General features: G+C 71.6%; 88 protein-coding genes, 1 tRNA gene and 3 pseudogenes (1 of these 92 running past the window's edge). 60 read left to right on the forward strand and 32 right to left on the reverse strand.

Annotated elements, in window-relative coordinates; translation table 11 throughout:
* From ACIQRW_RS15015 to ACIQRW_RS15155, 29 genes are all read left to right on the forward strand, one after another.
* On the forward strand, nucleotides 1–182 hold a 182-nt coding region (locus ACIQRW_RS15015), incomplete at its 5' end, for a hypothetical protein (protein ID WP_403759466.1).
* 74 nt (nucleotides 183–256) lie between these two features.
* Nucleotides 257–400 (forward strand): hypothetical protein, encoded by a 144-nt coding sequence (locus ACIQRW_RS15020; protein WP_403759469.1) that lies wholly within the window; start codon nucleotides 257–259, stop codon nucleotides 398–400.
* Between the two features lie 205 nt (nucleotides 401–605).
* The gene (locus tag ACIQRW_RS15025) at nucleotides 606–977 is read left to right on the forward strand and encodes a hypothetical protein (RefSeq protein ID WP_403759471.1); all 372 of its coding nucleotides are present in this window, start codon (nucleotides 606–608) and stop codon (nucleotides 975–977) included.
* A gap of 100 nt (nucleotides 978–1077) precedes the next feature.
* On the forward strand, nucleotides 1078–1524 hold the full coding sequence (locus ACIQRW_RS15030) for a hypothetical protein (RefSeq protein WP_403759474.1): 447 nt from the start codon (nucleotides 1078–1080) through the stop codon (nucleotides 1522–1524).
* A 193-nt stretch (nucleotides 1525–1717) separates the two neighbouring features.
* Nucleotides 1718–2044: a hypothetical protein gene (locus tag ACIQRW_RS15035; protein ID WP_403759476.1), complete on the forward strand. Its 327-nt coding sequence runs from the start codon at nucleotides 1718–1720 to the stop codon at nucleotides 2042–2044.
* A 90-nt stretch (nucleotides 2045–2134) separates the two neighbouring features.
* Nucleotides 2135–2680, forward strand: coding sequence for a hypothetical protein (locus ACIQRW_RS15040; protein ID WP_403759479.1), 546 nt, complete (start codon nucleotides 2135–2137; stop codon nucleotides 2678–2680).
* Nucleotides 2661–4166: a hypothetical protein gene (locus tag ACIQRW_RS15045; RefSeq protein ID WP_403759482.1), complete on the forward strand. Its 1506-nt coding sequence runs from the start codon at nucleotides 2661–2663 to the stop codon at nucleotides 4164–4166. The genes ACIQRW_RS15040 and ACIQRW_RS15045 overlap by 20 nt, the downstream gene beginning before the upstream one ends.
* On the forward strand, nucleotides 4166–4333 hold the full coding sequence (locus ACIQRW_RS15050; RefSeq protein ID WP_403759485.1) for a hypothetical protein: 168 nt from the start codon (nucleotides 4166–4168) through the stop codon (nucleotides 4331–4333). Before ACIQRW_RS15045 ends, ACIQRW_RS15050 begins: the two co-directional genes overlap by 1 nt.
* A 20-nt stretch (nucleotides 4334–4353) precedes the next feature.
* The gene (locus ACIQRW_RS15055) at nucleotides 4354–5832 is read left to right on the forward strand and encodes a phage portal protein (protein ID WP_403759488.1); all 1479 of its coding nucleotides are present in this window, start codon (nucleotides 4354–4356) and stop codon (nucleotides 5830–5832) included.
* Nucleotides 5832–6887, forward strand: coding sequence for a head maturation protease, ClpP-related (locus ACIQRW_RS15060; protein ID WP_403759491.1), 1056 nt, complete (start codon nucleotides 5832–5834; stop codon nucleotides 6885–6887). The genes ACIQRW_RS15055 and ACIQRW_RS15060 overlap by 1 nt, the downstream gene beginning before the upstream one ends.
* Nucleotides 6884–8239: a phage major capsid protein gene (locus ACIQRW_RS15065; protein ID WP_403759494.1), complete on the forward strand. Its 1356-nt coding sequence runs from the start codon at nucleotides 6884–6886 to the stop codon at nucleotides 8237–8239. Before ACIQRW_RS15060 ends, ACIQRW_RS15065 begins: the two co-directional genes overlap by 4 nt.
* Before the next feature lie 96 nt (nucleotides 8240–8335).
* Nucleotides 8336–8773, forward strand: coding sequence for a hypothetical protein (locus ACIQRW_RS15070; RefSeq protein WP_403759495.1), 438 nt, complete (start codon nucleotides 8336–8338; stop codon nucleotides 8771–8773).
* Nucleotides 8770–8994, forward strand: coding sequence for a hypothetical protein (locus ACIQRW_RS15075; RefSeq protein WP_403759497.1), 225 nt, complete (start codon nucleotides 8770–8772; stop codon nucleotides 8992–8994). The genes ACIQRW_RS15070 and ACIQRW_RS15075 overlap by 4 nt, the downstream gene beginning before the upstream one ends.
* Nucleotides 8995–9355: 361 nt before the next feature.
* On the forward strand, nucleotides 9356–9616 hold the full coding sequence (locus tag ACIQRW_RS15080) for a hypothetical protein (protein WP_403759499.1): 261 nt from the start codon (nucleotides 9356–9358) through the stop codon (nucleotides 9614–9616).
* Between the two features lie 30 nt (nucleotides 9617–9646).
* A complete protein-coding gene (locus ACIQRW_RS15085) occupies nucleotides 9647–10702 on the forward strand; it encodes a hypothetical protein (protein ID WP_403759501.1) in 1056 nt (351 codons plus the stop codon).
* A gap of 22 nt (nucleotides 10703–10724) precedes the next feature.
* Nucleotides 10725–11105, forward strand: coding sequence for a hypothetical protein (locus ACIQRW_RS15090; RefSeq protein ID WP_403759503.1), 381 nt, complete (start codon nucleotides 10725–10727; stop codon nucleotides 11103–11105).
* Nucleotides 11102–11569 (forward strand): hypothetical protein, encoded by a 468-nt coding sequence (locus ACIQRW_RS15095; RefSeq protein WP_403759505.1) that lies wholly within the window; start codon nucleotides 11102–11104, stop codon nucleotides 11567–11569. Before ACIQRW_RS15090 ends, ACIQRW_RS15095 begins: the two co-directional genes overlap by 4 nt.
* Nucleotides 11566–12309 (forward strand): hypothetical protein, encoded by a 744-nt coding sequence (locus tag ACIQRW_RS15100; RefSeq protein ID WP_403759508.1) that lies wholly within the window; start codon nucleotides 11566–11568, stop codon nucleotides 12307–12309. Before ACIQRW_RS15095 ends, ACIQRW_RS15100 begins: the two co-directional genes overlap by 4 nt.
* Nucleotides 12309–12746: a hypothetical protein gene (locus ACIQRW_RS15105; RefSeq protein WP_403759511.1), complete on the forward strand. Its 438-nt coding sequence runs from the start codon at nucleotides 12309–12311 to the stop codon at nucleotides 12744–12746. The genes ACIQRW_RS15100 and ACIQRW_RS15105 overlap by 1 nt, the downstream gene beginning before the upstream one ends.
* A gap of 4 nt (nucleotides 12747–12750) precedes the next feature.
* The gene (locus tag ACIQRW_RS15110; protein ID WP_403759514.1) at nucleotides 12751–13164 is read left to right on the forward strand and encodes a hypothetical protein; all 414 of its coding nucleotides are present in this window, start codon (nucleotides 12751–12753) and stop codon (nucleotides 13162–13164) included.
* A 1-nt stretch (nucleotide 13165) separates the two neighbouring features.
* Nucleotides 13166–13567 (forward strand): hypothetical protein, encoded by a 402-nt coding sequence (locus tag ACIQRW_RS15115; protein ID WP_403759517.1) that lies wholly within the window; start codon nucleotides 13166–13168, stop codon nucleotides 13565–13567.
* A 146-nt stretch (nucleotides 13568–13713) separates the two neighbouring features.
* Complete coding sequence (locus ACIQRW_RS15120; RefSeq protein WP_403759520.1) at nucleotides 13714–16233, forward strand: hypothetical protein; 2520 nt, start codon at nucleotides 13714–13716, stop codon at nucleotides 16231–16233.
* 2 nt (nucleotides 16234–16235) lie between these two features.
* On the forward strand, nucleotides 16236–20072 hold the full coding sequence (locus ACIQRW_RS15125) for a hypothetical protein (RefSeq protein ID WP_403759523.1): 3837 nt from the start codon (nucleotides 16236–16238) through the stop codon (nucleotides 20070–20072).
* A gap of 13 nt (nucleotides 20073–20085) precedes the next feature.
* Nucleotides 20086–20538 carry a hypothetical protein gene (locus ACIQRW_RS15130; protein WP_403759526.1) on the forward strand — a complete coding sequence of 151 codons (453 nt, stop codon included), beginning with the start codon at nucleotides 20086–20088 and terminating at the stop codon, nucleotides 20536–20538.
* Nucleotides 20538–20816: a hypothetical protein gene (locus tag ACIQRW_RS15135; RefSeq protein WP_403759529.1), complete on the forward strand. Its 279-nt coding sequence runs from the start codon at nucleotides 20538–20540 to the stop codon at nucleotides 20814–20816. The genes ACIQRW_RS15130 and ACIQRW_RS15135 overlap by 1 nt, the downstream gene beginning before the upstream one ends.
* Before the next feature lie 24 nt (nucleotides 20817–20840).
* Nucleotides 20841–21791 carry an N-acetylmuramoyl-L-alanine amidase gene (locus ACIQRW_RS15140; RefSeq protein ID WP_403759532.1) on the forward strand — a complete coding sequence of 317 codons (951 nt, stop codon included), beginning with the start codon at nucleotides 20841–20843 and terminating at the stop codon, nucleotides 21789–21791.
* 2 nt (nucleotides 21792–21793) lie between these two features.
* Nucleotides 21794–22153, forward strand: a complete 360-nt coding sequence (locus tag ACIQRW_RS15145) for a hypothetical protein (RefSeq protein WP_403759535.1) — start codon at nucleotides 21794–21796, stop codon at nucleotides 22151–22153.
* A 21-nt stretch (nucleotides 22154–22174) separates the two neighbouring features.
* Complete coding sequence (locus tag ACIQRW_RS15150; RefSeq protein ID WP_403759538.1) at nucleotides 22175–22522, forward strand: hypothetical protein; 348 nt, start codon at nucleotides 22175–22177, stop codon at nucleotides 22520–22522.
* The gene (locus ACIQRW_RS15155; RefSeq protein WP_403759541.1) at nucleotides 22519–23154 is read left to right on the forward strand and encodes a collagen-like protein; all 636 of its coding nucleotides are present in this window, start codon (nucleotides 22519–22521) and stop codon (nucleotides 23152–23154) included. Before ACIQRW_RS15150 ends, ACIQRW_RS15155 begins: the two co-directional genes overlap by 4 nt.
* A 55-nt stretch (nucleotides 23155–23209) precedes the next feature.
* On the opposite strand, the gene ACIQRW_RS15160 is transcribed toward ACIQRW_RS15155, so the two are convergent.
* Both ACIQRW_RS15160 and ACIQRW_RS15165 read right to left on the reverse strand, forming a co-directional pair.
* Nucleotides 23210–23656 (reverse strand): DUF6221 family protein, encoded by a 447-nt coding sequence (locus ACIQRW_RS15160; RefSeq protein WP_403759544.1) that lies wholly within the window; start codon nucleotides 23654–23656, stop codon nucleotides 23210–23212.
* Nucleotides 23653–23910: a hypothetical protein gene (locus ACIQRW_RS15165; RefSeq protein WP_403759547.1), complete on the reverse strand. Its 258-nt coding sequence runs from the start codon at nucleotides 23908–23910 to the stop codon at nucleotides 23653–23655. The genes ACIQRW_RS15160 and ACIQRW_RS15165 overlap by 4 nt, the downstream gene beginning before the upstream one ends.
* A gap of 103 nt (nucleotides 23911–24013) precedes the next feature.
* Between ACIQRW_RS15165 and ACIQRW_RS15170 the strand changes: the two genes are divergently transcribed.
* Complete coding sequence (locus ACIQRW_RS15170) at nucleotides 24014–24412, forward strand: WYL domain-containing protein (protein ID WP_403759550.1); 399 nt, start codon at nucleotides 24014–24016, stop codon at nucleotides 24410–24412.
* Nucleotides 24413–24634: 222 nt separating this feature from the next.
* On the opposite strand, the gene ACIQRW_RS15175 is transcribed toward ACIQRW_RS15170, so the two are convergent.
* A complete protein-coding gene (locus ACIQRW_RS15175) occupies nucleotides 24635–24841 on the reverse strand; it encodes a hypothetical protein (protein WP_403759553.1) in 207 nt (68 codons plus the stop codon).
* A 131-nt stretch (nucleotides 24842–24972) separates the two neighbouring features.
* Between ACIQRW_RS15175 and ACIQRW_RS15180 the strand changes: the two genes are divergently transcribed.
* From ACIQRW_RS15180 to ACIQRW_RS15200, 5 genes are all read left to right on the forward strand, one after another.
* Nucleotides 24973–25182 (forward strand): hypothetical protein, encoded by a 210-nt coding sequence (locus ACIQRW_RS15180; protein WP_403759556.1) that lies wholly within the window; start codon nucleotides 24973–24975, stop codon nucleotides 25180–25182.
* A 2-nt stretch (nucleotides 25183–25184) separates the two neighbouring features.
* A complete protein-coding gene (locus ACIQRW_RS15185) occupies nucleotides 25185–25718 on the forward strand; it encodes a DUF6879 family protein (RefSeq protein WP_403759559.1) in 534 nt (177 codons plus the stop codon).
* Nucleotides 25715–26554: a helix-turn-helix domain-containing protein gene (locus tag ACIQRW_RS15190; protein ID WP_403759562.1), complete on the forward strand. Its 840-nt coding sequence runs from the start codon at nucleotides 25715–25717 to the stop codon at nucleotides 26552–26554. The genes ACIQRW_RS15185 and ACIQRW_RS15190 overlap by 4 nt, the downstream gene beginning before the upstream one ends.
* Nucleotides 26555–26873: 319 nt before the next feature.
* Nucleotides 26874–27134 (forward strand): hypothetical protein, encoded by a 261-nt coding sequence (locus ACIQRW_RS15195; protein WP_403759565.1) that lies wholly within the window; start codon nucleotides 26874–26876, stop codon nucleotides 27132–27134.
* On the forward strand, nucleotides 27131–27427 hold the full coding sequence (locus tag ACIQRW_RS15200; protein ID WP_403759568.1) for a hypothetical protein: 297 nt from the start codon (nucleotides 27131–27133) through the stop codon (nucleotides 27425–27427). Before ACIQRW_RS15195 ends, ACIQRW_RS15200 begins: the two co-directional genes overlap by 4 nt.
* A 491-nt stretch (nucleotides 27428–27918) precedes the next feature.
* Here the strand turns inward: ACIQRW_RS15200 and ACIQRW_RS15205 are convergent.
* The 9 genes from ACIQRW_RS15205 to ACIQRW_RS15245 all read right to left on the reverse strand — a co-directional run bounded on the left by ACIQRW_RS15205 (nucleotide 27919) and on the right by ACIQRW_RS15245 (nucleotide 35146).
* Nucleotides 27919–27991: transfer RNA gene (locus tag ACIQRW_RS15205), tRNA-Arg, on the reverse strand.
* Between the two features lie 560 nt (nucleotides 27992–28551).
* Nucleotides 28552–29058: a YbaK/EbsC family protein gene (locus tag ACIQRW_RS15210; protein ID WP_403759571.1), complete on the reverse strand. Its 507-nt coding sequence runs from the start codon at nucleotides 29056–29058 to the stop codon at nucleotides 28552–28554.
* Nucleotides 29055–30650 (reverse strand): phosphoglycerate dehydrogenase, encoded by a 1596-nt coding sequence (gene serA, locus ACIQRW_RS15215; RefSeq protein WP_403760280.1) that lies wholly within the window; start codon nucleotides 30648–30650, stop codon nucleotides 29055–29057. The genes ACIQRW_RS15210 and serA overlap by 4 nt, the downstream gene beginning before the upstream one ends.
* A 77-nt stretch (nucleotides 30651–30727) precedes the next feature.
* Complete coding sequence (gene sbnA, locus ACIQRW_RS15220; RefSeq protein WP_403759574.1) at nucleotides 30728–31735, reverse strand: 2,3-diaminopropionate biosynthesis protein SbnA; 1008 nt, start codon at nucleotides 31733–31735, stop codon at nucleotides 30728–30730.
* Nucleotides 31736–31765: 30 nt separating this feature from the next.
* A complete protein-coding gene (gene sbnB / locus ACIQRW_RS15225) occupies nucleotides 31766–32812 on the reverse strand; it encodes a 2,3-diaminopropionate biosynthesis protein SbnB (protein ID WP_403759577.1) in 1047 nt (348 codons plus the stop codon).
* Between the two features lie 40 nt (nucleotides 32813–32852).
* A complete protein-coding gene (locus tag ACIQRW_RS15230; RefSeq protein WP_403759580.1) occupies nucleotides 32853–33836 on the reverse strand; it encodes a TauD/TfdA family dioxygenase in 984 nt (327 codons plus the stop codon).
* The gene (locus ACIQRW_RS15235; protein ID WP_403759583.1) at nucleotides 33718–34455 is read right to left on the reverse strand and encodes an acyl carrier protein; all 738 of its coding nucleotides are present in this window, start codon (nucleotides 34453–34455) and stop codon (nucleotides 33718–33720) included. The genes ACIQRW_RS15230 and ACIQRW_RS15235 overlap by 119 nt, the downstream gene beginning before the upstream one ends.
* The gene (locus ACIQRW_RS15240; RefSeq protein ID WP_403759586.1) at nucleotides 34452–34751 is read right to left on the reverse strand and encodes a hypothetical protein; all 300 of its coding nucleotides are present in this window, start codon (nucleotides 34749–34751) and stop codon (nucleotides 34452–34454) included. Before ACIQRW_RS15240 ends, ACIQRW_RS15235 begins: the two co-directional genes overlap by 4 nt.
* The gene (locus tag ACIQRW_RS15245; protein ID WP_403759590.1) at nucleotides 34748–35146 is read right to left on the reverse strand and encodes a hypothetical protein; all 399 of its coding nucleotides are present in this window, start codon (nucleotides 35144–35146) and stop codon (nucleotides 34748–34750) included. Before ACIQRW_RS15245 ends, ACIQRW_RS15240 begins: the two co-directional genes overlap by 4 nt.
* A 2-nt stretch (nucleotides 35147–35148) precedes the next feature.
* Between ACIQRW_RS15245 and ACIQRW_RS15250 the strand changes: the two are divergent.
* Nucleotides 35149–35310: pseudogene (locus ACIQRW_RS15250) on the forward strand (transposase); the annotation flags it as partial.
* A 130-nt stretch (nucleotides 35311–35440) separates the two neighbouring features.
* Here ACIQRW_RS15250 and ACIQRW_RS15255 read toward each other — a convergent pair.
* Both ACIQRW_RS15255 and ACIQRW_RS15260 read right to left on the reverse strand, forming a co-directional pair.
* The gene (locus ACIQRW_RS15255; RefSeq protein ID WP_403759593.1) at nucleotides 35441–35659 is read right to left on the reverse strand and encodes an MbtH family protein; all 219 of its coding nucleotides are present in this window, start codon (nucleotides 35657–35659) and stop codon (nucleotides 35441–35443) included.
* A 367-nt stretch (nucleotides 35660–36026) separates the two neighbouring features.
* On the reverse strand, nucleotides 36027–36344 hold the full coding sequence (locus ACIQRW_RS15260) for a hypothetical protein (protein ID WP_403759596.1): 318 nt from the start codon (nucleotides 36342–36344) through the stop codon (nucleotides 36027–36029).
* Between the two features lie 224 nt (nucleotides 36345–36568).
* Here ACIQRW_RS15260 and ACIQRW_RS15265 point away from each other — a divergent pair, with 224 nt between their 5' ends.
* Entirely contained in the window at nucleotides 36569–36856 is a 288-nt protein-coding gene (locus tag ACIQRW_RS15265) for a hypothetical protein (RefSeq protein WP_403759599.1), read from the forward strand.
* A 78-nt stretch (nucleotides 36857–36934) separates the two neighbouring features.
* On the opposite strand, the gene ACIQRW_RS15270 is transcribed toward ACIQRW_RS15265, so the two are convergent.
* Nucleotides 36935–37498, reverse strand: coding sequence for a hypothetical protein (locus ACIQRW_RS15270; RefSeq protein ID WP_403759602.1), 564 nt, complete (start codon nucleotides 37496–37498; stop codon nucleotides 36935–36937).
* 209 nt (nucleotides 37499–37707) lie between these two features.
* Nucleotides 37708–38925 carry a cytochrome P450 gene (locus ACIQRW_RS15275; protein ID WP_403759605.1) on the reverse strand — a complete coding sequence of 406 codons (1218 nt, stop codon included), beginning with the start codon at nucleotides 38923–38925 and terminating at the stop codon, nucleotides 37708–37710.
* A 251-nt stretch (nucleotides 38926–39176) separates the two neighbouring features.
* Here ACIQRW_RS15275 and ACIQRW_RS15280 point away from each other — a divergent pair, with 251 nt between their 5' ends.
* From ACIQRW_RS15280 to ACIQRW_RS15315, 8 genes are all read left to right on the forward strand, one after another.
* Complete coding sequence (locus tag ACIQRW_RS15280; RefSeq protein ID WP_403759608.1) at nucleotides 39177–39725, forward strand: hypothetical protein; 549 nt, start codon at nucleotides 39177–39179, stop codon at nucleotides 39723–39725.
* Between the two features lie 307 nt (nucleotides 39726–40032).
* Nucleotides 40033–44040 carry a PA14 domain-containing protein gene (locus tag ACIQRW_RS15285; RefSeq protein ID WP_403759610.1) on the forward strand — a complete coding sequence of 1336 codons (4008 nt, stop codon included), beginning with the start codon at nucleotides 40033–40035 and terminating at the stop codon, nucleotides 44038–44040.
* A 2-nt stretch (nucleotides 44041–44042) separates the two neighbouring features.
* Nucleotides 44043–45005, forward strand: coding sequence for a TauD/TfdA family dioxygenase (locus tag ACIQRW_RS15290; protein ID WP_403759613.1), 963 nt, complete (start codon nucleotides 44043–44045; stop codon nucleotides 45003–45005).
* Nucleotides 45006–45241: 236 nt separating this feature from the next.
* Nucleotides 45242–45655: a hypothetical protein gene (locus ACIQRW_RS15295; RefSeq protein ID WP_403759616.1), complete on the forward strand. Its 414-nt coding sequence runs from the start codon at nucleotides 45242–45244 to the stop codon at nucleotides 45653–45655.
* An 8-nt stretch (nucleotides 45656–45663) separates the two neighbouring features.
* Complete coding sequence (locus tag ACIQRW_RS15300) at nucleotides 45664–46116, forward strand: cytochrome P450 (RefSeq protein ID WP_403759619.1); 453 nt, start codon at nucleotides 45664–45666, stop codon at nucleotides 46114–46116.
* A gap of 241 nt (nucleotides 46117–46357) precedes the next feature.
* Complete coding sequence (locus ACIQRW_RS15305) at nucleotides 46358–52642, forward strand: amino acid adenylation domain-containing protein (protein WP_403759621.1); 6285 nt, start codon at nucleotides 46358–46360, stop codon at nucleotides 52640–52642.
* Complete coding sequence (locus tag ACIQRW_RS15310) at nucleotides 52642–68169, forward strand: amino acid adenylation domain-containing protein (protein ID WP_403759624.1); 15528 nt, start codon at nucleotides 52642–52644, stop codon at nucleotides 68167–68169. Before ACIQRW_RS15305 ends, ACIQRW_RS15310 begins: the two co-directional genes overlap by 1 nt.
* Before the next feature lie 17 nt (nucleotides 68170–68186).
* On the forward strand, nucleotides 68187–83048 hold the full coding sequence (locus ACIQRW_RS15315) for an amino acid adenylation domain-containing protein (RefSeq protein ID WP_403759626.1): 14862 nt from the start codon (nucleotides 68187–68189) through the stop codon (nucleotides 83046–83048).
* Nucleotides 83049–83644: 596 nt separating this feature from the next.
* On the opposite strand, the gene ACIQRW_RS15320 is transcribed toward ACIQRW_RS15315, so the two are convergent.
* The 3 genes from ACIQRW_RS15320 to ACIQRW_RS15330 all read right to left on the reverse strand — a co-directional run bounded on the left by ACIQRW_RS15320 (nucleotide 83645) and on the right by ACIQRW_RS15330 (nucleotide 86190).
* Nucleotides 83645–84538: an ABC transporter permease gene (locus tag ACIQRW_RS15320; protein ID WP_403759630.1), complete on the reverse strand. Its 894-nt coding sequence runs from the start codon at nucleotides 84536–84538 to the stop codon at nucleotides 83645–83647.
* Between the two features lie 11 nt (nucleotides 84539–84549).
* Nucleotides 84550–85494, reverse strand: a complete 945-nt coding sequence (locus ACIQRW_RS15325) for an ATP-binding cassette domain-containing protein (RefSeq protein WP_403760282.1) — start codon at nucleotides 85492–85494, stop codon at nucleotides 84550–84552.
* A 147-nt stretch (nucleotides 85495–85641) separates the two neighbouring features.
* Nucleotides 85642–86190: an alpha-hydroxy-acid oxidizing protein gene (locus tag ACIQRW_RS15330; protein ID WP_403760285.1), complete on the reverse strand. Its 549-nt coding sequence runs from the start codon at nucleotides 86188–86190 to the stop codon at nucleotides 85642–85644.
* A 77-nt stretch (nucleotides 86191–86267) separates the two neighbouring features.
* Here ACIQRW_RS15330 and ACIQRW_RS15335 point away from each other — a divergent pair, with 77 nt between their 5' ends.
* Entirely contained in the window at nucleotides 86268–86414 is a 147-nt protein-coding gene (locus tag ACIQRW_RS15335) for a hypothetical protein (RefSeq protein ID WP_403759632.1), read from the forward strand.
* Between the two features lie 200 nt (nucleotides 86415–86614).
* Nucleotides 86615–87148 (forward strand): hypothetical protein, encoded by a 534-nt coding sequence (locus tag ACIQRW_RS15340; RefSeq protein WP_403759635.1) that lies wholly within the window; start codon nucleotides 86615–86617, stop codon nucleotides 87146–87148.
* Between the two features lie 15 nt (nucleotides 87149–87163).
* Here the strand turns inward: ACIQRW_RS15340 and ACIQRW_RS15345 are convergent, their stop codons facing one another.
* Entirely contained in the window at nucleotides 87164–87463 is a 300-nt protein-coding gene (locus ACIQRW_RS15345) for a thioesterase II family protein (RefSeq protein WP_403759637.1), read from the reverse strand.
* 426 nt (nucleotides 87464–87889) lie between these two features.
* Between ACIQRW_RS15345 and ACIQRW_RS15350 the strand changes: the two genes are divergently transcribed.
* On the forward strand, nucleotides 87890–89668 hold the full coding sequence (locus tag ACIQRW_RS15350; protein WP_403759640.1) for a class I adenylate-forming enzyme family protein: 1779 nt from the start codon (nucleotides 87890–87892) through the stop codon (nucleotides 89666–89668).
* Between the two features lie 46 nt (nucleotides 89669–89714).
* Here the strand turns inward: ACIQRW_RS15350 and ACIQRW_RS15355 are convergent, their stop codons facing one another.
* Nucleotides 89715–90992: a M6 family metalloprotease domain-containing protein gene (locus tag ACIQRW_RS15355; RefSeq protein ID WP_403759643.1), complete on the reverse strand. Its 1278-nt coding sequence runs from the start codon at nucleotides 90990–90992 to the stop codon at nucleotides 89715–89717.
* A gap of 270 nt (nucleotides 90993–91262) precedes the next feature.
* Here ACIQRW_RS15355 and ACIQRW_RS15360 point away from each other — a divergent pair, with 270 nt between their 5' ends.
* Nucleotides 91263–91967, forward strand: a complete 705-nt coding sequence (locus ACIQRW_RS15360; protein WP_403759646.1) for a TetR/AcrR family transcriptional regulator — start codon at nucleotides 91263–91265, stop codon at nucleotides 91965–91967.
* A gap of 177 nt (nucleotides 91968–92144) precedes the next feature.
* Entirely contained in the window at nucleotides 92145–93668 is a 1524-nt protein-coding gene (locus ACIQRW_RS15365; RefSeq protein ID WP_403759648.1) for an MFS transporter, read from the forward strand.
* Nucleotides 93669–93772: 104 nt separating this feature from the next.
* Here the strand turns inward: ACIQRW_RS15365 and ACIQRW_RS15370 are convergent, their stop codons facing one another.
* Nucleotides 93773–94285, reverse strand: a complete 513-nt coding sequence (locus ACIQRW_RS15370) for a MarR family winged helix-turn-helix transcriptional regulator (protein ID WP_403759651.1) — start codon at nucleotides 94283–94285, stop codon at nucleotides 93773–93775.
* Nucleotides 94286–94537: 252 nt separating this feature from the next.
* Between ACIQRW_RS15370 and ACIQRW_RS15375 the strand changes: the two genes are divergently transcribed.
* Nucleotides 94538–95320: a dioxygenase gene (locus ACIQRW_RS15375; protein ID WP_403759654.1), complete on the forward strand. Its 783-nt coding sequence runs from the start codon at nucleotides 94538–94540 to the stop codon at nucleotides 95318–95320.
* A 146-nt stretch (nucleotides 95321–95466) separates the two neighbouring features.
* Here ACIQRW_RS15375 and ACIQRW_RS15380 read toward each other — a convergent pair.
* Nucleotides 95467–96482 (reverse strand): annotated as a pseudogene (locus ACIQRW_RS15380) (questin oxidase family protein).
* A 442-nt stretch (nucleotides 96483–96924) separates the two neighbouring features.
* On the opposite strand from ACIQRW_RS15380, the gene ACIQRW_RS15385 reads away from it, so the two are divergent.
* Nucleotides 96925–97926: an RNA polymerase sigma factor RpoD/SigA gene (locus ACIQRW_RS15385; protein WP_403759656.1), complete on the forward strand. Its 1002-nt coding sequence runs from the start codon at nucleotides 96925–96927 to the stop codon at nucleotides 97924–97926.
* Between the two features lie 130 nt (nucleotides 97927–98056).
* Here ACIQRW_RS15385 and ACIQRW_RS15390 read toward each other — a convergent pair whose 3' ends face one another.
* Nucleotides 98057–99106, reverse strand: coding sequence for a helix-turn-helix transcriptional regulator (locus tag ACIQRW_RS15390; RefSeq protein ID WP_403759658.1), 1050 nt, complete (start codon nucleotides 99104–99106; stop codon nucleotides 98057–98059).
* 61 nt (nucleotides 99107–99167) lie between these two features.
* On the opposite strand from ACIQRW_RS15390, the gene ACIQRW_RS15395 reads away from it, so the two are divergent.
* A complete protein-coding gene (locus ACIQRW_RS15395; protein ID WP_403759661.1) occupies nucleotides 99168–100784 on the forward strand; it encodes an MFS transporter in 1617 nt (538 codons plus the stop codon).
* A 118-nt stretch (nucleotides 100785–100902) separates the two neighbouring features.
* Here the strand turns inward: ACIQRW_RS15395 and ACIQRW_RS15400 are convergent, their stop codons facing one another.
* On the reverse strand, nucleotides 100903–101658 hold the full coding sequence (locus ACIQRW_RS15400; protein ID WP_403759664.1) for a DUF6227 family protein: 756 nt from the start codon (nucleotides 101656–101658) through the stop codon (nucleotides 100903–100905).
* Nucleotides 101659–101948: 290 nt separating this feature from the next.
* Nucleotides 101949–103049 (reverse strand): P1 family peptidase, encoded by a 1101-nt coding sequence (locus tag ACIQRW_RS15405; RefSeq protein ID WP_403759667.1) that lies wholly within the window; start codon nucleotides 103047–103049, stop codon nucleotides 101949–101951.
* A 197-nt stretch (nucleotides 103050–103246) separates the two neighbouring features.
* On the opposite strand from ACIQRW_RS15405, the gene ACIQRW_RS15410 reads away from it, so the two are divergent.
* From ACIQRW_RS15410 to ACIQRW_RS15435, 6 genes are all read left to right on the forward strand, one after another.
* On the forward strand, nucleotides 103247–104356 hold the full coding sequence (locus tag ACIQRW_RS15410; protein WP_403759669.1) for an MFS transporter: 1110 nt from the start codon (nucleotides 103247–103249) through the stop codon (nucleotides 104354–104356).
* On the forward strand, nucleotides 104353–106680 hold the full coding sequence (locus tag ACIQRW_RS15415; protein ID WP_403759672.1) for a molybdopterin oxidoreductase family protein: 2328 nt from the start codon (nucleotides 104353–104355) through the stop codon (nucleotides 106678–106680). Before ACIQRW_RS15410 ends, ACIQRW_RS15415 begins: the two co-directional genes overlap by 4 nt.
* A 6-nt stretch (nucleotides 106681–106686) precedes the next feature.
* Complete coding sequence (locus tag ACIQRW_RS15420) at nucleotides 106687–107289, forward strand: 4Fe-4S dicluster domain-containing protein (RefSeq protein WP_007452552.1); 603 nt, start codon at nucleotides 106687–106689, stop codon at nucleotides 107287–107289.
* Nucleotides 107286–107993 (forward strand): ubiquinol-cytochrome c reductase iron-sulfur subunit, encoded by a 708-nt coding sequence (locus tag ACIQRW_RS15425; RefSeq protein WP_403759674.1) that lies wholly within the window; start codon nucleotides 107286–107288, stop codon nucleotides 107991–107993. The genes ACIQRW_RS15420 and ACIQRW_RS15425 overlap by 4 nt, the downstream gene beginning before the upstream one ends.
* Nucleotides 107990–108385 carry a hypothetical protein gene (locus ACIQRW_RS15430; RefSeq protein ID WP_403759677.1) on the forward strand — a complete coding sequence of 132 codons (396 nt, stop codon included), beginning with the start codon at nucleotides 107990–107992 and terminating at the stop codon, nucleotides 108383–108385. The genes ACIQRW_RS15425 and ACIQRW_RS15430 overlap by 4 nt, the downstream gene beginning before the upstream one ends.
* Nucleotides 108386–108446: 61 nt before the next feature.
* Nucleotides 108447–108671 carry a hypothetical protein gene (locus ACIQRW_RS15435; RefSeq protein WP_403759681.1) on the forward strand — a complete coding sequence of 75 codons (225 nt, stop codon included), beginning with the start codon at nucleotides 108447–108449 and terminating at the stop codon, nucleotides 108669–108671.
* Nucleotides 108672–108687: 16 nt separating this feature from the next.
* Here ACIQRW_RS15435 and ACIQRW_RS15440 read toward each other — a convergent pair.
* The 6 genes and pseudogenes from ACIQRW_RS15440 to ACIQRW_RS15465 all read right to left on the reverse strand — a co-directional run.
* Nucleotides 108688–108957 (reverse strand): annotated as a pseudogene (locus ACIQRW_RS15440) (large conductance mechanosensitive channel protein MscL); the annotation flags it as partial.
* Nucleotides 108958–109046: 89 nt separating this feature from the next.
* Nucleotides 109047–109526, reverse strand: coding sequence for an RcpC/CpaB family pilus assembly protein (locus ACIQRW_RS15445; protein ID WP_403760288.1), 480 nt, complete (start codon nucleotides 109524–109526; stop codon nucleotides 109047–109049).
* Nucleotides 109527–109928: 402 nt separating this feature from the next.
* A complete protein-coding gene (locus ACIQRW_RS15450; protein WP_403759684.1) occupies nucleotides 109929–110813 on the reverse strand; it encodes an S-methyl-5'-thioadenosine phosphorylase in 885 nt (294 codons plus the stop codon).
* 102 nt (nucleotides 110814–110915) lie between these two features.
* A complete protein-coding gene (locus ACIQRW_RS15455; RefSeq protein WP_403759687.1) occupies nucleotides 110916–111266 on the reverse strand; it encodes an FmdB family zinc ribbon protein in 351 nt (116 codons plus the stop codon).
* 66 nt (nucleotides 111267–111332) lie between these two features.
* Entirely contained in the window at nucleotides 111333–112613 is a 1281-nt protein-coding gene (locus ACIQRW_RS15460; RefSeq protein ID WP_403759690.1) for an MFS transporter, read from the reverse strand.
* 368 nt (nucleotides 112614–112981) lie between these two features.
* Nucleotides 112982–114577, reverse strand: coding sequence for a potassium/proton antiporter (locus ACIQRW_RS15465; RefSeq protein ID WP_403759693.1), 1596 nt, complete (start codon nucleotides 114575–114577; stop codon nucleotides 112982–112984).
* A gap of 277 nt (nucleotides 114578–114854) precedes the next feature.
* On the opposite strand from ACIQRW_RS15465, the gene ACIQRW_RS15470 reads away from it, so the two are divergent.
* A protein-coding gene (locus ACIQRW_RS15470; RefSeq protein ID WP_403759696.1) for a penicillin acylase family protein crosses the window boundary here: on the forward strand, nucleotides 114855–115343 show its start. It continues 2256 nt past the right edge of the window; the window shows 489 of its 2745 coding nt (coding positions 1–489); it begins with the start codon at nucleotides 114855–114857; the stop codon falls past the right edge of the window.

Below are 115343 nucleotides of genomic sequence, written 5' to 3' on the forward strand. Positions count from 1 at the left end.
GGGTCCACAAGGAGGACTTCCCACCCCTCCCCCCAACCCCTCTTGGTGACCCTGTTGTTGGCGTTGTTGCCCCAGGTCAGAGCAACAACAACAACGCGGGCAACGCCTCCCCGTACCCCTTCCGGATCACCGACGACCCCACCCATCCCGTCCGCCACCACGTGCACCACACCAGCCGCTGACGGCTGCCCGATCCGCCCGACTCGTACGGGCGGTGAGGGGAGCCGGACAGTCCGGCCCGAGCGAGGGAGCCCCCATGAGCGACTACGACGAGATGACCAACGCCGACGTGATGTCCGGCGAGGAGATGCGTGAGTACGAGCAGGCCGCCGAGGCGCTGCTTGACGCGCAGGACGAGGCGCGCTGGGCCGAGGAGGAGTCGGCTGCCGAGCAGCGCTGAACTACATCAACTTCGGGGCGGCCGGCTCACTGCCAGGCGACCGGCCGCCCCGGGCCCCATCCCACTCACGAGACAGGACCACGATCATGGCACTGGAGAAGTCCATCAGCATCCGCGACCTCGCCTCCCGGAACCAGGCGTCGCAGCAGAAGCGGGCCGCCGAGAAGGCCAGCAACAGCAAGCCGAAGAAGGGATGATGAGCCCCATGACCGAGACCCGCTCTGTGCCGCTCGCCGACATCCTCAGCGTCACCACGCCGAACCTCCTGTCCGCTCGGCAGATGGACGGTCTGACCGATCTGCTGAACTGGATGACCGGCGACGAACTGGAGATGTGGCAGCTCCCTCGGGCCGCCGACGAGTGCGCACCCGCGCTGATCGCCCAGCACCCCGCGTTGGAGGGCCTGACCCCGCCGCCCGGGTGCAGCAAGCCCGCCCTGCGCGTCTGGCTGGCATCCGCCGAGCGGCAGCACGGTACGCACCTGGAGGTGGCCCAGATCTCGGGCTGGGTACACCAGGACCCGGTGCAGGAGTTCCGCGACCGAGTCGAGTTGGTGAACCTGCCCACCACTCCGTAGCGCGTCCCCGCAGTAGCCTGACCCCGCACGCCGGGTAACGCCCGGCCAGACGCCCCCGCCGACCGATCCGGCGGGGGCTTCGCCACGAGAGGATGACCTCGTGGACGACAACCCCGTGATCCAGTTCCGCTGCACCACCGTCATCGACGGCCGCGAGCGCACAGCGACGATGAGCCTGAAGCGATCCGTATGGGACAGCAGCAGCGAGCAGTGGCGTTCGGAGTACCTCAACAGCTGCCGCGAGCGGTACCAGGCGTGGCTGCGCAAGGACGCGGGCATCGAGCTGACCGACCAGCAGGTGGCCGATGTCTCCGTGACGGCGGTGAGCGAAACCGCAGACGGCAGCCCGCCACCGCAGCTCGTGACGGTAACGCTCTTCGGCGGGCCGCTCGACGGCTTCACCGCTCCTGTCGAGATTGACGACGAGGACCCGTGGACGGCGATCATCAGCGACGGCTGTACGTACCCCGGCGGCCGGTCCGTCTACGCCCCGGACGCCGCCGGCCGGTGGGTGTGGCAGCAGGACGTGCCGTGGGACGCCCTGTGACTGCGAGCGCCTGGCGCCCACCGGAGTTGCGGCCGACCGCGCCCACACTCCGCACCCCACCCCTACACTCGCGGCATCATCCCCGAGCACGCGGGATGCTTCTGAACAGGCCCCGCCGGTTTCCACAACGGCGGGGCCTGCTGCTGCCCCATCCCGCATGATGTCCACCAACCACACACCAAGGGGACACACCATGCGCACCCGCACCGCCGCCGCCTCCATACTCCTGGCCGCCGCCCTCACCGCCTGCTCGGCCGAGACCAGCACCCCGGAGCCGGCCGCCACCACCTCGGCCGCACCGAAGGTCGACAAGGCCACCACGGTCAAGGCGTGCGTCGACGCCGTCGCCGAACTCCCCGCCGGCCCCGACGGATCCGTCCCCTCCGACCCGGTCCCCGCCGAGTGCACCGACCTCTCCGACAGCGAGTACCTCAACGCGTACATGGACGGCATCAACCAGTCCAACCGCGAGGGCATCGCCGACCTGGAGCAGCAGATCGAGGACGCCACCGAGCAGTGACCGTGCCGCCAGAGTGGCCCACTCACCTGCGCCTGAGCGCACGTGTTGGGGTGGGCCATTGGCTACCCTGAGTTCGGAGGGAGGCCGCCAATGGCACACGATCAGCAGCCCGACGAGGACGACCGGCTCCGCGACGGGAAGGGCCGGTACACCCGCAGCATCGAGTCCGTACGCCGGGACGCCACCGCCGCCGACCTCCGCTCGCAGCGCAAGAGCTACCAGCAGATCGCCGAGGAGCTGGGGTACAGCGACAAGGGCGAGGCGTGGCGAGGGGTGCAGCGGGCGAAGGCCGACGTCGCCCGGGAGCCGGTCACCCGGCTGATCCGGTCGGAGGCGGCGCAGCTCGACGACCTGTACGTGTCCGCGCTGGAGGTGCTGGAGCGGGACCACATCATGGTGTCCCACGGCAAGATCGTGAAGGACGACGACGGGAACCCGCTCCTCGACGACGGGCCCAAGTTGGCCGCGATCCGGGAGCTGCGCACGATCCGCGAGTCGTACCGGAAGCTGTTCGGCGCGGACGCCCCGAGCAGGGTGAGCGTGGATGCGCAGCAGCTCGGCGCGGAGATCTCCGCCCTGTTCGACCGGGTGACGGACGACGACAGCGTGGCGGGCGATGACGGCACCGACAGCTGACCTGGAGCACCTGCGCCACCAGATCGATCAGCTGGTCCGCGCCGGAGACACCCGACAGTTGAAGGTCGTCCGCGACCAGCTGAAAACCCACATCGACAAGCGGGCCCTCACCCGCCGGACGGCGCGGTACGGGGCCACGCCAGTGCGGTGGGTGCAGGAGCGCCTCCGACAGACCGTGTGGTCGAAGCAACGCGAGATCCTGTGCGCCGTCCGCGACCATCGGCGCACCGCCGTACGGTCCGGCCACGGCGTCGGCAAGAGCTGGACCGCCGCCCTCGTGGCGTGCTGGTGGCTCGACACCCACCCGCCCGGCGAAGCCTTCGTCGTCAGCACGGCCCCGACCTTCTCCCAAGTGCGGGCGATCCTCTGGCGGTACATCCGCAAGCACCACCGCACCGGCAAGCTCGCCGGCCGCGTGAACCAGACCGAGTGGCTGATCGACGACGAGCTGGTCGGGTACGGACGGAAGCCGGCGGACACCGACGAGGACGGGTTCCAGGGCATCCACGCCCGGTACGTCCTCGTGATCCTCGACGAGGCGTGCGGGATCCCTGAGCAGCTGTGGACCGCGGCCGACGCGCTGGCGACCGGGCCGGACTGCCGGATCCTCGCGATCGGCAACCCCGACAACCCGGCCTCCCACTTCCGGAAGGTCTGTACGCCCGGGAGCGGTTGGCACCAGATGTCGATCAGCGCGTTCGACTCCCCGAACCTGACCGGCGAGGAAATCCCCGCCGACATGGCCGCGGCCCTCGTGTCCCGGGAGTGGGTGGAGGAGAAGGCCACCGACTGGGGTGTCGACAACCCGATCTACCGGGCCAAGGTCCTCGGCGAGTTCAGTACGGACGCGGCGAACCAGGTGATCCGCCAGTCCGACATTGCCGCGTGCCGGGCCGCGACGGACAAGCGGCCGCGCCCGGAGGAGCTGGAGCCCGTCGAGCTCGGTGTCGACGTCGGCGGCGGCGGGGACGAGACAGTGATCCGGGAGCGGCGCGGACGGCGGGCCGGGCGGGAGTGGTCCGCGCACACGGACCGGCCGGAGGTGATCGCCCCGCTGATCCTCCGCGCGATCAAGGAGACCGGCGCCACGGCGGTGAAGGTCGACAGCATCGGCATCGGCTTCGGGGTGATCGGCGAACTCCGCAACGCCGCCACCCGCGGCGAGCACTCGGCGCACATCATCGGCGTGAACGTCGGCGCGGGTGCCAGCGAGCCCGACAAGTTCATCAACCTCCGCGCCGAGATCTGGTGGTCCCTCGGCCGCGGCCACTCCGAAGCTGGCGGCTGGGACCTCGCGATGATGGACAACGCCGACACCACCGTGGCGCAGCTCCTCGAACCCCGGTGGGACACCGACCCCAAGGGGCGGATCCGGGTGGAGAAGAAGGACGAGATCCGTAAGCGGCTCGGGCGCAGCCCGGACAACGCCGACGCCCTGCTGCTCGCGTACTACTCCGCGGGCCGCCCCCGAGTGAGGTGGCTGTGATGCCCAAGACCCTGCCCACGCTGAAGAAGTTGCGGCCGACCGCCATGCTGACCGGAGGATTCACGCTAATCTCGGCTGGTAGCTGGAGTATTTTCGGCATGGGCGTGGGGTTGATTACCGGAGGCGTCCTCACCGTCGTCCTCCAGTGGTGGGTCGACAGCGACTGACGGGCAGCGAGGAGGGGGCCATGGGCAAGACACTCATCGGCTCCCTCACCGCCCTCGCACAGCGCACCGTCGAGACCCCCATCCCGTTCGTCAGCCGCGGCGCTCAGCGCGCCCTCCCCTTCATGCGCCCGGCCGGCATGGAAGCGCAGATGCGCGCCATGGGTTCGGTCGGCACCCTCTTCTCGATCGTCAACCGCACGTCGAACGCGACTGCGCAGGTCGACTGGAAGCTGTGGCGGAAGGCGAAGTCCGGCCTGAAGGAAGACCGGGTCGAGGTCACCTCGCACGCCGCCCTCGACCTGTGGAACAAGCCCAACCCGTTCATGCCGCGGCAGGAGTTCGTCGAGACTTTCCAGCAGCACGTCGACCTCGTCGGCGAAGGCTGGTGGGTCATCGCCCGGCACCCGGGGTCCACGATCCCGCTGGAGCTGTGGCCGGTCCGCCCGGACCGCATGACGCCGGTGCCGTCGCAGACGGCGTTCCTCGCCGGGTACATCTACACGTCGCCCGACGGGGAGCAGATCCGCCTCGGCCTCGACGAGGTTGTCCAGCTGCGGATGCCGAACCCGTTGGACCCGTACCGCGGGATGGGCCCCGTGCAGGCCGTGCTCGCCGACCTTGACGCCACCCGCTACTCGGCCGAGTGGAACAGGAACTTCTTCCTCAACTCGGCGGAGCCCGGCGGGATCATCGAGGTCCCGACCGCTCTGTCCGACCCGGACTTCGACCAGCTGCGCGACCGGTGGAACGAGCAGCACCGCGGTGTCGCCAACGCCCACCGGGTCGCGATCCTGGAGCACGGCAAGTGGATCGACCGGAAGCTCAGCCAGCGGGACATGCAGTTCGCCGAACTCCGGGGCGTGTCCCGGACCGTGATCCGCGAGGCGTACGGCATCCCCGCGTTCGCCCTCGGCGAGGTCACCGACGTCAACAGGGCCACCGCCGAAGCCAGCAAGGCCTGGTTCGCGGAACAGCTCACCATCCCGCGCCTGGAGCGCATCAAGGGCGCCCTCAACCACGACTTGCTCCCGATGTTCGGCGCGACCGCGCAGGGCCTGGAGTGGGACTACGAGAACCCGGTGCCGGCCGACCCGGAGACCGAGGCGGCGCAACTCACCGCACGGTCGGCCGCTGCTGCCACGCTGCGCGACGCCGGGTGGGAGCCCGACGACGTGCTGTCTGTCGTGGGCCTGCCCGCCATGCGCGCGGTGGTAGCCCCCGCCCCGGACACGTCTTTCCGTGCGGCAGCCGATCGGCTGCTGAGTGCTGGCGCTCCTGGTGTGGAGGCGGCGATGCGGTGGGTCGTGGTCGCCGAGGACGACGACAACACCTGCGCCCCGTGCGCGGAGAACGACGGCCAGACGTACCGGAACCGTGAGCAGGCCTACAAGGACTACCCCGGCGGCGCGGGTTACGTGCACTGCGTTGGTGCGGAGTACGGCAACGACTGCCGCTGCAAGGTCGTCAAGCGGCGCGCACCCAAGGGAGACGAATCCTGATGCCCCTGATCGAGGCCGTCACCCGGCCCGCCCACCTGACCGCCCGCGCCCGGGTCCAGGCCCCGCGCGCCTGGTACGAGATCCGCAACGCCGCCGACGCGGACGAGGCTGAGCTCCTCATCTACGACGAGATCGGCGGCTGGTATGGCAACACCCCCGGCGAGATCGTCGACGAACTCCGGGCGGTCACCGCCCCGAACCTACGCGTTCGCATCAACTCCCCCGGCGGGTCCGTGTTCGACGGCATCGCCATCGCCAACGCGATCCGCCTGCACCCCGCGACGGTCACCGTCCAGGTCGATGGCATCGCCGCGTCGGCCGCGTCCGTCATCGCGATGGCCGGGGACCGCATCGTGATGACCCCGCAGTCGCAGCTGATGATCCACGACGCGTCCGGCATGTGCTTCGGCAACGCATCGGACATGACCGAGATGGCCGCGCTGCTCGACACCCAGTCCGACAACATTGCCGACGCCTACGCCGAGCGCGCAGGCGGCACTCGCGAGGAGTGGCGGGAGCGGATGCGCGCCGAGTCCTGGTACCTCGCCGCCGAAGCCGTGGCCGCTGGCCTCGCCGACGAGGTACTGCCGTCCCGCAAGGCAGCCGACGAGCCTGAGCCCGCGCTCACGAACACGTGGGACCTGTCGGTGTTCCGGTACGCCGGCCGCGACGAAGCGCCCGCGCCCGTGACCGACACGACTGACGCCGACGTCCCGCCGGTGCGTCCAGTCCCCGGCCCTCCGCCCGCCCGGGCGGAACTCCAGGGCGAGCCGGGCCCCGAGACGCTGACATTCACCGCCGGGTCCGTCCTCACCCCCGAGATGGTCGCCGTGCTCCACGCAGCGACCGCCCCCGCCGAGCCGGAGACTCCGGCCGTCGAGAACCACACCACCGAACCGGAGCCCACCACGGTCCCGGCCGACGACCAGCCCGACCCCGCAGTGGCGCCCGCCGCAGCGGCTGACGAACCCGCGTGGGCCGCGACCGTGGCCCACCTGCTGACTCCGCCGCCCATCGCGGACGAGTTCACCCGCCTGAAGGAGGCACTGCTGTGACCACACCTACGATCCCGCGCACCAGCAACGAGCTCGCCGAGATGCTCGCCGACCCGGCGAAGCTCGCGGAGGTGATGGCGTCGAAGGAGACGCTGACCGAGTTCATCACCTCGTACGGGCAGGCGCAGCAGGGCGACGGCACCGAGCTGAACAGGCTCGTGGCCGAGGAGACCCAGAAGGTCTTCGCGCAGATGCTGAAGGACAACGGCATGGGGACAGACGCGATCAAGCGGCCCGACCTGGACCCGCAGGCCAAGCAGGGCCGCGGCAACATGCTGACCTCGCACCGGCAGGGCACCGCCTACAACCCGGCCGCCGCCGGTGCCTCAGTGGACAAGCACTTCCGGAACAACCTGGAGTACGTCTCCAGCATCTGGCACAAGAACACCACAGCCGAGGCCGCCGAGAAGGTCGCCCTTCTCCGCAACGCCGCGTCGTCGGTGTCTCCGGCCGACGGCGGGTTTCTCGTCCCGGAGACGCTCCGCGCGCAGCTGATGCAGATCGCGCTGGAGCAGAGCATCGTTCGCCCGCTGGCGACCGTTGTCCCGATGGACTCGGCCCGCGTCCCGATGCCGATCATCGACTCCACGACGAACCAAGGCTCGGTGTTCGGCGGCATGATCGCCTACTGGGGCGAGGAAGGGGCGATGCTCCAGGACTCGAACCCCAAGTTCGGCCGCGTCGAGCTCGACGCGAAGAAGCTGACCGGCCTCTCCGCCGTCCCGAACGAGCTGCTCCAGGACTCCATCGTCAGCTTCGCCTCCCTCATCGAGACCCTGTGGCCGCAGGCCCTCGCGTTCTCCGAGGACCAGGCGTTCATCAGCGGCAACGGCGTGGGGAAGCCGCTGGGCTTCCTCGGCGCGAAGAACAAGGCGGCCGTCGCGGTCACCCGCGGCACCGCGTCGACGATCAAGTACCCCGACATCGTCAACATGTACGCCCGGATGCTCCCCTCGTCGCTGTCCAACGCCGTGTGGATCTGCTCCCCGGACGCCCTGCCGCAGCTGCTCCAGATGAGCCTCGACGTCGGCACCGGCGGCAACTCGGTGTTCGTCGTCAACGCGTCAGCCGCCATGCCGATGAGCATCTTCGGCCGCCCGCTGATCATCAGCGAAAAGGCGGGACAGCTCGGCGCCCGCGGCGACCTCGCCTTCGTCGACCTGGCGTACTACCTCATCGGCGACCGCCAGACCATGACCGCCGACAGCTCCACCGACTACCAGTTCGGCAGCGACAAGACGACGTTCCGCATCATCCAGCGCGTCGACGGCCGACCGTGGCTCCAGTCGGCCATCACCCCGGCCAACGGCTCCGCGAACAAGCTCAGCCCGTTCGTCGAGCTCGCAGCCTGATCCCCCTCGGCCGGCGTCGGCAGTCACACCCCGACGCCGGCCACCACCCGGGTCGGCAGTGTCGCCCCGACAGGTAACAGACGACAGGAGTAGCTCATGGCTCAGAAGGCTCTCGGCCGCCAGTTCAACGCGCTGGCCCTCGCCGACAACAAGTGGGTCAGCCTCAGCGACGCGGACGGGGTGGCGTTCGTCTGTTACCTCGCCGCCGCCGCAGGCGACACCTACACCCTCACCCAGGCGCAGGACGCGGCCGGCACCGGGGCGAAGGCCCTGGCGTGCATCACCGAGTTCCACACCAGCACCGGTGACGGCACGGACACCTGGACGCGGCGCACCCAGGCCGCGGCGGGCACGGTCGTCACGGCGGCCGCCGCGACGCAGAACGCCATGGTGGTCGAAGTGGAGGGCACGCAGCTCGACGATGGATTCAGCCACGTGCGGCTCGCGTCGACCGGTGCCGGTGCGGTCACCGCACTGACCCGCGACCTGAATGTGCAGCGGGCCCCGGAGAACCTCCCGGCGATGTCGTCGTGATCCGTGGGCGCACCACCACAGGAGGCGATGTCGAGTTCGTCGACAGCACGTCCGGTGCTGTGGTGGCCTCGATCACGGCGGACGGCGTCGAGGGGGCCGTTCCGGCGGCCGTTACGGCGGCGCAGGTGACGGCGACGGCGATCAGCCCGGGGTCGGCGACGACGGTGCAGGGGATCCTCGCCGAGCTCGCCGCCCGCATCGCTGCACTGGAGACCCCCTGATGGCGCTGTGGATCTGCACCGGGTGCACGGCCGCGTACGCGGTCGGTGCGTCCCGGTGCCCGCAGTGCGGCAGCACAGACCGGCGAGAGGAAGGCGAGGAGATGGCGAAGGTGACCGTGCACGGCGGCGCGACCAACTCGGACGCGCCCGAGCAGGAGCGGGGTGAGGACGTATCAGCTGGGAGCAGCTCCGAGACATCGTCCGAGAAGGCGTCGACCTCGCCCAAGAAGAGCGCAGTCGGCCGCCCGAAGCCTGCCCCCAAGACGGGGAGCCGCTCAGGGAAGGGCCAGACGGACAGCTCTTCTGCCCCTGGGACGGATGGCGACCAGACGGGTCCTACGTCGGGCGCCGGTGACGCCTGATGTCGCAGACACCGAGCCTCGGCCTCGTCGTCCTGGTGCTCGTCAACCCCATCACGAACAACGGCAGTGACTCGGCCCCGGCCACGGTCACCCGCGTGTGGGAGCAGCACCAGGACGGCAGCTGGCTCGTGAACCTCAAGGCGAACCTCGACGCCCCCACCTCCTCGAAGTGGTTCACGTCGGTCCGGCTGTTCGACACCGAGGACCAGGCCCAGGCACATGACAGCGAGGCCGCTTACTGGCCGCCCCGCACGCCCTGACCAGCCGTACCCCGCACCGGAGGAGGTGACATGCAGATCCCCGTCTACGCCACCCGCGAGGACATCAAGAACGCCCTCGACCTCAAGGCAACCGCCCGCGCCACCCGCGCCATCGACCGCGCCCTCGCCTCCGGGTCCCGCGCCGTAGACGGGCTCTGCCGTCGCCGCTTCTACCCCGAAGTTGCGACCCGCTCGTGGGACTGGCCGAACGCCCAGCGCGCCCGGCCGTGGCGCCTGTGGCTCGACGAGAACGAACTGATCTCCGTCACTGAGGTCATGACCGGCGGCGACGTTGTCCCGGCAGAGTCCGTGTTCCTGGAGCCGAACGCGTACGGCCCGCCGTACAACCAGGTCCAGCTCGACACCGCGAGCGCCACGGCGGGGTGGATCGGCGGCGACACCCACCAGCGGACCATCACCATCACCGGCCTGTACGGGTTCCGGGACGACGAGACGCTCCTCGGCGAGTCCACGATCAGCGTCGACAGCACGGCCACCACAGTCACGGTCGACGCCCCCACGTCGGCGGATACCGGCGTCGGTAGCGTCCTCCGCATCGGCGACGAGCGGCTCCTCGTCATCGGCCGCACGCAGGTCGACACCGGACAGACCCTCGCCGCTGATGTGGACGGCCAGGCGAAGACCACCCTCATCCCCGTCCAGGACAGCACCGAGTTCGCCGTCGACGAGACCGTCCTCCTCGACGGCGAGCAGCTCCTCATCGTCGACATCGCCGGGACCAGCCTGGTCGTGCGCCGTGCGTGGGACGGGTCGACGCTCGCCCCGCACACCACCGGCGCCACCCTCTACGCCCCGAGGGCCCTGGCCGTCACCCGGGGCGCGCTCGGCACCACAGCGGCCGCCCACCCGTCCGGCAGCGCCGTACACCGGTGGGACCCGCCGGCGCTTGTGCATCAGCTGGCCCTGGCGGAGGCGATCAACGTCCTGCTCCAGGAGCAGGCCGGTTGGTTCCGTACGGCATCCGGGGGCAGCACCTCCCGCGAAGCGACCCTCGAAGCGCTCAAGTCGCTGCGCGAGCAGACGTACAACGCGCTCGGCCGCAAGGCCCGACTGAGGGGGGTGTGAGGTGCCCGCTATCCAGGTCCGCGTGAACATGAACCGCAACGGGCCCATCCGCGACGGCCGGTTCCAGCGTGCCACCGGCCAGTACTCCGACGACCTTCAGTACGCGGTCGCCTTGCACGGCGAGGACCTCGTCCAGCAGCGGCTGCGGCAGGTACTGCGGAACCCGACCGGCTACTTCCAGTCGCGGGTCACCGTGGAGCGCAGCCGTGGGGGCTACGCCGTCACGGACGGCGGTGTCATCTATGGGCACTGGCTGGAGGGCACCGGCTCCCGCAACTACCCGGTGACGAGGTTCCGCGGGTACAGCACGTTCCGCCGGGTGAAGCCCCTCGTGGACCGTGACGCCAACCGGATCGGCATGGAACTCCTTGCCCGGTACCAGTCGAGGGGGCTCCTGCGATGAGCACGCCCGCCACCGACCCCATCACCGACAGCACCGACCGTGTTGTGTCCCACGCGCTGTCCCTCGGCCTGTTCGAGACGGTCAACGAGGCCGAGCCGAAGAATGCGCCAGGCCACGGGCTGAGCTGCGCTGTCTGGGCCGATCGGATCGGTTTCATCCGCTCGTCCGGCCTGGCCTCCGGCAGCGCCCGCCTCGTCTTCAACGTACGCATCTACTCCAACATCAACGCGGCACCGGACGAAGCGATCGACCCCGCGCTGCTTCGTGCCGTCGATCGCCTCTTCGCTGCGTACGCCGGCGACTTCACCCTCGGCGGGCTCGTGCGGCAGGTCGACCTCCTCGGCGCGCACGGCGTCCCGCTGGAGGCCGTCGCCGGATACCTCCTCGTCGAGGGTGGCGAGTATCGCGTCATGACGATTGTGCTGCCCCTCATCGTCAACGACCTCTGGGAGGAAGCAGCATGAAGCAGCCCGGTCTCGGCGACCACCTGTACATCGGCGGTTTTGACGCCTCCGGCGACATCGGCGCGGTTGGCCGTGTCGGCGGCGGCCCCGCCACCCTCGACGTCACCGCGATCAACAAGTACGCCATGGAGCGCATCGGCGGACTTCGCGACGGCGGCATCGACTACACCGCCTTCTTCAACCCCGGGGCCGGCGGCGCACACGCCAAGTTGGCCGCGCTCCCCACCACCGACGTCCTCATGACGTACGTCCGCGGCGCGACGCTCGGCGGCCCGGTCGCCTGCTGCATCGCCAAGCAGCTCAACCACGACGCGAGCAGGGGCGACGACGGGGCGTTCACGTTCGCCGGAGCCACACAGGGCAACGGCTACGGACTGGAGTGGTGCACCGGTCTCACCCCCGGGAAGCGCACCGACACCACCGCCACCAACGGGGTGGGTGTCGACTTCGGGACCGGCTCGACCCTGTTCGGGTTGCAGGCCTACCTCCACGTGTTCGCGCTCACCGGGACCAGCGTCACCGTCAAGCTCCAGCAGTCCTCCGACAACGGCGGCGCCGACGCCTGGACCGACGTCGTCGGCGGCGCATTCACCGCGGCAGTCGGCGTCACCAGCCAGCGGATCGAGACCGCGCGCGGCCAGACGGTGGAGCGGTACCTCCGGGCCGTCACCACCGGCACGTTCACCAACGCCGTGTTCGCGGTCTCCGTGAACCGCAACGAGGTAGGGACGACCTTCTGATGCAGCCACTGAACCGCGTCGATCGCGGGCTCCTCGCTCCCGGCGCCTACCAGACGTACAGCATCGCCCAGCCCCCGGACACCCTCGTCCGCGCGGCGTGCGAGCAGGCCGGATGCGTGGCGTACGCCCGGGGGTGGCAGTCGACGATCGACGAGTCAACCCTGCTCGGACAGCAGCAGGCCGCGTACATCCGGGGCCAGTCGGGGCGGACGTTCCGGGAGCAGCGCACCGGCGCGGGCCTGACCGTCTTCACCTTCGAGGCCCGGCAGCGGTGCTTCACCGACCACCAGACCCGCCCCCAGCTCTTCGCCGTCCGGGACGGGGACTGGCGCGGCAACCCCACCGGCCGCGTCCGCCAGCACCAGCGGCCGGCGGACTGGGTGGAGGACTTCGGCGAGCACCAGCTCCGCCTGAGCGACCAGCAGCAGAAGGGATAGGGCCATGGCCAAGGAATCAGGTCTCGGGTGGACCACCTGCTCCGTCGACGACGCGACGGGCACCCCGCAGGACATCCGGAACGACATCACCAACCTCCAGTTCGCGACGCCCCGGGCGGTGCAGGACGTCACCGGCATCGACAAGTCCGCGATGGAGCGGCTCCTGCTGCTGGCGGACTTCTCGGTGACGTTGAACGGCGTGTTCAACGACGCGGCCGGCAAGAGCCACGCCGTCTTCAAGACCGTGCCCAGCACGTCGGTGTCCCGGACGGTGACGATCGCCGTGTCCGGCCAGTCCCTGGTGAACGAGTGCGTGTTCACCGACTACCCGCTCACCCGGTCCGACTCGGGCGAGCTGACGTGGGCGGTGCCCGGCGTCCTGTCCGACGGCACGGTCCCGACCTGGACGGGGGCCTGACATGGGCTACCAGCACAAGCGGAAGAAGATCAACGTCCGGTTCGAGGAGCCTCACGACTTCGCTGGGTTCGAAGCCGTACTCCGCGGCCAGCACCTTGGCGGGTTCCTGAGTCTGTTGGGCATCGGCGAGGTGGACCTGTCCAACATCGGCGACCAGTTGAAGGAGATGGGCAACGCCCTCATCTCCTGGAACCTGGAGGACGAGGACACCGGCGAACCGGTGCCCGTCACCCCTGAGGCGGTCATGGCCCAGGACCAGGACTTGATGATCGCCCTGGCCACCGCCTGGCTCGACGCGCTCAAGGGGGTCCCCGCCCCTTTGGAGCCGAGCTCGACCGATGGGCAGCCGTCCCTGGAGGCGTCGCTGCCGATGGAACCCCTGTCGGAAAGCCTCGCGAGCTGATCCACGCGGAGACCGTCCTCGGCCTGTGCGAGCGGTTCCACTGCCTGCCCAGCGCCCTCCTCGCCGAGGACGCGTCCCTGTACCGGCTGCTCCTGATCGAGCAGCGCGGCAACCCGAAACAACCCGATGAAGGGGGGTGACGACAGATGGCCGACGACGTGACCATCACCGTCCGGGTCCGCGACGCCACCACCCAGGGCATCAGCGCCGTGAACCGGTCACTCCAGCGCCTGGAGAACAGCACGAAGGACATGGACCGGTCCTTCGGGTCCCTCGTCGGCACGGCCGTCTCCCTCGCCCCAGCGCTCCTCCCGATCGCCGCGTCCACCGCACCGCTCGTCGCCGGAATGGGCGCCGCCACAATCGGGATCGCCGCGTTCGGGGCGGCGATCATCCCGCAGATCCAGGCCATGTCCGAGGCCGCCGAGGCGGAGAAGAAGTACACCGACGCGGTGGAGAAGCACGGTGCAGCGTCGGCCGAGGCGGCGAAGGCGGAGGAGGCTTACCTCGACTCCATCGAGGACATGCCCCCCGCCACCCGTGAGGCAGCCGCGTCCCTGTCGGTCCTGAAGGAGCAGTACGAGGACTGGTCCAATGCGTTGGCCGACGACACGATGCCGGTCGTCACCAAGTCGTTCGCCACGCTGGGCGCCCTGTTCCCGAAGATGACGCCGCTGGTGCAGGGCACGTCCCGCGAGCTGGAGCGGTTCGTCACCATCGCCGCCGGGGGCATCCAGTCTGCTGGGTTCGAGCGGTTCATGAAGTCGTTCGCGGACTTCTCCACCGTGTCCCTCGCGAAGGCCAATTCGGCCTTGGTGCAGTTCACCCGCACCCTCGACACCGGGGCAGTCGGCGGCGGTGTCAGCGAGTTCATGCAGTACGCCCGCGAGTCCGGGCCCCTCGTCGGCGAGACCCTGATGAACCTTGTCGAAGCCCTCTCGAACCTCCTCGTCGCGTCGGCAGAGACCGGCGTCGGGATGCTGACCCTGATCAACGCGTTCGCCGGGCTCGTCGCCTCCGTCCCACCGGAAGTCCTCACCCGGCTCCTCCAGCTCGCGCTCGCGTTCAAGGCCGTGAAGATGGCGGCGGCCGGTATGGCCGTGGCTGGTGCGGCGATGGCCGTGGTCCGCACTCAGGTCACCGCCGCCGGGGTCGCGGCCGTCGGGGCCGGCACCCGCATGGGCATGCTGACGGCGGCGTTCGCCGCCCTGTCCCGCGGGGCGAAATTGGCGGTGGCCGCGACCGGGGTGGGGCTCCTCGTCATCACGCTGATGGAGCTGTCGGACATCGGGAAGTCGACGCCGCCGAACGTCGACAAGATGACGTCGTCCTTGGCCCGGTTCGCGGACTCCGGCAAGGCAGCCGGAGAGCTGACCAGGGTCTTCGGGAAGGATCTGGACGGCCTCATGTCCAGCCTGAGCGTACTGGCCGGGGCGGGTGTCAGCGCGGACGAGTTCTTCAAGCGGTTCGACGAGAACCCGATCAACCTGAAGGAAGGCACCAAGGAGATCGAGGCGCTCGACAAGAGCCTGGCCTCCCTCGTGTCCGGTGGGAAAGCCGACCTCGCCGCCGCTGGGCTGGACCGCATCAAGGCGATGATGACCGAGGCCGGATACTCCACGGCCGGGCTGAAGACGGCGCTGACCGAGTACGACGAGGCGTTGGCCAACGCAGCTTTCGAGCAGCAGTTGATCGCGGACAGCATGGGCGTGTTCGGCGAGCAGTCCCTCCAAGTTCAGGCGAAGTTGGACGCGCAGAAGCGCAGCGCGGACGGTCTCGCCCAGTCGATCAACGCCCTGTCGAACCAGTACATCCAGGCCCGTGGCGGTATCCGGGGCATGGAGGCGGCGATCGACGCGGCCGACGAGGCGATGGCGAAGAACGGCAAGACCCTCGACATCACCACCGAGAAGGGCCGCGCGAACCAGGAGGCGCTCGACAATCTGGCGACCGCGACGATGAAGGCCGCCGAGGCAGCGCGCGCGAACCACGCGCCGTGGGAGACCGTGAACGGAATTTACGACCGGGGCCGGGCCAAGCTCATTGCGTCTGCCGAGGCGATGGGCATGACGGAGACGCAGGCCCGGAAGCTGGCCGCTCAGATCCTGAAGACCCCGGACAAGACGGCTCGGCTCAAGGGCAACATGGAGGATCTTCAGCAGAAGCTGAACAGCGCGAAAGCCAAGCTCAAGAGTGTCCCAGACTCCAGGAAAGCCCAGATCAGGGGCAACATCTACCAGCTGGAGCAGGCCATCGCCGAGGCCCGCCGCAAGCTGGACGCGATCAACGGCAAGACGTCGCACACGTACGTGGTCACGCACATGCAGGCCCGGCAGGAGGGCGCGCACGGTACGCAGCTCGGCTACGCGCACGGCGGTGTCATCGGCGCAGCCGCTGGCGGCCCCCGGTCCCGGATGACGCTCGTTGGCGAGCAAGGGCCGGAGCTGGTGGACCTGGCCCCCGGGTCGAGGGTGCGGTCGAACCCGGACACGAAGCGGATGCTGGCCGGCGGGCACGCGGGGGGTGGAGGGCAGCCGTTCGTGGTGCAGCTCGCCCTCGATGGCCGCGCCCTGGCGGAGGTCCTCATCGACCCGCTGCGCGGCCAGATCCAGACCTTGTCCGGCGGCAACGTGCAGGCCGCCCTCGGCCAGGCAGGGAGGGGCTGACCATGCCGGTGCCCGAAGCGCGCGTGCAGATCCAGGTCGACGGAGTATGGACGGACATCACCGACGACGTGAAGGGCGGCGCCGAACTCGTCCACACCCGGGGCCGCTCCGGAGAAGGGGCCCGCGTCGACCGGGCGTCGGTGAACCTGACGCTCAAGTCCCCCGACGGGAAGTACTACCCGCGGCACCCGATGTCGCCCTACTACGGGCGGCTCGGCCGGAACACCCCGATGCGGCACCTGGCCGGCGGCAGCCCGGTGAGCCTGCGCGTCGGGGACGTCGCGGCCGGGCGGCTGATCACGCCGGACCACAGCAGCCTCGATATCACCGGCGACCTTGATCTGCGGGTCGACGCAGCTTTCGACGAGTGGCCGACGACCGGGAACGCGCAGGAGGTCATGGCCAAGTGGCTGACCACGGGAGACCAGCGGTCGTGGATGCTGACGGTGTGGCGGTCCCGGATCCTCTTGTACTGGACGACGGACGGATTGACCGTCACCTCGAAGTCGTCGGCTGTAATCCCCGCACGCCCGGGGCAGCGTGTCGCAATCCGGGTCACCCTCGACGTGAACAACGGGGCGTCGGGTCACACGGCCACCTTCTATACCGCCCCTACGATCGCAGGCCCCTGGACGGCTCTCGGTGCACCAGTTGTCACCTCAGGCACGACGAGCATTTTCAGCGGATCAGGTCCGGTTGAGATCGGGGACCTGACCGGAATCGTCAACGTCACCGCTGCGGCGAACGTCTTCGCCGCTGAGATCCGCACCGGAATCGACGGCACCGTCGTCGCCAACCCGGACCTCACTGCTCAGGCTGCTGGTGCAACCGGCTTCACCGATAGCGCCGGGCGCCTGTGGTCGACAGCTGGCGGCGCGGAGATCACTGAGCACCGGGCCCGGGCAGTGGTCGAGGTCCCGACGTGGGCCCCTCGCTGGACGGTGGGAGGTGCCGACATGGACGTGGCACTCCAGGGCGCCGGAGTCCTGCGCCGCCTGTCACAGGGGCAGAAGGCCCTGGAATCCACGTTGCGCCGCCGGGTGCCGTCGTACGGGCCGCTGGCTTACTGGCCGCTGGAGGACACGGCAGGGTCGACGAGCGCGTTCTCGCCGATCGAGGGGGTTGCCCCTCTCCGGGTGACGGGCGTGTCCTTCGGGCAGGACGCGTCCCTGGCTGGGTCCGCTGCACTGCCGACGATCGAGGCGGGCGGCCGGATGGTCGGTGCTGTGCCTGCCCCGGTAGGCGCGTCGACGCAGTGGTCGGTCCACATGGTCTATTCCCTGGACGGCACACCGCCCGTGTCCAACGGCGAGTTCATGGCGTGGCGCACCTCGGGTACGGTCCGCCGGTGGCGGCTTCTTCAGCGCACCGGTGTGGGCACGATCGAGGGCTACAACGCCGCCGGTGACCTCATCGTCGACCAGCCGGTAGCAGCTGCTGACGAGGACGTGCTGGCGGGCTGGAACCGGTACCACTTTCGCGTCTCCCAGACCGGCGGCACGGTCGACTGGCGCCTGACGTGGATCAACATCAACGGCGACGCTGGCGCTTTCGGCGGTTCGTACTCGGGCACGGCAGGGCGCGTCACCCAGATCGAGACGCAGATCGGGGCGTCCGTCGACGGCCTGCGAGTCGGCCACGTCGGCGTGTTCGCAACGGAGTTCACGGACGCCTACTCGTTCGCTGACCACGGGTTCACCGGTGAGACTGCTGGGGCGCGAGCCCTGCGCCTCACCACCGAGGAGGGCCTGCCGTTCACCCTGGTCGGCACCGCAGCGGACACACCGCCGATGGGGCCCCAACGCCCGGACACCCTCCTGAATCTGCTGCTGGAGTGCGAGGCCTCCGACGGCGGAATCCTGCACGAGGACCGGGGGCGGCTCGGCCTGGTGTACCGGGCCCGGACCACGCTGTACAACCAGGAGCCCGCCCTCGTCCTGGCGTACTCCCAGATCGTCCAGCCGTTCGAGCCAGTCGACGACGACACCCACATCCGGAACGACGTCACCCGGTCCCGCACGGGCGGGTCCTCGGTGCGCCTGGTCCAGGAAGCCGGGCCCCTGTCCGTGGCGTCGCCTGCCGACGGCGGCGTCGGTGTGTACGACGAGGCCGTGGAGCTGTCGCTGGAAACGGACGACCAGCTCGACGGTGTCACAGCGTGGGCGCTGCACCTGGGCACGTGGGATGAAGCCCGGTACAAGCAGCTCCGGATCCTGCTGCACAAGCACCCCGACCTGATCGAGGCAGCGGCGCAGTTGGACGTCGGGGACCTGGTCCGGATCACGGACCTGCCGGCCTACCTGCCTCCGGGCCCTGTGGACCTGATGGTGGAGGGCTACCGAGAGACGCTGAGCAACCTGTCGTGGGAGCTTATCCTCAACTGCTCGCCGGGCGGCCCGTGGCAGGTGGGTGTGGTGGAGGACCCTGTGCTGGGCCGCGCGGACACCGACGGCACCGAGCTCGCGGCCGGGGTCACGGCGACGGACACCGGCCTGCCGGTCACGGTGACGGCCGGCCCCCGATGGGTCACCGCCGCACCCAACCAGCTTGCGGACCCCGGCTTCGAGGCGGGGACGGGCGCGTGGGCGTGCTCGCGCGGCGCGTCGATCGGAGTCGTCACGTGGGAGAGGGGCATCGTTCGGTCCGGGACCGGGGCGGCGCGGATCACCCGCGTCCACCTGACGGACACGGGCACCCTCAACATGCAGCAGGCCGGGGTGACATACGGAGCCGCGCCCGGGCAGACGTGGGCCGCGCACGCCTGGGTCTACAACGGCAGCATGGTAGCCAGGGACATGCGGATGGGCATCGTCTGGCGCGACGCGGGCGGCGTCGACACGTTCATCCTCCCGACCCTCACCAGCGTGGCCCCCGGGCAGTGGGTGCGCCTCGCGGTCGCCGGGACACTGCCCGCCGGAGCCGTCTCCGTCTACCCGAGCATCGTCGGGGGCAGCGGGTGGACGGTCGGCGAGTGGTGGATCGCCGACGACGCGCGGCTGGCCCGCACCGACACCTACGTGGGCACCGACATGCCAGCCGAGTTCCCGTTCGACGTCACGATCGGCGGAGAGCAGGTCACCGTGACCTCGATCGGTCCCGTCCCGGCCGACGATTTCGTCCGGACGTCGACCGGGGGGTGGGGCGTCTCCTCATCCGGGCACGAATGGCAGGTCGCCCCCGCGGCGAGCGCCCCGCACTTCACCGTCAATGCCGGAGTCGGCACGATCGCCGTGGACGGCCTCAACACCACACGCCGGGTCTACCTGCCGAGCGACTACCGGCCGTCGGACGTGGACGCCCGGGTAGCCATCTCCATCCCGGCCCTGGCAGCCGGCGGCAACGTCGAGGCGTCGATCATGCTGCGGGTGGACCCGGCCGACGTCGGCAACACCTACTACTACGGCGAGATCGAGTTCAACTACCAGCCGTCGCGCACCGTCCGGGCGCGCATCATGCGCCGCCAGAACGGAGCCGACACCGCCCTGTCCACCGCGATCGACGTGCCCGGCCTGACCTACACCGCCGGGGCCATCATCCGGTGCCGGTTCCGGGCGGTCGGGCCGCTGCTCCAGCTGCGGGCGTGGGCGGACGGGAGCCCCGAGCCGACAACGTGGGCGGTCGAGGTCACCGACACCGCCCTCTCGTCCGGGCGGGTCGGCCTGCGGGCCATCCTCGACCCGCCGAACACCAACACCCTGCCCTTCCCGGTGAACTTCCGGGACTTCAGCGTGGCCGGGGACCAGCTGATGACCGTCACCCGCAGCGTCAACGGCATCGCCAAGCCGCACTCGGCCGGTGCCCCACTGTCCCTCACCCACCCGATGCGCGCCGCGCTCTAGGAAGGAGGTACCCGTGCCGATCCTCGCAGGCCAGACAGTCACCGCCGGACAGCTCAACCGGATGCAACCCGTCCCCTACGAAGCCATCGCCTCCAGCGCCACAGCCGTCCTCGCGACCACCACCATCGTGGACGTCCCCGGAGCGACGGTCACCCTCACCACCACCACCCCCAACGCGATCTACCGGGTCACCGGCATCTTCGACGTGCTGCCCGGCGCCACCAGCGCCAGCGTCCTCGTCTTCGGGTTCCTCAACGTCAACGGGACCACCGACACCGGCGTCGCGATCCAGGGGCTCACGAGCAGCATGCGCGCCACCGTGTCCCAGACATGGCGCGGGACCCTCGCGGCGGCCGGCAGCCACACCCTCAAGCTCCAGGCCTCACTGTCCGGGGCGCTCGGATCAGGCGCGACGATCCGCCCGCAGAACTCAAAGATCAGCATCGAAATCCTGGAGGTCGTCTGATGGTGTACGTCACCGAACGGTGGGAGGCCCTCGCCTACGACGGAACGAACGGCGAGCACATCGCTACTCAGTTCCTGGGCGACGTCGGACTCCTCAGCGACGACGGGCAGACCCTCGTCCTGGAAGTACCGATCTGGCCGAGTAGGGAACCGCGGGATGTGCCGCTCGGCTACGTGGTGATGCGCGGCGGGGACGGGGCGCTGCGGCAGATCGTGCCGCCGGATGTGTACGCCCGGGACTGGTACGTGCTGCCCGACCCGGCGCCCGCCCCCAGCTAATCCACACACTTCAGGAGGACACAGATGGCTGGACCGCTTTCCCCTGACCGGCTGCTCTCCGCGCTACGCGCCGAGGGCCTCACGGTCGTCGAGTACAAGAGCTGGCGCAACCACCGGCGCCCCGCCTCGACCGGGCCGTTCGGACCGACCCACGGGGTCATGCTTCACCACACCGTCACAACCGGCACGTCCGGCTCGGTGGCGCTCTGCTACAACGGTCACTCCGCCCTTCCCGGGCCGCTCTGCCACGGCGTCATCGCGAAGGACGGCACCGTCTACCTCGTATCGGCCGGCCGCGCGAACCACGCCGGGCGCGGCGACGACGACGTCCTGCGCCAGGTGCAGACGGAGTCCTACGACCGGGGCAAGACCCTCACCCCGAACGAGGCGAACACCGACGGCAACACCCACTTCTACGGCTTCGAGTGCATCAACCTCGGCGACGGCCGCGACCCGTGGCCGGCCGTGCAGCGTGACGCCATGGTCCGCGCCTCGGCAGCGGTCCTGCGCGCCTACGGCGGGCCCGCGAAGGGCTGGACGGCCCGGTCGGTAATCGGCCACCGGGAGTGGCAGCCCGGGAAGATCGACCCCCGCACGGGGCAGGGCGGTGTCGATGTGGCCCCGCCGGTCGTGCGCCGCCTTATCGACGAGCGCCTCGCACACTCCGCGTCGTGGAGTCCCAACGCCGAGCCCACGACGCCGAGCAAGCCCAAGCCCACCACACCCCCGATGGAAGAGGACGACGTGGCTCTCACGCCCGCACAGGATGCCCGGCTGGCCCGGATCGAGAAGCGGCTCGACGAGGTGGCCAAGGCGGCACCGGTCGCCCCGTGGACGTACAAGAACGCCGCCCTCGTCACCGAGGCGAAGAAGACCGGGGCCACAGTCCCCGACATGCACGGCCGGATCGAGCAGATCCAGGCCACCCTCGACTCGCTCACCACGGCCGTCGCCACCCTCACAAAGGAGTCCTGACCATGCGCCCCATCTTCGGGCGGGAGCCCGCCCTCTGGCTCAACAGCCTCGCCGCCGTCCTCGGCCTGATCGTCACCTTCAACGTCGGGCTGAGCGCCGTACAGGCCGGGTGGCTCGTCGCCGGAACCTCCGCGATCCTCGGCGCAATCGCCGCCGCCCTCACCCGCCCGATCGCCGTCCAGGCCTTCACCGCCGCCGTCGCCACGATCGCCTCAGCGGTCGGCGCGTTCGGCTTCGAGGTCGCCCCGACCACCACGGCCGCCATCAACGGATGCGTCCTCGCGGTCCTCATGTTCATCACCCGCGGCCAGGTCACCCCCATCACCCCGCCGCCGGCCCCGGCCCGACCGACCAGCGTCTGACCTGAGCGAGTGGAGTAGCACGTGCCTGATGAGCCGACTCTCGGCGAGGTGATGCGCCGCCTCGAAGACGTCCGCGCCGACCTGAAGGACGATTTCCGGGAGCTCGGCCACCGCCTCGACAGCAAGGTCAGCCTGGAGCGGTACCAGTTGGAGCAGCTCGCAAAGGACGAGTCGATCCGGCTGGTAGCCGAGCGGGTCCGCGGCATCGAGGAGGCGCGGGAGCAGGCGGCGGAGCGGCGGCGGGTGGACGAGCAGCGTGCGGCCGACCGGCGCGCGGCTGACCGCCGCTTGATCTTCACCGCGTTGATCGCCCCGGTCCTGCTCCTGATCCTGACCGTGTACATCAGTGCGCAGGGGGCGGCGGCATGAGGCAGCACAAGAGCCCCCGGGCTGAGCGGCGGCGCAGCGATGTGGTGTTCGGCCTCGTCGCCGCTGCGGTCCTGCTCGGGTTCGGGGCCCTGGTGGTGATGGTCCAGGGCCTGTCGGGCGAGCTGCGCACGGCGAACGAGGCACGGGATGCGCTGGCCCAGCAGGTGGAGCGGCTCGGCGGGACGCCGGTGGCGGGCGCGCCGGGGTCGCGCGGCGAGCAGGGGGCGTCGGTGGTCGGCCCGCGGGGGCCGCAGGGTGCGACGGGCCCGTCTGGTCCTGAGGGCCCGGCGGGTCGGGCCGGACCGTCGGGTTCACCGGGGGCGGGCGGGGAGCCCGGGCCGGACGGGTTGCCCGGTCCTGCCGTCACGGGCGCCGCCGGCCGCGACGGAGCAGACGGCGCTGACGGGGTCAACGGCGCGGACGGCGCTCCTGGTGAGCGCGGCGAGAAGGGGGACCCGGGCGAGCGCGGGGCGGTGGGTCCTCCCGGCCCCGACTGCCCAGCGGGGTACAGCTTGCAGCCGCCGCCGGGTGATCCGGATGGGCTGATGTGCCGTAGAGATGGGGCACCCGCGCCTCCAGATCCTGATCCGTCGCCGCTGGCCCTGGATCCGTTCCGCCGCCAGTACCCGTGAACCACGAGCGCCCCTCCTGCTGTTGCGGGAGGGTCGCTGTCGTGCGCGCGGTGGGCTACGGCCGCCAGGTGTTCTTGTAGTCGGGGTGGTCGGCGTATGCCACGGCGAACAGGCGGAGCGCCTTCTCCATCTCGGCGGCGAACCCGCTCATGAACGTCTCGTAGTAGTCGTGGGCGGCCGAGGCGAGGCGCAGCACCTCCCGCTTCGCGTCGACCTCGGCGAGGACGCGGGCCGGGGCATGGTGTACGACGTGCTGCGCCACCTCTTCGGTATGCGCGCCGCCACCGCTCATGCCGCTGCCGATCAGCTCGATGACACCCACTCGATCATCGGAGCTGACGGTGGTCACGCTCCAGTAGGTACCCCCGTCGTCCGAGTGGGTTCCGGAGACCCTCCACCGCTCGCCAGACACCCCGCTCGGCCGGGCTGCTGCGGCCCGCGCGGTCTGTTCATCCTCGTCAAAGCGTGCCCGCAAGAAGGCCACCAGGTCCGTGTTACTCACGCGCTCTCCTCCTTCGTCTTCGCCGGACGGCCGCCCTTGCGGGCCCGGCGGGCAGCGAGCTCCTCCTCGGCGGCGGCGAGTTCGGCGCGCTCGTGGTCGTTGCCGTGCTCGCGGACGTAGGCGCGGGCGTGGTCGACGAGGTCGGCGCTGCGGTCGGTTCCTTGCCGCTGAGCTGCGGTTCCGTAGGCGTCCCAGAGTCGTCTGGGGATGCGGAACTTGGTGGTGAAGGTGTGGTCCTTGTCGTCGGCTGCCATGCCCCTCATGTTCCCACACAGATTCTTCGCCGCAACCCCTTGTGTGGCCACACGGTTAAGTCTTACTGTGTGGGCACACGGAAACGAGCGAGGGGCGGACACCATGAAGAACACCACCACCGAGACCCAGGCACAGACCCTCACCCGCCTCCTCGCCGCCGCCGACCGCCACCACCCCGTCACCATCACCTACACCAAGGCCGACGGCACCGAGACCCTTCGCACCATCGAGATCTACGACACCCGCACCACCAAGGCCGGAGACATCATCCTCAAGGCCATGGACCGCGAGACCGGCGAATCCCGCACCTTCCGCCTCGACCGCATCCAGGCCTACACGATCCACCGCACCGCCTACACCGTCGCCCGCCCCACCCGCACCGACGACGCCCCGGTCACCCTCCCCGTCGCCAGCGCCCCGGCCACGATCGTCGGCCGCGAGATCGCCCGCGACGACGCCGCGTACTACGCCGACCGCTACGCCGTCCTCGCCGCCGCCTAATGGGAGCTACGGAACCGGGGAATGCTCGGTTCCGTAGCCGCCAGCAGGTGAGCACTATCGCCGCCGGAACCATTCGAGTTCTGGGGTCAGACCGTGCCCCTGGTGGTCGGCCGGGAGGCCAGACCGCTGATGGGGTGGCGTGCCCGCCCGTCAGGGCGTGAGCAACGGGCAGCGCCCCGCCCCGGCTTCGGCCGGCGGCGGGGCGCTCTCGCACGTCCGGGGTCAGGCGCCGTCCGGGGCCGGGTGCCGGACCAGCCGCTTCACCGCGCGCTCCACCTCGTACCGGGAGAGCCCAGCCGCCGCCGCGTGCTCGGTGTACGCCTGCTGCACCGCAGCGGCGGTCGCCACGGTCAGCACACCGGCCTGCTGCTCGGCCCAGGCCTTGCGCTCCAGCTCGATCAGGGATTCGGGGATATCGATATCAGCCACGGCCGGAATCGTACGACCTCCCGGGGCCGGCACGTTCGTGCGCCCGACTGGTGGCGTGTTTCTTGATCGCCGGGCTACGGTCGATCACGCCCTGGCCACTCGCCAGGGCCCACGATCGGGAGGGGACGCACATGGCCCGCACACTGCGGATGCTCGGCACCAACTCGAAGACGGGCGAATGCCCCACGCTCTACGAGGACATCGAGTCCGGGGAGATCCTCGTCCAGGGGTACACCGTCACCGACCCCGAGGTCCTCGCGCAGATGGCCAACCCGCTGAAGGGTGAGTCGCTGGTCGTCGTCGACAGGGCGCTCCTCGTGAACTACGCCCCGAGGGACTGACGGTGCAAAGCACCGTCCCCGCCGCCCAGATACTCGACTTCTTCCGCGACGGCTTCGAGCACACCGCATGGCGGCTGGAAACCCGCCAGGAGTACGCCGCCGACCAAGGGACCGAGGAGTACCAGCAGTTCCTCCAAGGCACCATGCCACCCCTCGACGACGGCGGGCCCTGGTTCACCAACGCCCGCGCGCAGACGGCGGACGGGCGGCGCATCGAGCGGGTCCGCCTGGTCGACGAGCCTCCGACGGACAACCAGCGGTACCTGCTGGCCACGACACCCAGCAACCTCGCCGCCGGCGAGGACATCCGCTACCTGCACCGGTCGTCGGCGGCCGCCCTCGGCATCACGGACGGCGACTTCTGGCTGTTCGACTCCCGGGTCCTGGCCCGCTTCAACTGGGAGGACGCGGACCGGCGGATGGAGCTGACGACCGACCCGGAGCACGTCGTGTGGGCGTGCCAGATCCGCGACGCGGCATGGCATCACGCCGTCCGGTACGAGGACTTCATCAGCCGGGTACCGTCCCCTATGTGAGCACCGACTTCCAGCGCGCCCGGCTCCTCCTCGGTGTGCGGCTCCGTGAGCTGCGCACCGAGGCCGGGCTGAACGTCCGCGACTTCGCCGCCCGCTGCGGGTGGGCCCCATCGAAGATCTCGAAGCTGGAGAACGGCAAGCAGACCGCGACCACGGCGGACCTCACCACGTGGGCGGAGGCGGCCGGGCAGCCCGAGTGCGCTGCCGAGTTGCACGGCCGCCTCGCCGGGCTGGAGTCCACGTACCGGTCCTGGCGCCGCCAGCTCGCCGCCGGGCACCGCGCCGTCCAGGACGCGCTCGGCGCCCAGCACGAAAGGACCACCGTGTTCCGCGGATTCAGCGCAGCCGTCATCCCCGGGGTGTTCCAGACTCCCGAGTACGCGCGCAGCGTCCTCTCCCGGTACGCCGAACTCCATGGTGTGACCCGCGATATCGATGCGGCTGTCACCTCCCGGATGCGCCGGCAGGAGGGCCTGTACCGGTCGGGGCGCCGGTACCGGGTACTCGTTGCCGAGGCCGCTCTGCACGCGCGGATCTGCACCCGCGCCGTCCTCGCCGACCAGCTGGACCGGCTGATGTCCGTGAACGGGCTGAGCACCGTGGAGCTTGGCGTCATTCCGCTCACCGCCGACGTGCGGATCGGTATCGGTGACGACTTCTGGATCCACGATGACCGGCTGGTCATCGCCGAGACGTGGCACACGGAGATGTGGCTGGACTCCGCCGACGACATCGCCCTGTACGCGAAGGTCTGGGACGGGCTCGCCGACGGCGCCGTGACGGGGCGCGCGGCGCACGCCGTGATCGCCCGCGCGCGGTCCGCGATCGGCTTCTGAGAAACCCGGAGCAACAGCCGGGCGCGCCGGAGAAACAGCGAGAAACATCGCGGGTTCGGAGAAACAGCTTTCTCTACGGTCTGAGAACCACTTCGACGACCCGGGAGGCGGCCGTGCCCGTACGCGAGTTACCGCCGGTCAGAGACATGATCGAGCCGCAGCAGCGCGGAACACGTTGCGTCTGGTGCTGCGAGCCCCTGGGGGTCGGCTTGGGCGTCGACCTCGGCGAGCAGCGCGTTGTGCCACCGTCGGGCGCCGCGTACAGCTGGTTCCCCCGGGAGTGCCTGGACACAGATGCCTGCGCCGAGCGGGCCGCCAAGTGACGCGCTGCTACGCCGACGGCGGCGCACACCCCTTCCCCGTCGAGGACGACACCGGCGCCCACTGCCCCGAGCACGGCATCACCCTGCTCTGGCACGACACACCGGGCGGCCCCGCCGCGCCTGAGCTCCCGCCCCGGTCGCCCACTCCCTGGCAGGACAGCGACCGGGCCGGGCCACCACCCATCCAGCAGGACGGAGGCACCACCATGCGTACCACCGACACCCGCCCGAGCACACCCCCCAGGCGGCGCCCATGACCGCCACCCTGTCGCCGACCGCAGTCACCACCTGCGAGGCCTGCTGGAAGGAGCCGGTCGAAGGTGTGCGCGTCACCGCCGCCGGCGCGGATCTGCTGTGCCGCCCGTGCGCGGTCGGCGGCTACCCGCGGCGCGTCGACCTGTTCCCGCCGTTCGGGATCTACGGGTTGACGACCCGCCGGATCGAGGCGGGCCGGCACGGGTCCGGTACTCCGCAGACTCCGCCGGATCAGGGGCCTCCGTTGCCGAACCCGCCGCCGACACCGTCCCCGCCGGGCACCCCGCCGGTGTGACGGATCGATAGACCCCGGCCGCATGAGCAGCCGGGGCCTGCACGCACCTCCAGGCAGCCGCATCCGCAAGGGCGCGGCACCGAAGCGGCGCAGGGGTGTTCGCATGCCCGCCCTATTGCGCCGTTAGACGTCATGACTCAGTCAAGACGTCCCGCCCCGCACCCATCAGGGTGCGGGGCGGTCTACGTTGAGCAGCAGAAGGCCCCCGCCGGTTCTCACGGCGGGGGCCTCGCTTCTGCGGGCCGGGCCTCCCCGCCCAGTCACCGCAGATCCACGGACGACGCATGCCAGGCGCATGTGGGGGAGACACGCCAGCCCCGTCCGTGCCTGCACTCTACGTGTCTGGGGCATCGAGTCCATCCCTCGAACGGGTGACGAATAGCGCCGCTGCCATGGGGATGTGGACTCTTAGTGGACTGTGATCATGAAAGGGCCCTCCCGTTCGAACAACGGGAGGGCCCTTCGGTGCCTCTGACCTGGCATCTAGTCAGTGCCCCCGGCAGGATTCGAACCTGCGACACCCGCTTTAGGAGAGCGGTGCTCTATCCCCTGAGCTACGAAGGCGGGGGCTTGTCGAAAACCTGCCGGAAACCCCAGTGGGGAACGCCAGGCAGGCTGAGACAAACGCCCTGGTCAGGCTCCCCTGAGGCGATGCCGGGAGAAGGTCTGGAGGGACACTTTCCCAGGCAGGCACCCTGAAGGTCGACTGGCCGGTGACAGCCTAGCGGATAGGGGTTACTGCGGTCGCCCCCGTTGCCACTTAGGGCCGCCGCGGGTTCGTGCCATGCCGCTTGACCTGGGAAGTTCCGGCGGCGTGCGGGGAGGCGGGGGGTGATGTGATCAAGGTGTCGACAGTGCGCGGGTAGGACGGGATGTCCGTTCTGGTGCGTGGCGCCGGCGTAGTCACGCGCAGCTGCGGTAGGTGTCCCCGGCGGGGGGCCCCTGGCGGCGGACTCCAGCGCCAGCACGGCACCGGACGACATGCCGAAGACCATCGCGTCGCCGCCCGCGCGCCCGATCAGCGCGTCCAGGTCCTCGACCTCGCGCTGCACGTCGTACCCCGTGAGACCGCGGTTCCCTTGCTGTCGAGCCCTGTACCCATGGTCATCCTCTGGCGTCTCGTATCAGGTTCGTGCGGGGACCGCGGAGATCCGCCCGGTGGCGACCGGCTCGACCCGGGGAGCGGCCAGGGCCGTGTAGTCGGCGGTGGACAGCGCCACCGAGCGGTCGAACCTGGCCGCGTAGAAGAAGATCTCGTCGTGCACCAGCAGCCCGGGGTCGGCCACCAGGTCGAGTTCGGGGTGGAACGCGAACGGGATGACCGAGCCGCTGACGCTCCCGGCCAGCTCCTCGGCCACGCCGAGGGCGGCGAAGGACGCCTCCGTACCGGAGTACAGGTCCCGCAGCCCCTCCAGGTCGACCCTGCGGTCGCCCGGGACCACCGCCAGGACGTACCGCCGGGCGCGGCGGCCCGGCGCGACCCGCACCACCAGGCACTTGGCGGCCCAGTCGAGCGGATGGCCGCGGCGCAGACCGGCGTGCTCGGTGCGGCCCTCGGCGGGGTGGTCGATCAGCCGGTAGCGTGCCCCGCCCCGTTCCAGCAGATCGGTCAGACGGTCGTACGTGCTCATCCGGGCTGCTCCAGCGACCAGTGGGCGGTTGCCTCGATCCTGGCGGCCGCGTCTGCCAGGACCTCGGGAGCGACGGGGCCGCTCAGGCTCAGTGCGACGAGGACCTCGCCGGGGCTGCGGGGGGCGCGCGCGAGCTGCAGGGAGGCGATGGTCACGCCCGCCCCGCCGAGCACCTCGCTCACCGCGCCGATCACCCCGGCCGTGTCGGGGGCGCGGAGGAAGGCGGTGTTCCCGGCGAGCGGCAGGTCGACATTGAACCCGCAGATCTCCACGAGCCGTTCACCGGAGCGCAGCGCGGTCAGCGTGCCGGTCACGGAAATCTCATCGCCCGATGGCAGTGCCCCGCAGACCGAGACCAGGCCGGGCTGCCCCGAACTCTCCGGCCCCGCGACCAACTCGGTGTTCAGACCCCGTTCCTGGGCGACCAGCGGGGCGTTGACGTAGCTCACACCGCCCTCCACCACGCCGCTGAGCACCCCGGTCAGCGCCGCCAGCTCCAGCGGAGCGGTGTCCAGGCGGCCGATCTCGCCGTCCACCCGCACCTGGAGCCGGCCGGGCAGCCCGTCGGCGGACGCGGTGAACAGCCGGCCGATCCGCTCGGTGAGCGTGAGCCACGGGTCCAGCTCGATGTCGACCTCGCCCATCCTGACGTTGACCGCCTCCGGGACGAACCGGCCCGCCAGCGCCTTGCGCACGGACTGGGCGACGGACATCCCCGCCCGCTCCTGGGCCTCTGCGGTCCCCGCGCCCAGGTGCGGGGTGACGACCACGTTGTCCAGCTCGAACAGCGGTGAGTCGGTGCAGGGTTCGGACGCGAAGACGTCGACGCCCGCGGCCGCGACCCGGCCGTCCTTGAGCGCGGCGTACAGCTCCGCCTCGTCGACGATCCCGCCCCTGGCCGCGTTGACGATCCGGACCGTCGGCTTGACCTGGTGCAGCGCGTCGAAGCCGATCAGGCCGACCGTCTCCGGCGTCTTGGGCAGATGGACCGTCAGAAAGTCAGCAGTGGCCAGGAGTTCGTCGAGGGCGACGACACGCACGCCGAGCCGGGCCGCGTACTCCGGCTGCACATAGGGGTCGTACGCGAGCAGTCGCATCCCGAACGCCTCCATGCGGCGCGCCACCAGGGAGCCGATCCGCCCCAGGCCCACGATGCCGAGGGTCTTGTCGGCGAGCTCCACGCCGGTGAACCGGCTGCGCTGCCAGGACCCCTCCTTGAGCGAGGCATCGGCCTGCGGGATGTTCCGCGCCACCGCGAGCAGCAGCCCGACGGTGAGTTCGGCGGCGCTGACGATGTTGGAGGTGGGCGCGTTGACCACCATCACCCCGGCCCGGGAGGCCGCGGCGACGTCCACGTTGTCGAGCCCCACCCCGGCCCGGCCGATGACCTTGAGCCGGCGGCCCGCCGCGATCGCCTCGGCGTCCATCCGGGTGGCGCTGCGCACCAGCACCGCGTCCGCGTCGGGGAGCGCGGCGAGCAGCGCCGCGCGGTCGGCGTCCGCGCAGTGCCGGATCTCGGTGTCCTGGCCCAGTGCGTCGACGGTGGCCGGGGAGAGCTCTTCGGCGATCAGCACGACTGGTCTGTCCATGATTAGCTTCCTTCTGACGCTCGGACGGTCTGCGGAGGGGCCGGGGCGGGCCCGGGGAGGGCGCGGTTCCGGTACGGGGCTCAGACCCCGCTCGTGACCAGCGCGGGACGCGCCGGGGCCGCGGCCCCGCCGTCCCAGCCACCGGGGGATCCGAAGTGCTGCTCCACCCACTCGGGGTCGTACACCGAGTCGAGGTAGCGGTCGCCCTGGTCGGGGGAGAGGGCCACCGTGGTCAGCCGTTCGCTGCCGGGGTGCTCCGCGAGCCAGCGCAGGGCGCCGCTGACCACGGTCCCGGTCGACCCGCCGAACAGGAAGCCCTGCTTGGCCATGGCGTGGCAGCGCTCCAGGGTGTCCTGCTCGGGGACCATCACCACGTCGTCAACGAGGCTCCGGTCGAGCATCTGGGGGCGGATGCCCGCGCCGAGCCCCGGGATGTGCCGGGTGAGCGCGGGGCCGCCGAAGGTCACGGACCCCACGCTGTCCACGGCCACGATCTTCACGGGGCGCTGCTGCTCCCGGAAGTAGCGGGCGCAGCCCATCAGGGTGCCGGTGGTTCCCGCCCCGACGAAGAGCACGTCGAGCTCGGGGAACTCGGCGGCGACCGACGGCGCCGTGGTCCGGTAGTGGGCCAGCCAGTTGTGCTCGTTCACGTACTGGTTGAGCCAGACGTAGTTGGGGTCGTACTCGCACAGCCGGCGTACGTACTCGATGCGGGCGCCGAGCAGCCCGTGCACCTTGTCGGGGCGCGAGATCACCAGGACCCGCGCCCCGTAGGCCTCCATCATCCGCTTGCTGGCCGGGTTGCAGCGGGAGTCGGTGACGCAGACGAAGCCGTATCCGCGATGGGCCGCGATCATGCTCAGGGCCACACCGAGGTTACCGGACGAGGACTCGACGAGGACGTCCCCCGGGGAGAGGATCCCGCCGCTCTCGGCCGCGAGGACCATGCTGAGGGCGGCCTTCAGCTTGACCGACCCTGCGAGGTTGATTCCCTCGTACTTCAGGTGGAGGGGCACGCCGAAGACCGGCTTGAGGTCGACGAAGACGTCGTCGACGTTGACGTCGTAAGGGGCGGATATGACCGTCACTTCATCACCGTGTTTTCCGTCCGGGAGCCGCTACTTGGCGCTGCTGCGCCCGTACCGGTCGAGTTCGTGGAAGAAGCCGTCGACGACACCGAGATCCCCGGCGTCCCGCAGCTGGTCGTGGACGTACCGGCCGAGCGCGATGTCGAGGACGCCGAGGCCGAAGGGGGAGAAGACGACCGGCCGGTCGGCGGGGAGCTCGACGCGTCCCTCCAGGACGTCGAAGAGGGTCCCGGCGATGAAGTCCCGGTTGCCGGTGAGCTGTTCGGTCAGATGGGGGGAGGTGTCGGCCTTCAGACAGTGCTCGACGTCGTCGACGACGTTCGTCGCCCCGAGGAGGATTTCGGGGGCGAGGTCGCGCAGCGACACGTTGAGCACCAGCGGGTTGTGCGCGAACCAGGACGGGTCGTGGACGTGCGGGGCACCCGCGACGGTGGCGAAGACGACCAGGTCGCTCTCCTTGATCAGCTCCTCGGCGGTGCCGTGGACCACGACGGGGGCGTCGCCGGGGCGGTCGCCGAGGTAGCCCGCGAACGCGTCGGCGTGCGCCGGCGACAGGTCGTGGACGCCGAGCTCGTCGAAGGTCCAGCCGGTGGACTCCAGATAGTGGTGGATGTAGCGGGCGATGAGGCCCGTACCGATGAAGCCGATGCGGCGGGGGCGGCGGCCCGCGCTGAGCCGGTCGGCCGCCAGGGCGGCGGACGCGGCGGTCCTGGAGGCGCTGATGATGGAGCTCTCCAGGCAGGCGAACGGGTAGCCGGTGGCGTGGTCGTTGAGGATCAGCACGGCGGACGCGCGCGGGATGCCCGCCGCGACGTTCTCGGGGAAGCTGGAGATCCACTTCAGACCGTCGGTCGCCTTCTCCCCGCCCACCGACGCGGGCAGCGCGATGATCCGGGAGGAGGGACGGTCGGGGAAGCGCAGGAAGTACGAGGGCGGATTGACGGACTCCTCGCGGCCGTGCAGCCGGTAGACCTCTTCGACCAGGTCGACGACCTGCTTCTCGCTGCCGGTGAGGACGTCCGAGACCTGTGCGCCGGTGATGACGGCGAAGGGTGGCACGAGGGGCTGGGGGGACATGCGGGACTCCAAGGGGAAGGGGCGGATGGGGGTGCGGGTATCAGGAGTGCGCGGGTACGGTGACCGGGTCGCCGAGCACGACGGCGATCTCGCGCTCGCCCTCGTACGCCTCCCGGCTGTGCGCCATCCGCAGGTTGTCCACGATCAGCAGGTCACCGGCGCGCCACGGCTCACGGAGCGTGTGCTTCTCGTACACGGCGTTGATGGTGAGGACCACGTCCTCGTCGAGCGCCGCGCCCCCGCCGAAGCGGCTGTTGAACGGCAGCCCGTCGTCGCCGAACTCGAACTTCAGGTACTCGCGGATCATCGGATCGAGGGTCCACTCGTTGAGGAACGCGATCTGGTTGAACCAGCCGCGCCGCCCGGTGACCGGATGGTTCAGCACGGCGGCCGAGCGCTGGCGGGTGTGCAGGTCGCCGTTGCTCTGCCAGGTGCACTCGATGCCCCTGGCCGCGCAGTACGCCTCGATGCCCGCCCGGTCCTCGGTGCCGAAGGACGCGGTGAGGCCGACCCCGACCGTGTCGGTGTAGTTGCGGTCGAGCAGCCAGCCCTCGGTCTCGAAGCGGGCGACCAGCTCGGCGGGGAGCGCCGCCAGGACGTCGTGGGAGTCCGATACGCCGGTGACGCCGCCGGAGTCCGGTGCGGTGAGGCAGGCGAAGAGCAGGGTGCCGGGGACCTCGCGGGCGTAACTCAGCTCGTGGTGCATGCACATGGGCTGGTCGACCGGCCACTCCGACGAGGAGTACACGCCGTCGGCGAGCACTTGGCGCGTGGCGAAGCCCTCCCGCTCGGTCATCACCGTGCCGAGCAGCTCGCGGCCGACGCGGCCGACGGTCCCGGCGTCGCCGAGGCCCAGGCCCCGCACCAGGACGGCTCCGTGCTCGGCGACCGTGGCGCGCAGCGCGTCACGGTGGGCGGTGGCCCAGGCGACGGGGTCGGACCCGGCGTCGCCGGGGAGTTCGAGCACGGCGGGCCGGCCGTCCGCCCGGACCACATCGAACGCGGCGGCTGTCTCCTGCGACATCACAGACATGGTGCGGGCACTTCCTCTTCTTCTCGGATTCTCGGAGCGCGGCGGGTTCGCGGGCATCGGCCCTCTCGGGCAGCAGTTCGGCCAGCTCGGCGAGTACGGGGTGCTGGTGTACGTCGCGCAGGGTGAACGCCCGCTCCAGCTGGACGATGAGCCGCACAGCCGACAGCGAGGTGCAGCCCCGCTCGAAGAAGCTGTCGCCGCGGCCGATCGTGGCGAGGGGCACCGTCAGCACCGCCGCCCAGGCCTCGGCGAGGCGCCGCTCGTTGTCGGTGCGGGGCTCCTCGTGCTCCTGCTCGCCCTGCGCTTCGGCCAGTTCACCGTAGCCGGACACGAAGGCCTGTTCGCCGCTGAGCGCGCGGAGCACCGAGGTGTGGGCGGCGATCAGCGCGGCCTCCCAGCCCGTCCCCGCGCGCCGGGCCGCCAGCCGTACGCGCGCGGCGAGCCGGGCCGCCACGGGGCGGGTCAGCTCGGCGTGGCCGGCTGCGACGGTCTCGCCGATGGCGGAGGCGTCGGGGGCGGTCGTGGCGGCGGTGGCCGTGGTCCCGGCGGTCGCGGTGGTCGGCGGCACCCATCGGGGGATCAGCCGCTGGGGTGCTCCAGTGATCGTCATCGGTCTCTCCTGTCGGGCCCGGTCAGGCCGTTCGGCTGCCCTCCCGTGGTGGTGGCCAGCACCAGGGCGGCCCGCTCGCCGGTCGCCGACTCCCTCGTGGCGTCGTCCTGTTCGAGGAGGTTGCCGACGGCGGCCACGGTGAGACCGGTGACCCGGTCCATGGAGCGGGTGCCCTTCTTGCCGAGCGTCTGGCGGACCTCGAAGCCGGGGACCAGATGGGCCCTGGTCTCGGGCACCCGCCACCGCTCGGTGTCGACGGCCGCGTCGGTGGTGCGCGGGGGCGTCGCGCTGCTCATGACGCCGCCTTGCGGGGGGTGCTGAGGGCGTGCACGGTCGCCTCGTCGAACTCGGCCATCGTCCACTCGTTGGGCGCCGCCTCGTGGAGGTAGCCGTGGGTGATGGTGCCGGTGGCGGTCTTCACGAGCTGCCCGTCCCGCAGGACGTAGCAGTTCATCCTGGTCGAGTAGAGGAGCGTCTTGAAGACGTTCTCAACCGTGTAGACGAAGACGTTCTCAACCGTGTAGACGGTGTGGAGCTCCTCCTCCATCAGGGTCTCGTCGAGCAGCTCGATCCTGGACTGGGTGACGACGGGGATCCAGCCGCGGGTGTCCAGCACCCGCTTGATGGGCAGACCGCGGTCGGCGAGGAACAGGTCCTCGACCTCCTCCATGATCCGCAGGAAGCCGGACAAAGGGGGGCTCGCTGACCGGGCCGAATCCGGTCGATCGGGGCAAGAGGGGCAGCAAACTGCACGTGTTGTCCGAGGCCCAGGGCCTGCCGCTGGCCGTCGCGGTGTCGGGTGCGAACCTGCATGACAGTCAGGCATTCAAGCCGTTGATTCTCGGCATCCCCGCCTCACCGTCCGATACGAGCGAAAAGGCAGCCACTTCCTCGCCCTCCTCGGCCTCGCTGCAGTCCTGACCTGCTACAAGAGACTGGCGAAACTCGCTATGTGAGACATCCTCTCAGTTGTTTCGGGTGGGGATCAGGAAGCGTCGGCGGCCATGGCGGCCGCGAGGCTGCGCGGACGCATGTCGGTCCAGTTCTCGTTGACGTAGTCCAGGCATTCCTGACGGGCCGCCGCACCGTGAACGGTGTTCCAGCCGGCTGGAATCTCCGCGAACGAGGGCCAGATCGAATGCTGGCCCTCGTCGTTGACCAGTACGTAGTACTCCGCGTTTTCATCCTCGAACGGATTAGCCATCGAGTCGCCCCTTTCCGGCGCCGTGAGTCAATTCTGGTCGACCTTAAGTGCCTGGGATTCGCGGCGGCAAGTGATGGCCGGTAATCCCCGCTGGTCAATGTTTGAGAGATTTCGATGAGGAAAATTGAATAAGGTATTGCATCGATTTGGGCCGCACTGCCGAGCTCTCCGTTCCGCCAGGAGAATGGGGTGTTTATCGCGCAGGAGCGGGCCGTCCGCCACGGCCGGTCACGGTCTCCGTGCGGGCCCGCACTCTGGGTCACTTCCGGACATCAAGAACTTGCCGGGGTGCGCGGCCGTGACCCCCGTGAGGGGGCCGGAGCCCCTCGCGGGGGTCGGCTCCAGACTCTGATGATTGGTCATCAACCTACGTAGGACGCTCCACGGCGGGCTCGTCAGGACGGCCTGCGGCGCTGGTTGCGCCGTCGCGGTCCTGACCGCTCTGGGTCTCCCTGCCGGCAGCGGGCTGGTGGACCGTCGCTCCCATGGCCGTCACGGTCGTCGCGGCCCTCTCTCTGCTCGGCCGCTGGCCCGAGTCCCGCTCCCGCCTCACACCGACCGGGGTCACGGTCGCCACCACCACCGCCCTGGGCACCGTCTTCGGTTCCTCGCCCAGGTCGATCGGCGGATATCTGCGGACCCTGGACGCGCGGCGGCTGCGCTCCGTCCAGGAGGCACGCAGCACGCAGCGCCTCCAACTCGCAGCAGATCGCCTCGACTTCGTGGCGCACGACGTCTCGGGCATCGTGGGTCCTCGCGCAGGCCGCACAGGTCATCGGCACCGGGCAGCGGGAGCAGACGCTGGAGATCTGCGGCGGATCGAGGCCGCCGGGCTCCAGGCGCTGGCCTCGCTCGACCGCACCGTCCTGATGCTCGACGACACCAGGGCACCGCACGGTGGTGGAGGCGTTGACCAATGTGCGACGTCGTGCCAACTCCGCGACCGGGGCGCGGGTTTCGGTGCGCGCCGAGGGCAGCGGAACGAACCGCACCCTGGTCGTCGGTGTCACCAACACGTCCCTGGCCATCATCGAGAGCGGCATCGGCGAGGGGAGGCGCGGCGGCGGTTCGGGGCTGGTCGGGCTCAAGGAGCGGGTGGGGGCGCTCGGCGGCACGCTGAACGCGGGTCCCTTCGGGGAGAACGGCCGGCAGGTCCGTGCCTCCGTGCCGTTCAGCCCGGCCGCACCGGTGAGCTGACGGGGCACGGGGGCGGGCACGGAGAACAGGGGCGGGGCCAGGACCGTACGATCCTGGCCCCGCCCCTGTTCGGTGAGGTCAGGAGGCGGCGCGGGTCCTGCGGCGGTAGTAGTGCACCGTCACCGCTCCCAGCAGCGGCCCCCACAGCACCAACGGCGCGTAGGTGATGTTCAGCAGCCACATGCCCCAGGTGGAGCTGTCCATGTCGGCGTGGAACGAGGTGTAGGCGAACATCACGCCGTAGACGGTGGTGGCCGCCGCGCCGGCCGTGGCGAGGGACGTGGCCACCAGGACCGGGACCTGGCGGCCGCCGAGGAAGGGGATGAAGCGGGGCCAGGTCTCGCCCCAGCTGCGGATGAGGCCCCAGGTGAGCAGGGCGAAGAACTCGGCGATCAGGCTGAGGACCACGAGGTAGACCGAGCCCCAGCCGGGGGCGTCCATCTGGTCGTACTCGCTCTGGGCGATGCCCACGGGGATGCCCACCGCGATGGCCAGCCGCCACAGACCCGAGGGCACGTTCGTTAACACGGCCCCCAGCGCGGCCAGTTCCGCCCAGCGTGGGACACCGGGGAGGGTCGAGCGGAAGCGCGGGGCGCCGGAGAGGCTGCCGGTCCTGATGTTCGTCCCGGTGGCGGTGGGCATCTCGGTCTCCTAGGTGAGGGGGTGACCCCATCCTGATACGGCGCGGTGTGTTCCGCATCGTGCTGCGGTGCGAGGCTCATCACGTCTGCGGTCGGACCGTGACGGATGAGGGGTACACCTGCGGTCGTAGATACCCGTGGATTCTGGCGGGCGCGGGCCTGAGGGCTCCGTGCCCGGCGATGTGCGGTGCCTCTCCGGTCCTGCCCCCCTCAGAGCCGTACAGGAAGAGCCTCCAGCGGGCGGACCACCATGCTCTGCGCATAGCGCAGTTCGGCGGGCTCCACCGCGAGGCGGACGCCGGGGAAGCGCTCGAAGAGCCTGCGCGCGCCGATCTCCGTGATCACCTTGGCGAGGTGCGCTCCCGAGCAGTAGTGGATGCCGAAGCCGAAGCTGAGGTGCGAAGGCTTGTGCCTCTCGAGGTCGAGCCGGTCAGGGTGGTCGGGGAACTGCTCCGTGTCGCGGTTGGTCGACATCACGCTGATGATCACCACCTCACCCGCGGGGATGGTCACCCCGCCGAGCTCGACCGGTTCGGTGGTGACCCGCTGAAGCGCGTTGCTGATGGGGCTGACGTAGCGGATGAGCTCGTCCATCGACGTGCTCCAGCGGCCCGGCTCTGCCAGCAGCTCCGACCTTTCCCGCGGATGGGTCAGCAGCGCCGCGATGACCCCGCCGACCAGGCTGGCCGTGGTGTCGTTGCCACCGGTCATCAGCGCGAAGCCGGTGGAGAGTATCTCGGTGCTGGTCAGCCGCCGTTCGGGGGCCGCGTGGATCAGCGCGGACAGCAGATCGTCGCCGGGGTCGCTCTCCTTCGCCGCGATGAGGGCCGACATGTACGCGGAGAGGTCCTGGATGCTGCGGTCCAGCGCTCCGGAGCCTTCGGTGGGCGAGTAGGTGCGCAGCGCGGTCGACCAGCGCAGGAAGTCGGGCCACGCGTCGGTGGGTACGCCCATCAGCTCGGCGATCGTGATCACGGGCAGCGGGTCGGCGTATCCGGCGATCAGATCGGGCACCGGCTGCCCGGCCAGCCGGTCCAGGAGCTCGTCGGCGATCTGCTCCACGCGCGGCCGCAGCCCCTCCGCCCGGCGCGGGGTGAAGGCGAAGCTGATGGCGCGGCGCAGCGGGGTGTGGCGGGGCGGCTCCAGATTGGCGAGGTGGTTGGCCTCCTCGGGCGGCGGTGTCATCGTCCGGCCGGTCTGCTCCGACATCAGCCGGTAGTGCACATGGATGTCCCGGCTCAGCCGGGGGTCGGCGAGTGCGGCCTTGGCGTCGTCGTAACGGGTCACCACCCAGGCGCGGCCGCCGCCCGGCATGGACAGCTCGCGCACCGGGCTCTCACTTCGCACGTACTCCAGGACCGGATAGGGGTTCTGGGTGAAGTCGTTGGTGAGCATCCAGTATTTGGAGAGTGTCCGGGTGGCTGCCATGCCGTCCTCCGTGCCGTCAGCGCCGCTCAGGCCTTTTGCCGAGACGCTATTCGTGCTCTGCCGTCGGACGCATGTCTGAACTGAAGAATTTGATACAGGCTCGTGGAGCGAGTACCAACGGGCAGAGGGTCTATGCAGTTTGGCAGAGGTGGCCGCACCGGGGACGCGCCTAGTCTCCAAGGCAATCACTGCACACCGTGCACAGTGCTCCGGTCATCGACTGTCCGAGATGAAAGAACTCTGTGAGGAGAGTGAGTCGTCTGACCGAGACGACGATGCCGCCTTCTGCGTCCGCCAACGCCGGGCCGGCGAAGAAGGGCGGCTTCAAGGTCGGCGACCGGATCGGCGTACTGACGAATGATCCTGCCAAGTCCTTCACCGTGGCCGGTGTCTTCGGCTACTCGGGCGAGCGGGACTCCATCGGCGGCGAGCAGACCGTGGCGTTCACCGTGCCGGTGGCGCAGCAGCTGATGCTGGGCAAGGCCGGTGCGTTCTCCGGGATCAGCGTCGACACCGGGTCGGGGACGGCCGCGGTCAAGTCCGCCCTCGCCAAGGAACTCGGCGCGGGTTTCGAGGTCGTGACCGGCAAGGAGCTTGCGAAGAAGGCGTCCGACAAGTCGCGCGGCATCCTTGACCTGATGAACCAGATGAAGGACCAGGGCGTCACACAGCTCTCCCTGCCCTGGTCGCAGATCCTCGCCTATCTGATCGGCGCCGCGGTGGTCGGCGTGGTCGCCTCCATCGCACCCGCCCGCAGGGGCGCCCGGCTGAACGTCCTGCGGGCGATCAGCCACGCCTGACCGGGGCGCCCGGGCCCAACCCGGGTCCGGCACGACACGGCACGGCCGATGCCTCCGCGGGGAAGTCTCCTTCCCCGCGGAGGTGTTTCCGTGCGGTCCTGGCCCGGCGCAATCCGAGCCCTGACAAATGGTCCGCACGGAGCGAATGCAAGTCTTTGTTACAGGCTTTGGGGAGATATTCGGCCGCTGCCAGCATCTGAGTACATGGATCACTAGCGCCGTGTGCGGTGCGTTCCCCTGTTTTGGAGTGGTAGTGGAAGTGGCTCACACCCGAGGAATCAGAGCGCTGGTCGCGACCGCGGCGTCGGTGGCAGTGACATTCACCCTGATCGGGGCCGAAGCCCCGGCAGTCGGGGGGAAGAACGCGCGCGCCGCCGCCGACGTTCCGCCGCTGGCGCCCAAGGCGGGCTCCGCGAACCGGCCTTCCTGGCCCGTCGGCGTGTTCGACGCCGCGCCGGGGCGCGCCGCGGGCGGGCCCTCGGGCGCCAGGACCACGGGCCCCGAGAACGGCGCCGTCGTGCCCGACCCGCGGCCGGTACTCACCGCCGAGCGGCAGAAGGGCGCGGTGGCCTACGAGTTCGTCGTCTCGACGGGAGACACGCCGGGCACGGGGCAGGTGACGTCGTCCGGCTGGCTGAGATCGCCCCGCTGGCGGGTGCCGGCCGGCGAGCTCAAGGACGGCGGACAGTACCGCTGGACGGTGCGGGCCAAGAACCGGTCGGGGGCCGCGGGTCCTGACGCACCCGCCCGTTCCCTCACGGTGAACCAGCGTCTGGGCGCACAGGCGCCGGGCGGCCCCGTCCCCACCGACACGCTCGGCCCCGTCAGCGTCAACCTGGCCACCGGCAATGTCTCCGCCTCCTTCAACACGGCACAACTGTTGACCGGTGCAGGGGTGTTGGGGGCCACCTTCGGTTACGACTCCCAGCGCGTCGCCGCGTCGGCCGGGCTGAGCGGCTCGTACTACGCGGGAGACTCGGAGTCCGGGATCGGCGCGGGGGAGAAGCCTGCGGCCCAACGGACGGACACCCGCGTGGACTTCAACTGGGGCGGGGAGGCTCCGTACCCGGACGCCGATCGTGAGAAGGCGTTCAGGGCCCGCTGGACCGGGCTCCTGACCGTGCCGGCGACCGGCCGCTACCGGCTCGGCGGCAGTTACGACGGCGGGCTGCGCATCCTGGTGGACGGCAAGCCCGTGCTCGACGACTGGAAGCGCGGGGCCGCCACCGGCGACCGCCCCGTGTACGGCAAGGAGCTGAGACTCACGGCGGGGCGGAGCCACCGCGTCACGGTGGAGTACCGCGGGCGCCCCGCAGACGGGCGGGCCGCGCTCTGGGTGAGCGGCACCGGCCGCTCGTCGCCGGTTCCCGCCTCCTGGCTGCAGCCCGCGGGTGCGGTGCTGCCGCCCGGCTGGAGTGTGACGCCGGACGCCACGGGGGCCGGGGCGGATGCCGCGGCCAACCGGGCCGCAGGCACCGGGCTTTCGGGCCAGGCGGGTGCCGGCGCGTCCAGGGCCGGTGCATCCGGCGCGCCGCAGGCCGCATCCGGCGCGCCGCAGGCCGCATCCGGCGCGCCGCAGGCCGCATCCGGCGCGCCGCAGGCCGCATCCGGCGCGGCCCCGAAGTCTCCCGCCGCGCCGGGCGCCGAGAAGAAGGGCGCCGAGGCCGCGCCCGCGACCGCCGCCGCCATCGCCGCCGCCGAGGAGGAAGGACTGAAGTTCTTCTACGCGGGCAGCCCCGAGTGCACCGACGACGCCGCCCCCGCCGGGTACGTCTGCGCCGTGCGGGTCCCGGCCGTCGGCACAACCCAACTGGTGTACCGCGAGGGCAAGCTGACCCGCTTCGTCAACCCGGGCGACGAGGTCACCGACTTCGGCTTCGCGGCCGACCACCGGCTGACAGCGGTGCGCACCCCGCTGATCGTGGACTGGATCGCGGCCGACCGGGACCACCGGGACACCGCGGCCGCCCAGTACCGCATCGGCTACCAGGACGGCTCGGCCGCCGCGGCATGGGTGGAGGGCCCCGAACCCTCGGGCAACCCCGCCCGGAGCGAGCTGCGCCCCCGCAACGGCTACGGCTACGGCACCGGCTCCGCGACCGTCACAGCGGCCGGAGTCCCCACCCCCCAGGGCTGGACGCGCCGCGTCACGCTCGACGAGCGCGGCCGGGTCCTCACCGACACCGACGGCACGCGCCGCACCGTGCGCACCGAGTGGACCGAGGCCGACGAGCCCGCCTCCTTCACGGACCCGGCGGGGCGTGTGAAGACCACGGTGTACGGCGATGCGGGCCAGGTCGAGGGCGTCTTCGGCCCCGGTCCCCGGTCCTGCTTCGGCACCGACCGGCGGCTGATCGAGCCCGCCCCCGACGGCTGCGCCAAGGTCCCGGCCGAGACCACCTCGTACGCGCCGACCGGCAGTACCACGGTGCGCGCCGACTCCGACGGGGTGCCCGCGCAGGCGACGCAGACCGCCCTCAACGAGCTCGGACTGCCCGTCGCGACCATCGTCGACCCCCAGGGCCTCGCACTGCGCTCAGGACTGGAGTTCGACGAGGCGTTCCGTCCCGCGGCCACCTCGCGGCCGACCGGCGCCAAGCGGACCTTCGCCTACTACGGACCGGACGAGACCGCGGACAACCCGTGCACCGACGAGAGTGACCCCGCACCCCAGCGCGGCCTGCCCAAGTCGATCGACGCGGCCGCCCCGGCGTCGGGACCCGCGCGCCAGGACCGGTTCGTCTTCAACGCCAAGGGCCAGATCGTCGCCCAGAACGCCGGTCAGGAGGGCTGGACCTGCCTCTTCTACGACGGCAGGGGCCGCCCCGTCTCGATGGTCCTGTCCGGCAACGCCAACGGCCCCGAGCGCGAGGTCCGCTACGACCACGCGGCACAGGGCGACCCGCTGACGCTGCACGGCACCGAGCAGGGCGACGAGTTCACCAAGAAGGTCGACCTGCTGGGCCGCACCGTCTCCCTCGCCGACGGCCGGGGCACCCTCACCCGCACCGTCTACGACCAGGGGGGCAGGCCCGCCGAGCAGCGGGTCACGCTCCCGGGCGGCGACCGCACCACGCAGACCGCCCGCACGGTGCACGACGCTGCGGGGCGCCCCCTCGTCCTCACCCTGGACGGCGCCGTGCTGGCCCGGGTGACGCTGGACGCGGCCGGGCAGACCGACACCGTCCGCTACGGCAACCGAACCCGGCTGGCGGTGGAGCGCGACCCGGCGGGACGGATCACCGCCAAGCGCTGGACCCTGGCCGACGGCCGCACCCGCGCCAGCGAAGTGGTCCGCTCCCGCTCCGGCAAGGTGGTGGACGAGACCACCGACGGCGTCGACGCCCGCCCGGACGGGCCCAACTACCGCTACGACGCGGCAGGCCGGCTGATCCAGGCATGGGTGCCGGGCCACGCGTACACCTACGACTTCACCTCCGCGGCCGACTCCTCCTGCCCGGCCGGGACCCGGCGCGACGCCGGGGCCAACGGCAACCGGATGCGGCTGCTCGACCGGACCACGGCGGGCACGAAGACCACCACCTACTGCTACGACAACGCCGACCGGCTGCTCGCGACCACCGGAGACCGCCCCCTGACCGGCTTCCAGTACACGGCCAACGGCAACCTCAAGGGCTACCAGGACCGCGGCGCGGCCACCACCCAGCGCTACGACTACGCCGAGCGCTACCTGGGCGGCAGGGTCGGCGGACCCGCGGGAACCGACGTCTCGTACACCCACGGCATCGCGGACAGCTTCATCAAGCGCGAGGTCAAGGGGGCGGGCGCCGAGGAGACCCTGCTGTTCGGCCACACCTCCATCGAGGACCAGACCATCGACCTCACGTACCGCACCGACAAGCAACTGCTGGCCCGCACGGTGGCCCTGCCGGGAGGAGTGGTCCACACGCGCCACGGCGACGTCGGCACCACCCCCGACAGCTGGAGCTACCCAACGGTGCGCGGCGATGTGTTCCTGGTCGCGGGTTCTCGCGGCCGGCAGGCCGGCGACACCTACCGCTACACCCCGTTCGGCGAGCCGCTCAGGGCGGACGGGACCGTCGACCCCGGGCACGTGCCGGACAACCAGCCGGGCAGCTTCGACCACGCGTGGCGGGGCCAGTACCAGAGTGGCTACGAGCACGCGGGCGTCCTGTCCAACGCGGTCCTGAAGAACCGGGTGCTCAACCTCGACTCCGGGCGGTTCTCGGTGCCGGTCGAGGAACCGGGATTCCTGAACTCCTACGAGTACGTCGCCGGTGACCCCATCAACAACAGCAGCTCGGACGGGTTCGAGCTGGACGAGAAGGAGTAGGCATGCGTTTCACCGAAGCCGACGTGGAGAAGGCCGAGCACAACGGCAGCCGGCTGGTGCGGGTCACCCCCCGGCACGACGGCGACCACCGCGCCTGGTTCAACCGGAACGCCGGGGCGCTGCGCGCCGCCATGTACGAGGACGCCGCCGTCATGGTCAAGGGCAGCGGTCTCGTCGAACAGGCCGAACTGGCCCTGATAGCGGAGGAGATCGGCGGCAACACCCTGGAGTACAACGAGCGGTCCACGCCGCGCAGCCGGGTCACGGGCAAGGTGTACACCTCCACCGAGTACCCGGCCGACCAGAGCATTCCGCAGCACAACGAGAGCGCCTACTCCGAGAACTGGCCGCACAACCTGTTCTTCTTCTGCGCGCTCGCCGCGCAGACCGGCGGCGAGACACCGGTCGCCGACAGCGAGACCGTGCTGCGGCGCCTCCCCGCCGACCTCGTGCGCCGGTTCGAGGAGAAGGGCGGCGTCACCTACACCCGTACCTACCGCACCGGCATGGGCCTGTCCTGGCAGGAGGGGTTCCAGAGCGACGACAAGGGTTACGTGGAGAGCTACTGCGCCGACCACAACATCGAGACCGACTGGGACGGGGACCTCCTGCGCACCCGCCAGAAGCGCCAGGCGGTCACGGTGCACCCGGTCACCGGCAAGAAGGTCTGGTTCAACCAGGCACACCTCTTCCACGTGAACGCCCTGCCCGAAGCGGTCCGCGAGGGGCTGCTGGAGATCTGCGGCGAGGACGGCCTGCCCCGCAACGCCTACTACGGCGACGGCACGGCCATCACCGCCGACGAGATCGCCACGATCCTCGGCGTGTACGACGAGACGACACTGGCCGAGCCCTGGCAGACCGGTGACGTGCTGATGATCGACAACCTGCTGACCTCGCACGGCCGCCGCCCCTTCACCGGCGACCGCAAGGTGCTGGTCGCCATGACCCAGCGAGCGGCCTAAGTGCTGTCCCGCAATTCCCGGCGGGCGCACGACGACAGCTACGGCACCTCGCCGCGTTGTCGGAACATCCTCATACATCCAGTATGCGGACGTCCCTCCGCCTTACGATGCACCGCATCTGACGCCGCGCGCTGATCCACCGGGAATTGCGGGACAGCCCTTGGCCATGGCCACGGCCGTGCACTCGATCGCCGGCGTCGACCTCAGCGATCCGGGCACCTTCCACGGGCGGGAACGTGTACCGGGACAACAAGCGCTTCACATCGGAGCGCGGCAACGTGCTCGCCACGCTCCTGAAGGGCGGCGACTCGGCCGCGGGGAAGATGCTGGCGGTCACCGACGGCCGGCGCCACCGCGAGCTGCGCAATCTGCTGCTCAAGGCGTTCGCGCCGCGTGTCCCGGAGCCGGTGGTCGAAGGGGTGAAGCGGCGCGCCGACCAGTTGGTGCGGGAGGGAGTGGCGCGCGGCGACTGCGACTTCGCGCAGGACATCGCCGAGCGCATCCCCATGGCCACCATCGCCGATCTGCTGGGCGTGCCCGAGGCCGACCGCGAGTACCTCCTGTCACTGACCAAGGAGGCGCTCAGCGCGGAGGACGCGGGGCAGTCGGCCGATGACGCGTTGGTCGCCAGACCAGCAGGCTCTCCATGATCTGCGGGATGAAGGAGCTCATCGAGCACCCGGAGCAGTGGCGGCGGCTGGTCTCCGGCGAGGTGAGCGTGGACAGCGCGGTCGAGGAGCTGCTGCGCTGGGTCACGCCCGCGATGCACTTCGGCCGCCGTGCCCTGGTGGACGTGGAGGTCGGCGGGCAGCGGATCGGCGCGGGGGACGTGGTCACCCTGTGGAACAGCTCGGCCAATTACGACGAGGAGGTCTTCGACCGCCCCGATGTCTTCGACCTGGGGCGCACACCCAACAAGCACGTGTCCTTCGGGTACGGTCCGCACTTCTGCCTCGGCGCCTATCCGGGCCGGGCGGAGATTCACGCCATGCTGACCGCCCTGCGGACCCATGTGTCCGACGCCGTGCTGACCGGTCCCGGCAGGCCCATCCACTCCAACTTCCTGCACGGGTACAGCAGTCTGCCCGTCTCCCTGCGGCCCGCCGGGTAGCCGCCCCCGCGGCTCGCGCCGAGCGCACGAGTGCCTCGATCTCCCTCGGTCAGGGCATTCCCATGTGCGGGCGGGGCCCGTTCTGTACACCGCAATGAGAATTCTTGGATATGAGGCTCCCGGTGAATTGAAGTCTTCCATGAGTCTGCTGAGGACGTTGCTCTGATTCGTAGTGTGGGGTCGACCGATGCGTCTACTTCAATCGGAGTTAATGGCAATGGCCGATCGGAATGGAATCCAATTGCCTCTGACGGCCGCCCAGTACGGAATGTGGCTGGCGCAGCAGATGGACCCCGACAATCCCATGTACAGCATCGCGGAGTGCGTCGAGGTCTCGGGAGAGATCGACGCGGTCCTCTTCGAAGCGGCGCTGCGCAGGACCGTCGAGGAGGCGGACGCGCTGCGCATCCGGTTCCGGCAGGGGCCCGAAGGCCCCGAACAGACCGTGGTGCCCGAGCTGCACTGGGAGCTGCACACCCCGGACCTCAGCGCGGAACCCGACCCGTCGGCCGCGGCGGACGCCTGGATGCTCCAGCGGGTGAACGAGCCGGTGGACGTCGCCCGCGGGCCGCTGTTCACCTTCGCGCTCCTCAGGCTCGCGGACGACCGCCACACCTGGTTCAGCAAGGTCCACCACACCATCGTCGACGGCTACTCCTGGTCCCTGATCGTCGCCCGCGTCGCTGAGCTCTACACAGCCGCGGCCGCCGGCACCGAGCCGCCCGCAGGCCGCATCGGCCAGGTGGCCGACCTCGTCGAGCAGGACACCGCCTACCGGGCATCCGAGCAGTTCGCCCAGGACGGCACCTACTGGACCGAACGCCTCGCGGGGACGGGCGCGCCGGTCAGCCTCGCCCCCAGGCCCGACCGCGTCCCCACCGACCACGTGCGCTTCCGGGGCGAGGTGGACGCCGAAGGCGCCGACGCGCTGCGCGACATCGCCCGTTCGGCCAGGTCCAGTTGGCCCGCCGTCGTCGTCGCGGGCATCGCCGCCTATCTGCACCGGCTCACCGGAGCCGACGACATCGTGCTCGGACTCGCCGCAGCGGCCCGGCAGGGCGCCGATGCCAAGCGGACCCCCGGCATGATCTCCAACGCGCTGCCGATCAGGCTCGCCCCCGGCGAAGCCACCACCGTCGCCGGATATCTGCGTACGGTCGGCGAAGAGCTCCACGGGGCGCTGCGCCACCAGCGCTACCGCTACGAGGACATCCACCGCGACCTCGGCAGGATCGGCGACCGCAAGCGGCTCTGGGGCCCCGAGATCAACCTGATCATGTACGGGGAGCAGTTGTCCTTCGCCGGCCACGAGACCGTCGTCAGGGGCTTCTCGATCGGCCCCGAGGAAGACCTCTCGCTGATCGTCGACAACCGCACCCCCGACGACGGCTTCCTCATCGACTTCCATGCCAACGCCGACCTGTACACGGCCGAAGCAGTGGCCGGTCACAGCGCCGCGCTCACCGCGTTCCTCGCCGCGCTGGGCGCGGCCGACCCCGAGGCCCCGCTGGACTCCGTCCCGCTCACCGTCCCGGACGGCTGGACGCCCCCCGAGCGCCCCACCGAGGCCCACGCCGCCGACGGGCCAGCGCCCGCCGCATACCGCGCCCCGCGCACCGAGCCCGAGGAGCGGCTCTGCGCCCTGGTGGCCACCGTGCTCAAGGCGGACCGCATCGGCATCGACGACAACTTCTTCGAGCGCGGCGGCCACTCCCTGACCGCGATCAAGCTGCTCGGCCAGATCCGTGAGTCCTTCGGCGCCGAACTCTCGATCCGTACCGTCTTTGAGGCGCCCACCGTCGCGGGACTCGTGGCGCACATCGAGCGCACCGCGGAGCGCCGCCGCGTCCTGGAGCCCGTCCCGCGCCCCGCCGAACTCCCGCTCTCCCTCACCCAGCAGCGGCTCTGGCTGGTCAACCGGCTCCAAGGGCCCAGCGGCGCCTACAACATGGGCCTCGCGCTGCGGCTCACGGGACAGCTGGACCGCCCGGCGCTCGCCGCTTCGCTGCAGGACGTGCTGGCCCGCCACGAGAGCCTGCGCACCACCTTCCCCGAGACCGACGGCACCCCCCGCCAGCAGATCCTCAGCCCCGAAGCGGCGGCCGCCCGCGTCGTTCTCACCGAGCGGCCCGCCACCCCCGCGACCCTCGACGCCGACGTGGCCGCCGTGGTCGCCGAAGGCTTCGACCTGACCGCCGAACTCGCCGTACGCCCCCGGCTGCTGGTGCTCGGCCCCGAGGACCACGTCCTGCTCGTGGTGCTCCACCACATCGTCGGCGACGGCCTCTCCCTGGCCCCCCTCGCCCGTGACCTCGGCCTCGCCTACACGGCGCGCGCGGCCGGGCAGCCGCCCGCCTTCGCACCGCTGCCGGTCCAGTACGCCGACTACACGCTCTGGCAGCAGTCGGTGCTCGGCGACGACAAGGACCCGAACAGCCCCCTGGGTCGCCAACTCGCCTACTGGTCAGCGACGTTGTCAGGCATCCCCGACGAACTGGAACTGCCCGTCGACCGCCCCAGGCCCAGCGAGCTGAGCCAGCGCGGCGACATCGTCCGCTTCGACATCGACGCAGCACTGCACCAGCGGCTCACCGAGCTGGGCAGAGCGCACCGGGCGAGCCTGTTCATGGTGCTCCAGAGCGCCGTCGCCGTACTGCTCGGCAAGCTCGGCGCGGGCGACGACATCCCGCTCGGCAGCGCCGTCGCGGGGCGCGGCGACGCCCGCCTGGAACACCTCGTCGGCTGCTTCGTGAACACCGTGGTCTTCCGCAACGACCTCACGGGCAACCCGACCGTCAGCGAACTCATCGCCCGCTCCCGGGAGATGTCGCTGGCCGCCCACGCCCACCAGGATGTGCCCTTCGAGCGGCTGGTCGAGGCGCTCAACCCGGAGCGCTCGCTGGCCAGGAACCCGCTGTTCCAGGTGATGATGGACGTGCAGACGCCCGCCGACGCCACCCTGGAGCTGCCCGGTCTCACCGCGGCCCCGCAGCAGGTGGACCCCGGCGTCACCAAGATCGACCTGCTCTTCGGCCTGGACGAGCGCTCGCACGGCCACGAGGCCGCCGCCGGGATATCCGGCCGGCTGGAGTACAGCACCGACCTGTTCGACCGCGCCACCATCGAAACGATGGCCCAGCGGCTGATCCGGATCCTGGCGGCGTTCACCGCCGTGCCCGAGCGGCACATCAGCGACATCGACGTGCTCTTCGACGCCGAACGCGCCCTGGTCCTCGGGGAGTTCGGCACGTCCGAGACCGTCGAGGCGCAGGCGCCCGTGCCCGCCCTCTTCGAGGCCCAGGCCGCCCGCACCCCCGACGCCCCCGCCGTCGCCGAGGGCGCCACGACCCTCTCGTACGCACAACTCAACGCCCGCGCCAACCAGTTGGCCCACGCCCTGATCGCCGCGGGAGCCGGACCCGAGGAGCGCGTCGCGGTCCTGCTGCCCCGCTCGGCCGACCTCGTCGTCGCGCTGCTCGCGGTCCTCAAGTCGGGCGCGGCCTACGTCCCGGTCGACCCCGACTACCCGGCCGAGCGCATCGCCCACATGCTCGGCGACTCCGCCCCCGCACTGGTCGTCGTGGCCCCGGGCACCCGTGACTCCGTGCCGCAGGGCACCCCCGTCCTGGACGTCACCGAACAGCGGCACACCCCCGGAACCGACCCGCGCGACACGGACCGCACCCGGCCGCTCCACCTCGACCACCCCGCCTACGTTATCTACACATCGGGCTCGACCGGCCTGCCCAAGGGCGTCGTCGTGGCACACCGCTCTGTCGCCGTCTACCTCGCGTACGCCACCAGCCGCTACCCCTCAGTCACCGAGAGCACCCTGCTGCACTCGCCGGTCTCCTTCGACCTGACCGTCACCGCGCTCTACGGCCCGCTGGTCTCCGGCGGCCTGGTCCGCGTCACCGCGCTCGAAGGCCCCGGCAGCGGCGCCCCGCGCCCCGCCTTCCTGAAGGCCACCCCCTCCCATCTGGCGCTGCTCGGCGTGCTGCCCGAGGAGTTCTCCCCGACCGGCGAACTGGTCGTCGGCGGCGAGATGCTGATCGGCGAGGTCATCGACGAACTGCGGGCCCAGCGGCCCGGCATCACCGTCATCAACGAGTACGGACCCACCGAGGCCACCGTTGGCTGCGTCGAGTACCGGATCGGCCCCGACGAGAGCGCGCCCGGCGGCCCCGTACCCATCGGCCGCCCGATGTGGAACTCCACGATCCACGTACTGGACCCGGCGCTGAGCCCGGTCCCGCCGGGCGTACCCGGAGAGATCTTCATCGGCGGCAGCCAGCTCGCCCGCGGCTATCTGAAGCGCCCCGGCCTCACCGCCGAGCGGTTCGTCGCCGACCCGTACGGCCCCGCCGGCACCCGCATGTACCGCACGGGCGACGTCGGACGCTGGCGCCAGGACGGACAGCTGGAGTACCTCGGCAGGGCCGACGACCAGGTCAAGCTGAACGGCTTCCGCATCGAACTCGGCGAGATCGAGGCCGTGTTGGCCCGCCACCCCGGCGTGGCCAGGGCCGCGGCCACCGTCCGTGAGGACCGCCCCGGCCACCGGCAGCTCGTCGGCTACGTCGTGGCGGCCGAAGGCCGGAGCATCGACCCGGCCGACGTGCTCGCCCACACCGAGGGCCCGCTGCCCGCCTACATGGTGCCCGCTGCCGTGGTCGTCCTGGCCGAACTGCCGCTCACCCCGAACGGCAAACTCGACCGCAAGGCGCTGCCCGCACCCGCGTTCGCGGGCGGCGCGTCCGACGGCGGCGAGCACGCGCGCACCCCGCTGGAGGAAGAGATCACCGGGCTCTTCGCCGAAGTGCTGGGCGTCGACTCCATCGGCCTGCACGACAGCTTCTTCGCCCTCGGCGGCGACAGCATCGTCTCCATCCAGCTCGTCGCCAGGGCCCGCAGACGCGGCCTGGACATCGGGCCCAAGGACGTCTTCGAACTCAAGACGGTCGCCGCACTCGCCGCCCACGCCGCGAACGCGGCCCCGGTCGAGCGGCCCAAGACCGCCACCGACACCGACGCGGGTACCGGCGAGCTCCCGGCCACCCCGATCATGCGCTGGCTCGAAGAGCGCGGCGGCCCCGTCGACGCGTTCCACCAGAGCGCCCTGCTCCAGGTGCCCCCCGCCATCGGCGAGGCCGAACTCGCCCGGGCGCTCGGCGCCCTGCTCGACCACCACGACGCGCTCCGCACCCGACTGGTGCGCGGCGCGCCCGGCGAGCCGTGGCGCTACGAGATCCCCGCACGCGGCAGTGTCGGGGCCGACGCCCTCGTCAGCCGGGTCGACGTCGCGGGACTCGGCACGGAAACCCTGCGCACCACCATCGGACGTCAGGCGCGCGCGGCCTGGGGCCGACTGGACCCCGCGGCGGGCACGATGATTCAGCTCGTCTGGTTCGACGCCGGGCCCGACGCCCCAGGACGGCTGCTCGTCGCCGCCCACCACCTCGTCGTGGACGGCGTCTCCTGGCAGATCCTGCTGCCCGACCTGCGCGCCGCCCTGGACGCCGTAACGGCAGGAGGACAGCCCGCGCCCGACCTGGTCGGCACCCCCCTGCGCCGCTGGGCCGCGCTCCTCACCGAGCACGCGGCCGACGCCGCGACCACGGCCGAACTCGACTACTGGGCCGACACCCTGAGGCTGCCCGTGCCCGGCCTGACCGCCCGGCCCCGTGACCCCGGGCGGGACACCGCGTTCCGCGCCAGGGCCCTCACCCAGACCCTCTCGGCCGAGGACACCCTGCCGCTGCTCGACCGGGTCACCGAGGTCTTCAACGCACGCGTCCACGAGGTGCTGATCGCCGCCCTCGCCCTGGCGGTCGACGAGTGGCGCCACCACAGGGGCCACCCGCTCGGCGACGGCACCCTCATCGACCTGGAGGGCCACGGCCGTCAGCAGCTCACCGACGACCTCGACCTCTCCCGCACGGTCGGCTGGTTCACCACGATCCACCCCGTCCGCCTCGACACCGGGGTCACCGACGCGGCCGGCCGCGAGGCCCTCTGGGCCGCGGGACCCGCCGCGGGCCACGCCCTGCGCGCGGTCAAGGAACAGCTGCGGGCGGTGCCGCGCGACGGCATCGGGTACGGGCTGCTGCGCCACATCGACCCGCAGACCGGGGCCAAGCTCGCCGGGCTCGCCGAGGCCCCCGTGCTCTTCAACTACCTGGGCAGGGCCGCGGCGCCCGGCACCGACTGGGGCCCGGCCGAGGAGACCGACATAGTCCTGGCCGAGGGCGCCGACCTGCCCCTCTCCCATGTCATGGAGATCAACGCGGTGGTCCAGGACCATCCCGAAGGCCCCCGGCTGACCGCCACCTGGACCTGGTCGGCCCGGCTGCTGTCCGTGGCCGACGCACGGGAGCTCGCGGACACCTGGTTCCGCGCCCTGCGCGTACTGGCCGAACACGCCGAGCGCCCCGACGCCGGCGGCTACACCCCGTCGGACCTGGCGCTGGTGGAGCTTTCCCAAGACGAGATCGACGGGCTCGAAGACGAGTGGAGGACGCTGTAATGAAGAAGTCGGGTCCCGAGGACATCCTGCCCCTTTCGCCGCTCCAGGAGGGGCTGCTCTTCCACGCCCTCTACGACGAGACCGGCAGCGACGTCTACACCGTGCAGGTCGTCCTCGACCTGGGCGGCGACCTCGACACCACCCTGCTCCGCGCCACCGCCGACGCACTGCTGCGCAGGCACGCCAACCTCAGGGTCGGCTTCCTGCACCCCAAGCAGAGCCGCCCCGTGCAGGCCGTCGCCCGCGAGGTCGAACTGCCCTGGGAGGAGGCCGACCTGCGCGGCCTCGGCGAGGCCGAGCGCATCGCCGAGCGCGACCGCGTCCAGGCCGAGGAGAAGGCCCACCGCTTCGACGTCGCCCGCCCGCCGCTGATGCGGTTCAAGCTGCTGCGGCTCACCGACGACTCGTACCGCTTCCTCTGCACCTTCCACCACATCCTGCTCGACGGCTGGTCCACGTCCGTCCTCCTCGGCGAGCTCTTCGAGCTGTACGGGAACGGGGCCGACGCCGCCGCACTGCCCAGGGTCACCCCCTTCAGGGACCACCTGGCGCACCTCGCCAAGCTCGACAAGGCCGCGGCGGAGAACGCCTGGCGCGACGCGCTGGCCGGCATCGACGCCCCGACCCGGCTCGTTGAGGCCGAATCGGGACGCGCCGTCGTCCACCCCGAGCAGCTGCACATCGAGCTCTCCGCCGAGGCCACCGACGCGCTCTCGGCCCGGCTGCGCTCCAGCGACCTCACCTTCTCCAGCGCCGTGCACGGTTCCTGGGGGCTGCTGCTCTCCGTGCTGACCGGCCGCTCCGACGTGGTCTTCGGCACCGTCGTCTCAGGGCGGCCGCCCGAGGTGCCCGGCGTCGAGCGCATGGTCGGCATGCTCATCAACAGCCTTCCCGTCCGGGTACGGCTGGCCAGCGGGGACACCCTGCGCTCGGTGCTGGGCCGGCTCCAGGGCGAGCACCTGGAGATGATGGCCCACCAGCACACCGGGATGCGCGACATCCACCGGCTGTCCGGACACCCCGAACTCTTCGACACCTACGTGGCGTTCGAGAACTTCCCCTTCGACCTCCAGGACCTGCGCGATCTCGCGGGCGACCTGACGATCGAGGGCTTCGACGTCCTGGACGCCAACCACTACCCGCTCTGCCTGGTCTCCCATGTGTACGAGGGCACGCTGCGCCTGGTCCTCAACTACCGCCCCGACCTGTTCGACCGGGAGCAGGTGGAAGTGATCGGCGGCCGTCTGGTGCGGCTGCTGGAAGCGCTGACGGCGGACCTTGACCGGCCGGTTGCCTCACTCGACCTGCTGACGGACACCGAGCGTGCCACCCTGACCAACGGCGCAGGCCCGAGCGTCGAGGCCGCGACCTTCCCCGAGCTGTTCGCCGCCCAGGTGGCCCGCACCCCGGACGCGGTCGCGGTGGAGTCCGCCGAGACCTCGCTGACCTACGCCGAACTCGACGAGCGCACCGATGCGCTCGCCGGGCGGCTGGCCGCGCTGGGCGTCGGCCCCGAGCAGGTCGTGGCACTGGTCCTCGGCCGCTCCGTGGAGTCCGTGGTGGCCTCGCTCGCCGTACAGAAGGCCGGGGCCGCCTACCTGCCGGTCGACCCCGACTACCCGGCCGAGCGGATCGGCTTCGTGTTCCGCGACGCGCGGCCCGCGGCGGTGCTGACGACGGCTGCCTACCGGCCCGCGGTGCCCGCGGTCGACGGCATGGCCGTCGTCCTCGTCGACGAGCCGTGGGACGGTCCAGGCGCCCCGGTCACGGGAGCACCGTCCGTGACCTCCCCCGCGTACGTCATCTATACCTCGGGCTCCACCGGCGTCCCCAAGGGCGTCGTGGTGACCCACGCGGGCCTTGCCGCGTTCGCTGCCACCGAGCGCGAGCGGTTCGCGGTGGACGAGCACAGCCGCGTGCTCCAGTTCTCCTCACCGAGCTTCGACGCGTCCGTGCTCGAACTGTGCATGACGCTCACATCGGGCGCCGCGCTCGTCGTGCCCGACCCGGGCCCGCTGGCGGGCGAGCCGCTGGCCGAGGTCATCGCCGACCGCGGGGTCAGCCACGCCCTGATCCCGCCCGCCGCCCTCGCCGGCGTCCCGGCCGGCGAACTGCCCGGCTTCCGCTGCCTGATCGTGGGCGGCGACGCCTGCTCGGCCGAACTCGTCGAGCGGTGGGCGCCGGGGCGGCGCATGGTCAACGCGTACGGCCCCACCGAGTCGACGGTCGCCGTCTCGATCAGCACCCCGCTCACCCCGGGCGGCGTCCCGCCGATCGGCACCCCGGTGACCGACACCCGCGCCTACGTCCTGGACGGCGCGCTGCGCCTGGTGGCCCCCGGTGTCGCGGGCGAGCTCTATGTGGCAGGACCCGGCCTGGCCAGGGGCTATCTGCGGCGGGCCGGGCTCACGTCCGAACGCTTCGTCGCCAGCCCCTTCGGTACGCCGGGCGAGCGCATGTACCGCACGGGCGACGTGGTGCGCCTGGGCGCCGAAGGACAGCTGGAGTTCGTGGGCCGCGCCGACGACCAGGTGAAGGTACGCGGCTTCCGCATCGAGCTCGGCGAGATCGAGAGCGCCCTCGCCGCCCACGCGGACGTCGACACCGCGGCCGTGGCGGTCCACGAGACCCAGCCGGGCGTGAAGACGCTCGTCGGCTACGTCGTGCCGACGACGGGGCGGAGCACCGACACCGAAGCACTGCGCCGCCACGTCGCCGAGCGGCTGCCCGAGTACATGGTGCCCGGCACCGTCCTCGTACTCGACGCACTGCCGCTGATGGTCAACGGCAAGCTCGACCGCAAGGCCCTGCCGGTGCCGCAGCTCGGTGCAGAGCCGGGCAAGGCGCCCAGCACGCCCCGCGAGGAGCAGCTGTGCAAGCTCTTCGCCGAAGTGCTCGGCCTCGACGAAGTCGGCGTCGACCAGAGCTTCTTCGAGCTCGGCGGCGACAGCATCGCCTCCATCCAGCTGATCAGCCGCGCCCGCAAGGCCGGACTGCGCCTCACCCCCCGCGACGTGTTCACCCACAAGACCGTTCAAGCGCTCGCCCCCGTCGTCCAGGAGGGCAAGGCCCGCGACCGCAGGGCTGCCGCGCCCGCCCCCACCGACGGCGTCGGCGGCGTGCCGCTCACCCCGATCATCCACTGGTTCAGCGAACACACCGGGCCCGGCGACCAGTTCAGCCAGTTCAACCAGGCCATGCCGGTGCCGGTGCCCGCAGGGCTCGACGCGCCCCGCATCACTTCCGTGCTCCAGACCCTCATCGACCACCACGACGCGCTGCGCCTCAGGCTCACCCGCATCGAGGACATCGGTGAGTGGACCCTGGAGGTCACCCCGCCGCGCACCGTGCCCGCCGCCGAATCCCTGCACCGCGTGGACGTCGCGGGCCTGGGGACGGACGCCCTGCGCGAGCGCATCGGCCAGGAGGCCGTTGCTGCCCAGCGCAGGCTCGCCCCCGAGCGCGGCAGGATGGTGCAGGCCGTCTGGTTCGACGCGGGCACCACCGAGCCCGGCCGCCTCCTGCTGACCATCCACCACCTCTCGGTGGACGGTGTCTCCTGGCGCATCCTGCTGCCCGAGCTCACCGCCGCACTCCAAGCGGCAGCCGAGGGCGCCGTGTTCACCCCCGAGCCCACCGGCACCTCCTTCCGCCGCTGGGCCCAGCACCTCACCGCGGCCGCGAACGAGCCCGACCGGATCCGTGAACTCCCGCTGTGGCGCGAGATCCTGTCGGGCCCCGACCCGCAGCTCACCGTCCGCCCGCTGGACCAGGAGCGCGACACCCTCGCGACGGCCGGCCACCTCACCCTGCGGCTCCCCGCCGATGTGACCGAGCCACTGCTCGGCCGGGTCCCGGCCGCGTACCACGCGCAGATCAACGACGTGCTGCTGAGCGCCCTCGCCGTCGCCGTCGTCGACTGGCGCCGCACCACCGGCCGCGGCGACGCGTCGTCCGTGCTCGTCGGCCTGGAGGGACACGGCCGCGAGGACATCCTCCCGGACGCCGACCTGTCCCGCACCGTCGGCTGGTTCACCAGCCTCTACCCGGTGCGGCTCGACCCGGGCACACCGGGAGCCGACCCGGTCGCCGCGCTCAAGGCGGTCAAGGAACAGCTGCGGGCCATCCCCGACAACGGCATCGGCTACGGACTGCTGCGCCACCTCAACCCGCGCACCGCCGTCACCCTCGCCAAGTTCGCCGAGCCGCAGATCGGCTTCAACTACCTGGGCCGCATCGGCGCGGCCGACGACGACGGCATCGACAGCGCGCTCGGCGGCGGCGCCGATGCGGCCACCCCGCTGCCGTACACCCTCACCGCCAACGCGGTCACCGAGACCTACAGCGAAGGGCCCCGGCTCACCGCCACCTGGACCTGGCCGGGCGAACTCCTCACCGAGGACGAGGTGCGCGCCCTCGCCGAGGCGTGGTTCGCCGCGCTGCGCACCCTCGTGGAGCGCGCCGAGCGGGCCGAAGGCGGCGGGCTCGTCCCCTCCGACCTGACCCTCGTCTCCCTGACCCAGCCGGAGATCGACCGGCTGGAGCGGGCGCAGCCGCACCTGACCGACGTGCTGCCGCTCTCCCCGCTCCAGGAGGGCCTGCTCTTCCACACCGAGTACGACCAGCACGCCGAGGACGTCTACATCACCCGGCTCGCCCTGGACGTGCACGGGACGCTGGACACCGACGCGCTGCGCGCCGCCGTCGCGGGGCTCCTGGAGCGCCACGCCAGCCTGCGCGCCTCCTTCCACCGCACCAGCGAAGGCGCACCCGTCCAGCTGATCCCCTCCAAGGTCGAACGCCCGTGGAACGAGATTGATCTGAGTCACCTTCAGGATGCGGAGCAGCAGCAGGAGCTGGACCGGCTGCTGGTCCAGGAGCGGTCCAGGCGCTTCGACCCCGAGCACCCGCCGCTGCTGCGCTTCACCCTGATCAAGCTCGGTGACGACCGCCACCGGCTGCTCTTCGCCGCCCACCACCTGCTCCTCGACGGCTGGTCGGCGCCGGTCCTCTCGGGCGAGCTCTTCGCCCTGTACGGGAGCGGGGGCGACGCCTCGCACCTGCCCGAGGTCGTCCCGTACAAGAACTACCTGGGCTGGCTCGCCGACCAGGACAAGCCCGCCGCCGAGGCCGCCTGGCGCACCGCGCTCGCCGGCATCGACGAGCCGACGCTGATCGCCCCCGGCGCGGCGGGTCACGCCGCCGCCCTGCCCGGGCGCATCGTGGACGAACTGCCCGCCGAGCTCACCGCGGAGCTCACCCGCGCGGCCCGCACCCACGGCCTCACCCTCAACGCGGTGGTGCAGGGCGCCTGGGGCATCGTCCTGGCCCAGCTCACCGGCCGTGACGACGTGCTCTTCGGAGAGACGGTATCGGGCCGCCCCGGCGAACTGCCCGGCGTGGAGTCGATGGTCGGTCTGTTCAGCAACACCGTGCCGGTCCGGGTCCGCGTCCGGCCCGATGTCTCCCTGCTCGACACCCTCACCCGGGTTCAGGAACAGCGCGTGGAACTGCTGGCCCACCACTATCTGGGCCTCGCCGACCTCCAGCGGATCGCCGGGCTCCCCACGCTCTTCGACACCGCCGTGGTCTTCGAGAACTTCCCCGACGACCCCGGTGCCCGCGACCGGGTGCACGGCCTGGCCCTGTCCGAAGTGGACACCAAGGGCGACAACCACTACCCGCTGGGCATGGTGGTGATGCAGGACGAGCAGCGGATGGTCCTCAACTGGTACTACCGCTCCGATCTGCTGGACACCGGGCTCGTGACCCCCGCCACCCGCCAACTGCGCGGCGTACTAAAGGCATTGGTCCACGCCCCGCACACCCCGGTCGGCAGGGTCGCCCTGCTGGACGACACCGAGACGCGGCGGCTCACCACCGGCTCGGCCGGCACGGCCGTGCCCGCGTCGGGAGCGGTGGTGCCCGGGCTGATCGAGGCCCAGGCCGCCCGCACCCCGGACGCGATCGCCCTCGTGGACGGCGTCACCGCGTACACGTACGCGGAGCTGGGCGAGCGCGCCAACCGGCTCGCCCACACGCTGATCGACCGGGGCGCGGCCCCCGAGACGCTGGTCGCGGTGGCCATGGAACGCTCGGCCGACCAGGTCGTGGCGCTGCTCGCCGTCCTCAAGTCCGGTGCGGCGTACGTCCCGGTCGACCCCGCCTACCCGGCGGAGCGCATCGCCTACCTGCTGGGCGACGCGGCGCCCCTGCTGCTCGTCACCCAGCGTGCGGTCGCGGCGAACCTGCCCGATACGGACATCGAGCGGATCGTCGTGGACGACGCCGCGGTCGCCGCCAGGATCGCGGAGCAGCCCCCGCACAACCCGGTCCCCACCCTTGCCCCGCAGCACCCGGCGTACGTCATCTACACCTCGGGTTCCACCGGGCGCCCCAAGGGCGTCGTGGTGACCCACGGCTCGGTCGTGGACTACCTGGAGTGGACCAAGTCCGCCTACCCGGCGGCCTCGGGGCTCGCCCTGGTGCACTCGCCGCTCTCCTTCGACCTCACGGTCACCGCGCTGTACACCCCTCTCACCGCGGGCGGCACCGTGCTGATCGCACCGCTGGAGGAGGACCCCGAGGTGGCGGCACGGCTCGCCACCACCCCGGTCACCTTCATGAAGGCGACCCCGAGCCATCTGCCGTCGCTGGCCGCGCTGCCCGCCGCTTACTCCCCCGGAACCGAACTCCTCCTGGGCGGCGAGGCGTTGCTCGGCGAGGCCGTCGCGGCCTGGCGCGAGCGGCACCCCGACGCGACCGTCTGGAACGTGTACGGCCCCACCGAGGCCACGGTCAACGTCACCGAGCACCGCATCGCCCCCGGCGACGAACTCCCCGCGGGCCCCGTCCCGATGGGTCGCCCGCAGGGCAACGTCCGCGCCTACGTCCTGGACGCCGCGCTGCGCCCGGTGCCCGAAGGCGTGCCGGGAGAGCTCTATCTCGCGGGCCCCTGCCTGGCCCGCGGCTACCTGGGCCGCGCCGCGCTCACCGCGGAGCGGTTCACCGCCGACCCGTACGGCCCCGCGGGGGAGCGGATGTACCGCACCGGCGACGTGGCGCGCCGGCTGGCGGGCGGCGAGCTGGTGTTCGTCGGCCGCGCCGACGACCAGGTGAAGGTACGCGGCCACCGCATCGAGCTCGGAGAGGTCACGGCGGCCGTCGCAGCCCTGCCGTCCGTCGCCGCCCAGGCCGTGGTCGTCCGCGACGGCGGCCAGGACGGCAAGCGCCTGGTGGCGTACGTGGTCCCGGCGGACGGAGTGGCGCTGGACGCGGCGGCCGTGCGCGAGCCGCTGGCCGCCGCGCTCCCCGGCTACCTGGTCCCCGAGGCCTTCGTGGTGCTGGACGCGCTGCCGCTGACCGTCAACGGCAAGCTCGACCGGGCCGCCCTGCCCGAGCCGGAGTTCACGTCCGCGACGGCGAACAGGGCGCCGCGCACCCCGCAGGAGGAGATCGTCTGCGGGCTGTTCGCCCAGGTCCTCGACCGGCCAGGCATCGGCGTCGACGACAACTTCTTCGAGCTCGGCGGCAACTCGCTCAGCGCGGTGCGCCTGCTCAGCCGGATCCGTGCGGCCTTCAGCGCCGAGGTCGACGTGCGCGCCGTCTTCGAGGCACCCACGCCCGCGCTGCTCGCCGCCCAGGTCACCCCCGGCGACTCGGCACGGCCCGAACTCGCCGCGCGGGTGAGGCCCGACGAGATCCTGCTCTCCTTCTCCCAGCGGCGGCTGTGGTTCCTCGGCAAGGTCGAGGGCCCCTCGGGGACGTACAACATCCCCATCGGCATCCGGCTCAGCGGCACGCTGGACCGCACGGCCCTCACGGCGGCCGTCGCCGACGTCGTGGCCCGCCACGAGGTGCTGCGCACCCGCTACCCGGACACCGGGGGCAGACCGCGCCAGGAGATCGTCGTCGTCGCCGACGCGCACGTGCCCCTCGATGCCGTCCGCACCGACGAGGCGGGCCTCCCCGACGCCCTGCGCTCGGCCGCCCGCCAGGGCTTCGACCTCGCGGTCGAACTGCCCCTGAAGGCAACCCTGTTCGAGATTTCGCAGACCGAGCACGTCCTGCTGCTCAACGTCCACCACATCGCGTCCGACGGCTGGTCGAACGTCCCGCTCGCCCGCGACCTCTCCACCGCCTACGCCGCCCGGCAGGCCGGCCGGGCCCCGGCCTTCGCGCCGCTGCCCGTCCAGTACGCCGACTACACGCTGTGGCAGCAGGAGCTGCTGGGCGACGGCAAGGACCCGCAGTCCCTGACCGCTCGTCAACTGGGCTTCTGGGAGCAGACGCTGGCCGGTGCGCCCGCCGTACTGGAACTCCCCACCGACCGGCCCAGGCCGAACGAGATGAGCCCCGAGGGCGCCACCGTCACGTTCTCCGTGGGCGGCGAACTGCACGCGGCGCTCGCCGCGCTGGCCAGGACCCATCAGACCAGCCTGTTCATGGTGATCCAGGCGGCCTTCGCGAGCCTGCTCACCAAGCTGGGATCCGGCACCGACATCCCCATCAGCACCGCCGTCGCGGGCCGCGCGGACGGCGCGCTGGAGGACGTCGTCGGGTTCTTCGTGAACACCCTGGTGCTGCGCACCGACACCTCACAGGACCCGACCTTCGCCGAACTCCTCGGCCGGGTCAGGGAGACGGACCTGGCGGCCTACGCCCACCAGGACATCCCCTTCGAACTGCTGGTGGACGCGCTCAGCCCCGAGCGGTCCCTGGCGCACACCCCGCTCTCCCAGGTGTTCCTGGCCTTCCAGAACAACACGCTGCCCCGGCTCGAACTGCCCGGACTCACCGCGAGCGCGGCCGACTTCGAGCTCACGGCCGCCAAGGCCGACCTCGGTCTCGAACTGGGCGAGGAGTTCACCGCCGACGGCTCGCCCGCCGGGCTGAAGGGCCAGTTCAGCTACCGCACCGAACTCTTCGACCAGGGCACCGTCGAGGCGCTTTCCAGCCGGCTCGCCGGATTCCTCCAGGCCGTGGCCGCCGACCCGGCGCAGCGCATCGGGGCCGTCGACACGCTCACCGCTGCCGATCGGAACCTGCTCCTGATCGAGCGCAACGACACCGCCGACCCCAAGCGGGTCAGCACCCTGGCCGAGCTCTTCGAGGCCAGGGCCGCGGCCCAGCCCGATCACATCGCCGTGGAAGCCGGGTCCGAGCGGCTCAGCTACGCCGAGCTCAACGAGCGGGCCAATCGCTGGGCGCACACCCTCATCGCACACGGCGCCGGGCCCGAACGGGTCGTCGCCGTCTCCATCCCGCGCTCCATCGAATGGCTGGCCGCGCTGTTCGGCGTGTTCAAGTCAGGGGCGGTGCTGCTGCCGCTCGACCCGGGGCTCCCGGCCGAGCGCATCGCGTACATCGTCGACGAGGCCCGCCCCGAACTGGTGCTCGCCACCTCCGCCGTGGCCCCCGCACTGCGCGACGCGGGGATCGGGGAACTGCTCGTCGCCGACGAGCCCGCCACCCGCGAGACCCTCGCGGCCGCCGTGACCCACGACCCGGCCGACGCGGACCGCACCGCGCCGCTGCACCTGAACCACCCGGCCTACATCGTCTTCACCTCGGGTTCCACGGGCCGCCCCAAGGGCGTCGTGATCACCCACCAGGGCATCGAGAGCATGGCCGACTCGCACGTCGAGAACCTGGACGTCGATGCGGGCAGCAAGGTGCTCCAGGCGATATCGCCGAGCTTCGACGTCTCGATGGCCGAGATCGCCATGGCGCTGGTCCCCGGCGCGGTCCTGGTCCTCGCCCCGGACCAGAAGGTGCCCCTGGGCGAGGAAGTGATCAAGCTCATCGAGGACCACAGCGTCACCCACGCGATGTTCCCGGTCGGCGTCCTGGGCACCGTGCCCGAGCGCGAACTGCCCACCCTGCGCTCGTTCAGCGTCGGAGGCGAGGTCTGCCCGCCCGAGCTGGTCGAGCGCTGGTCCGGGGGCCGCCGCATGATCAATTCGTACGGTCCCAGCGAGAGCACCGTGTGCGCCACCATGAGCCGCCAGGCGAGCGGCACCGTCCACCTGCCGATCGGCAGGCCCCTGCGCAACACCCGGGTCTATGTGCTCGACGAGCTGCTGCACCCGGTCCCGGCCGGGGCGGTCGGCGAGCTGTACCTGGCCGGTGCGGGGCTGGCCCGCGGCTATCTCAACCGCCCTGACCTCACCGCGGAGCGCTTCGTCGCCGACCCGTTCGGCGGACCCGGCGAACGCCTCTACCGCACCGGCGACATGGTGCGCTGGAACGCGGACGGCGACCTGGAGTTCGTCGGCCGCGCCGACAACCAGGTCAAGATCCGTGGCTACCGCATCGAGCTGGGCGAGATCGAGGCCGCGCTCGGCATGCACCCCGATGTCGCCATGACCGCGGTGCTCGTCCGCGAGGACGTACCCGGCCTCAAGCAGCTGGTCGCCTATGTCGTGCCGAGTCAGGGCACCGGCGCGGGAGAGGGGACCCTTCGCACGTACCTGGCCGAGCGGCTGCCCGACTACCTGGTGCCCGCGGTCTTCGTCACCCTGGACGAACTGCCGGTGAACACCAACGGCAAGGTCGACCGCAAGGCACTGCCCAAGCCGGAGCTCGGCGGCACGCCCGACGGCCAGGCCCCCCGCGATGCCAAGGAGCAGACGCTCTGCGAGCTCATCGGGGACCTGCTCGGAGTCAGCGGCGTCAGCATCGACGACAGCTTCTTCGAGCTGGGCGGCGACAGCATCGTCTCCATCCAGCTGGTGAGCCGGGCCCGCCAGGCGGGCCTGGTGTTCAGCGCCGCCGACGTGCTGCGCCACCGCACCGTGCAGGAGCTCGCAGCCGCGGCGACCACCGCGGCGGACGCAACCCCGCAGGCGGCCGCATCGGACGCCGGCATCGGCGAGATCCCGCTCACCCCGGTGGTCAACTGGTGGCGCGAGCGCGGCGGCCCCGTGGACCGCTTCCACCAGGAAGTGATGGTGCGCCTCCCCGACGACACCGAGGAGGCGACCCTCACCGGCGCCCTCCAGGCGCTCCTGGACCACCACGACGCGCTGCGGCTGCGCCTCACCCGCAGGGTCGGCGGACAGGTGTGGAACCTTGAGGCGCTGCCCAGGGCCGAGGCCGACGCGGCCGCCCTGCTCACCCGGGCCGACGTCCGGGGCCTGACGGGCGACGCGTTCACCGCGGCCGTCCGGGAGCACGAGGCGGCGGCCCAGGCCGCGCTCGCCCCCGAAGAGGGCACGATCCTGCGCGCCGTCTGGTACGACGGAGGGCCCGGCGGCACGCACCACCTGCTGCTCGTCGTGCACCACCTCGCCGTCGACGGCGTCTCCTGGCGCATCCTCCTGCCCGATCTGAGGGAAGCCTGGGAGGCGCTCGCCGCAGGGCACACCCCCAGCCTCCAGCCAGTGGGCACCACCTACCGCGAGTGGGCGGAACGGCTGGTCGCCGAGGCCACCACGGCGGAGCGCGTCGAGGAGGTGGCGGTCTGGACCGATGTGCTCGCCGGGCCCGACCCGCTGCTCTCCGAGAGCCCGCTGGACCCCAGGCGGGACGTCAGCGCCACGGTCCGCAGCGTGGAGCTGAACCTGACCGTCGAGGAGACCAGGCCGCTGCTCACCGCCGTGCCCGCGCAGTTCGGCACGGGCGTCAACGAAGTGCTGCTCACCGCCCTCACCCTGGCACTGGGCGACTGGCGGGCCCGGCACGGCCGTACCCCGGCATCCGGCGCGCTCATCGGTCTGGAGGGCCACGGGCGCCAGGAGCTCGGCGACACCGACCTCTCCCGTACCGTCGGCTGGTTCAGCGCCATGTCGCCGGTGCGGCTGGCCCCCGGGGTCACCGACTGGGAGCAGGCGCTCGCGGGCGGCCCCGAGGCCGGCGCGGCGCTCAAGCGGATCAAGGAGCAGCTGGCCGCCATCCCCGACAAGGGGCTCGGCTACGGCCTGCTGCGCCACCTCAACCCGCAGACCGTGCCGCTGCTCGCCCGCCACCCCGCGCCCCAGGTGCTCTTCAACTACCTGGGCAGGTTCGACGCGTCGGAGCCCGGCGAGGCCACCGCCTGGGACATCACCGGCACGGAGCTCGCGGGCAACAGCGACCACCCCGACACCCCGGTCGGCCACCCCATCGAGGTGAACCTGTCCACCAGGGACCACGCGGACGGACCCCATCTGTTCGCCCGCTGGACCTGGCCCGACGCGCTCTTCGGCGCCGAGGACATCGAGGACCTGGCCGCCACCTGGCGCCGGGCCCTGGCCGCACTCGCCGCACACGCCGCCGAGCCCGGCTCGGGCGGGCACACCCCTTCGGACTTCCCGCTGGTCGACCTCGACCAGCAGGAGGTCGAGCTGCTGGAGGCGAGGCAGCCGGGCGGATTCGACGTCCTGCCGCTCTCCCCGCTCCAGGAGGGGCTGTTCTTCCACTCCCTCTACGACCGGGACGGCGTCGACGTCTACACCACCCAGATGGGCGTCGGCCTCGAAGGCCCGCTCGACCCGGCCGTACTGCGCGGCTCCCTCGCGGCGCTGTTCGTCCGGCACGAGAACCTGCGGGCCGGGTTCCTCCACGAGGGCCTCGCCAAGCCGGTACAGCTCGTACCGGACGCGATCGAGCCCCGGTGGCAGGAGCTCGACCTGAGCGGGCTCGACGAGGACGCCCGCGAGGCGGAGCTCACGTCGATGATGGCCGCCGAGGCCGCGCGCGGCTTCGACCTCACCGCGCCCCCGCTGGTCCGCGCCACCCTGGTACGGCTCGGCGAGCGCGCGCACCACCTGCTGCTCACCCACCACCACCTGCTCCTGGACGGCTGGTCGGGCCCGATCGTGCTCGACGAGCTGATGCGGCTGTACGCGGCGGGGGGCGACCCGGGCGCACTGGAGCCCGCCACCCCCTACCGGGACTACCTGAGCTGGCTGGCGGGCCGCGACCCGCGGGCCGCGGCCCTGGCCTGGGAGCGCGAGCTCGCGGGTCTGGCCGCGCCGACCCTGCTGGCCCCGGCCGACCCGGACCGCACGGCCGTACTGCCCGCCCGGCACATGGGCGGCGTCGACCAGCGGGTGGCCGGACGGCTCGGCGCACTCGCGGGCGAACTCGGAGTGACCCTCAACACCGTGGTCCAGGCCGCGTGGGCGCTGCTGCTCAGCCGGGTCACGGGCAGCGACGACGTGGTGTTCGGGGCGACTGTCTCGGGCCGCCCCGCGGAAGTCGCAGGGGTGGAGCGGATGGTGGGCCTGTTCATCAACACGCTCCCGGTCCGCCTGCCGCTCGAAGCCGACGAGCCGGTGCGCGACCTGCTGGTGCGGCTGCGGGACCGCCAGACGGAGCTGATGGACCATCAGGCCGTCCGGCTGGTCGACCTCCAGCGCACCGCGGGTCTCGGCGAACTCTTCGACACGCTGCTGGTGTTCCAGAACGCCCCCGGCGCCGCGGCGTCCGACGAGCCCGCCGCCGACCCCAGCACCCTGCGCATCACCGACGTACGGGGCAGCGACGCCACGCACTACCTGCTGACGCTGGACGCCGGACTCTCCGGCGACGACCTGCTGCTGCGGCTCAGCTACCGGCCCGACCTGCTGGACGGGGAGCGGGCACGCGAGCTGGTCGAGGGTCTCGCCGGGATCCTCACGGCGATCGCCGACGACGGGGCGCGCACGGTCGGCGCCCTCGACGACCACGGCCTGGTCCGCTGGGGCGCCGAGGTGCTCCCCACCCTCGTACGCAGGGAGGAGGCCACGCCCAGGGCGACGGCACAGGACACCGAGGCCGCCCCGGCGGACCGGGACCCGGCGGACCCGGGCTCCGCCGCGGAGCGCGAGCGGGTGCTCGCCGGGATCTTCGCCGATGTGCTGGGCGTCGAATCGGTCGGTCTCGACGACGACTTCTTCGAGCTGGGCGGCGACAGCATCGTCTCCATCCAGCTGGCGGGCCAGGCTCGCAAGTGCGGCCTGAGCATCAGCCTGCGCGACGTGTTCGCCCACAAGACGGTCCGCGCACTGGCCAGGATCGCCAAGGCCGACGAGGAGGAGAGCGGCACCGAGTCGCCCGAGGAGTCCGTGGGCGAGCTGCCGCTCACCCCGATCATGCTCGACCTGCTGGAGCGGGGCGGTCCCACCCAGACCGTCCACCAGGCCAACCTGCTCCAACTCCCCGTCGGCTGCGACGAGTCGGCGCTCGCCGCCACCCTCCAGGCGCTCCTGGACCACCACGACATCCTGCGGGCCACCCTGGCGCGCAGCGCCGAAGGCGGCGGGCGGACCCTGGAGATCGCGCCCAAGGGCTCGGTCGACGCAGCGCTCCTGATCACCCGGGTCGACGTCGCAGGCGTCCCCCAGGAGGGGCTGATCGACGTGGTCGTCGCGGAACAGGAGCGGGCCTGGGCGACCCTCGACCCGGAGACCGGGGCGATGGTCAGGGCCGTCTGGCTCGACGCGGGACCCCAGCGGCACGGCCGGCTGATGCTCGTCGTGCACCACCTCGTGGTCGACGGGGTCTCCTGGCGGATCGTCCAGGAGGACCTGAGGGCCGCCTGGCAGGCCGTCACCGCGGGCGACACGGTGAAACTGGAGCCGGTGGGCACCTCGTTCCGCCGCTGGTCCAAGGCGCTGACATCGGCCGCGCTCGCCCCGGAGCGGACCGGTGAGCTCGACCTGTGGCGGGAGATCGCCGCGACCGACGACCCGCCGCTCGCGGGCCGCAGGCTCGACCGGACCAGGGACGTCGTCGGCACCGCCCGCCAGCTGAACCTCTCGCTGCCCCCCGAGGTGACGGAGCCGCTGCTCGGCAAGGTCCCCGCGCTCTTCAACGCGCGCGTGGACGAGGTGCTGCTGACCGGTCTCGCCCTGGCGGTCGGACGGTGGCGCGGCGAGCACGGACTCGACGCGGGCAGCGCGGTGCTGGTCGCACTGGAGGGCCATGGCCGCGAGGAGATCCTGCCCGGCGTGGACCTGTCGCGCACGGTCGGCTGGTTCACCAGCCTCTACCCGGCCGCCGTCGACCCCGGCGACCTGACGGGCTCCGACGTCTGGAGCGGCGGACAGGACGCCGGTACGGCGCTCAAGCGCGTCAAGGAGCGGCTGCGCGCCATCCCCGACAAGGGCATCGGCTACGGGCTGCTGCGCCACCTCAACCCCGAGACCGCGGGCGAGCTCGCCGGGCACCCGGAGCCGCAGATCGGCTTCAACTACCTGGGCAGGTTCGACGCCGTCGACGAGAGGGCCACGGCGGCCGAGGACTGGGGCGCGCCCCCGGAGGCCACCGAGACCCTGGGCGGCGGCAGCGCGGCCGACAAGCCCCTGGCGCACGCCCTGTCGGCCAACGCCGTCTGCCAGGACAGGCCCGACGGGCCGCACCTGGTGGCGGTCTGGTCCTGGCCCGGCGAACTCTTCGCCGAGCGGGACGTCCGGGAGATGGCGGACCTCTGGTTCGAAGCGCTCCGCTCCCTGGTCGACCACGCCGAGCGGCCCGAGGCCGGCGGCCTCACCCCTTCCGACCTCTCGCTGCTCGCCCTGTCGCAGGACGAGATCGACGACTTCGAGAGCGACCTGAGCTGATGAGAGGAAACAGCGAAGTGACCAAGCGCGGTTTTGCGGATGTGTGGCCGCTCTCCCCACTCCAGCAGGGCATGTTCTTCCATGCCCTGCACGACGAGTCGGGCACCGATGTCTATGTGATCCAGATGGCGCTCGACCTGCGCCGCGCGGTCGGGGCCGAGAGCCTGCACGAGGCGGCGCGGGCGATCCTGCGCCGCCACGACAACCTGCGGGTGAGCTTCCGCAACCGCAAGTCGGGCGAGCCGGTCCAGGTCGTGCTGCACCACGCCGAACCCGAGTGGGCCGAGCACGACCTGACCGCCGTGCCCGAGGCCCGCCGCGGCGAGGAACTGACCCGGCTGCTGGACGCGGACCGGGCCCGCGGCTTCGACCTCGCCAAGCCGCCGCTGCGGTTCACCCTGGTGCGGCTCGCCGACGACGAGTACCGCTTCGTGATGACGGCCCATCACATCCTGCTGGACGGCTGGTCGATGCCGCTCGTCCTCAGCGAGCTCATGCACCTCTACACCCACGGCGGCGACGAGTCGGGGCTGCCCCCGGTGATCTCCTACCGCGAGTACCTCGGCTGGCTGGCCCGCCAGGACCGCACCGAGGCTACGGCCGCCTGGAACCGCGCCCTGGCGGGACTCGAGCGCCCGAGCCTGGTCACCCCCGAGGGCAGGGCCGGGGTGGCAACCCTGCCCGAGACACTGCTGGAGCACGTACCGGCCGAGCTTACCCGGGAGTTCGTCGCCCGGGCCAGGGCACTGGGCACCACCGCCAACAGCGTCATCCAGACGGCCTGGGGCATCGTGCTCTCCCAGCTGACGGGGAGCGACGACGTCGTCTTCGGCGAGACCGTGTCGGGCCGCCCGCCGGAGCTGACCGGCGTCGAGTCCATGGTGGGCATGTTCATCAACACCCTGCCGGTACGGGTGAGGCTGGCGAAGGACCGGTCGCTGGGCGACAACGTCCGGGCGCTCCTGGACGAGCAGACCCAGCTCCTCCCGTACAAGTACCTCGGTCTGACGGAGATCCAGCGCGCCGTCGGCCGGGGCCCGCTCTTCGACGTCATGGCGATCTTCGAGAACTACCCGGTGGACACCGACTCCCTGTCCGACGCGGCCGAGGGGATCGGCGCGGTCGCGGCGACCACCGCGGACGCCACGCACTACCCGCTCAGCCTGGAGGGCGCACTCCGCGGCGACGAGCTGACGTTCCGGCTGGACTACCGGCCCGACCTCTTCGACAAGGACGCGGTACGGGCCCTCCTCGACGCCTTCGTCGGGGTGCTGCGGGCGTTCGCCACGCGTCCCGAACTCCCCGTGGGCGAGCTGACCGTGCTCACCGAAGCCCAGCGCGAACTGCTCGTACGGCTCCCTGCCGAACCGCTGGACGCCCCCGGGGCCCAGCAGGCCGAGCCGGTGGCGCAGGGCGGCCAGGAGCCCCGCGACGAGCGGGAGCGGCTGCTGGCCGGACTCTTCGCCGAGGTGCTGGGCGTCGAGGAGATCGGCATTCACGAGAACTTCTTCGAGCGTGGCGGCGACAGCATCTCCTCGATCCAGCTCGCCCACCGCGCCCGCACCGCGGGCATCCCGCTCAGCCTGCGGGAGGTCTTCGAACACCGCACCGTCGCCCGGCTCGCCGCACTCGCCAGAACCCCCGAACCGGCCGTCACCCACGCCGACGACGGCGTGGGCCCGGTGAACCTCACCCCGATCATGCACTGGCAGCGCGCCCTGGGCGGCCCGGTCGACACCTTCAACCAGACCATGACGGTCCCGGTCCCGGCCGGACTCACCGAAACCCAGCTCCAGCAGGCGCTCCAGGCACTGCTCGACCACCACGACGCACTGCGCCTGCGCCTCAAGCGCGACGAGCGCGGCGACTGGAGCCTGGAGACCGGCGCCAAGGGCTCGGTGCGCGCCGGGGACTGCCTGCTGCGCGTGGCGGGCCCCGCCACCGATGGAGCGGCCGGCGAAACGGTCCGCGATGCGACCGCCCGGCTCGCCCCCGAGCAGGGCCGGATCGTCCAGGCGGTCTGGTTCGACGCGGGCCCGGGCGCCGATGGGCACCTCGCGATCGCCGTCCACCACCTGGCGGTCGACGGAGTGTCGTGGCGCATCCTCCTGCCGGACCTGGAAACGGCCATCACCGCCGTCACTGCCGTGGGCACGGGCGCCAGGATCGAGCTCGACCCCGTCGGCACCTCCTTCGCGCACTGGTCACGGGTGCTGGCGGAGCAGGCCGCGGCGCCGGAGCGGACAGCCGAACTGGAGCTGTGGCGCTCCGTCCTGGCCACCCCCGACCCGGTCCTCGCCGACCGCAGGCCCGACCCCGCGCGCGACGTGGCGGGAGTGGGCCGCAAGCTGACCGCGGTGCTCCCCGCCGAGGTCACCGAGACCCTGCTGGGCCGGGTGTCCGAGCGGTTCCGCACCGGGCCCGACGAGACGCTGCTCACCGCACTGGCCATCGCCGTGGCGCGCTGGCGCGAGGAGCGCGGACGGGGCGAGGGCTCCGCCGTACTGGTGGGCCTGGAGGGCCACGGGCGCGAGGAGATCGCGGACGGCATCGACCTGTCCCGTACGGTCGGCTGGTTCACCAGCCTCTACCCGGTCGCCATCGACCCGGGCGCCGCGCCCGCCGGTGAACTCCGCTCGGGCGGCCCCGCCGTCGGCACCGCCGTCAAGCGGGTCAAGGAGCAGCTGCGCGCCATCCCCGACAAGGGCATCGGTTACGGACTGCTGCGCCACCTCAACCCCGAGACGGCCCCCGAACTGGCCGCCCACGCCGAGCCCCAGATCGGCTTCAACTACCTGGGCCGCCTGGGCGAGGCCGACGAGACACAGGCCGCCCTGGCGGACACCGTGCGCGTGGACGACCTCGCCGGGGAAGCGGCGATGCCGCTCCCGTACACCCTGGAGCTCAACGCGGCGACCGTGGAGTATCCCGGAGGCCGGCGCCTCGCCGCCACCTGGACCTGGTCGGGCGCACTGCTCAGCGATGACGAGGTGCGCCGCATGGCCGACCTCTGGTTCGAGGCGCTCACGGCCCTGGCCGACCACGCGCTGACCCCGGGCGCGGGCGGGCTCACCCCGTCCGACCTGCCCCTGGTCTCCGTGGACCAGGCCGAGATCGACCGGCTGGAAGCGGCCCGCCCCGGCCTCGCCGACGTCCTGCCGCTCTCCCCGCTCCAGCAGGGCCTGCACTTCCACGGCCTGTACGACGACGCGGCGTCCGACGTCTACACCATCCAGTCCGCCCTGGAACTGAGCGGCCCCCTGGACGCCGCCGCACTGCGCAACGCCGCCGACACTCTGCTGCGCCGCCACGACAACCTGCGCGCCCACTTCGTCACCAGCAAGGCGGGCAGCCCGCTCCAGCTGATCCCGTCCGACGTCGAACTCCCGTGGTCCAACGCCGACTTGAGCCACCTCGCGGGCGAGGAGCAGGAGCGCGAGCTGGCACGGCTGCTCGACGACGACCGCACCCGCCGCTTCGACCTCACCGTGCCCCCGCTGATGCGCTGCACCCTGGTGCGGCTCGCCGACGACCAGCACCGCTTCGTTCTGACGGTGCATCACATCGCGCTCGACGGCTGGTCGATGCCGCTCTTCGTGGGCGAGCTCTTCGAGCTGTACGGCACCGGGGGTGACGCATCCGCACTGCCGCCCGTTGCTCCCTACAAGGACTACCTGACCTGGCTGGTCGCCCAGGACAAGGGCGCGTCCGAGAACGCCTGGCGCTCCGCGCTCGACGGGGTGGACGAGCCCACCCTGATCGCCCCCGACGGCCAGGGACGCGAGCCGCTCACCCCCGAGCGCCACTCGGTCCACCTGCCCGAGCCGCTGACCGAGACCCTGGTCTCCCGGGCCAGGGAACACGGGCTCACCGTCAACACCCTGGTGCAGGGCGCCTGGGGCGTGGTGCTCGGCGCGCTCACCGGACGCGAGGACGCGGTCTTCGGCGCCACCGTCTCCGGCCGCCCGCCGGAGCTGCCCGGCGTCGAGAAGATGGTCGGCCTGTTCATCAACACCCTGCCGGTGCGGGTCCGCACCGAGCGCGGCGACTCCCTGCTGACGCTGCTGACCCGTGTCCAGGCACAGCAGGCCGGGCTCCTCGCCCACCAGCACCTGGGCCTCGCCGACGTACAGCGCCTCACCGGCGCGGGCGAACTCTTCGACACCGTCCTGGTGTTCGAGAACTACCCCGTCGACATCGACGCACTGGAGAGCTCCTCCCAGGAACTCGGCGTGGTGGACGCCAAGGTCCACGACGCCATGCACTACCCGCTCGCGCTCGGCGTCACCCAGCGCGGCCACGAGATGGCCGTGCACTGGCAGTACCGCCCCGACCTGTTCGCACCGGCGGACGTCGCGGCGATCAGCGAGCGCCTGGTGCGGGTCCTGGAGGCATTCGCCGCCGACCCGGCCCGCCCGCTCTGCGCACTCGACGTGGTCTCGGCCGGCGAACGCGCCGCCATGGTGGCGCCCGGGGCCGGCGACACCGCCCGCGCCACCCTGCCCGACCTGCTCGCCGAGCGTGTCGCGAAGACCCCGGACGCCCTCGCGGTGGACGCCCCCGGACTGCGGCTCAGCTACGCCGAACTGGACGAGCGGGCCAACCGGCTGGCGCGGCTGCTCATCGAGCGCGGCGCGGGCCCCGAGCGGACCGTGGGACTGTTCCTGGGCCGCTCGGTCGAGTCGGTCGTCGCCCAGCTCGCGGTCATCAAGTCCGGAGCCGCCTATCTGCCGATCGACCCCGCCTACCCGGCGGACCGCATCGCGTTCATGCTCACCGACGCACGTCCGGTCGCACTGGTCACCACCGGCGAGCACCGGGGCGCGCTCCCGGACGCGGCGGACGCACCGGACTCAGCCCCGGCCGGACCCCTCGCCCCCGTCGACGTGGTCGACCTGGACGCCCCCGGAACCGCGGCCCGGCTCGCCGAGCTGCCCGGCACGGCGCCGGCCGACGCCGACCGGACGGCCCCGCTCACCGTGGACAGCCCCGCCTACGTCATCTACACCTCCGGCTCCACCGGGGTGCCCAAGGGCGTGGTCGTCACCCACTCGGGCCTCGCCGCGTTCGCGGCGACCGAGCGCGAGCGGTTCGACGTCACCGCGCAGAGCCGGGTGCTCCAGTACGCGTCACCGAGCTTCGACGCCTCCGTCATGGAACTCTGCATGACCCTGCTGTCCGGCGCGGCACTCGTCGTACCCGAACCTGGACCACTGGCGGGCGATCCACTCGCCGACGTACTGGCCGCGCGCGCGGTCACCCACCTGCAGATCCAGCCCGCCGCGCTGGCCACCGTGGACCCGGCGACCGTGCCCGGCCTGCGGAGCCTGGTCGTCGGCGGCGACACGGTCTCCGCCGAACTGGTCGACCGGTGGAGCCCCGGGCGCCGTCTGGTCGTCGCCTACGGCCCCACCGAGGCGACCGTGGCGACGGTGATGTCCCGGCCGCTCGCCCCGGGCAGCGGACTGCCCGCCATCGGCACCCCGATCTCCGGCAGCCGCGCCTACGTCCTGGACGGCACGCTGCGCCTGGTGCCGCCCGGCGTGGTCGGCGAGCTGTACCTGGCGGGCCCCGCGCTCGCCCGCGGCTACCTCGACCGCCCCAGGCTGACCTCCGAACGGTTCGTCGCCGACCCCTTCGGGGCACCCGGCGAGCGCATGTACCGCACCGGCGACATGGTCCGCCGCGGCGCGGACGGCGTACTGGACTTCGTCGGCCGCGACGACCACCAGGTCAAGATCCGCGGCCTGCGCATCGAACTCGGCGAAATCCAGACCGTCCTGGACCAGCACCCCGACGTCGAGCGCTGCGCGGTCGTCGCCCACGAGTCCCAGCCGGGCGTCAAACGCCTGGTGGCCTACGTCGTCCCGGTGGACGGACGGCAGCCCGAAGGGACCGAACTGCACCGGCACGTCGCCACGTCCCTGCCGGACTACATGGTGCCGTCCCTCTTCATGCACCTGGACGCACTGCCGCTCACGGTCAACGGCAAGCTCGACCGCAAGGCCCTGCCCGAGCCCGAGATCGCCGAAGGACCCGTCCGCGCCCCGCGCAACGCCACCGAGGAGACGCTGGTCGGGCTCTTCGCCGAGGTCCTCGGCGTGCAGCCGCCCGGCATCGACACCGGCTTCTTCGAGCTGGGCGGCGACAGCATCAGCTCGATCCAGCTGGTCGGCCGGGCACGCGCGGCAGGCCTCCGGTTCAGCCCCCGCGACGTCTTCGAACACCGCACGGTGGAACACCTCGCGGCAACCGTGGCCGCGGCCGACGCGAGCCGCGACGAGCAGCGGGAAACAAGCGCCGCGGCCGACAGCGACGGCATCGGCGAGGTGCCGCTCACCCCGATCATCCACTGGATACGTGAACGCGGCGGCGCCATCGACGAGTTCAACCAGACCATGTCCGTCCCGGTGCCGCCCGGCGCCGACCGCACGGTGGTGACCGGGGCCCTGCAGGCCGTCATCGACCACCACGACGCGCTGCGCATGTCCCTGGCGCGCATCGCGGACGACTTCGGCTGGACCCTGGAGATCGCCCCGCCCGGCACCGTACGCGCGGACGGATGCGTCCACCGCGTCGACGTCGCCGAGCTGCTCGCTGCCGACCTGAGCGAGGCGGAACTCGACGCCCGCGCCGTCCAGGAGGTCACCGACGCCCAGTCGGGCCTCGACCCGGAGGCGGGCACCATGGTGCGCTGCGTCTGGTTCGACGCGGGCACCGAAGCCCCCGGCCGACTCACCGTGATCATCCACCACCTGGCGGTCGACGGCGTCTCCTGGCGGATCCTCAACCCCGACCTGGAGGCCGCCTTCACGGCACTCATGGCCGGCAGGGCAGTCGAGCTCGAACCGGTCGGCACCTCCTTCCGCCGCTGGTCCCAGGCGCTCTCCGAGTTGGCGGGACAGCCGGAGCGGATGCGCGAACTGACGCTCTGGCGCGAAGTGCTCGGCGGGCCGGACCCGGCCCTGACACCGCGCCCGATCGACCCCGCCAAGGACCGCTTCGGCACCGCGTCCCAGCTGACCCTGACCCTGCCCGCCGCCCTCACCCAGCCCCTCATCGGACGCATCCCGGCACTGTTCAACGCCGGCGTCAACGACGTCCTGCTGGCCGCGTTCGCCCTCGCCCTCACCGACTGGCGCGAACGCACCGGCCGGGGCGAGGGTGACGACATCCTCATTGACCTCGAGGGCCACGGCCGCGAGGAGATCGTCGAAGGCGCCGACCTGTCCCGTACGGTCGGCTGGTTCACCAGCCTCTACCCGGTGCGGCTGGCCCCCGGCGAGGCGGCCGACGACGAGCTCTGGGCGGGCGGCCCCGGCGTCGGGAGGGCCATCAAACGGATCAAGGAACAACTGCGCGCCCTGCCCGACAACGGCATCGGCTACGGGCTGCTGCGCCACCTCAACCCGCAGACCTCGCAGGTGCTCGGCCGCTACGGGCAGCCGCAGATCGGCTTCAACTACCTGGGCCGCATGGGCGAGTCGCAGGAGCCGGCCGACCTGGAGCCGCGCGTCACCCACGATGTGTCGGTGGCGGAGGCCGCCATGGCCCTGCCGCACCCGCTCGACGTCACCGCCACCGCCGTGACCCACCCGGACGGGCCGCACCTGGTCGCCAACTGGATCTGGGCCCGCGAACTGTTCTCCGAGGACGACATCCGCGCGCTCGCCGCCGGATGGTTCCGGGCACTGGAGGCCGTGGTGCGCCACGCCGACGGCGCGGGCGAAACGGGCGGGCTCAGCCCGTCCGACCTCACTCTGGTCACCCTCGACCAGGAGGAGATCGACCGCCTGGAGTCCGCTCGCGACGGGGTGAGCGACGTACTGCCGCTCTCCCCGCTCCAGGAGGGACTGCTCTTCCACGCGCTGTACGACGACCGCGGCGCGGACATGTACACCACCCTGATGGCGTTCGACCTGCGCGGCGAACTCGTCCCCGGCCGGCTGCGGGACTCGGCGCGCGCCCTGCTGCTGCGCCACGAGAACCTGCGCGCGGCCTTCAGGCCCGGTGCGTCGGGCCAGTCGCTCCAGATCATCCCGCGCGAGGCCGAAGTGGTGTGGCGGGAGCACGACCTGGGTGGCCTCGCCCCCGACGAGCGCCCCGCCGCACTCGACCGGCTGACCACCCAGGCGCTGGGCGAACGGTTCGATCCCCGCCGGTCCCCGCTGCTGCGCTTCACCCTGGTGCGGCTCGGAGCCGAAGAGCACCGGCTCCTCCTGACCAACCACCACATCCTCTTCGACGGCTGGTCGGGCCCGATCCTGGCGGCGGAGCTCTTCGAGATCCACCAGGCGGGCGGCGACGCCTCGGGACTGCCCCGGGTGACCCCGTACAAGGAGTACCTGGCCTGGCTCGCGGGACAGGACCGTACCGCCGCCCAGGAAGCATGGCGGCGGGCACTCGACGGAGTGACCGAGCCCGCGCTGGTGGCCCCCGTCGACCCCGGGCGCGCGGCACTGCGGCCCAGGACCCACCAGATCGCCCTGTCCGCCGAGGCCACCGCCGCCCTCACGGCCCGGGCGCGCAGGCACGGCCTGACCAAGAACACCGTGGTCCAGGGCGCCTGGGGACTGCTGATCGCCGGTCTCACCGGCCGCGACGACGTACTCTTCGGCGAGACGGTCAACGGCCGCCCCGCCGAACTCCCGGGCGTCGAGACCATGGTGGGCCTCTTCATCAACACCCTCCCCGTACGGGTGCGCATCGAGCGCGGCGACACCCTGCTCTCGTTGCTGACCCGGCTCCAGGAGACCCAGTACGAGCTGCTCCCGCACAAGTACCTCGGGCTCACCGACATCCAGCGGATCGCCGGCACGGGCGCGCTCTTCGACACCTCCACCGAGTTCAGCAACTTCCCGGTGGACGCCGCCGAACGGCACGAAGAGCGGCAGCAGGGCCTCGACGTCACCGGCGTCGAGATCATGGACGGCACGCACTACCCGCTCTCGCTCAGCGCGTCGGACGGCACGGCCCTCACGCTGAAGATCGACTACCGGCCCGACGTGTTCGACGACGCCACCGCGCACGCGCTCGGCGAGCGGCTGCGGCTGCTCATCGAGCAGTTCGCCAGTGCACCCGACCGCAAGGTCGACACCCTCGAAACGCTCTCCGCAGCCGAGCGCGAGACGCTGCTCGTCGCATGGAACGACACCGCGCGCGAGGTCCCGGGGCAGAGCGTCCCCGAGCTCTTCCGCGCCCAGGCCGCCCGTACCCCCGACGCCCCTGCCGTCGTCTGCGGCGAGGACCGCCTCGACTACCGAGGGCTCGACGAGCTCTCGGACCGGCTGGCAGCCCGGCTCTGCGCGCTCGGCGTGACCCGCGAAACCCCGGTCACCGTACTGATGGAGCGCTCTGCGGCACTGCCCGCTGCCGTCCTCGCCATCCTCAAGGCGGGCGGCGTCTACGTGCCGCTGCGCGACACCGACCCGCCCGCCAGGCTGCGGCACGTGGTGTCCGACACCGGCGCACCGGTCGTGGTCACCGACACCGCGCTCGCCTCCCGCGCCGCCGAGCTCGGCATCGCCGTGCTGAACGCACAGTCGGCCGATGAGGCCCCCGAGGCGCCGGCGCCTCGCATCACGGTCCACCAACAGCAGTTGGCGTACGTGATGTACACCTCCGGCTCCACGGGGCTGGCCAAGGGCGTCGAGATCACCCAGCGCGACGTGGTCGAGCTCGCCTTCGACCGGCGCTGGCAGGACGGGGCGCACGAGCGGGTGCTGCTCCACTCGCCCACCGCGTTCGACGCCTCGACGTACGAGTTCTGGGTGCCGCTGCTGGGCGGCGGGACCGTCGTCGTGGCACCCCCGCACGACCTCGACGTGGCGGGCCTGGAACGGGTGCTCGCCGAGCAGCGGGTGACCGGACTGTGGCTCACCGCCGGGCTGTTCCGGCTGGTCGCAGAGGAGTCCCCCGGCTGCCTCGCGGGGGTCCGCGAGGTGTGGACGGGCGGCGACGTCGTCCCGGCCGCCGCGGTGCGCCGCGTCCGCGAGTCCTGCCCGGACACCGTGGTCGTGGACGGCTACGGCCCGACCGAGACGACCACCTTCGCGCTCAGCCACGCCATCGCCGCCGACGAGCCCGTACCGGCACACATCCCGGTCGGGCGTCCGCTGGACAACATGCGCGTCTACGTCCTGGACGCCGCGCTGCGCCCGGCCCCGTGCGGCGTGGCGGGCGAGCTGTACATCGCGGGCGCCGGCCTGGCCCGCGGCTACACGGGACAGCGGGCGCTGACCGCGAGCCGGTTCGTCGCCGACCCCTTCGGCCCCGCAGGGACCCGTATGTACCGCACGGGCGACCTCGCCCGGTGGACCGCGGGCGGCGTGGTCGAGTTCGTCGGCCGGGCCGACGACCAGATCAAGCTCCGCGGCTTCCGCATCGAGCTCGGCGAGATCGAGGACCGGCTCTCGCGCCACCCGGACGTGGCCCAGGCCACCGTGGTGGTCCGCGAGGACCGGCCGGGCGACAAGCGGCTCGTCGGCTACGTGGTCACCACGCGGCCGGTGGAGACGGGGGCGCTGAAGGAGTACCTCGGCGGCGAACTCCCCGACTACATGGTGCCTTCGGCGCTGCTGGCCCTGGACGCGCTGCCGCTCACGGCCAACGGCAAGGTCGACCGCAGGGCCCTGCCCGCCCCCGAGTACGGCGGCGCGGGCGAGCGGCGCGCGCCGCGCGACGCCCGTGAGGCGGCCCTGTGCGGGCTGTACGCCGACGTCCTCGGCATCGCCGAAGTCGGCATCGACGACAGCTTCTTCGACCTGGGCGGACACTCCCTGCTGGCGACGCGCCTGGTGAACCGCATCAGGAACGCCTTCGAGGTCGAGGTGCCGGTGCGCGCCGTGTTCGAGGCGCCGACCGTCGCGGCCCTGGCGGCCAGGACGGCGGACGCCGCTCAGGCGCGCCGCCGCCTGGAGGCGGTCGAGCGGCCGGACGTGATCCCGCTGTCCTACGCGCAGCGCAGGCTCTGGTTCATCGACTCGGTGCAGGACACCGACGGCTCGTACAACATCCAGCTGGCCGTCCGGCTCCTCGGCGACCTCGACGCCCCCGCCCTGCGGTCCGGGCTGGCCGACGTGGTGACCCGGCACGAGAGCCTGCGCACGGTCTTCCCCGCCGAGGGCGGCGTCCCGCGCCAGCACATCCTCGACGCGGGGGAGTACGACCTCGCGCTCGACACCAGGGACGTCACGGAACAGGAACTGGACGGTGTGCTCGGCACGCTGGCGGTGGCCGACTTCGACCTGGCGACCGAGATACCGCTCCGCGCCCACCTGCTGGCACTCGCACCGCGTGAGCACGTCCTGGTCCTGGTCCTCCACCACATCGCGGGTGACGGCTCCTCGCTGGCGCCGCTCGCCCGCGACATCGGGACCGCCTACAAGGCCCGCGCCGAAGGCCGCGCACCCGCGTTCGCACCGCTGCCGGTGCAGTACCCGGACTACGCCCTGTGGCAGCAGCGGGTACTGGGCGACGAGACCGGCCAGGACAGCGCCTTCGCCCGCCAGCTGACCTACTGGCGCACAGCACTGGCGGCACTCCCCGAGGAACTGGAACTCCCCCTGGACCGGCCGCGGTCGGCCGAGGCGGGCAACGTCGGCGGGCACGTCCCGCTGCGCTTCCCCGACGAAACCGTCCGCGGGGCGCACCGCATCGCCGCCGAGACCGGCTCCAGCCTCTTCATGGTGCTGCACGCCGCCGTCGCGGCGCTGCTCCACCGGCTGGGCGGCGGGACGGACATCCCGCTGGGCACGGTGGTCGCGGGGCGCGGAGAGGAGGCACTGGAGGAGCTCGTGGGCTTCTTCGTCAACTCGCTGGTGCTGCGTGCCGACCTGTCGGGCGACCCGGGCTTCGCCGAACTGGTCGAACGGGTCAAGGAGACCGACCTGGCGGCCTTCGGCCATCAGGACGTCCCCTTCGAGCGGCTGGTCGATGAGCTCAATCCGGTACGCACGCTCTCGCGCAACCCGCTGTTCCAGGTGGCCATCAGCCTGGACAACAACGAGGAGGCGGCGCTGGAGCTGCCCGGGCTGACCCTGGCCCCGCAGCCGACGACCGCGGAGATCGCCAAGTTCGACCTCTCGTTCAACTTCGCCGAGGAGCCGGGCACGCGCGAGAGCGCCGACTTGGGCGGTCATCTGGAGTACAACACCGCCCTGTTCGACCGCGCCACGGCCGAATCCTTCGCCGACCGGCTGGTGCGGCTGCTGACCGCGGCCGTCGCCGACCCGGCTCGGCCCGTCGGGGCGATCGAACTGCTCTCGCCGCAGGAGCGCGACCTGCTCCTGCACGAGGTGAACGACACCGCGCGGGAGATGCCCGGCGGCAGCGTGCCCGAGCTGTTCGCGGCCCGGGCGGCCGGCACCCCGGACGCCGTCGCGGTGTCGGGCGACGGAATCCGGCTCACCTACGCCGAGCTGGAAGCCCGCGCCAACCGGCTGGCCAGGAGGCTGGTCGAGGCGGGGGTCACCCCGGACTCGCGGGTCGCGGTGCTCCAGGAGCGCTCGGTCGACCTGGTGGTCACCACCCTCGCGGTACTGAAGGCCGGAGCGGCGTACGTACCGCTGGACGTCCGCTACCAGGTGCCGCGCCTGGAACTGATCGTCGAGGAGACCCAGTGCGTGGCCCTGCTCGTCGACCGGGCCATGGCCTCGGTGGAGTTCCGGCACGGGGCCCGCGTCCTGGTCGTGGACGACGAAGGACCGGACACCGGCGACGGCACCGACCCGGGCGCGCCCGCCGTCCCCCAGCACGCCGACGCCCTCGCGTACATCATGTACACCTCGGGCTCGACGGGGAAGCCGAAGGGCATCGCCATCACCCACCGCAACATCGTCGCGCTCGCGGCGGACCGCAGGTGGGAGACCGGGCACGAACGGGTGCTGTTCCACTCGCCGTACGCCTTCGACGCCTCCACCTACGAACTGTGGGCGCCGCTGCTGGGTGGCGGCCGGGTGGTCGTGGCACCCAAGGGCCAGCTCGACGCGGCCCGGCTGCGCGGCCTCGTCGAACGGGAGGGGCTCACCGCGGTCTTCATGACCACGGCCCTGTTCAACCTGCTCGCCGAGGAGGACCCCGGCTGCTTCGGCTCCCTCGCGCAGATCTGGACGGGCGGCGAACAGGTCTCGCCCGCCGCGTTCCAACGGGTCTTGGACACCTGCGGGGACACCCGGGTCATCCATGTCTACGGTCCCACCGAGACCACCGTCTACACCTTGTGCCACCCGCTGCGCGCCCCGTACCGGACCGGAAGGAACGTGCCCATCGGACGGCCGATGGACAACACCAGGGCCTACATCCTGGACGACCGGCTGCGGCCCGTCGTCCGCGGCGTGGCCGGAGAGCTCTACCTGGCGGGCACGGGTACGGCCCGCGGCTACCACGGGCTGCCCGGCATGACCGCGGAGCGCTTCGTCCCCGACCCGTACGGGACGGCCGGCGAGCGCATGTACCGCACCGGCGACGTGGTCCGCTGGGACGCCGAAGGGCAGGTGGAGTTCGTCGGGCGCGCCGACCACCAGGTGAAGATCAGGGGCCTGCGCATCGAGCTCGGCGAGATCGAGTCGGCCATCGACGACCAGCCCCAGGTCTCCCGGAACCTGGTGACCGTCAGGGAGGACCAGCCCGGCAACAAGAAGCTGGTGGCGTACGTCGTCCCGGTGGCCGGGGCCGACCCGGCGGGGCTGCGGGACCAACTGGCGCAGCGGCTGCCCGACTACATGGTGCCCTCGGCGTTCGTGGTCCTCGACGACCTGCCGCTGAACTCCAACGGCAAGGTCGACCGCAAGGCACTGCCCGCCCCGGACTTCGGGGCGTCCACGGGCGGGCGCGGGCCGCGCAACCCGCGCGAGGAACTCCTCTGCGGGCTCTATGCGGCGCTGCTCAAGCTGGACCGGGTGGGCATCGACGACAACTTCTTCGAGCTCGGCGGCGACAGCATCGTCTCCATTCAGCTCACCAGCAGGATCCGTTCGGTCTTCGGAGTCGCACTCTCCAACCGGGCCGTCTTCCAGGCGCCCACGGTGGCCTCGCTGCTGGAGCTGATCAACGAGGGCGGGCAGGAGGACGACGCGTTCGACGTGCTGCTCCCGCTGCGCACGGGGGGAGACGCCGCACCCGTCTTCTGCCTCCACCCGGTCGGCGGCGTCAGCTGGATGTACTCGGCGCTGATGCACCACATCGACGGCGACCGCCCGATCTACGGCATCCAGGCCCGGGGCCTGAGCCGGCGGGAGGAACTGCCGCGGTCCATCGGGGAGATGGCGCGACACTACGTCGAGCGCATCCGGTCGGTGCAGCCCTCGGGCCCGTACCACCTGCTCGGCTGGTCGATGGGGGCACTCCTGGCCCACGAGATCGCGGTCCAGCTGCGGCGAGGGGGCGAGGAGATCGCCCTGCTCGCCAACCTCGACCAGGTGCCGGTGGTCTCCGCCGAACTCACCAACGACTACGTCGAGGCGGACGAACAGAAGGTCCTGATGTCGCTCCTGGACTTCGTCGGGCGCGACCCGGGGATGTTCGGGGACGGCCCGCTGGAGCACGACAAGGTGATGGCCGTGCTCAAGGAGGAGGGCAGCGCGCTGGCCACCTTCGACGACGAGCACATCCTGCGCATCGGAGCGGTCAACAACAACAACTGGGACCTGACGCTGGACCACGAGCCCGAGGTCTTCGACGGGGACGTGCTGCTGTTCGTCGCCACCCGCGACGAGGACCACCCCGAGGGCAAGGCGGAGCACTCGGTGGCGCGGCTGAAGCCGTACGTCACGGGGACGGTGGAGACCGTGGACATCGACTGCGAGCACCGTCAGCTGCTTCAGGAGGGCCCGGTGGCCGAGGTCGGACGGATCCTGCGGGACCGGCTCAGGAGCCTGTGAGCCTGACGCCGGGGCCCGGGGGCAGCAGCCCCGGGCCCCGCGAGTCCCCCATCACCGTCTTGGTGGCTCCGCAACGGGGACACTGGTCCTGGCGGACCGCGGACTGAGGGGACTGGTTTGCCGGCACCGGTTCCGTGACCGGGGAGCTCACCTGCTGTGGAGGATCGAACGCCGGGCGGCCCGCCGGGTCGGGGAAGTGCTGCCGGACGGGAGTTACCCGTCCTTGATCCAGCCGAACAAGCACGCCAAGGCCGCTGCCGAGCGGATCTCGTTCACCCGGGCCCTGCACGTCGTTCGCCGCTCGGTGATCACACCGTGCGGCTCTTCCCCCATCAGCCCGCAGCCGTGACCGTCGCCTCGGACTCGCCGAGATCGGCCGGTCACCACTGCGGCCCCGACGCTCACGCGAGTGCCCGCGCGAGGTCCGCTCGCGCATCACCCCGTACAACAGCAAAACCGCAGGCGAGCCCGCCGGCTACCACCGTCCGCCCGTCACCGTCACCGTGAACCACCGATGGCCGGCGGCAGGGGGCAACAGTCATGCCGGGCCCGGAGTCCAGCGGCCCCGTTGCGGAACCACGGACAACATAACGGGGTTACTTGACGCGGCGGAAGTTGTGGATCGCGAGGGGAGCCATCAGCACCACGACCGCCACGCAGATGCCCAGCGGGACGAGGACGCTGCTGAGCCGCGGTTCGCCCAGCGCCAGTTCCCTGGCCGCGGTGATGGCGTGGGACATCGGGTTGACCTCGGCGAAGCCGCGCAGCCAGCCCGGCAGTCCGTCGGTGGGGACGAAGGCGTTGGAGGCGAACAGCAGGACCATGTTGATGATGCCTCCGACCGGTTGCATCGCCTCGGGGCGGCGCAGCCATGCCGAGAGCGCCATGAAGACCCAGCCGAGCGACCAGCCGAGCACCGTGGCGACCATCAGCGCACCCAGCGCACCGAGCACGCCGCCGTCCGGAGAGAAGCCGAAGACCAGCGCCCCCGCCACCAGCATCGCCAGCAGGTTGACGGCGCTGAGCACCGTGTCGGCGACGGACCGGCCGACCAGGACCGAGCCGGTGTGGACCGGCATGGACTGGAAGCGGGCGATGATGCCGTTGTTCATCTCCGTGGTCAGCGCCACTCCGGACTTCAGCCCGGCGTTCACCGCGCTGGTGACCAGGAAGGCCGGCAGCAGGTAGTCGACGTAACTGACTCCCGCGGGGAAGCTGGTGGTCTGCGAGACGCTCTTGAAGACCTGGCTGAACACGGTCAGCATCAGGATCGGTTCGAGGATGCCGGGCAGCACCAGGGCCGGCTCCCGCAGAGCCCTCAGCGAGCGCCCTGAGAGCACCTGTATCTGACGCGCGATGGTCGCGCCCTGGAAGCGGGGTGCCGCCCCGGCCGCGGTGTTCGGTCCGTCCTGGGCGTCCGTGGTCTTTGGGGCGTCCGGGCTGTCGTGGCGTACGCCGGGCTCGGCCGCCCGGTTGGTGGTCACACTCATCGGGGCGTCCCTTACTGCGCGTGTGCGTGCGCGGGGGTGGTGGAGTGGTTCAGGGCCATGTAGACGTCGTCGAGCGTGGGCTCGGAGTAGGCGAGCCCCGCGATCTCGACCGCCGCCTCGTCCGCGGTGCGCACGATGGTGGCGAGGCCCGTGGAATCCATGACGGGGACGGTGACGACCAGGCCGGACTCGTCATGGGCGGGGGCCAGACCGCCCCGGAGCAGGGCGTCGACGATGCGGGGCCGGTCGTCGGGGCCGCGCAGCGTCATGGAGACGCTGCGGTGCCCGACGCGGGACTTGAGCTCGTCCGCCGTGCCCGAGGCGATCACCCGGCCGTCGGCCAGCACCGTGATGGAGTCCGCCAGGTAGTCGGCCTCCTCCAGGTACTGCGTGGTCAGCAGCACGGTGGTGCCCTCGCCCGCGAGCCGCTCGACGATCTCCCACAGTTCGCGCCGGGCGATGGGGTCGAGCCCCGTGGTCGGTTCGTCGAGGAAGATCACCTCGGGGCGGCCCACCAGGCTCGCCGCGAGATCGAGCCGGCGCCGCATGCCGCCCGAGTAGTTCTTGGCGGTGCGGCCCGCCGCCGCCGACAGCCCGAAGACCTCCAGCAGTTCGTCGGCGCGCTCGGCAGCCTGGGCCCTGCTCGCACCGAGGAGACGGGCGAGCAGCACCAGATTGGTCCGCCCCGAGAGGGTCTCGTCCACGGCTGCGTACTGGCCGGTGAGGCCGATGCGGCGGCGTACTTCCTCGGCCTCCTGCCGTACGTCGAGACCGCAGACCGCGACACGGCCCGAAGTGGCCCGGCGCAGGGTGCTCAGGATGTTGACGAGCGTGGTCTTGCCCGCGCCGTTGTGGCCGAGCAGACCCAGAATGGCCCCCTTCGGGACGCTGAGGCTCACCTGGTCCAGTGCGGTCGCCGCACCGTACTTCTTGGTGACTTCTTCGACTTCGATCATCAGTGGGGCCACGTGCTGTTCCTCCCTGGGGTCGAGGTGACCACCACCGGCCGTGCCGCGTGCGAGGGATGACCGATGGGAGCAGCAGGCTTGGCAGTCGGCCAATTCCGCACGATACGCACCGACGGGCCTGTGGCCTCGGGCTCTTCAGAAACCTCGAAGTGGAACGGGACGGCGGCCGGGACGGGCGGCGCGCCGGGCCCGCCCCGCGGACACGCCGGTCAGTACGCGGGGACGGAACCGGATGCGCTCGAAGGCCCGGACGTTCGCGGCGAGCGTCTGCTCCTCGCCGGCACGGCCCTCGATGAAGTCCCACACGGGAGCGGAGACGACCGTGCGCGCACGGGCGGCGAACTCGGCCAGGGACAGGCACTGGTTGACGGGGGACGGGGAGCCGTGACCGGTCGTGAGGCGACCGCCTCCGCGCCCGCCCTGGCCCGCTCGACAGCCTGGCCTGCTCGCCGACGGCCACGTATTCGCTGTAGTAGTTCTCGAACCCGAACCCGAACCCGGACCCGTCGATGTAATAGCGCACCGTGTCGTGCAGGGTTCCGGCTGCCAGGCAGACCGCGATATGGTCCAGGTGCCGCAGCCGGGGTGCGCCGTCCCGGTCGGCCACCGCGCCCGCAGTCTCCACCCAGTCGCGCCCGGCGGGCAGCCCGCGCACCACGCCAGGCCGCTTCGGTGTCCGTGCAGGCGAAAGCGATGTCGGCTATACCGTCGCTGTGCACGGCGCGGAAGTCGGCGGCGCCCGGTCCGGAACGGACCACCAGGTGGAGGTCACCCTGGCGCAGCAGCGCCGAATTCAGGCTGCCCGTGTTGCTCCGCGCCTTCTCCTGGAATCCGAAGGAGGAGACGAAATGGTCGACGGTCTTCCCCTGGTCATGGGTGTAGATCTCGATGAACTCGACACATCGTGAGCAGCCATGATGTTGTCCCATCCGATGCTTGGCTGATGAGGTCGGTTCAACTCAGCTGATGCGAAGAGCCGGTTGATCGGTGCTTTCTGGCAGATTGTTGCCATAACATTTTTTTTCGGGCCTTGTTTGGAAACGCTCCCTATGATGTGTGCTCCAGTACCCGTCCGTCTGTCCGCCCAGTGTTCGCTGAGGAGTTAGCGATGTCCGGTTCCGATCTGTCCGGTCTCGCCGAGATGTTGCCGGATTGGCACTTCAGGGAGTTTCATTCGATCGAGGTCCCGGGAAGCCCCGAGGAAGTTATGCGTGCTGTGCATGCGACGACCTGGGCGGAGGCGCGGATCGCGCGCGCTCTCGTGGCGATTACGCGGGCCGATGTATCGGCACAGCGCCGAATCGTTCCCGAGTTCCTGGGCGGCATGGGAGAGGTTGTTCCCGCAGGCGAAACGGAGTTCCTGTTCGGCGCGATTCAATCGCCGTACGAATTGCCCCGGCCCCCCGGTGAAATCTCCGACATCATCAGGGAGTCCCAGGATCCGGGAATCCTGAAGATAGGGATGAACGTGCGGTACGCCGACGGACTGCTGACCACGGAGACCAGAATCCTGGCGACGGACGAGAAGACGCGCCGTCACTTCCAGCGGTACTGGCTGTTCATCCAGTTCGGCAGTGGGCTGACCCGCACCTCGATGCTGCGGGGCATCCGGCGCAGACTGCTGCGGGAGACGGCCGGCTGACGGCCACACCCCGCATCAGCCCAGCCGGGACGGGGTGAGCGCGTCTATGTGGTCGGGCAGACGCGCCCACACCCGGGGTGTGTAGAAGTGCCCACCCGGCAGTTGCTTCTCCGTGAGGCCGCCGTCGGTGAGCGCCCGCCACTGGTCGACCGCCGCGTCGTCCACGCTGTCCAGCTCGCCGCGGAGCACCTGCACGGGTGCGCGCACCCGGTCGCCGGGGCGGTAGCGGTAGCTGTCCACGGTGTGCAGGCCGGCGCGGAAGAGGTCGACGGCCGTGCCCACCATCTCCGGCTCGGCGAGCACGGCCTCGGGCAACTGCCCCGCCCCGCCCGAGTAAGGATCAGATCGCGCCAGAGCACTTCTGCGGACAGCCCTTTCTACCGGGCTGCTCGCGCCCTCCCTCGCCGACGGTGTCCTTCCGGCCGTCCCGGCTCAGACGCTCTACGCGGCGGCCATTCCTACCTGGTCCACCAGCGCTCCACCCTGATCAGGACGGTCGCCGGCCGGCTGCTGACCGTCGAGTGAAACGGACGCGTGGACGCGTGTGACGCGGACGCGTGCACGTCGGCGCGTGCACGCAGACGATCCGGGAGCCCGGACCGCCGGACCACCCCGGACCGCCCGGCCCGCCCGCACGGCCAGGAGGCCGAAGGGCGAGGGTACGGCCTTGGCGCCGCGCCCCCGTCCGCATAGCGTCTCGCGTAGCAGCCAGCGTCAGCGTCAGCGCGAGAGAGGCCGTCCGTGCCGCACACCCACCCGTCCCCGCCCCCGGCCCCCGAAGGCGCCGGGGCTCCCGCGGAACGCGCCCGGCGCGCCGCGCGCATCGAGGCCTCCCTCACCGCGCCCGGCGCGCCCTTCGCCGTGGTCATCGGCGAGCAGGGGACGCCGGAGTACGCCGACGGGCCCCGTACGCTCCGCGAGTTCGTGGAGACCACTTGGGCCTACCGGGACAAGCCGTTCCTCATCGCCGGCGAACAGCGGTACTCCTACGCCGAGTTCTTCGCCGCCGCCTCCGCCCTCGCCGTACGCCTGCGGGAGCGGTACGGGCTGCGCTCCGGCGACCGGGCCGTGATCGCGATGCGGAACCATCCCGAGTGGCAGATCGCCTTCTGGGCCGCCCAGTTGGCCGGTCTCGTCGCCGTACCGCTCAACGCCTGGTGGACGGAGGACGAGTTCGTCCACGCCCTGGAGGACTGCGAGCCCGGGGTGCTCCTCGTGGACGGGGAGCGGCTGGGGCGGGTCTCCGGCTGGGCCCGGCGGACCGGGACGCGCGTCGTCCTCTTCCACGGGGACCACGGCGAGGTGGACGAAACCGGGCTCGCGCCCGGGCTGCGCGTCGAGCGGTACGAGGAGTTCCCCGCGCCCGACCCGCTGGCCGCGCCACCCGACGTGGAGCCCCGGCCCGAGGACGACGCCACGATCCTGTACACCTCCGGCACCACCGGCCGCCCCAAGGGCGCGGTGGCCACCCATCTCGCCCAGGCCGGGGCCGCGCTCAACCCCCGCTACCACGCGGCGGCCTCCGCGCTGGCGCGTGGCGTCATCCCGGGGCAGGGGCCCGCCCCCGTCTCCCTGATGACGTTCCCGTTCTTCCACGTCGCCGCGTTCACCGGCTTCTACGGTGCGATGGCGGCCGGCGGCACGCTCGTCCTGATGCACAAGTGGGACGCGGACGAGGCGCTGCGGCTGATCCGGGCGCACCGCGTCACGCACTTCGCCGGGGTGCCCACCACCGGGCTCCAGCTGCTGGAGGCCGCGGAGCGGACCGGGGACGGGCTGGAGAGCCTCACGCTGTTCAGCACCGGGGGAGCCCCCGCCCCGCCCGCCCTGGTCGCCCGCCTCACCTCCCGGTACGGCGAACGCGTCGAGCCCCGCAACGGCTACGGCCTCACCGAGACCAGCGGCGGGGTCCTCGCGCACTTCGGGGACGCGTACCGGGCGGAGCCGGGTGGCGCGGGACGGCCCACCCCGGTCACGGAGGTGAGGGTCGCCTCCCCGTCGGGCGAGGAGCTGCCCGACGGGGAGGCGGGGGAGCTGTGGCTGCGCGGCCAGTCGCTGTTCCGCGGCTACTGGCGCGACGCGGCGGCGACCGAGGAGGCCTTCGGCGACGGTGGCTGGTTCCGTACGGGGGACCTCGCCGTATGCCGCGAGGGGCGGGTATCCATCGTGGACCGGCTCAAGGACGTGGTGATCCGGGGCGGCGAGAACGTGTACTGCGTCGAGGTCGAGGGCGTCCTGCACGACCACCCCGACGTGGCCGACGCCGCCGTCCTCGGCATCCCGCACCCGGTGCTGGGCGAGGAAGTGGCGGCCGTCGTCCGGCCGCGCCCCGGGGCAGGGGTCACCGCCGGGGGCCTGCGCGAGCACGTCGGCGCGAGGCTCGCCGCCTTCAAGGTGCCCGCCCGGGTGCTGTTCACCGACGAGGAGCTTCCGCGCAACGCCACCGGGAAGCTCCTCAAGCACCGCCTCCGCGCCTTCGCGGAGGGCGCCGAGGAGGGTGCCGAGGAGGGCGCCGAGTAGGACACCGCAGCGTGCGGTCCGCCGTGCGCTGCGGACGCCGAGCCGCTCACGGGCGCGTGACCCGCACCCGGTAGTTGCCGTCGTCGTCCTCGTCCAGCACGGATATCCGTACGCCGTTGGCCCGGTCGGTGAAGGTCTGGCCGGGGCGGAACGGGGCGTCGGACAGTTCCGCGTGCACGTTGGGGCGCCGGGTGCAGCCGCCGCTGTCCTCGGTGGCGTCGGCGACGGAGACCGGGCCCTGGCCGGTGTCCACGTCGGAGCTGACCTTGTAGATCAGCACCCCCGGCCGGCAGACCGCCTCGTCGTTGCCCGCCGCCGTGCGGACCTCCACGGCGTAGCCGGACTGGGCGCTCAGCGGGACGAAGGCGAGCTTGGTGCCGCCCTCGGTGGCCAGCGGGCCGAGGGTGTGCTCGCTGACACCGGCCTTCGACGCGCAGCTGATCTGCTCGTTGTCGAGCCAGCCGAGCTTCCACTTGTGCCAGGCCAGGAAGTCGTTGTTGGCGCCCCAGTCCTCGGACATGATGTCCCAGTGTCCGACCGAGCCCCCGCCCTCCATCGTGTAGAGGTCGGGCAGCCCGAAGACATGGCCGTTCTCGTGCGGCAGGACGCGGTAGCCGGTCTCGGCGTACGAGCCCGATCCGTCGTCCTGGCGGCTGTAGACGAACGACGTGTTGGAGAGCGGGACACCGTCCGCCGTCGGGGCCTCGTCGTTGCCGGAGAAGGTCACCGAGAGCACGGTGTCCAGCGCGGAGGGGCCGGCGTTCGGGCTGACCAGGACGTTGACCAGGTCGTACGCGGAGAAGTCGACCCGGGGGTCGGCGGCCGCGACGAGGTCCTTCACCAGTTGGCGGTAGCCCGGCTCGAAGGGTGAGCCGCGCTCTATCCCGTACTCCGTGAAGGGCATCGGCATCCGCAGCCAGTCCTTGACGGGGGCCTCGGGCCGGTAGACGAGCCGGCCGTAGGAGCTGGCCCTGAACCACTCGGAGGTCTGCGGGAAGAACTCCGCGTACCGGTCCGTCGCGGGTTCCGTTCCCGCCGCGTCCGGGAAGTCGATCATCAGGTTGAGTGCCTTGATCTCGCCGGTCGACCGGGCGTAGCCGGGCGGGGTCGGCAGCCCCTCGGACATCTGTACGCCCATGGTGGCGGAGATCCGGCACGGGGCGAGCGCGGAGTCCTGGCCGGCGGCCGCCGGGCCCGCCGAGGCACGGCCGGCGCTCGGAAGGGTGGTGCTGGCCGAGGCCACGGCCGCTATGACCAGCGCGGTCGCTCCGGCCAGGGCGACCGGGCGGCGGTGTCTGCGTATCCGGTGGCGGGGCAGCTGCATAGAGGCGCCTTCGGGGTCCGCGGCAGTCGGCCGACCCCTGACTGCGCTCTGGCGATCAGCCTGTGCCGGGCGGCCCGCGGCCGCTCGCTGGGTGCGCCGATCGGAGGGTTTTCTCCCTGAAGTGATGTGACTCAGGTCACATGAGGGTGGGAAATAAGCGGGGAGCCTCTCCCCGTTTGCATACGTGTCCCCGCTAAACGGGGAAGCGGTCCCCGGTTACCGAAGGGGGTCGACCGGCTACACAGAGGGAAGAAGGGGAGGAGCGTCGTCGTGGAGACCACTGCCGGGACCACCAGGACCGCCGCGAAGAGCACCGAACCGGCAGCCGCCGACGGCACCGCGTCCGCGGCACCGTGCCGGGCGCCGCGCCCGCGGGCCGACGCGCTGCGCAACCGCGAGCGGATCATCGCCGCCGCGCGCGAGCTGTTCGTCGAGTTCGGGCCGGACGTGGCGCTGGACGACGTCGCACGGCGAGCAGGCGTGGGCAACGCCACGCTCTACCGGAACTTCCCCGACCGGGCCGCCCTCACCCATGAGGTCGTCCTCGCGGTCACCTCCCGCACCACCCTCCGGGCCGAAGAGGCCGCCGCGGCGGAGTCCGACCCGTTCGCCGCGCTCAGCCGCTTCGTGCACGCGGCCGCCGACGAGCGGATCGGCGCCCTGTGCCCGATGCTCTCCGGCGTCTTCGACAAGGACCACCCCGAACTGCTCGCCGAGCGCCGACGCCTGGAAGAGGCCGTCGAGGGGCTCGTCGCGCGCGCCATGTCCGCGGGGCGGCTGCGCACCGACATCGCCGTCGGTGACGTACTTGTCGCCCTCTCCCAGCTCACCCGGCCGCTCCCCGGCATCGCCTGCCAGGGCATCGACCGGTTCACCCACCGTCATCTGCAGTTGTTCCTGGACGGACTGGAGACCCCGGCCCGCTCCGTACTGCCCGGATCGGCGGCGACCTTGGAGGATCTGCGGCGCCCCTAGGCCTGTCGTCGAACTGCCCTGGCCCGCACCGACCTGAACCTTCCGGCCGTGTCCTGAGGGACCCGGCCCACCGCCTCACCGCCTCACTTCACCCCGTCGCGCGTACACGAGCACGTACCGCCGACGCCCACTTCGCGACGCCTCGGCGCCCTCGCACGTCCTTAGGTGGATACACCCATGCCAAAAACGGCTGACACCGCCCTTCCCGATCCGAGTCGCTGGAAAGCCCTGGCCTTCATCGCGCTCGCCCAGCTGATGGTCGTCCTCGACGCGACCATCGTGAACATCGCTCTGCCCTCCGCCCAGACCGACCTCGGCATATCCGACGGCAACAAGCAGTGGGTCATCACCGCCTACGCCCTCGCCTTCGGTGGGCTCCTCCTCTTCGGCGGCCGGATCGCCGACCTCTGGGGACGTAAGCGCACCTTCGTCGTCGGGCTGATCGGCTTCGCGCTGGCCTCCGCGCTCGGCGGGGCCGCCCAGAACGAGGCGATGATGTTCGGCTCCCGGGCCCTCCAGGGTGTCTTCGGCGCCCTGCTCGCCCCGGCCGCCCTCTCCCTGCTCGCCGTGATGTTCACCGATGCCAAGGAGCGCGCCAAGGCCTTCGGCATCTACGGGGCCATCGCCGGTGGCGGTGGCGCGGTCGGGCTGATCCTCGGCGGCTTCCTCACCGAGTACCTGAACTGGCGCTGGACGTTCTTCGTCAACATCCCGTTCGCCATCGTCGCCGCCGCGGGCGCGTACTTCGTCATCCGTGAGCCCTCCGGCGCCCGCAACCGCGCACCGCTGGACATCCCCGGCGTCGTGCTCTCCACGCTCGGCCTGGTCGCCCTGGTGTACGGCTTCACCCGCGCCGAGTCGGCCGGCTGGTCGGACACGCTGACCGTCTCGATGTTCGTCGCCGCCGTTGTGCTGCTGGTGGCCTTCGTCGTGACCGAGGCGCGTGTGAAGTCGCCGCTGCTGCCGCTGCGCGTCCTCACCGAGCGCAACCGCGGCGGGGTCTACCTCTCGCTGGGGCTCGCCATCATCGCGATGTTCGGGCTGTTCCTCTTCCTGACCTACTACCTCCAGGTCGTGAAGGGCTACTCCCCGGTGAAGACCGGCTTCGCGTTCATGCCCATGATCGTCGGCATGATCACCGGCTCCACCCAGATCGGCACCCGGCTGATGACCCGGGTCCCGCCGCGCCTGCTGATGGGCCCCGGCTTCCTGGTCGCCGCGGTCGGCATGCTGTTCCTGACCCAGCTGGACCTGAACACCAGCTACGCGGCCGTCATCCTGCCCGGCATGCTGCTGCTCGGCCTCGGTATGGGTACGGCGTTCATGCCGGCGATGTCCCTGGCCACGCACGGCATCGAGCCGCGTGACGCGGGCGTGGCCTCCGCGATGGTCAACACCTCGCAGCAGGTCGGCGGCGCCATCGGCACCGCCCTGCTGAACACCATCGCCGCGAGCGCCACCACCGCGTACGTCGCCGACCACGCGGCCCGCGCCACGGACCCGCAGCTCCTGGAGCTCCAGGCCATGGTCAGCGGTTTCGCCGCCGCGATCTGGTGGGCCGTCGGCATCCTCGTCGCCGCCGCCGCCATCGCGATCGCCCTCATCAACACCGGCCGCCCCGGAACGGGGTCCGGTGGGACGGACGGCGCGTCCGACGTGGGCGCCGAGGAGGAGTTCAGGATCCCGGTCGTCGCCCACTGACGACGGCGGTTCCTGCCCCGCCCCGGTAGCGCCCCGCCCCGGTAGTGCCCCTGCCGTGGCTCCCCTGCCGTGGCACCCCTGCCCTGGTTCCGCTCAGCGATCGCTCAGCGGAGCCAGGGCAGATCCGCGTCCGCGCCCTCCGGCTCCAGGCCGGTCGCGAGCACCCGCATGATCTCCCCGAGGCTGCTCACCTGCTCGGGCGTGAGCCGGTCGAACATCGCCTGCCGTACGGCCTCGACGTGACCCGGCGCCGAGCGGCGGAGCATCTCGTAGCCGTCGTCCGTGAGCACCGCGTTCTGGCCGCGCTTGTCGGAGGGGCAGTCCTCACGGCGCACCCAGCCGCTCTTCTCCAGCCGGGCGATGGCGTGCGAGAGCCGGGAACGGGTGATCTTCGCGTTCCGGGCCAGCTCCGTCATCCGCATCCTGCGGCGGGGCGCCTGCGAGAGCTGGACGAGGAGTCCGTAATAGGTGTGCGGCATGCCGGCATCGCGCTGCAACTGGCGATCGAGATGGTCCTCAAGCAGCGTGGTGGCATGCAGATAGGCGCGCCAGGCGTGCTGCTCCTCGTCGGTGAGCCAGCGCGGCGCGCTGGTGGATGCCGTGGTCATGTACTCCACTGTACGACCTTTTCTTGAAAGTTTAACTAGATAGGGCTAAGGTCTCCGGAGGTAGGAGCTTGAAGTTTCAAGAAATCTGCCCCGAGAGATCCCCGCAGGGGATCCGGAGGAGTTTCGCAGGGCCCCTGAACAACGATCCCCCGGATGACCTCGGGGAACTCCTGCTCGGACGAGTTCGTGACCGGATCCAGTGTCCGTGTGCCCCGTGCGGCGCCCGTCTCCCTGGTGCCGTGTCCAGTGGATGGGAGTGCCATGACAGCCACCGCGGAGCGGATGCCCGCCCTCTACCTCTCGCACGGCGCACCGCCGCTGGCCGACGATCCCGTCTGGCCCGGCGAGCTCGCCGCCTGGTCCGCCGGGCTGCCCCGCCCCCGCGCGATCCTGATGGTCTCCGCCCACTGGGAGGAGGCCCCGCTCGCGCTGGGCGCCACCGAGGCCGTGCCGCTCGTGTACGACTTCTGGGGCTTCCCCGAGCACTACTACGGGGTGCGTTACGGAGCCCCGGGTGCGCCCGAACTCGCCGACAGCGTCCGCAAGCTGCTGCGTGGCGCCGGGGCGCCGGTCCAGGACATCCCGGACCGCGGCCTCGACCACGGGGCGTACGTACCGCTGGTGGAGATGTTCCCGGACGCCGACATCCCCGTACTCCAGATCTCCCTGCCGACCCTCGACCCGCGGAAGCTGATGGATGTCGGGCGCAAACTCGCCCCCCTGCGCGACGAGGGCGTGCTCATCGTCGGCAGCGGCTTCTTCACCCACAACCTGGCCGCTCTGCGCCACCAGGGCGGCGGCGTTCCCGGCTGGTCGGCGGAGTTCGACGACTGGGGCGACCGTGCGCTGCGGGCCCAGGACATCGACGCGCTGATCGACTTCGAGCACACCTCCCCGGCCGGGAAGCTGGCCCACCCGCGCACCGAGCACTTCGCGCCGCTGTTCGTGACGCTGGGCGCGGCCGAGGACGAGCTGGACCGGGGGCGCAGCGTCATCGACGGCTTCTGGATGGGGCTGGCGAAGCGCTCGGTGCAGTTCGGCTGAGGCGTCGGGGCGCTCAGGGTTCGGGTGAGGCGATCGGGGCGCTCGGTGCAGTTCGGCCGGGGCGATCGGGCTGATCGAGGTGCTCAGGGTTCGGCTGAGGGCTTCGGGACCACTTCCGGAGCCCTCGGAGGCCACTCCCGAACGCTCTAGAAGACCGGCGGGTTCAGCTCGATCGCGCGCCGGGCGGCGGAGAACGCGAGCGCGTCGCCCACGTCCAGTGCCGTGTCGGTGAACTTGATGGTGTGGTCGTCGCCGTGGGCCGCCGCCCGGGCGAACAGCTCTCCGGCGTCCGCGGCGCCGTACGCCGGCACCGGGGCCGCCTCACGGGGCGCGTAGGCGGCGGTGACCGCCGCGCTCGCCGCCCAGGCGGCCCGCAGACTCGGCACCCACAGCTCGCCGGGCAGGGCCGGCAGGGTGCGCAGGACCGCGTTGGGCGCGGTCGCCGCGTGGACCAGCATGATCGGCTCGCCGTGCGCGTGGGTCGCGTACCGGTGGGTCGAGGCCCGGACCAGCTCCCGGAGCGCGGCCCGGGCGGCCTCCGGCCCTGCGGGCCCCGGCCCCGGGTCGACGCCCTGTTCCCGTCCCGGGCCGGGGTGTCGACGCCCTGTTCCCGTCCCGGGCCGGGGTCCGGTTCCCGGCTCGGGACGCTGCGCTGTCCCGGCCCCGGCCAGTCCGGGAACCCGGTCAGTTGCGCGAACCGGTCCCGGACGCCGCCGCTCCGGTCGGGCACCAGCGGGACCCGGTCCAGTGCCGCCGCCGCACTCGGGGCCGGGCCGAGCGGCGTCAGGGCGGGCAGGGGCTGGTGCCGGGCGGCCCAGTAACCGAGGGCGTGGGCCAGCTCCCGGACGCGCGGGGCGCTCTCCTCGCCCGCCAGCAGGGTCCGTACGGAATGGCCCACCCGGATCGCCGGATGCGTCGCGCCCGCGGCGATGCCCGGCAGCAGCCGGGGCCACCACGCGGCGAGCACGTCGCGCCAGGGGGTCTCGGCCGTCTCCCGCTCGAAGTACGCCGTCCAGTCGGCGATGCGGCGCGGGTCGCCCAGCGCCTCGTGCCAGTTCCGGTCCCGGTCGGTCTCGGACCGGGGTCCCGGGCACTCCGGGCCTCGGTTACCTGCCGGATCGGTCGGCGGGCGTACGTCCCGAAGCCCGGGACGGAAGTGCACGGGCCCTTCCGTCCCGGCGCGGAGCGGACACCCTGAGCAGCGGACACCCTGAGCATCCGTCCCGGCGCGGAGCGGACACCCTGAGCAACCCGAACGCCACCCGATCCGTCCTTCGGGGTGGGAGCACGGCTCTCCGGGCGCCGGGCGGCGGCCGGGCGAGGAGAAGTGAGGCGTGCGTGTGAATGCGGTCTCATGCACGCGCCGATTCCGGGTATCCGGCCGGAGAGCCGCAAACGGGCCGGTTCGGCCCCGCCACCGGCTCTGACCTGCGCGTCCGGCGGAATCCGGAAGCGGAATCCAGCGGTCGGCGCCGGACAGGGTACTGCATGATCGCGAAATTGAATGTGCGGCATGGGAATTCTGTCCGGATTCCAGTCGTTGTTTCCATCGGATGCAGGGCACCTCGAAAGGGTGTCGCGACCTACTCAGCAAGGGAGCACGCATGGCAACCCGTGCCGTCGCCCGTCGTACGTCCACCGCCTCCGGTGGGTCCGGCCGGGCAGGCAGTGTTCGCGCCGTGGGCGGGGAAATCGCCGATCGCGACCTGGTCGGCATGTACCTGGACGAGATCGCCCGCACACCGCTGCTCGACGCCGCCAAGGAAGTCGACCTCTCCCAGACCATCGAGGCGGGCGTCTTCGCCCAGCAGATCCTCGACGGCGGGGTGGAGAGCGCCGCCGGTGACGCGAAGCGTGAGGAGCTGGAGGCGCTGGTCGCCGAGGGCGAGCGCGCCAAGGACATATTCATCCGTTCCAACCTCCGGCTCGTCGTCGCCGTGGCCCGCCGCTACCCGCGCGCGGGGCTCCCCCTGCTCGACCTGATCCAGGAGGGCAACGCGGGCCTGGTGCGCGCGGTCGAGAAGTTCGACTACGCCAAGGGCTTCAAGTTCTCCACGTACGCCACCTGGTGGATCCGGCAGGCCATCACCCGGTCCATCGCCGACCAGTCCCGCACGATCCGGCTCCCCGTCCACCTGGTGGAGGAGCTCGGCCGGATCCGCCGGGTCCAGCGCGAGTTCAACCGCGAGCACGGGCGCGACCCGGAGCACGCGGAGATCGCCGCCGAGCTCGACTCCAACACCGAGCGCGTCGGCAACGTCCTGGACTGGGCCCGCGACCCGGTCAGCCTCAACATGTCCGTGGACGACGACGGCGACACCCAGTTCGGCGACCTGCTGGAGGACACCTCCGCCGTCTCGCCCGAGCAGTCCGTGATGACCCTGCTCCGCAGCGAGGAGCTGGAAGACCTGATCGGCAAGCTCGACAACCGGACCGCCTCGATCATCAAGATGCGTTACGGCATCGAGGACGGCCGGGAGCGGACGCTGACCGAAGTGGGCAAGCAGCACGGCCTCACGCGGGAGCGGATCCGCCAGATAGAGAAGCACGCACTGCTCGAATTGAAGCGAATGGCTCACGACACGGGCTTTGACGCTGCGGCGTGAGCCAATAACCCGTAATCTCCCCATCAAGCCGGTTCGCACCGGCCGACCGACCGGGTCATTCCGGTCACCCGACCGGTTTTCACCGGTCCCTGAGCTGAGCCCCGGCGCCCACCCCCCCCGGCGTCGGGGCTCATCCCTGTTCCGGATCGCCCGGGGGCCGGCTCCGGGCGGCGCGGGTCAGCCGGGCGCCGAGGCCCTCCAGATACTCCACCAGCTGCGGCGGCCCCTGCGCGGAGAACTCGCAGTCGACCAACGCCAACCGCAGCGCCACCCACTCCAGCGAATCGGTGCACGAGGTCCGCAGCCGGCAACCGCCCTCCCCGTCCGGCTCCGGCGCCCCGAGATGCGCGGGCAGCCGCGCCGCCACGAACTCCGCCGGCGCCCCGAACCACACATCGAGGCACAGCTCCGGCTTCATTCGCCGCATCGACCGGGACAGGTACTTCGCCGCGTCCCCGCTCTCCGCGTCGCTCCGCGCCCCGCTGTCGGCGTCGCCCCCGTCGCTCCCCGCGCCCTCGACGGGAAGCGGCCTCGGCGTGAACCGCGCCCCCGTCGCGTACGGCTCGCCGACCCGGTCCACCCGGAACGTACGCCAGTCCTCCCGGCCGAGGTCGTACGCCACCAGGTACCAGCGCTGCCCGGTGCTCACCAGCCGGTACGGCTCGACCTGCCGCTTCGTCCGGGTGCCGTCGCCGCTGCGGTACGCGAACCTCAGCCGCTCCCGCCCGGTGGCCGCCGAGGCCAGCGTCGTCAGGGTCCGCGGGTCGATGGTGGCGCCGTCGCCCCGGGTCAGCGGCACCGTGGCGTTCTGGAGCGCGGAGACCCGGTGTCGCAGCCGGGAGGGAAGCACCTGTTCCAGCTTCGCCAGCGCCCGTACGGAGGCCTCGTCGACGCCCTCGATCGCGTGCCCCGCCCCGGCCCGCAGCCCCACCGCGATGGCCACCGCCTCCTCGTCGTCCAGCAGGAGGGGCGGCATGGCGGCGCCCGCCACCAGGCGGTAGCCGCCGACGGAGCCGCGTGAGGCCTCGACCGGGTAGCCCAGGTCGCGCAGCCGGTCGACGTCGCGGCGGATCGTGCGCGGACTGACAGCGAGCCGCTCGGCCAGCTCGCCGCCGGGCCACTCGCGGGGAGTCTGGAGGAGCGACAGCAGTTTCAGTAGTCGTGCTGGAGTGTCGGACATGGCTTCAGGATGGCGGACCATCAGGTCATGATCTGACCTAATGGATGCCTAGGTTCTTCCCATGCCTTCTTCCGCACCCCCGCCGCCCACGGCGTCGCACGTCGTCGCTCCGCCCACGCCGCCCGCACCGCCCGCACCGGTCAAGACACCGGTCGCACCCACGCCCGCCCCGGCCGACCGGCGGCGCTGGTTCGCGCTGGCCATCGTGATGACCGCCGCCTTCATGGACCTGGTCGACGTCACGATCGTCAACATCGCGATCCCCAGCATCCAGCGCGAGACCGGGGCTTCGGTCTCCGCGATCCAATGGATCACCGCCGGTTACGCCCTCGCGTTCGCGGCCGGACTGATCACGGGCGGCCGGCTCGGTGACATCTACGGGCGCAAGAAGCTCTTCCTCATCGGCATCGGCGGGTTCACGCTCGCCTCCGCCCTGTGCGGCTTCGCGGGCAGCCCCGAGATACTGGTCGCGGCGCGCGTCCTCCAGGGCGCCACGGCCGCGCTGATGGTGCCGCAGGTGTTGTCGATCGTGCACGCCACCTTCCCCGCGCACGAGCGCGGCAAGGTCTTCGGGCTCTTCGGCGCGATCGTCGGGCTCGGCGCGGTCTCCGGGCCGCTGCTGGGTGCGCTGCTCACCGAGTGGGACCTCTTCGGGCTCGGCTGGCGGCCGATCTTCCTGATCAACCTGCCGGTCGGGATCGCCGGGCTGCTTCTCGGCGCGAAGTTCATCACCGAGTCGAAGGCCCCCAGGGCGGTCCGCCTCGACCTGCCCGGCGTCGCCCTGATCACTCTCGCGATGCTGATGCTCATCTACCCGCTCACTCGGGGACACGAGCTGGGCTGGCCGCTCTGGGGCCATCTGTCGATGGTGGGCAGCCTGTTCGTCTTCGGGGCGCTGGTCGCCTACCAGCGTCAGAAGGCGCTGAGGGACGGCTCGCCGCTGATCGAACTGTCCCTGTTCCGGGTCAAGAGCTTCGCCGCCGGCATCGCCGTGCAGCTGACCTTCGGCGTCGGTCTCGGCATCTTCTTCCTGGTCTGGACGATGTACATGCAGATGGGCCTCGGCTGGAGCGTGCTGCGCGCCGGCACGACGGGCATCCCGTTCTCCGTCGCCGTCTCGGTGGCCGCCGGGGTCTCCGTGCAGAAACTGGTGCCCCGCTTCGGCCGCAAGGTCCTCCAGGCCGGCGCGCTCCTCATGATCGCCGGACTGCTGATCTACCTCTGGGAGAGCGAGCAGTACGGGATGGGCATCACGTCCTTGCAGATGGCCGTCCCGCTGGTGGTCATGGGTGTGGGGATGGGGCTGATCGTGGCTCCGCTGACCGATGCCGTGCTCTCCGAAGTGCCCAAGGAGCACGCCGGTTCGGCGTCCGGGCTGATCAACACCGTGCAGCAGATGGGGACGGCGCTCGGGCTCGGCCTGGTGTCCGTCGTCTTCTTCGGGGCGATCGGCGACCGGCTGGCCCGCGAAGAGGTCGGCCCGGCGTTCGTCGACGCGTTCCAGCAGTCGCTGTGGTGGGTGGCCGGGGTGCTCTCGGTGATCTTCCTGGTGATGTTCGCGCTGCCCGCCCGGCCGCGCGCCCACGTCGAGGACGAGGCCCACGCGGAGGGCGGCGCGAACGTGGAGGGTGTCGCGAACATGAAGGGCGTCTCGAACGTGGAGGGCGGCGCGCGCTGATCCGTGTGGGCGGCGTGACCCGGCGCCGCGTGGGCGGCGCGACCGGCCCCGCTGTGCCCGCCCCCCCAGTGACCGGCCCCGGCGGCGAACCTGCCTCGGCTGGTCACGGCGGTTCGGGTCAGCAGATCCGGGTGCGGCTCTCCATCGCCGCACGGGCGGTGTGCTCGTTCTCGTACACCTCGCACATGTGGCGGCCGTCGGGTGTCGCCGTGTGCTCGACCTCCCACAGGCTCGTCTCGCTGCCGTCCAGCAGCAGGAACGCGTGCTCGTAGAGCGTGAAACCGGCCGGGCGGCCGTCGACCCGGCACTGACGCCCGAAGATCTGGGTGATGTGGTGGGCGAATGCCGACCGGAGCAGCCGTGTCTTCTGCTCGCCCGGCCGGTCGGCGTTCTCCGCGCGGCGCAGCACCCGGCGGGCGTGGTCCGCGGAATTGTCGGGGGCGTACGTCCGGGGGAGGCGGGCCGGCGGGGCGGACATCAGGACCGTCAGCATCTCCAGGTCGCCCTGGCCCTCCTGCACCCCCTCGTCGCCGAAGGCCGGGGAGTCGGAGAAGCTTCCCGCGAGCCGGGACGCGGCGATGCGGGCGTCGCCCTCGTCGTCGTACAGCTCGTGCCGGCGCGGTATCCGCACGTCCCGCCCTCCGCTGTGCACCAGCTCCCACAGAGTGAGGGCGGAGCCGTCGGCGAGGAGATACGTGTGACGGTAGGTCTCGCGGTGCAGCACGGAACTGTGGTGCGACGAGTGCAGCGAACTGCTGTGGGCGAGCGCGGTGCCGAGGCGGTCGACCGTGCTGTCGGGGAGGTCGAAGGAGTTGAGGGCGCGTCGCAGGAGCCGGTCGAGGTGGTGCTCGGTTGTCTCGTACGGATCGCTCAAGGTGGTGTCTCCAGGCCGTCGCCGCGTGTTACTTGATGCGTGCTTAACGTAGTCCCTGGGTCCGACATCGTGACCGGGGTTCGTAAAAACGTAGGGCGCACGCAGAAAGTTCCCCGCGCGTTCCCGGTGCATTTCGGGCGCTTCGGGTGAACTCCCTTACACAGAAGGTGAGTCGGCGGCCCGCACGCCCCTCGCTCACGCCGCGCGCCCCCAGGGCCCCGCCGATCGGATCGACCGCCGAGCGCCGTACAGCTCCGTGGCGCGGAGCGCCGTGCAAGCGCGTGCTGCCGCTAGCCGCCGTACAGCTCCGTGTACGAGAGGAGCCTGCCACCCGGCCCTTCGGTGCTCCGGGCCGCGCGCACGGCCTTGACGATGGCCCGCGCCAGGACGTCGGCGCCCGCCGCCAGGATCTCGTTGACGGCGGCCGGGTCCCCGGGTGGCACCCGCACCTGTCCGGTGGCCAGCGTGAACACGGTGTCCCCGTCGGTCAGCAGATGGACCGGGCGCACCGCGCGGGCCAGCCCGTCGTGTGCGGTGCCCGCCAGCTTCTGGGCCTGCGCCCGGGTCAGGTCCGCGTCCGTGGCGACGACCGCGATCGTCGTGTTGAACGGCGGGGCCCCGCCTCCGGCCGCCTCCGTCGCCTCCCGCTCCCGTGCGAGACGCCGGCCCGCCGCCGCGTGGACCTCGGCCGGAGGGTGGGCCGGCGGCTCCCCGGCCCCGTACTCCCCGAACAGCACCCCGGTCCGGGGGTCGACCACCGAGCCCGCCGCGTTCACCGCGACGAGGGCGGCCACCGTGACCCCGGAGGCGAGGCGGGTGCTCGCCGTGCCGATGCCGCCCTTGAGCTGCCCGGCCACCGCGCCGGTGCCCGCACCCACGCCGCCCTCGGCCACGGGCTCCCCGGCCCCGGTGGCAGCCGCGGCCTCCACCGCGGCGCGGCCGGTCGACGCGTCGGGGCGGGCCCGCCAGTCGCCGCCCCGGCCGAGGTCGAAGAGGGCGGCGGCCGGAACGACCGGTACCACCTGGGTGGGTCCGGCGCCGACCCGGACGCCCCGGCCCTGCTCCTCCAGCCAGGCCATCACGCCGGAAGCGGCGTCGAGCCCGTACGCGCTGCCACCCGTGAGGACGACGGCGTCGACCCGCTGCACCAGATTGCGCGGGTCCAGCGCGTCCGTCTCCCGGGTGCCCGGCCCGCCGCCCCGTACGTCCACAGCGGCCACGGCCCCGCCCTCGGGCGCCAGGACGACGGTCGTTCCGCTCAACGCGCCCGCACCGGCCACCTCGGCGTGGCCGACGCGGATTCCGGCCACATCGGTCAGCGCGTCCAGCGGAATCGGGTCCTCGGCGGCCTCGGGGCCGCCGGCGTCGCCCTCGGGGTTCAGGGGGATCATCGTGCGGCTCCTCCGGTCGGGATCGGGGCCCGCGGGAGTGCGAGCCGATGCGCTGCGAACGTACCGGCGGACGGGGCGCGGTGAGCCCGCAGCGCCCCGCCCGGGCAAGGCGACCCTTGCGGCTGTCCGGGCGACCCTCTCACCCTCGCGCCCGCCAAAACAGGTTCAATCAACCCAAATAGTCCTACGGTGGCCGGGTGACCGAGCCCTCAGAAGCCACCGCAGCAGCCGAGCCCGACATCCCTGACGGCCCCTCGGCCACGTCTCCCTCCGCTACCGGCCCCCGGTCCGTCACCACCCGGGCGACGCTCGTCGGCGTGGTCGTCTCCGCCCTGCTGATCCTCGCGATCGTGCTCGGCAGCCGTATGCTCCGCAACTTCGACTCGGCCCTCCTCCCCTATGCCGTGGCCACGGTCTTCCTCGCTTTCGGCGTCGCCTACCGGTACACCGTCTGGATCTCCGCCCCCGGTGCCCGACGCCTCTTCAAACAGGGCTGGCGCAGCCTCTTCTCCCTGGACAACTTCCGCAGGGCCCCTACCGCCCTGCCGAAGATGATCGCCACCTATCTGGGCTTCCAGAAGTTCCTCGGCGCCCGCTCCCACGCCCGCTGGGCCGCCCACCAGCTGATCTTCTGGGGCTGCGTCCTCGCCGCCCTGATCACCTTCCCGCTCACCTGGGGCTGGTTCACCTTCACTTCCGGCAGCGGATCGGGACCCGGCTACGAGATGCGGATCTGGGGCTTCAAGATCCTCGGATTCGACTCGCTCAACATCCTCGGCTGGCTGATGTTCCACGGCCTGGACATCGCCGCCGTCCTCGTCATCCCCGGCGCCTCGTACTTCCTGTGGCGCCGTATGAAGGACCGCGGTGCCGCCACCGGCCAGCGCTTCGCCTACGACCTTGTGCCGTTGATCGCGCTCATCGTCATCTCCGTGACGGGACTGCTGCTCACCTTCTCTTCGATCTTCCTGCACGGCGGCGGCTACCAGTTCCTCGCGATCCTGCACATGGTGGCGGTCGTCTTCACCCTCATCTACATCCCGTTCGGCAAGTTCTTCCACATCGTCCAGCGACCGGCCGCGGTCGGCATGCAGCTGTTCAAGTACACCGGCCGCAAGGACGACGAGGTGTTCGCCTGCCGCCGCTGCGAGGAGCCCATCGACACCGGCCCCTACGTCGAGAACCTGCGCGGCACCATGCGCGACCTCCGGCTCGACTTCGACTCCTGGGCCGAATACTGCCCGCGCTGCAAGCGGGTGCTGCGCGGCAGCGCCTATCTCTCCCATGTGAAGAAGGGCTTCAATTGACCGCGGATCCGCGAGCTGCTGCCGACCGCCGTACGTTCATCCCCCTGGACCCCTCCCTCGCCCCTCCCGGCACCCGCGCCTTCCGGGACGCGGGAGGCATTCCGGCCGATAAGTGGCACGCCGACCAGAACGGCGAGACGCTCGTGCCGACCCACTGTTGCTTCTGCGGTGTCCAGTGCGGGATGTATCTGCGCGTGGACCGCGGCGGCAAGGTCTTCGGTGTCGAGCCCCGCAACCACGACATCAACCGGATGCGGCTCTGCCCCAAGGGCATCAACGCCTACCAGCAGGTCAACCACCCCGACCGGCTGACCGCCCCGCTGATGCGCCGCTCCCGCGACGAGGAGTTCCGCGAGGTCTCCTGGGAGGAGGCGCTCGACTTCACCGTCTCCGAGATCAAGCGCATCCAGCAGACCCACGGCAACGACGCCTTCGGGCTCCTCGGCGGGGCCAGCCTGTTCTCCGAGAAGACCTATCTGGTGGGCAAGTTCGGCCGGGTCGCGCTCAAGACCCGGCACGTCGACTACAACGGACGCCTCTGCATGGTCAGCGCCGCGGGCGCCAACAAGCTCGCCTTCGGCATCGACCGGGCCGGTAACCCCTTCTCCGACATCCTGCTCACCGACTGCCTGCTCATCGCGGGCTCCAACGTCGGCGAGTGCTTCCCCGTGATGACCCAGTACGTCTGGGGGGCCCGGGACCGCGGGGCCAGCCTCATCGTCATCGACCCGCGCGAGACCGCCATCGCCCGGACCGCCGACATCCACGTCGCCCTCAAGCCCGGCACCGACTCCGCCTTCTTCACCTCCGTCCTGCACGTCGTCATCGAGGAAGGGCTCACCGACGAGAACTACCTCGCCGCCCATGCCACCGGCTGGGAGGAGGTCAAGGCCAAGGCCGCCGAATACCCGCCCTCCCGTGCCGCGGCGATCTGCGGGATCCCCGCCGAGCAGATCGTCCAGGTCGCCCGGACCTTCGCCCGCGCGCCCAAGGCCATGGCCTGGCACGCCCGGGGCATCGAGCACCACTCGCAGGGCGTCGAGAACTGCCTCACCGTGATCAACCTCTGCGCCGCCACCGGCCACATCGGCAAACCCGGCGCCGGCTACGGCACCATCACCGGCCAGGGCAACGGGCAGGGCGGCCGCGAGCACGGCCAGAAGTCCGACCTCCTCCCCGGCGGACGCTCCATCATGAACGAGGAGCACCGCCGCCAGATCTGCGAGATCTGGGGCATCGAGGAGTCCGAGCTCCCGCCCGCCGGGACCTCCATGATGGAAATGGTCTGGCAGATGCAGCGCCGCGAGATCCGCGGCCTCATCGGCATCTGCAACAACCCCTTCGTCTCCCTGCCCAACTACCGGGTGGTCAAGGAGGGGTACGACGCCACCGAGTTCCACGCGCAATTCGACTTCTTCCTCTCCGAGACCGCAGCCAACGCCCATGTCGTCTTCCCCGTCACCACCTGGGCCGAGGACGAAGGGGTGATGGCCAACGCGGAAGCCCGCGTGGTCAAGCACAACAAGGCCCAGGACCCGCCGCCCGGCGTCCGCACCGACACCTGGGCGATGTGCGAACTCGCCCGACGGCTCGGCGCCGGCGACAAATTCGACTTCCCCGACTCCCGGTCGGTCTTCGACGAGCTGCGCGTCGCCTCCGCCGGCACCGTCAACGACTACTACGGCATCACCTACGAACGCCTGGAGGAGACCGGCGGCATCGCCTGGCCCTGCCCCACCACCGACCATCCCGGCACCCCGCGGCTCTTCGAGGACGGGAAGACGTACCACCCCGACGGCAAGATCCACCTCCAGGTCGTCGAATGGCACCCACCGATGGACCCGTACGACGACGAGCACCCCATGTCGCTCACCACCGGCCGCACCGTCGCCCACTTCCTCTCCGGCAACCAGACCCGCAGGCTCGGCGCCCTCGTCGAACAGACCCCGCGACCCTGGGCCGAGGTCCACCCCTCGCACGGCTTCCGCAACGGTGAGCCCGTCCGCGTCGTCACCCGGCGCGGCAGCGAGGTCTTCCCCGCCCTGGTCACCGAGGCGATCCGCCCCGACACCGTGTTCATCCCCTACCACTGGCCCATCCCCACCGCGGCCAACGCCCTCACCATCGACGCCCTCGACCCCCGGTCCAAGATCCCCGAGTACAAGGTGTGCGCCTGCCGCATCGAGCACGCCGAGCGGATCGACGAGGTCCCCGCCCCGCCGGTCGCTCCCGGCCATGTCGCCTACCCGGAGACCCAGGTCTCCCGTACCGACCCGCTGCCTCCCACGGCCCCCCAGGGCCGTGGCACCTCGGAGAGGAGCTGAAGCCCCATGATGGGCAGAACGATCTTCATCGACCCGGGGCGATGCATCGGCTGCCAGGCCTGTGTCTCCGCCTGCCGCGAGTGCGACTCGCACCGAGGCAAATCGATGATCCACCTCGACTACACCGACGAGGGCCACTCCGTCGCCTCCCTCCCCACCGTCTGCATGCACTGCGAGGACCCGGTCGCCCCGTGCGCCGAGGTCTGTCCCGCCGACGCGATCCTGGTGACCGCGGACGGCGTGGTGCAGCAGGCCGACACCACCCGCTGCATCGGCTGCTCCAACTGCGTCAACGCCTGCCCCTTCGGCGTACCGAAGATCGACCTCCAGGCGAAACTGCAGATGAAGTGCAACCTCTGCTACGACCGCACCGCCTACGGTCTCGCCCCGATGTGCGCCACCGTCTGCCCGACCGGAGCTCTCTTCTACGGCACCGTCGAGGAGCTCCAGGCGGAGCGCCCCGGCGTCCAGGTCGCCGACACCTTCGTCTTCGGCGAGACCGAGGTCCGCACCGGTGTGGCCATGGTCGTCCCCGCCGAACGGGTCCAGTGGCCGGTACCCGGCGGGCTTCCCGTCGTCGAGATCAATGGGAAGGACGTCCGCCGATGAGCGTCACCGATCAGCAGCCGGGTGGAGAACACCCTGCCGGGGGAGACCCGCGCGAGGCGCTCCAGGACCGGATCGCCGCCGACTCCCTCACCACCCGGCGCGACTACCTCCGGATCGTCACCACCGTCTCCGGCGGCCTCGCCCTCGGCGGCGTCGGGGTGGCCGCGGGCATGCTCCACCGCCACGGCGACGGCGAGGAGGGCAAGGCCCCCGAGGCGAAGCGCATCGCCGGGCGACTCCTGCCCGGCGAGTCGATCGCCTTCCGCTACCCGGGCGAGGAGGACCGGGCCGTTGCCGTCCGCCTCGACGACGGCACCCTCGTCGGCTACTCCGCCGTCTGCACCCACCTCGCCTGCGCCGTGCTCTGGCGCAAGGACCGGGGCAGCGAGGGCGAGCTGTACTGCCCGTGCCACGAAGGAGTCTTCGACGCCCGGTCCGGAGAGGTCACGGCGGGACCGCCGCCGCGCGGGCTGCCCAAGGTCGTGGTCATCGAGCAGGACGACGGCAGCGTATGGGCCGTGGGGACCACCCGCTCCGGCGAGAGCATCGAGGAAGGCCTCTGCCGCCAGCTCGGCGGCGACCGCCCCGACCTCGCCTCCCGCATCGGCTGCCCCGACATCGGCGGCGGAGCCGAATCCCCGCCCCGGGCCGCCGGTGCGCGCGAGCCCTCCGCCACCGCCGAGAACCCGGGCAGGCGGGCATGAGCGACACCCCGCACCCCGAGCAGCCGCTGCCGCCCCCCGGCAGCCACTACCCCACGTACCACCCCGGCAGCGCCGACCCCGAACTGAACCGGCCCGTCCACGAGCGGTATCCCCAGATCCGCCCCACCAGCGGATACGGGGACCCCCGCGTCCGGCACACCGGCCCCGGGCCCGGAGCGGGCACCGACCAGGACCCCGAGCGCTCCTCGAAGCTGACCGCCCGGCTCACCCTGGCCATGACCGTCGTCATCGGCCAGCTCTGGGGACTGACGGTCCTGATCGACGAGTGGATGGAGGGCAACACCGGCACGGCCTGGTGGGGGGCCGGCTTCCTCTGCCTGTCGTTCCTCGTCGTGCTCGGCCTGTGGCTCCTCGACCCGAAGGACCGCTGACACCCGCCGCCCGGCTCCACGGCGGCTCACACCTCGCCGTGAGCCGCCGTACCCTGGAGACATGAGCGCCGCCCCCACCCCCAGCCCGCGCGATGCGAAGCAGCAGCAGCCACAGGAGCAGCCGCACAAGGAACCGAAGCCCAAGCCGGTTCTGGACTTCGACGATCCGCTGGACCGGCAGTCCGCGGACGATACGGACCAGGGGTGGGGCGAGCGGCCTCTCTCCGGCGGCAGCGCCGCCGACCTCGCACGCTTCCTGGACGAGAAGCCGCCCCACCACATCTGAGCGATGACCCGGAGGACTACCGGTCCTCGCGCGTGCCCGCGGCTGCCCCGCCCGTTCCGCCCGTTCCGCCCGTTCCGCTCGCTCCACCCGGGCTTCCGCCCGAGTCCGGGCCGTGGGAGCCGGGCGCGCCACCGGTGCGCTGCGCCACGAGGGCGTCGCGGAACTCCTTCAGCACCTCCAGCTCGCTCACCTCCATCGTCTCCTGCACGCCTTCCTTGGCGGCCTGCATCGCCGCCCGCCCGGCCAGGTACGTGGCCATCGGCAGCACCATCAGGAAGTACACGACGGTGAGGGGAGCGAACTGCTCCGCCACCTAAGGCGGGAGAAGGCAGCACTGTCCAACCCGCTGGTTCTCCCGGGTGACTTGAGAAGACGTCAGTTCGCATCGGACACCGCCACGGCCAGCCGCCCCGAAGCGCCCGCGCCCAGCAGCGCCGTGGCCGTCGACCGTTCCACGGACAACACCACCAGCGCCCCGGCCGCCGCCCCGGCGCCGGAAGCGTCCGCCGCGTGGCCGCCGGGTTCTGCGGCCGCGTGCGGCACCTTCGCCACGCGCACCCCTCGCGCCACCACGCGCGCTTCGTCGCCGGTATCACCGACCGCGATCACATCGACCCGGTCCCCGGGGCGCAGCAGCCGTACGGTCTCCGGGTCCGCGATCCTGACCGGCGCGGAGACCAGCCGCACGGACGACCTGCCGGCCCCCGGCGGAGCGTCCGGTGGGCCGGCCTCTCCGTCGGTACCGTGCAGACCGGTGGTGGCCAGCGCGGCACCCGCCAGCGCGAGCCCCGCGGCCGCCGCCCGCCGCTGTCGGCGCAACATCCGGCGCAGCCGGTCCGCGCCACCGCCCCGCACGCGCAGGGGCCCGAACGGCCCCACCCCGCACGGCGCGGGCACCGGCGCCGGAGGCGGAGACGGAGACGGAGAAGGGGACCGGGACGGGGGCCGAGACGGCGAAGGGGACCGGGACGGGAAAGGAGGCATGGGCGCGGGCGCGGGGGCGGGAGCGGATACGGACGGGAGCGTGGACGGGGACGGGGACGGGGACAGGGACATGGCACCACCTCGATTCGGGCGGACGCGGGCAAGGGAAAGGAACGGGAAAGGGGAGTTCGGACCGGTTGATCCGGCCGAACTCCCCTCACTTTCCCCCGCCCACGCAGATCCCGCTGAGGCCTGTGGACAGTCCTCGCACTGGGGATAACTCCGTCACCCGTTCCGGCGATGTCCGCCCTGCCCGAGCGGCGGCGATACCCGCTACGGCAGGGCGATCCCCGTGTCGATCCCGTCCAGGGCGTGGGCGCACGTGCAGTTGCGGTTCTCGCTCTTCGGCAGCCCGGCCACCGCGTCGAACAGCACCGAGCGCAGCCGGTCCACGTTGGCCGCGAACACCTGGAGCACCTCCTCGTGCGAGACGCCCTCGCCCGCCTCGGCCCCCGCGTCCAGGTCGGTCACCAGCGTCATCGTCGTGTAGCAGAGGCCCAGCTCACGGGCGAGGACCGCTTCGGGGTGTCCGGTCATGCCCACGACCGACCACCCCATCGCCGCGTGCCAGCGCGATTCCGCGCGGGTCGAGAAGCGGGGCCCCTCGACGACCACCAGGGTGCCGCCGTCCACCGGCTCCCAGTCGCGTCCGCGAGCCGCGGTGAGTGCGGCCTTGCGTCCCTCGGGGCAGTAAGGGTCGGCGAAGCCCAGGTGGACGACGTTCGGCACGGTTCCGTCGGCCCGGGTCTCACCGTCGTAAAAGGTCTGCACGCGGGCCTTGGTGCGGTCCACCAGCTGGTCGGGGACGAGCAGGGTGCCCGGCCCGTACTCCGGCCGCAGCCCGCCCACCGCGCACGGGCCGAGCACCTGCCGGACCCCGACGGAGCGCAGCGCCCACAGGTTGGCCCGGTAGTTGATGCGGTGCGGCGGCAGGTGGTGGCCGCGTCCGTGGCGGGGCAGGAAGGCCACCCGCCGGCCGCCGAGCTCGCCGAGGAAGACCGAGTCGCTCGGCTTCCCGTAAGGGGTGTCCACGGAGACCTCGGTGACGTCCTCCAGGAAGGAGTAGAAGCCCGAGCCGCCGATGACACCGATCTCCGCGGAACTCCCGGTACCCGCCGTGCCCGTACCGGAGCCCGTTTCGTCAAGTGCGTTCGCCATGCGGTCACCGTATCCGGAGGAGCGATTCCCAGGACGAACGCCCGGACCCCGCCGAGTGGCCTCGGCGGGGTCCGGTGAAAAGCAGATGGGGCGTACGCGGGCTCAGGCGGCCGACGTACCGCTCGACGAGGCCGGCGCGGACGCCGACGACGAGGAGGAGCCGGACGAAGAAGACGACGACGATGCGGTCGTTTTCGTGTCCGAACCCGACGACGAGGACGACGCGGAGTCGGACGACTTCGAGGCCGCCGACGCCGGCGTGCTGCTCGACGAGGAGCCGCGGCTGTCGTTCCGGTAGAAACCGGAACCCTTGAAGACGATGCCGACCGCGGAGAACACCTTCTTGAGGCGTCCGTCGCAGCTCGGGCACACGGTCAGGGCATCATCGGTGAACTTCTGCACCGCCTCGAGGCCCTCGCCGCACTCGGTGCACTGGTACTGATAGGTCGGCACTTGCTCCTCCTGGCACTCTCACTCAATGAGTGCTAACGACGCTCCATACTGACGTATTCCGTTGAATCAGTCCACCGTGACCGGCTCGCGGTGACCGATCCCACGTGCGACGGTGCGCCCCGAGGACCTCGGAGTCAGCCGCGAACGCAGGGCCAGCAGGGTCATCAGCGCCAGCACGGTTCCGGCCAGAGGCACCAGGAAACCGGTGCTCGCGCCATGGGCGTCGGCGAGTTGCCCCGCCACGGTCACGGCCGCGGCCTGTCCGAGCGCCACGGCGCCCGTCAGCCAGGTGAAGGCCTCGGTGCGGGCGGTGGCCGGCACCAGCGCTTCGACCAGGGTGTAGCCGCTGATCAGCGCCGGAGCGATGCAGAGGCCGACCAGCAGGCCGAGCCCGGCCAGCAGCGGCACCGAGTGCACGGCCCACAGGCCGGACGCGGTCAGGGTCAGCGCCACGTACCCGACGATCAGTCGTCGGCGCGGGCTGCTCTTCCAGGCGATGGCGCCGCAGGCGATGCCGGCCAGCATGTTGCCCGCCGCGAAGACCCCGTAGAGGACACCGTTCACCCCGGGGTGGCCGATCTCCTCGGAGAACGCGGTCAACGAGACCTGCATCCCGCCGAAGACCGCGCCGATGCCCAGGAAGGCGACGGCCAGGACGCGCACACCCGGCACGGAGAGCGCCGAGGCGTGCGGTTCGGCCGCGGTGGCCGCGTTGCGAGGGGCGGGCTGGGTGGCGCGCTGCGCGGCGAAGAACAGGCCGCCGACCAGGGTCAGGGCGGCTTCCGTGATCAGTCCGGCCGCCGGGTGCACGCCGGTGCACAGGGCGGTGGCGATCACCGGCCCGAGGACGAACGTGAACTCGTCCGTCACCGACTCGAACGCGGCCGCGGTGGACATCAGCGGAGAGGCGGGCCGGTCGGGGGTCGCCCCCAGCATCGCCGCCCAGCGGGCCCGCACCATGGGGCCGACCTGCGGGATCGAGGCGCCGGTCGGCACGGCGGCGACGAACAGCGCCCACAGGGGTGCGTCCGCCAGCGCCAGTACGGTCAGGACGCTCACGGAGACGGTGTGGAGGAGCACCCCGGGCAGCAGGACGGCCCGCTGACCGAAGCGGTCGGCGAGCTTGCCGCTCTGCGGGGCGAACAGCGCCATGGAGACGCCGGAGACCGCCGCGACGGCGCCCGCGCTGCCGTACGAGCCGGTCGTGTGCTGCACGAGGAGAACGATGCCGATGGTGAGCATCGCGAAGGGCTGCCGTGCGGCGAAGCCCGGGAGGAGGAAGGTCCACGCACCGGGGGTGCGCAGGAGTTGCCCGTATCCGGGGCGGTCGGAGACCGTGGTCGCCACGGTCCTTGCCTTTCTGCCGCCTGGTGGCCCTGCTTCCCGGCGCCCTTGTGGGGCGGGCCGGACGGAAGCGGCCGAGAGCTGTCCTCTTCGCGCGGAACTGCGGTAGATGCCGGGCGACTCGCTGCAATCGGCGAAGAAACGCCGGGCGAAGAGACACCACGACCGCCATACGGTCGCGCCAGCTCTGCTTCAGACAGAGTTGGTCGATCAGGTTTGCCCTTAATCGTACAGGCAGGAAGCCCTGTATGCCTGTGATTGCGTACAGGGTTTCCGTATCAGCCTGTGATCTGCGACGCGTGCGCTGCCGATTCCCCGAGCCATCGCCTCAGGGAGCCTCAGGGAGCCTCCAGAGGACTCCAGGGGGACCCTCAGGGACTGGTTTTCGTGCCGCTGCCGCTGCCGTTCGCGCTTTTACTTCCGCTGCCGTTGGCACTGGCACTGGCACCGCCGAGCTTCTTGGCCAGCTTCATCGCCCGGGGGATGGCGGAACCGCCATGAGGTCCCGCCATGCCGGGTGCGCCGGCAGCGGGTGATCTGCCCGTGCCCAGCCAGCCGGCCAGCTTGCCGCCCTCGCCGACCGCCCGCAGCCGTTCCTCCGCCCTGTCGCGCACCGGATCGGTGGCCACCACCAGCAGTTCGTCCCCGCGCCGCAGCACCGTCGCCGGGGACGGCACGAAGCTCGTGCCCTCGCGGACCACCAGCGTGACCGCGGCGCCCGCCGGGAGCCGGAGCTCGCCGACCTCGACGCCGTGCATCTTGGACTTCGTGGGGATGGCGACCGACAGCAGGTGTCCGCGCAGCCGCTCCAGCGGGGCCGACTCGATGCCCAGGTCGGCGGCCTCGGACGGATCGTCGGCGATGTTCAGCTTGTTCGCGACCCAGGGCAGCGTCGGGCCCTGGATCAGGGTGTAGACGATGACCAGGACGAACACGATGTTGAAGATTCTCGTACTGCCCTCCACCCCGGACACCATCGGAATGGTCGCCAGGACGATGGGCACCGCCCCGCGCAGCCCGGCCCAGGACATCAGGACCTTCTCGCGGGCCGGCAGTCGGAACGGCGCGAGGCTCAGGAAGACCGACAACGGCCGCGCCACCATGGTCAGCACCAGGCCCACGACGATGGCGGGCCAGAAGTCGTCGACCAGGTCGTGCGGGGTGACGAGCAGGCCGAGCAGTACGAACATGCCGATCTGGGCGAGCCAGCCGAGCCCGTCGGCGAAGCCCCGGGTGGCGGGCCAGTGCGGCAGCTTGGAGTTGCCGAGGATCATCGCGGCCAGGTAGACGGCGAGGAACCCGCTGCCGTGGGCCATGGCGCCCGCCGCGTACGCGGAGACGGCGATGGCCATCACGGCGATCGGGTAGAGGCCGGAGGCGGGCAGGGCCACGTGCCGCAGCCCCAGGGACCCCAGCCAGCCCACCGCGATGCCGATCGCGGCGCCGATGGCCAGCTCCATGGCGATCTCCGCGACCAGGATGTACCAGTGCTCGACCGGGCCGACCGCGGAGAGCGCGACGACCATGATGACGACGGGGGCGTCGTTGAAGCCCGACTCGGCTTCCAGGACACCGGTGATCCGGGGCGGCAGGGGAACCCTGCGCAGCACGGAGAAGACGGCCGCCGCGTCGGTCGAGGAGACGACCGCGCCGATGATGAGGGCCTGGCGCCAGTCCAGGCCGACCAGATAATGCGCGGCGGCGGCGGTGATGCCCACGCTGATGCCGACGCCGACGGTCGAGATCACCGCGGCCGCGGGCAGGACGGGTCTGACTTCTTTCCACTTCGCCCCGAGTCCGCCCTCGGCCAGGATGACGACCAGTGCGGCGTAGCCGAAGACCTGCGTCAGCTCGGCGTTGTCGAACTTGACGTCGAAGATGCCGTCCTGCCCCAGGGCGATCCCGATGCCGAGATACAGGAGCAGGCTGGGGAGCCCGCTGCGCGAGGAGATCCGTACCGCCGCCACGGCGACGAGCAGGACGAGCGAGCAGACGAGCAGGAGTTCGTTGAGCGCGTGGACAGTCAGGGTCCGTTCCTTCCCTGCGTGCGCCTGCCGGATCGTCCTCCGGCAGCCAGTTACTTCGTTACCTTACCTAATCTTTAACGATTCCTTGACGGGTTCGAGTGTTCGTACGAGGGAGACGCAAATGGATGCATCCCTATACCGCGTCCGAGTGGCTTCTCCGCTGCGCCTATGGTTGCTCCTGCACTCCCAGGACCACCCTGCCCCTCGAAGGACAGCGATGCCCGCCAACACAACCGCCTCTTCCGGCCCTTCCGACGCGAAGAAGCCCGGCAGGAAGAAGGGGCGACGCGCCCGCCTGCTCGTGCTCGTCCTGGTGCTGGCGCTCGTCGCGGGTGTCGGATACGGGGCGTACTGGTCCGTATCCACCGTGCGGGCCTCGTACCCACAGACCACCGGGTCGATGACTCTCGACGGCCTTTCCGGCGACGTCGAGGTCAAACGTGACTCCTACGGAATCCCCCAGATCTACGCGGACTCCGACGCCGACCTCTTCCGCGCCCAGGGCTTCGTCCAGGCCCAGGACCGCTTCTGGGAGATGGACGTCCGGCGGCACATGACGTCCGGCCGGCTCTCCGAGATGTTCGGTTCCGGACAGGTGGAGACCGATTCCTTCCTGCGGACGCTCGGCTGGCGGAAGGTGGCGCAGAAGGAGTACGACGAGGTCCTGGACGAGAGCACCAAGAAGAACCTCCAGTCGTACGCGGAG

It is taken from the genome of Streptomyces sp. NPDC091287 (genome assembly GCF_044768525.1).
GTDB lineage: Bacteria > Actinomycetota > Actinomycetes > Streptomycetales > Streptomycetaceae > Streptomyces.

Bases quoted from the DNA above. Each gene is read 5' to 3' on its own strand.
- ACIQRW_RS15045 (WP_403759482.1), top strand. From the start codon at position 2,661: ATGACGGCACCGACAGCTGACCTGGAGCACCTGCGCCACCAGATCGAT.
- ACIQRW_RS15120 (WP_403759520.1), top strand. From the start codon at position 13,714: ATGGCCGACGACGTGACCATCACCGTCCGGGTCCGCGACGCCACCACC.
- ACIQRW_RS15040 (WP_403759479.1), top strand. From the start codon at position 2,135: ATGGCACACGATCAGCAGCCCGACGAGGACGACCGGCTCCGCGACGGG.
- ACIQRW_RS15450 (WP_403759684.1), bottom strand. From the start codon at position 110,813: ATGGCGAACGCACTTGACGAAACGGGCTCCGGTACGGGCACGGCGGGT.
- ACIQRW_RS15395 (WP_403759661.1), top strand. From the start codon at position 99,168: ATGCCTTCTTCCGCACCCCCGCCGCCCACGGCGTCGCACGTCGTCGCT.
- ACIQRW_RS15310 (WP_403759624.1), top strand. From the start codon at position 52,642: ATGAAGAAGTCGGGTCCCGAGGACATCCTGCCCCTTTCGCCGCTCCAG.
- ACIQRW_RS15430 (WP_403759677.1), top strand. From the start codon at position 107,990: ATGAGCGACACCCCGCACCCCGAGCAGCCGCTGCCGCCCCCCGGCAGC.
- ACIQRW_RS15240 (WP_403759586.1), bottom strand. From the start codon at position 34,751: ATGAGCAGCGCGACGCCCCCGCGCACCACCGACGCGGCCGTCGACACC.
- ACIQRW_RS15385 (WP_403759656.1), top strand. From the start codon at position 96,925: ATGGCAACCCGTGCCGTCGCCCGTCGTACGTCCACCGCCTCCGGTGGG.
- ACIQRW_RS15060 (WP_403759491.1), top strand. From the start codon at position 5,832: ATGCCCCTGATCGAGGCCGTCACCCGGCCCGCCCACCTGACCGCCCGC.
- ACIQRW_RS15290 (WP_403759613.1), top strand. From the start codon at position 44,043: ATGCGTTTCACCGAAGCCGACGTGGAGAAGGCCGAGCACAACGGCAGC.
- ACIQRW_RS15035 (WP_403759476.1), top strand. From the start codon at position 1,718: ATGCGCACCCGCACCGCCGCCGCCTCCATACTCCTGGCCGCCGCCCTC.
- ACIQRW_RS15145 (WP_403759535.1), top strand. From the start codon at position 21,794: ATGCGCCCCATCTTCGGGCGGGAGCCCGCCCTCTGGCTCAACAGCCTC.
- ACIQRW_RS15125 (WP_403759523.1), top strand. From the start codon at position 16,236: ATGCCGGTGCCCGAAGCGCGCGTGCAGATCCAGGTCGACGGAGTATGG.
- ACIQRW_RS15300 (WP_403759619.1), top strand. From the start codon at position 45,664: ATGAAGGAGCTCATCGAGCACCCGGAGCAGTGGCGGCGGCTGGTCTCC.
- ACIQRW_RS15270 (WP_403759602.1), bottom strand. From the start codon at position 37,498: ATGCCCACCGCCACCGGGACGAACATCAGGACCGGCAGCCTCTCCGGC.
- ACIQRW_RS15165 (WP_403759547.1), bottom strand. From the start codon at position 23,910: ATGGCAGCCGACGACAAGGACCACACCTTCACCACCAAGTTCCGCATC.
- ACIQRW_RS15100 (WP_403759508.1), top strand. From the start codon at position 11,566: ATGAAGCAGCCCGGTCTCGGCGACCACCTGTACATCGGCGGTTTTGAC.
- ACIQRW_RS15405 (WP_403759667.1), bottom strand. From the start codon at position 103,049: ATGATCCCCCTGAACCCCGAGGGCGACGCCGGCGGCCCCGAGGCCGCC.
- ACIQRW_RS15435 (WP_403759681.1), top strand. From the start codon at position 108,447: ATGAGCGCCGCCCCCACCCCCAGCCCGCGCGATGCGAAGCAGCAGCAG.
- ACIQRW_RS15180 (WP_403759556.1), top strand. From the start codon at position 24,973: ATGGCCCGCACACTGCGGATGCTCGGCACCAACTCGAAGACGGGCGAA.
- sbnB (WP_403759577.1), bottom strand. From the start codon at position 32,812: ATGTCCCCCCAGCCCCTCGTGCCACCCTTCGCCGTCATCACCGGCGCA.
- ACIQRW_RS15210 (WP_403759571.1), bottom strand. From the start codon at position 29,058: ATGAGCACGTACGACCGTCTGACCGATCTGCTGGAACGGGGCGGGGCA.
- ACIQRW_RS15080 (WP_403759499.1), top strand. From the start codon at position 9,356: ATGTCGCAGACACCGAGCCTCGGCCTCGTCGTCCTGGTGCTCGTCAAC.
- ACIQRW_RS15020 (WP_403759469.1), top strand. From the start codon at position 257: ATGAGCGACTACGACGAGATGACCAACGCCGACGTGATGTCCGGCGAG.
- ACIQRW_RS15070 (WP_403759495.1), top strand. From the start codon at position 8,336: ATGGCTCAGAAGGCTCTCGGCCGCCAGTTCAACGCGCTGGCCCTCGCC.
- ACIQRW_RS15115 (WP_403759517.1), top strand. From the start codon at position 13,166: ATGGGCTACCAGCACAAGCGGAAGAAGATCAACGTCCGGTTCGAGGAG.
- ACIQRW_RS15390 (WP_403759658.1), bottom strand. From the start codon at position 99,106: ATGTCCGACACTCCAGCACGACTACTGAAACTGCTGTCGCTCCTCCAG.
- ACIQRW_RS15320 (WP_403759630.1), bottom strand. From the start codon at position 84,538: ATGAGTGTGACCACCAACCGGGCGGCCGAGCCCGGCGTACGCCACGAC.
- ACIQRW_RS15110 (WP_403759514.1), top strand. From the start codon at position 12,751: ATGGCCAAGGAATCAGGTCTCGGGTGGACCACCTGCTCCGTCGACGAC.
- ACIQRW_RS15230 (WP_403759580.1), bottom strand. From the start codon at position 33,836: ATGTCGCAGGAGACAGCCGCCGCGTTCGATGTGGTCCGGGCGGACGGC.
- ACIQRW_RS15105 (WP_403759511.1), top strand. From the start codon at position 12,309: ATGCAGCCACTGAACCGCGTCGATCGCGGGCTCCTCGCTCCCGGCGCC.
- ACIQRW_RS15235 (WP_403759583.1), bottom strand. From the start codon at position 34,455: ATGACGATCACTGGAGCACCCCAGCGGCTGATCCCCCGATGGGTGCCG.
- ACIQRW_RS15340 (WP_403759635.1), top strand. From the start codon at position 86,615: ATGTCCGGTTCCGATCTGTCCGGTCTCGCCGAGATGTTGCCGGATTGG.
- ACIQRW_RS15275 (WP_403759605.1), bottom strand. From the start codon at position 38,925: ATGGCAGCCACCCGGACACTCTCCAAATACTGGATGCTCACCAACGAC.
- ACIQRW_RS15055 (WP_403759488.1), top strand. From the start codon at position 4,354: ATGGGCAAGACACTCATCGGCTCCCTCACCGCCCTCGCACAGCGCACC.
- ACIQRW_RS15050 (WP_403759485.1), top strand. From the start codon at position 4,166: ATGCCCAAGACCCTGCCCACGCTGAAGAAGTTGCGGCCGACCGCCATG.
- ACIQRW_RS15155 (WP_403759541.1), top strand. From the start codon at position 22,519: ATGAGGCAGCACAAGAGCCCCCGGGCTGAGCGGCGGCGCAGCGATGTG.
- ACIQRW_RS15140 (WP_403759532.1), top strand. From the start codon at position 20,841: ATGGCTGGACCGCTTTCCCCTGACCGGCTGCTCTCCGCGCTACGCGCC.
- ACIQRW_RS15425 (WP_403759674.1), top strand. From the start codon at position 107,286: ATGAGCGTCACCGATCAGCAGCCGGGTGGAGAACACCCTGCCGGGGGA.
- ACIQRW_RS15025 (WP_403759471.1), top strand. From the start codon at position 606: ATGACCGAGACCCGCTCTGTGCCGCTCGCCGACATCCTCAGCGTCACC.
- ACIQRW_RS15095 (WP_403759505.1), top strand. From the start codon at position 11,102: ATGAGCACGCCCGCCACCGACCCCATCACCGACAGCACCGACCGTGTT.
- ACIQRW_RS15375 (WP_403759654.1), top strand. From the start codon at position 94,538: ATGACAGCCACCGCGGAGCGGATGCCCGCCCTCTACCTCTCGCACGGC.
- ACIQRW_RS15135 (WP_403759529.1), top strand. From the start codon at position 20,538: ATGGTGTACGTCACCGAACGGTGGGAGGCCCTCGCCTACGACGGAACG.
- ACIQRW_RS15170 (WP_403759550.1), top strand. From the start codon at position 24,014: ATGAAGAACACCACCACCGAGACCCAGGCACAGACCCTCACCCGCCTC.
- ACIQRW_RS15355 (WP_403759643.1), bottom strand. From the start codon at position 90,992: ATGCAGCTGCCCCGCCACCGGATACGCAGACACCGCCGCCCGGTCGCC.
- ACIQRW_RS15365 (WP_403759648.1), top strand. From the start codon at position 92,145: ATGCCAAAAACGGCTGACACCGCCCTTCCCGATCCGAGTCGCTGGAAA.
- ACIQRW_RS15085 (WP_403759501.1), top strand. From the start codon at position 9,647: ATGCAGATCCCCGTCTACGCCACCCGCGAGGACATCAAGAACGCCCTC.
- ACIQRW_RS15325 (WP_403760282.1), bottom strand. From the start codon at position 85,494: ATGATCGAAGTCGAAGAAGTCACCAAGAAGTACGGTGCGGCGACCGCA.
- ACIQRW_RS15420 (WP_007452552.1), top strand. From the start codon at position 106,687: ATGATGGGCAGAACGATCTTCATCGACCCGGGGCGATGCATCGGCTGC.
- ACIQRW_RS15255 (WP_403759593.1), bottom strand. From the start codon at position 35,659: ATGGCTAATCCGTTCGAGGATGAAAACGCGGAGTACTACGTACTGGTC.
- ACIQRW_RS15200 (WP_403759568.1), top strand. From the start codon at position 27,131: ATGACCGCCACCCTGTCGCCGACCGCAGTCACCACCTGCGAGGCCTGC.